At 64.9% G+C, this 111,113-nt stretch carries 111 protein-coding genes, 1 tRNA gene and 1 pseudogene (1 of these 113 running past the window's edge); 72 read left to right on the top strand and 41 right to left on the bottom strand.

The features are described 5' to 3' along the window. The 8 genes from BG023_RS10820 to BG023_RS10785 form a co-directional block, all read left to right on the top strand. Nucleotides 1–1,609 carry the 3' portion of an intermembrane phospholipid transport protein YdbH family protein gene (locus BG023_RS10820; RefSeq protein WP_190315759.1) on the top strand. The gene continues 1,586 nt to the left of window position 1, outside the view, so the window shows 1,609 of its 3,195 coding nt (coding positions 1,587–3,195); its start codon lies beyond the left edge, outside the window; its stop codon occupies nt 1,607–1,609. Continuing rightward, nucleotides 1,606–1,884, top strand: coding sequence for a YnbE family lipoprotein (locus tag BG023_RS15190; protein WP_335673835.1), 279 nt, complete (start codon nt 1,606–1,608; stop codon nt 1,882–1,884). Before BG023_RS10820 ends, BG023_RS15190 begins: the two co-directional genes overlap by 4 nt. Before the next feature lie 57 nt (nt 1,885–1,941). Continuing rightward, nucleotides 1,942–2,325, top strand: coding sequence for a YdbL family protein (locus BG023_RS10810; RefSeq protein ID WP_069310463.1), 384 nt, complete (start codon nt 1,942–1,944; stop codon nt 2,323–2,325). Between the two features lie 168 nt (nt 2,326–2,493). Next, entirely contained in the window at nt 2,494–2,820 is a 327-nt protein-coding gene (locus BG023_RS14565) for an AtpZ/AtpI family protein (RefSeq protein ID WP_083234658.1), read from the top strand. 78 nt (nt 2,821–2,898) lie between these two features. After that, nucleotides 2,899–3,657 carry a F0F1 ATP synthase subunit A gene (locus tag BG023_RS10800; RefSeq protein ID WP_069311269.1) on the top strand — a complete coding sequence of 253 codons (759 nt, stop codon included), beginning with the start codon at nt 2,899–2,901 and terminating at the stop codon, nt 3,655–3,657. 50 nt (nt 3,658–3,707) lie between these two features. Next, on the top strand, nt 3,708–3,935 hold the full coding sequence (locus BG023_RS10795; RefSeq protein ID WP_069310461.1) for a F0F1 ATP synthase subunit C: 228 nt from the start codon (nt 3,708–3,710) through the stop codon (nt 3,933–3,935). A gap of 79 nt (nt 3,936–4,014) precedes the next feature. Further along, nucleotides 4,015–4,509, top strand: a complete 495-nt coding sequence (locus tag BG023_RS10790) for a F0F1 ATP synthase subunit B family protein (protein ID WP_069310460.1) — start codon at nt 4,015–4,017, stop codon at nt 4,507–4,509. After that, entirely contained in the window at nt 4,502–5,041 is a 540-nt protein-coding gene (locus BG023_RS10785) for a F0F1 ATP synthase subunit B family protein (RefSeq protein WP_069310459.1), read from the top strand. The genes BG023_RS10790 and BG023_RS10785 overlap by 8 nt, the downstream gene beginning before the upstream one ends. 63 nt (nt 5,042–5,104) lie before the next feature. On the opposite strand, the gene BG023_RS10780 is transcribed toward BG023_RS10785, so the two are convergent. The 9 genes and pseudogenes from BG023_RS10780 to aroA all read right to left on the bottom strand — a co-directional run bounded on the left by BG023_RS10780 (nt 5,105) and on the right by aroA (nt 12,815). Beyond that, complete coding sequence (locus BG023_RS10780; protein ID WP_069310458.1) at nt 5,105–6,085, bottom strand: NADPH:quinone oxidoreductase family protein; 981 nt, start codon at nt 6,083–6,085, stop codon at nt 5,105–5,107. 4 nt (nt 6,086–6,089) lie between these two features. Continuing rightward, the gene (gene gloB / locus BG023_RS10775) at nt 6,090–6,845 is read right to left on the bottom strand and encodes a hydroxyacylglutathione hydrolase (protein ID WP_069310457.1); all 756 of its coding nucleotides are present in this window, start codon (nt 6,843–6,845) and stop codon (nt 6,090–6,092) included. Nucleotides 6,846–6,960: 115 nt separating this feature from the next. Continuing rightward, nucleotides 6,961–8,667, bottom strand: coding sequence for a 30S ribosomal protein S1 (rpsA, locus tag BG023_RS10770; protein ID WP_069310456.1), 1,707 nt, complete (start codon nt 8,665–8,667; stop codon nt 6,961–6,963). Nucleotides 8,668–8,892: 225 nt separating this feature from the next. After that, a complete protein-coding gene (locus BG023_RS15090; RefSeq protein WP_233993104.1) occupies nt 8,893–9,291 on the bottom strand; it encodes a GNAT family N-acetyltransferase in 399 nt (132 codons plus the stop codon). Nucleotides 9,292–9,381: 90 nt separating this feature from the next. Further along, nucleotides 9,382–9,993: pseudogene (gene cmk / locus BG023_RS15085) on the bottom strand ((d)CMP kinase); the annotation flags it as partial. Next, a complete protein-coding gene (locus tag BG023_RS10760) occupies nt 9,990–11,006 on the bottom strand; it encodes a proline iminopeptidase-family hydrolase (RefSeq protein ID WP_069310455.1) in 1,017 nt (338 codons plus the stop codon). The gene BG023_RS10760 and the pseudogene cmk, both read right to left, overlap by 4 nt. Further along, nucleotides 11,003–11,275, bottom strand: a complete 273-nt coding sequence (locus tag BG023_RS10755; RefSeq protein WP_069310454.1) for a CBU_0592 family membrane protein — start codon at nt 11,273–11,275, stop codon at nt 11,003–11,005. The genes BG023_RS10760 and BG023_RS10755 overlap by 4 nt, the downstream gene beginning before the upstream one ends. After that, nucleotides 11,272–11,499 carry a hypothetical protein gene (locus tag BG023_RS10750; protein ID WP_069310453.1) on the bottom strand — a complete coding sequence of 76 codons (228 nt, stop codon included), beginning with the start codon at nt 11,497–11,499 and terminating at the stop codon, nt 11,272–11,274. The genes BG023_RS10755 and BG023_RS10750 overlap by 4 nt, the downstream gene beginning before the upstream one ends. Continuing rightward, the gene (gene aroA / locus BG023_RS10745) at nt 11,496–12,815 is read right to left on the bottom strand and encodes a 3-phosphoshikimate 1-carboxyvinyltransferase (protein ID WP_069311268.1); all 1,320 of its coding nucleotides are present in this window, start codon (nt 12,813–12,815) and stop codon (nt 11,496–11,498) included. The genes BG023_RS10750 and aroA overlap by 4 nt, the downstream gene beginning before the upstream one ends. A 173-nt stretch (nt 12,816–12,988) precedes the next feature. Here aroA and BG023_RS10740 point away from each other — a divergent pair, with 173 nt between their 5' ends. From BG023_RS10740 to BG023_RS10670, 15 genes are all read left to right on the top strand, one after another. Continuing rightward, the gene (locus tag BG023_RS10740; protein ID WP_069311267.1) at nt 12,989–13,333 is read left to right on the top strand and encodes a TIGR02300 family protein; all 345 of its coding nucleotides are present in this window, start codon (nt 12,989–12,991) and stop codon (nt 13,331–13,333) included. An 89-nt stretch (nt 13,334–13,422) separates the two neighbouring features. Further along, a tRNA-Ala gene (locus BG023_RS10735) sits at nt 13,423–13,498 on the top strand. Between the two features lie 130 nt (nt 13,499–13,628). Further along, complete coding sequence (gene ffh / locus BG023_RS10730; protein ID WP_069310452.1) at nt 13,629–15,113, top strand: signal recognition particle protein; 1,485 nt, start codon at nt 13,629–13,631, stop codon at nt 15,111–15,113. 57 nt (nt 15,114–15,170) lie between these two features. Then, a complete protein-coding gene (gene rpsP / locus BG023_RS10725; protein WP_069310451.1) occupies nt 15,171–15,707 on the top strand; it encodes a 30S ribosomal protein S16 in 537 nt (178 codons plus the stop codon). 6 nt (nt 15,708–15,713) lie between these two features. Continuing rightward, nucleotides 15,714–16,214 (top strand): ribosome maturation factor RimM, encoded by a 501-nt coding sequence (gene rimM / locus BG023_RS10720; RefSeq protein WP_069310450.1) that lies wholly within the window; start codon nt 15,714–15,716, stop codon nt 16,212–16,214. Between the two features lie 154 nt (nt 16,215–16,368). Next, complete coding sequence (locus tag BG023_RS10715) at nt 16,369–17,184, top strand: TIGR04222 domain-containing membrane protein (RefSeq protein WP_069310449.1); 816 nt, start codon at nt 16,369–16,371, stop codon at nt 17,182–17,184. Nucleotides 17,185–17,206: 22 nt separating this feature from the next. Next, nucleotides 17,207–18,172, top strand: coding sequence for a carbon-nitrogen hydrolase family protein (locus BG023_RS10710; RefSeq protein WP_069310448.1), 966 nt, complete (start codon nt 17,207–17,209; stop codon nt 18,170–18,172). Then, nucleotides 18,165–18,494 (top strand): hypothetical protein, encoded by a 330-nt coding sequence (locus BG023_RS10705; RefSeq protein ID WP_069310447.1) that lies wholly within the window; start codon nt 18,165–18,167, stop codon nt 18,492–18,494. Before BG023_RS10710 ends, BG023_RS10705 begins: the two co-directional genes overlap by 8 nt. Further along, nucleotides 18,491–19,234, top strand: coding sequence for a tRNA (guanosine(37)-N1)-methyltransferase TrmD (gene trmD, locus BG023_RS10700; RefSeq protein ID WP_069310446.1), 744 nt, complete (start codon nt 18,491–18,493; stop codon nt 19,232–19,234). Before BG023_RS10705 ends, trmD begins: the two co-directional genes overlap by 4 nt. Beyond that, a complete protein-coding gene (gene rplS, locus BG023_RS10695) occupies nt 19,231–19,599 on the top strand; it encodes a 50S ribosomal protein L19 (RefSeq protein ID WP_069310445.1) in 369 nt (122 codons plus the stop codon). Before trmD ends, rplS begins: the two co-directional genes overlap by 4 nt. Nucleotides 19,600–19,742: 143 nt before the next feature. Then, entirely contained in the window at nt 19,743–22,028 is a 2,286-nt protein-coding gene (locus tag BG023_RS10690; protein ID WP_069310444.1) for a S9 family peptidase, read from the top strand. 79 nt (nt 22,029–22,107) lie between these two features. Further along, nucleotides 22,108–23,133, top strand: a complete 1,026-nt coding sequence (locus BG023_RS10685; RefSeq protein WP_069310443.1) for an aspartate-semialdehyde dehydrogenase — start codon at nt 22,108–22,110, stop codon at nt 23,131–23,133. Between the two features lie 39 nt (nt 23,134–23,172). Further along, a complete protein-coding gene (locus BG023_RS10680) occupies nt 23,173–23,763 on the top strand; it encodes a DUF2238 domain-containing protein (RefSeq protein WP_190315758.1) in 591 nt (196 codons plus the stop codon). Beyond that, nucleotides 23,760–24,332, top strand: coding sequence for a hypothetical protein (locus BG023_RS10675; protein WP_069310441.1), 573 nt, complete (start codon nt 23,760–23,762; stop codon nt 24,330–24,332). Before BG023_RS10680 ends, BG023_RS10675 begins: the two co-directional genes overlap by 4 nt. Nucleotides 24,333–24,342: 10 nt before the next feature. After that, complete coding sequence (locus tag BG023_RS10670) at nt 24,343–24,993, top strand: 2-hydroxychromene-2-carboxylate isomerase (RefSeq protein WP_069310440.1); 651 nt, start codon at nt 24,343–24,345, stop codon at nt 24,991–24,993. Between the two features lie 8 nt (nt 24,994–25,001). Here BG023_RS10670 and BG023_RS10665 read toward each other — a convergent pair whose 3' ends face one another. From BG023_RS10665 to BG023_RS10655, 3 genes are all read right to left on the bottom strand, one after another. Beyond that, on the bottom strand, nt 25,002–26,489 hold the full coding sequence (locus BG023_RS10665; RefSeq protein ID WP_069310439.1) for a DHA2 family efflux MFS transporter permease subunit: 1,488 nt from the start codon (nt 26,487–26,489) through the stop codon (nt 25,002–25,004). Nucleotides 26,490–26,607: 118 nt separating this feature from the next. Then, nucleotides 26,608–27,684: an HlyD family secretion protein gene (locus BG023_RS10660; protein WP_069310438.1), complete on the bottom strand. Its 1,077-nt coding sequence runs from the start codon at nt 27,682–27,684 to the stop codon at nt 26,608–26,610. Further along, nucleotides 27,677–28,120: a MarR family winged helix-turn-helix transcriptional regulator gene (locus BG023_RS10655; protein ID WP_069310437.1), complete on the bottom strand. Its 444-nt coding sequence runs from the start codon at nt 28,118–28,120 to the stop codon at nt 27,677–27,679. The genes BG023_RS10660 and BG023_RS10655 overlap by 8 nt, the downstream gene beginning before the upstream one ends. A gap of 78 nt (nt 28,121–28,198) precedes the next feature. Between BG023_RS10655 and BG023_RS10650 the strand changes: the two genes are divergently transcribed. From BG023_RS10650 to rimK, 5 genes are all read left to right on the top strand, one after another. Then, a complete protein-coding gene (locus tag BG023_RS10650) occupies nt 28,199–28,960 on the top strand; it encodes an alpha/beta fold hydrolase (RefSeq protein WP_069310436.1) in 762 nt (253 codons plus the stop codon). Nucleotides 28,961–29,026: 66 nt separating this feature from the next. After that, on the top strand, nt 29,027–30,910 hold the full coding sequence (locus BG023_RS10645; protein WP_233992988.1) for a M2 family metallopeptidase: 1,884 nt from the start codon (nt 29,027–29,029) through the stop codon (nt 30,908–30,910). Then, a complete protein-coding gene (locus BG023_RS10640; RefSeq protein ID WP_069310435.1) occupies nt 30,910–31,935 on the top strand; it encodes a YncE family protein in 1,026 nt (341 codons plus the stop codon). Before BG023_RS10645 ends, BG023_RS10640 begins: the two co-directional genes overlap by 1 nt. Then, on the top strand, nt 31,932–32,387 hold the full coding sequence (locus tag BG023_RS10635) for an ATP-dependent zinc protease family protein (protein ID WP_069310434.1): 456 nt from the start codon (nt 31,932–31,934) through the stop codon (nt 32,385–32,387). The genes BG023_RS10640 and BG023_RS10635 overlap by 4 nt, the downstream gene beginning before the upstream one ends. A gap of 24 nt (nt 32,388–32,411) precedes the next feature. Then, entirely contained in the window at nt 32,412–33,317 is a 906-nt protein-coding gene (gene rimK, locus BG023_RS10630) for a 30S ribosomal protein S6--L-glutamate ligase (RefSeq protein WP_069310433.1), read from the top strand. Nucleotides 33,318–33,423: 106 nt separating this feature from the next. Here the strand turns inward: rimK and BG023_RS10625 are convergent, their stop codons facing one another. The 5 genes from BG023_RS10625 to rpsF form a co-directional block, all read right to left on the bottom strand. Continuing rightward, on the bottom strand, nt 33,424–34,182 hold the full coding sequence (locus BG023_RS10625; protein ID WP_069310432.1) for an SDR family NAD(P)-dependent oxidoreductase: 759 nt from the start codon (nt 34,180–34,182) through the stop codon (nt 33,424–33,426). Then, nucleotides 34,179–35,615: an AMP nucleosidase gene (locus BG023_RS10620; RefSeq protein WP_069310431.1), complete on the bottom strand. Its 1,437-nt coding sequence runs from the start codon at nt 35,613–35,615 to the stop codon at nt 34,179–34,181. The genes BG023_RS10625 and BG023_RS10620 overlap by 4 nt, the downstream gene beginning before the upstream one ends. Before the next feature lie 136 nt (nt 35,616–35,751). Next, nucleotides 35,752–36,357 (bottom strand): 50S ribosomal protein L9, encoded by a 606-nt coding sequence (gene rplI, locus BG023_RS10615; RefSeq protein ID WP_069310430.1) that lies wholly within the window; start codon nt 36,355–36,357, stop codon nt 35,752–35,754. A 14-nt stretch (nt 36,358–36,371) separates the two neighbouring features. Then, nucleotides 36,372–36,596, bottom strand: a complete 225-nt coding sequence (gene rpsR / locus BG023_RS10610; protein WP_017665523.1) for a 30S ribosomal protein S18 — start codon at nt 36,594–36,596, stop codon at nt 36,372–36,374. Further along, nucleotides 36,596–36,961: a 30S ribosomal protein S6 gene (gene rpsF / locus BG023_RS10605; protein ID WP_069310429.1), complete on the bottom strand. Its 366-nt coding sequence runs from the start codon at nt 36,959–36,961 to the stop codon at nt 36,596–36,598. The genes rpsR and rpsF overlap by 1 nt, the downstream gene beginning before the upstream one ends. 209 nt (nt 36,962–37,170) lie before the next feature. On the opposite strand from rpsF, the gene BG023_RS10600 reads away from it, so the two are divergent. After that, entirely contained in the window at nt 37,171–38,118 is a 948-nt protein-coding gene (locus BG023_RS10600; RefSeq protein ID WP_069310428.1) for a DUF808 domain-containing protein, read from the top strand. A 10-nt stretch (nt 38,119–38,128) separates the two neighbouring features. Continuing rightward, nucleotides 38,129–38,785, top strand: a complete 657-nt coding sequence (locus tag BG023_RS10595) for a glutathione S-transferase family protein (RefSeq protein WP_069310427.1) — start codon at nt 38,129–38,131, stop codon at nt 38,783–38,785. Here BG023_RS10595 and BG023_RS10590 read toward each other — a convergent pair. Both BG023_RS10590 and BG023_RS10585 read right to left on the bottom strand, forming a co-directional pair. Continuing rightward, nucleotides 38,760–39,833: a hypothetical protein gene (locus BG023_RS10590; protein ID WP_069310426.1), complete on the bottom strand. Its 1,074-nt coding sequence runs from the start codon at nt 39,831–39,833 to the stop codon at nt 38,760–38,762. The genes BG023_RS10595 and BG023_RS10590 overlap by 26 nt on opposite strands. 4 nt (nt 39,834–39,837) lie before the next feature. Continuing rightward, entirely contained in the window at nt 39,838–40,884 is a 1,047-nt protein-coding gene (locus BG023_RS10585; protein ID WP_069310425.1) for a phosphotransferase family protein, read from the bottom strand. 223 nt (nt 40,885–41,107) lie between these two features. Here BG023_RS10585 and BG023_RS10580 point away from each other — a divergent pair, with 223 nt between their 5' ends. After that, nucleotides 41,108–42,304 (top strand): DUF418 domain-containing protein, encoded by a 1,197-nt coding sequence (locus BG023_RS10580; RefSeq protein ID WP_083234655.1) that lies wholly within the window; start codon nt 41,108–41,110, stop codon nt 42,302–42,304. On the opposite strand, the gene BG023_RS10575 is transcribed toward BG023_RS10580, so the two are convergent. Together BG023_RS10575 and BG023_RS10570 are read right to left on the bottom strand one after the other, a co-directional pair. Further along, complete coding sequence (locus BG023_RS10575; RefSeq protein ID WP_069310424.1) at nt 42,292–43,833, bottom strand: class I adenylate-forming enzyme family protein; 1,542 nt, start codon at nt 43,831–43,833, stop codon at nt 42,292–42,294. The two genes, BG023_RS10580 and BG023_RS10575, sit on opposite strands and share 13 nt — an antisense overlap. Before the next feature lie 52 nt (nt 43,834–43,885). Next, nucleotides 43,886–45,313: a glutamate ligase domain-containing protein gene (locus BG023_RS10570; RefSeq protein WP_069310423.1), complete on the bottom strand. Its 1,428-nt coding sequence runs from the start codon at nt 45,311–45,313 to the stop codon at nt 43,886–43,888. 56 nt (nt 45,314–45,369) lie between these two features. Between BG023_RS10570 and BG023_RS10565 the strand changes: the two genes are divergently transcribed. From BG023_RS10565 to BG023_RS10540, 6 genes are all read left to right on the top strand, one after another. Continuing rightward, on the top strand, nt 45,370–46,200 hold the full coding sequence (locus BG023_RS10565; RefSeq protein WP_069310422.1) for an LD-carboxypeptidase: 831 nt from the start codon (nt 45,370–45,372) through the stop codon (nt 46,198–46,200). Nucleotides 46,201–46,237: 37 nt separating this feature from the next. Further along, on the top strand, nt 46,238–47,176 hold the full coding sequence (gene fabD, locus BG023_RS10560) for an ACP S-malonyltransferase (protein WP_069311264.1): 939 nt from the start codon (nt 46,238–46,240) through the stop codon (nt 47,174–47,176). After that, nucleotides 47,176–47,940 carry a 3-oxoacyl-[acyl-carrier-protein] reductase gene (gene fabG, locus BG023_RS10555; protein WP_069310421.1) on the top strand — a complete coding sequence of 255 codons (765 nt, stop codon included), beginning with the start codon at nt 47,176–47,178 and terminating at the stop codon, nt 47,938–47,940. Before fabD ends, fabG begins: the two co-directional genes overlap by 1 nt. A gap of 163 nt (nt 47,941–48,103) precedes the next feature. Continuing rightward, nucleotides 48,104–49,231 carry a DNA polymerase III subunit beta gene (gene dnaN / locus BG023_RS10550; protein WP_069310420.1) on the top strand — a complete coding sequence of 376 codons (1,128 nt, stop codon included), beginning with the start codon at nt 48,104–48,106 and terminating at the stop codon, nt 49,229–49,231. A 43-nt stretch (nt 49,232–49,274) separates the two neighbouring features. Further along, the gene (locus BG023_RS10545; protein ID WP_190315757.1) at nt 49,275–49,973 is read left to right on the top strand and encodes a hypothetical protein; all 699 of its coding nucleotides are present in this window, start codon (nt 49,275–49,277) and stop codon (nt 49,971–49,973) included. A gap of 50 nt (nt 49,974–50,023) precedes the next feature. Beyond that, the gene (locus BG023_RS10540) at nt 50,024–51,109 is read left to right on the top strand and encodes a DUF2855 family protein (RefSeq protein WP_069310418.1); all 1,086 of its coding nucleotides are present in this window, start codon (nt 50,024–50,026) and stop codon (nt 51,107–51,109) included. A gap of 16 nt (nt 51,110–51,125) precedes the next feature. On the opposite strand, the gene BG023_RS10535 is transcribed toward BG023_RS10540, so the two are convergent. Further along, nucleotides 51,126–52,892, bottom strand: a complete 1,767-nt coding sequence (locus BG023_RS10535; protein WP_069310417.1) for an N-acyl-D-amino-acid deacylase family protein — start codon at nt 52,890–52,892, stop codon at nt 51,126–51,128. 111 nt (nt 52,893–53,003) lie between these two features. Here BG023_RS10535 and BG023_RS10530 point away from each other — a divergent pair, with 111 nt between their 5' ends. Continuing rightward, the gene (locus BG023_RS10530) at nt 53,004–53,966 is read left to right on the top strand and encodes a glycerophosphodiester phosphodiesterase family protein (RefSeq protein ID WP_190315756.1); all 963 of its coding nucleotides are present in this window, start codon (nt 53,004–53,006) and stop codon (nt 53,964–53,966) included. Here BG023_RS10530 and BG023_RS10525 read toward each other — a convergent pair. The 3 genes from BG023_RS10525 to BG023_RS10515 form a co-directional block, all read right to left on the bottom strand. Next, a complete protein-coding gene (locus tag BG023_RS10525; protein ID WP_069310415.1) occupies nt 53,944–54,531 on the bottom strand; it encodes an SMI1/KNR4 family protein in 588 nt (195 codons plus the stop codon). The two genes, BG023_RS10530 and BG023_RS10525, sit on opposite strands and share 23 nt — an antisense overlap. 11 nt (nt 54,532–54,542) lie before the next feature. Then, nucleotides 54,543–55,403, bottom strand: coding sequence for an alpha/beta fold hydrolase (locus tag BG023_RS10520; RefSeq protein ID WP_233992987.1), 861 nt, complete (start codon nt 55,401–55,403; stop codon nt 54,543–54,545). 132 nt (nt 55,404–55,535) lie between these two features. Continuing rightward, nucleotides 55,536–57,233, bottom strand: coding sequence for a PHA/PHB synthase family protein (locus tag BG023_RS10515; protein ID WP_069310414.1), 1,698 nt, complete (start codon nt 57,231–57,233; stop codon nt 55,536–55,538). 360 nt (nt 57,234–57,593) lie between these two features. Here BG023_RS10515 and BG023_RS10510 point away from each other — a divergent pair, with 360 nt between their 5' ends. The 3 genes from BG023_RS10510 to BG023_RS10500 all read left to right on the top strand — a co-directional run bounded on the left by BG023_RS10510 (nt 57,594) and on the right by BG023_RS10500 (nt 62,591). Continuing rightward, the gene (locus tag BG023_RS10510) at nt 57,594–59,723 is read left to right on the top strand and encodes a putative bifunctional diguanylate cyclase/phosphodiesterase (protein ID WP_233992986.1); all 2,130 of its coding nucleotides are present in this window, start codon (nt 57,594–57,596) and stop codon (nt 59,721–59,723) included. A gap of 64 nt (nt 59,724–59,787) precedes the next feature. Next, nucleotides 59,788–61,605, top strand: a complete 1,818-nt coding sequence (gene lepA, locus BG023_RS10505) for a translation elongation factor 4 (protein ID WP_069310412.1) — start codon at nt 59,788–59,790, stop codon at nt 61,603–61,605. A gap of 191 nt (nt 61,606–61,796) precedes the next feature. Beyond that, a complete protein-coding gene (locus BG023_RS10500) occupies nt 61,797–62,591 on the top strand; it encodes an outer membrane protein assembly factor BamD (protein WP_069310411.1) in 795 nt (264 codons plus the stop codon). A 9-nt stretch (nt 62,592–62,600) separates the two neighbouring features. On the opposite strand, the gene BG023_RS10495 is transcribed toward BG023_RS10500, so the two are convergent. Then, complete coding sequence (locus BG023_RS10495; RefSeq protein WP_069310410.1) at nt 62,601–64,571, bottom strand: TonB-dependent receptor plug domain-containing protein; 1,971 nt, start codon at nt 64,569–64,571, stop codon at nt 62,601–62,603. Nucleotides 64,572–64,620: 49 nt separating this feature from the next. Further along, nucleotides 64,621–64,974: a DUF3703 domain-containing protein gene (locus BG023_RS10490; RefSeq protein ID WP_069310409.1), complete on the bottom strand. Its 354-nt coding sequence runs from the start codon at nt 64,972–64,974 to the stop codon at nt 64,621–64,623. 68 nt (nt 64,975–65,042) lie between these two features. Between BG023_RS10490 and BG023_RS10485 the strand changes: the two genes are divergently transcribed. The 6 genes from BG023_RS10485 (at nt 65,043) to BG023_RS10460 (ending at nt 71,552) form a co-directional block, all read left to right on the top strand. Further along, nucleotides 65,043–65,435: a MerR family transcriptional regulator gene (locus tag BG023_RS10485; RefSeq protein ID WP_069310408.1), complete on the top strand. Its 393-nt coding sequence runs from the start codon at nt 65,043–65,045 to the stop codon at nt 65,433–65,435. 90 nt (nt 65,436–65,525) lie between these two features. Further along, a complete protein-coding gene (recN, locus tag BG023_RS10480) occupies nt 65,526–67,193 on the top strand; it encodes a DNA repair protein RecN (protein WP_069310407.1) in 1,668 nt (555 codons plus the stop codon). 20 nt (nt 67,194–67,213) lie between these two features. After that, nucleotides 67,214–68,143 carry an alpha/beta hydrolase gene (locus BG023_RS10475; RefSeq protein WP_190315755.1) on the top strand — a complete coding sequence of 310 codons (930 nt, stop codon included), beginning with the start codon at nt 67,214–67,216 and terminating at the stop codon, nt 68,141–68,143. Nucleotides 68,144–68,153: 10 nt separating this feature from the next. Further along, entirely contained in the window at nt 68,154–70,226 is a 2,073-nt protein-coding gene (ligA, locus tag BG023_RS10470; protein ID WP_069310405.1) for an NAD-dependent DNA ligase LigA, read from the top strand. 20 nt (nt 70,227–70,246) lie between these two features. Continuing rightward, nucleotides 70,247–71,059, top strand: a complete 813-nt coding sequence (locus tag BG023_RS10465) for a c-type cytochrome (protein ID WP_083234653.1) — start codon at nt 70,247–70,249, stop codon at nt 71,057–71,059. Beyond that, nucleotides 71,001–71,552 carry a CinA family protein gene (locus tag BG023_RS10460; RefSeq protein ID WP_069310403.1) on the top strand — a complete coding sequence of 184 codons (552 nt, stop codon included), beginning with the start codon at nt 71,001–71,003 and terminating at the stop codon, nt 71,550–71,552. Before BG023_RS10465 ends, BG023_RS10460 begins: the two co-directional genes overlap by 59 nt. Nucleotides 71,553–71,581: 29 nt before the next feature. On the opposite strand, the gene BG023_RS10455 is transcribed toward BG023_RS10460, so the two are convergent. The 5 genes from BG023_RS10455 to BG023_RS10435 form a co-directional block, all read right to left on the bottom strand. After that, nucleotides 71,582–72,418 (bottom strand): sterol desaturase family protein, encoded by an 837-nt coding sequence (locus BG023_RS10455; RefSeq protein WP_083234652.1) that lies wholly within the window; start codon nt 72,416–72,418, stop codon nt 71,582–71,584. A 108-nt stretch (nt 72,419–72,526) separates the two neighbouring features. Continuing rightward, nucleotides 72,527–73,618: a helix-turn-helix domain-containing protein gene (locus tag BG023_RS10450; protein ID WP_069310402.1), complete on the bottom strand. Its 1,092-nt coding sequence runs from the start codon at nt 73,616–73,618 to the stop codon at nt 72,527–72,529. Further along, nucleotides 73,588–74,508: a 50S ribosomal protein L11 methyltransferase gene (locus BG023_RS10445; protein WP_069310401.1), complete on the bottom strand. Its 921-nt coding sequence runs from the start codon at nt 74,506–74,508 to the stop codon at nt 73,588–73,590. The genes BG023_RS10450 and BG023_RS10445 overlap by 31 nt, the downstream gene beginning before the upstream one ends. Next, nucleotides 74,505–75,443, bottom strand: coding sequence for an MBL fold metallo-hydrolase (locus tag BG023_RS10440; RefSeq protein WP_190315754.1), 939 nt, complete (start codon nt 75,441–75,443; stop codon nt 74,505–74,507). The genes BG023_RS10445 and BG023_RS10440 overlap by 4 nt, the downstream gene beginning before the upstream one ends. Further along, nucleotides 75,421–76,146: an SDR family NAD(P)-dependent oxidoreductase gene (locus BG023_RS10435; RefSeq protein WP_069310399.1), complete on the bottom strand. Its 726-nt coding sequence runs from the start codon at nt 76,144–76,146 to the stop codon at nt 75,421–75,423. The genes BG023_RS10440 and BG023_RS10435 overlap by 23 nt, the downstream gene beginning before the upstream one ends. 109 nt (nt 76,147–76,255) lie before the next feature. On the opposite strand from BG023_RS10435, the gene sdhC reads away from it, so the two are divergent. The 8 genes from sdhC (at nt 76,256) to BG023_RS10395 (ending at nt 82,010) form a co-directional block, all read left to right on the top strand. After that, entirely contained in the window at nt 76,256–76,633 is a 378-nt protein-coding gene (sdhC, locus tag BG023_RS10430; RefSeq protein ID WP_069310398.1) for a succinate dehydrogenase, cytochrome b556 subunit, read from the top strand. 12 nt (nt 76,634–76,645) lie between these two features. Then, nucleotides 76,646–77,032, top strand: a complete 387-nt coding sequence (gene sdhD, locus BG023_RS10425; protein ID WP_069310397.1) for a succinate dehydrogenase, hydrophobic membrane anchor protein — start codon at nt 76,646–76,648, stop codon at nt 77,030–77,032. Nucleotides 77,033–77,094: 62 nt separating this feature from the next. Continuing rightward, the gene (sdhA, locus tag BG023_RS10420; protein ID WP_069311261.1) at nt 77,095–78,912 is read left to right on the top strand and encodes a succinate dehydrogenase flavoprotein subunit; all 1,818 of its coding nucleotides are present in this window, start codon (nt 77,095–77,097) and stop codon (nt 78,910–78,912) included. Between the two features lie 26 nt (nt 78,913–78,938). Then, the gene (locus BG023_RS10415) at nt 78,939–79,379 is read left to right on the top strand and encodes a hypothetical protein (RefSeq protein ID WP_150122858.1); all 441 of its coding nucleotides are present in this window, start codon (nt 78,939–78,941) and stop codon (nt 79,377–79,379) included. Between the two features lie 86 nt (nt 79,380–79,465). After that, the gene (locus BG023_RS10410) at nt 79,466–80,452 is read left to right on the top strand and encodes a C13 family peptidase (RefSeq protein WP_069310395.1); all 987 of its coding nucleotides are present in this window, start codon (nt 79,466–79,468) and stop codon (nt 80,450–80,452) included. Nucleotides 80,453–80,550: 98 nt separating this feature from the next. Further along, nucleotides 80,551–81,009 (top strand): PaaI family thioesterase, encoded by a 459-nt coding sequence (locus tag BG023_RS10405; protein WP_069311260.1) that lies wholly within the window; start codon nt 80,551–80,553, stop codon nt 81,007–81,009. Nucleotides 81,010–81,018: 9 nt separating this feature from the next. Then, nucleotides 81,019–81,621, top strand: coding sequence for a TetR/AcrR family transcriptional regulator (locus BG023_RS10400; protein WP_083234651.1), 603 nt, complete (start codon nt 81,019–81,021; stop codon nt 81,619–81,621). A 5-nt stretch (nt 81,622–81,626) separates the two neighbouring features. Then, nucleotides 81,627–82,010, top strand: coding sequence for a PaaI family thioesterase (locus tag BG023_RS10395; RefSeq protein WP_069310393.1), 384 nt, complete (start codon nt 81,627–81,629; stop codon nt 82,008–82,010). Between the two features lie 4 nt (nt 82,011–82,014). On the opposite strand, the gene BG023_RS10390 is transcribed toward BG023_RS10395, so the two are convergent. Beyond that, on the bottom strand, nt 82,015–83,622 hold the full coding sequence (locus tag BG023_RS10390) for an esterase-like activity of phytase family protein (RefSeq protein WP_069310392.1): 1,608 nt from the start codon (nt 83,620–83,622) through the stop codon (nt 82,015–82,017). Nucleotides 83,623–83,746: 124 nt separating this feature from the next. Here BG023_RS10390 and BG023_RS10385 point away from each other — a divergent pair, with 124 nt between their 5' ends. Then, a complete protein-coding gene (locus tag BG023_RS10385) occupies nt 83,747–84,136 on the top strand; it encodes a BlaI/MecI/CopY family transcriptional regulator (protein WP_069310391.1) in 390 nt (129 codons plus the stop codon). Beyond that, complete coding sequence (locus BG023_RS10380; RefSeq protein ID WP_069310390.1) at nt 84,133–85,905, top strand: M56 family metallopeptidase; 1,773 nt, start codon at nt 84,133–84,135, stop codon at nt 85,903–85,905. Before BG023_RS10385 ends, BG023_RS10380 begins: the two co-directional genes overlap by 4 nt. Nucleotides 85,906–85,937: 32 nt before the next feature. Here BG023_RS10380 and ypfJ read toward each other — a convergent pair whose 3' ends face one another. Continuing rightward, nucleotides 85,938–86,822: a KPN_02809 family neutral zinc metallopeptidase gene (ypfJ, locus tag BG023_RS10375; RefSeq protein ID WP_069310389.1), complete on the bottom strand. Its 885-nt coding sequence runs from the start codon at nt 86,820–86,822 to the stop codon at nt 85,938–85,940. A gap of 107 nt (nt 86,823–86,929) precedes the next feature. Here ypfJ and BG023_RS10370 point away from each other — a divergent pair, with 107 nt between their 5' ends. The 3 genes from BG023_RS10370 (at nt 86,930) to guaB (ending at nt 90,733) form a co-directional block, all read left to right on the top strand. After that, on the top strand, nt 86,930–87,682 hold the full coding sequence (locus tag BG023_RS10370; protein ID WP_069310388.1) for a 3-hydroxybutyrate dehydrogenase: 753 nt from the start codon (nt 86,930–86,932) through the stop codon (nt 87,680–87,682). Beyond that, the gene (locus BG023_RS10365) at nt 87,679–89,190 is read left to right on the top strand and encodes a M28 family metallopeptidase (RefSeq protein WP_069310387.1); all 1,512 of its coding nucleotides are present in this window, start codon (nt 87,679–87,681) and stop codon (nt 89,188–89,190) included. The genes BG023_RS10370 and BG023_RS10365 overlap by 4 nt, the downstream gene beginning before the upstream one ends. An 88-nt stretch (nt 89,191–89,278) precedes the next feature. Then, nucleotides 89,279–90,733 (top strand): IMP dehydrogenase, encoded by a 1,455-nt coding sequence (gene guaB / locus BG023_RS10360; protein ID WP_069310386.1) that lies wholly within the window; start codon nt 89,279–89,281, stop codon nt 90,731–90,733. Here guaB and BG023_RS10355 read toward each other — a convergent pair. After that, entirely contained in the window at nt 90,730–91,101 is a 372-nt protein-coding gene (locus BG023_RS10355) for a hypothetical protein (protein ID WP_150122857.1), read from the bottom strand. The two genes, guaB and BG023_RS10355, sit on opposite strands and share 4 nt — an antisense overlap. 99 nt (nt 91,102–91,200) lie before the next feature. Between BG023_RS10355 and BG023_RS10350 the strand changes: the two genes are divergently transcribed. Both BG023_RS10350 and BG023_RS10345 read left to right on the top strand, forming a co-directional pair. Beyond that, nucleotides 91,201–92,379 carry an RsmB/NOP family class I SAM-dependent RNA methyltransferase gene (locus BG023_RS10350; RefSeq protein WP_069310384.1) on the top strand — a complete coding sequence of 393 codons (1,179 nt, stop codon included), beginning with the start codon at nt 91,201–91,203 and terminating at the stop codon, nt 92,377–92,379. 62 nt (nt 92,380–92,441) lie between these two features. Then, nucleotides 92,442–92,939 carry a tetratricopeptide repeat protein gene (locus BG023_RS10345; RefSeq protein ID WP_190315753.1) on the top strand — a complete coding sequence of 166 codons (498 nt, stop codon included), beginning with the start codon at nt 92,442–92,444 and terminating at the stop codon, nt 92,937–92,939. A gap of 4 nt (nt 92,940–92,943) precedes the next feature. Here the strand turns inward: BG023_RS10345 and BG023_RS10340 are convergent, their stop codons facing one another. Together BG023_RS10340 and BG023_RS10335 are read right to left on the bottom strand one after the other, a co-directional pair. Continuing rightward, nucleotides 92,944–93,423, bottom strand: coding sequence for an RNA pyrophosphohydrolase (locus BG023_RS10340; RefSeq protein WP_069310382.1), 480 nt, complete (start codon nt 93,421–93,423; stop codon nt 92,944–92,946). After that, nucleotides 93,420–94,370 (bottom strand): alpha/beta hydrolase, encoded by a 951-nt coding sequence (locus BG023_RS10335; protein WP_069310381.1) that lies wholly within the window; start codon nt 94,368–94,370, stop codon nt 93,420–93,422. Before BG023_RS10335 ends, BG023_RS10340 begins: the two co-directional genes overlap by 4 nt. A 98-nt stretch (nt 94,371–94,468) precedes the next feature. On the opposite strand from BG023_RS10335, the gene BG023_RS10330 reads away from it, so the two are divergent. The 3 genes from BG023_RS10330 to BG023_RS10320 all read left to right on the top strand — a co-directional run bounded on the left by BG023_RS10330 (nt 94,469) and on the right by BG023_RS10320 (nt 98,240). Continuing rightward, nucleotides 94,469–95,449, top strand: coding sequence for a metal-dependent hydrolase (locus BG023_RS10330; RefSeq protein ID WP_069310380.1), 981 nt, complete (start codon nt 94,469–94,471; stop codon nt 95,447–95,449). 135 nt (nt 95,450–95,584) lie between these two features. Next, a complete protein-coding gene (locus BG023_RS10325; RefSeq protein WP_069310379.1) occupies nt 95,585–96,970 on the top strand; it encodes a cryptochrome/photolyase family protein in 1,386 nt (461 codons plus the stop codon). A gap of 67 nt (nt 96,971–97,037) precedes the next feature. Beyond that, complete coding sequence (locus BG023_RS10320) at nt 97,038–98,240, top strand: serine hydrolase domain-containing protein (protein ID WP_069310378.1); 1,203 nt, start codon at nt 97,038–97,040, stop codon at nt 98,238–98,240. A 19-nt stretch (nt 98,241–98,259) separates the two neighbouring features. On the opposite strand, the gene BG023_RS10315 is transcribed toward BG023_RS10320, so the two are convergent. The 3 genes from BG023_RS10315 to purF form a co-directional block, all read right to left on the bottom strand. Beyond that, on the bottom strand, nt 98,260–98,607 hold the full coding sequence (locus BG023_RS10315) for a PilZ domain-containing protein (RefSeq protein WP_069310377.1): 348 nt from the start codon (nt 98,605–98,607) through the stop codon (nt 98,260–98,262). A gap of 129 nt (nt 98,608–98,736) precedes the next feature. After that, nucleotides 98,737–99,453 (bottom strand): SDR family NAD(P)-dependent oxidoreductase, encoded by a 717-nt coding sequence (locus BG023_RS10310; protein WP_069310376.1) that lies wholly within the window; start codon nt 99,451–99,453, stop codon nt 98,737–98,739. A 6-nt stretch (nt 99,454–99,459) separates the two neighbouring features. Beyond that, complete coding sequence (purF, locus tag BG023_RS10305; protein WP_069310375.1) at nt 99,460–100,932, bottom strand: amidophosphoribosyltransferase; 1,473 nt, start codon at nt 100,930–100,932, stop codon at nt 99,460–99,462. A gap of 241 nt (nt 100,933–101,173) precedes the next feature. On the opposite strand from purF, the gene BG023_RS10300 reads away from it, so the two are divergent. From BG023_RS10300 to BG023_RS10270, 7 genes are all read left to right on the top strand, one after another. Next, nucleotides 101,174–102,412, top strand: coding sequence for a lipoprotein-releasing ABC transporter permease subunit (locus BG023_RS10300; protein ID WP_069310374.1), 1,239 nt, complete (start codon nt 101,174–101,176; stop codon nt 102,410–102,412). Continuing rightward, the gene (locus BG023_RS10295; RefSeq protein ID WP_069310373.1) at nt 102,405–103,109 is read left to right on the top strand and encodes an ABC transporter ATP-binding protein; all 705 of its coding nucleotides are present in this window, start codon (nt 102,405–102,407) and stop codon (nt 103,107–103,109) included. The genes BG023_RS10300 and BG023_RS10295 overlap by 8 nt, the downstream gene beginning before the upstream one ends. 13 nt (nt 103,110–103,122) lie before the next feature. After that, nucleotides 103,123–103,602 carry a glutathione peroxidase gene (locus tag BG023_RS10290; protein WP_069310372.1) on the top strand — a complete coding sequence of 160 codons (480 nt, stop codon included), beginning with the start codon at nt 103,123–103,125 and terminating at the stop codon, nt 103,600–103,602. Between the two features lie 74 nt (nt 103,603–103,676). After that, nucleotides 103,677–107,177 carry a DNA polymerase III subunit alpha gene (gene dnaE, locus BG023_RS10285; RefSeq protein ID WP_069310371.1) on the top strand — a complete coding sequence of 1,167 codons (3,501 nt, stop codon included), beginning with the start codon at nt 103,677–103,679 and terminating at the stop codon, nt 107,175–107,177. A gap of 141 nt (nt 107,178–107,318) precedes the next feature. Then, a complete protein-coding gene (locus BG023_RS10280) occupies nt 107,319–108,926 on the top strand; it encodes a long-chain fatty acid--CoA ligase (protein ID WP_069310370.1) in 1,608 nt (535 codons plus the stop codon). After that, the gene (locus BG023_RS10275; RefSeq protein WP_233992984.1) at nt 108,919–109,437 is read left to right on the top strand and encodes a GNAT family N-acetyltransferase; all 519 of its coding nucleotides are present in this window, start codon (nt 108,919–108,921) and stop codon (nt 109,435–109,437) included. Before BG023_RS10280 ends, BG023_RS10275 begins: the two co-directional genes overlap by 8 nt. Further along, nucleotides 109,434–109,871, top strand: a complete 438-nt coding sequence (locus BG023_RS10270) for a DUF1330 domain-containing protein (protein WP_069310368.1) — start codon at nt 109,434–109,436, stop codon at nt 109,869–109,871. Before BG023_RS10275 ends, BG023_RS10270 begins: the two co-directional genes overlap by 4 nt. Nucleotides 109,872–109,942: 71 nt before the next feature. Here BG023_RS10270 and BG023_RS10265 read toward each other — a convergent pair whose 3' ends face one another. Next, nucleotides 109,943–111,025 (bottom strand): PA0069 family radical SAM protein, encoded by a 1,083-nt coding sequence (locus BG023_RS10265; protein WP_069310367.1) that lies wholly within the window; start codon nt 111,023–111,025, stop codon nt 109,943–109,945. Nucleotides 111,026–111,113 lie beyond the last annotated feature (88 nt).

Genomic DNA, 111,113 nt, shown 5'->3' with positions numbered 1-111,113 from the left:
GGAATTGGGTGGGCTAGCGCTACGCCGTCAGAACATCACGCTGTGCCCCGAAGGCAATGGCGCAATGGTGCGATATCGCGATGGCCTGACGCTTGCCGCGCGTTCCGGAGCGCTGCGGCTTGTTGGCACGTTGGGCGAAAGTCCGGCGACGATTGCCGCCGATTCCCTGCGGCTGCGCTATCCCGCGCCTTTCGCCGTCGATGGTCTGACAGCGCGCATCGGTGCCGAGGGGAGCGAGGCACGCCTGTTTGCCGCCAGTCTCACCGGGAGTTTCCAGGACGGGCTCTCCGGTGCTTTTGAGGGAGGCACGGCGCAGTTGGACGCGGTTCCGCTGGTTCTTGGCGATATCGCCGGGCGCTGGAGCTTTGCCGAGGGTGCGCTGCAGATCGGCGAGACGGCTTTCGTGCTGAGCGATCGCCCGGCGGCGGGAGGTGCAGCGCGTTTCCGTCCGCTGGCAGCACGGGGGGCAAACCTCACTTTGGCCAACAATGCCATTACCGCCGATGCCATCTTGCGCCATCCAGGTTCCGGCCGAGCGGTTGCTGATGTTAGGATTCGTCACGATCTCGACGGCGCGGTCGGGCAAGCGCATTTTTCCGTTCCCGATCTCGCCTTCGATGAGCAATTGCAACCCGAAGACCTGTCCTATCTCGCCAAGGGCGTGATCGCCTTTGCCGATGGGGCGGTGACCGGATCGGGACAGATTGACTGGCGCGGCGATGCGGTGACGAGCAGCGGCAGATTCCGCTCCAATGGCCTCGATTTCGCTGCCGCCTTTGGTCCTGTGCGCGGACTGGCGGGCGAGGTTGTCTTCACCGACCTCCTGAACCTCACCACCGCGCCCGATCAGATCGTGCGTATCGCTGCGATCAACCCCGGCATCGAAGTGACCGACGGCACCGTTCGTTTCGAGGTCAGCGAGGGGAGGTTCCTCAGTCTTGAGGATGCGCGTTTCCCGTTCATGGGAGGAACGCTCGATATGCGTCCGCTGGTGATGGATTTCTCCCAGCCTGAAGAGCGCCACTACGTGTTCGAAATAACGGGTCTCGATGCTGCAACATTCGTCACACAGATGGAATTGACCAATCTCAGCGCCACCGGAGTGTTCGACGGCACGGTGCCGATCGTGTTCGACAAGGACGGCAATGGCCGGATCGAAGGCGGACTGCTGCTCAGCCGTGCGGGCGGCGGCAATGTCGCCTATATCGGCGAGCTGACCTACGAGGACCTCGGTACCATGGGCAATTATGCCTTCGAGGCGCTGCGTTCACTCGATTACCGGCAGATGAGCGTTGGCCTCAGCGGTGATCTGGCCGGAGAGATTATCACCAATTTCGATTTCGACGGCGTGCGGCAGGGCGCAGGCACTAGCCAGAACTTCGTCACCCGCCGCCTCGCCAAGTTGCCGATCCGGTTCAAGGTCAATGTGCGGTCGGAAAATTTCTACGAGTTGGCCACGATGGTTCGCTCGTTCTGGGATGCCGATTACCTCGGCAATCCGGTCGACAAAGGGCTGCTTAAGGCGGAAAATGGCCGGTTCGTGCCGGTGCGTCGCAATCCTCCCCCCGACCAATCCGTTCAACCTCCTGAAAGCGAAAGCCAGCCATGAAGCACCATGAATTGACCGCGCCAAGCGGCGCTGCCACACCGCCCGGCATAAACGGGGAAAGGGCAGCGGCAATGGGGCGGCACACCAAGGACTGGCGCCGGGCCATGATGGCAGGGGCGGTGATCCTTTCGGCAGGACTGGGCGGCTGCATCAATATTGCTGCCCCGGAAAAACCGATCGTGATCGAGCTCAACATCAACATCCGGCAGGAAGTGATTTACCGGCTCGCGGAAGACGCGGCCAACACGATTGACGAGAACGCGGATATTTTCTGACGGTCTACCGGCTCGCTACGTGAGGCCCGACCGATCCCGTTTCCCTGAGGAGGAATAATGATGCGCAGTTCAGCTTTTGCCGCGATCGCCGCACTGGCGGTGTTCGGTCTGGGTGCAGGAGCGGCCATGGCCCAGCGCGATCCCGCCTACGCCGCCGCGCGCGAGGCGGGAAAAGTGGGCGAACAGCCCGACGGCTATCTTGGTATCGTGGGCGGCTCTGACCCGGTGTTGCAGCGCTTGGTCGACGACATCAATATCAAGCGTCGTGCAGTCTATGCTGAAAAGGCCAAGGAAAACAACGCGACGCTTGAGGCTTACGCCCTGACCGCCGGATGCCAGGCAATCGCCCGCACGGTGCCCGGCGAAAAATATCGCGCGCCCGATGGCAGTTGGCAGACCCGAACCAGCGCGGCTCCGATCCGCGACGCGCGCTGTCCTTAATTGTCTTGCGTTGTGCTCAAAGCGAGGCGATCAGGCGGATCACTCTTCGCAGTTGCACAAACAAGCACCCCACGATGTTGACACCCATCTAGCCCCCTTCTATGGGGGCGGCGCCCTCGGCGGGCACCTCGACGCGCGTGTCCTGTCGTTCCTTGGAAGGAGCATGGCATGAGCGACGAGAAACCCGCCCGAGACTCCATACCTGAGGATGCGCGGATCGACGCGCTCGAACGACGGCTAAAAGCTGCGACCGAGCGGGAAGAACAGCGCAGCCGGCCAAAGGTGCACGGTGTCGATGCGAATTATCGCACTGGCAACCGGGTGCTGGCGGATCTCCTCGGAGGGATTCTCGGTGGTGCTGTTGTTGGTTGGGCGATTGATGCTCTTGCCGGCACCACGCCGTGGGGACTGTTGGTTGGCCTGTTCCTCGGGATCGGAGTCGCCTTCAGAAACGTTTTTCGTGCGGCGAACACACGCCCCGAGGACCTTGATTAGGTCCGCCATCGGGGCGCGTTTCTTATAGGTATCAGGGATCAAGCGATCGTGGCAGCCGAACAGGGCAAAGTCGATCCGATGCACCAGTTCACCATCGAGCCGATGTTCGGCTCGGCGAACTGGGAAGTGGCGGGTTACAACATCGCGTTCACCAACTCCGCGCTGTGGATGGCAATCACGGTTGTGGTACTGTGGGTGTTCGTCGCTGGCGGTATGAAGCGGGAGCTTGTCCCCGGTCGCTGGCAGATGGCGGTGGAAAGCTTCACCGGCTTCATCGACGACATGCTGGAAGCCAACGTCGGCAAGGCGGGGCGCAAGTATGTGCCTTACATCTTCAGCATCTTCATGTTCATTCTGTTCGCCAACTTGCTGGGCCTCATGCCCTTTGGTCTTGTCGGCGTTCATCCGTTCACCTTCACCAGCCACTTCACGGTCACCGGCGCATTGGCGATCCTGACCTTCTCGATCGTGCTGGCTGTCGGGTTCTGGAAGCACGGCCTCCATTTCTTCAGCCTGTTTGTGCCCCACGGCACGCCGCTGGTCATGATCCCGCTAATCTTCCTGATCGAGCTGGTGAGCTTCCTTGTCCGTCCCTTCAGCCTTGGTCTGCGACTGTTTGTTGCGATGATGGCCGGACACGTTCTGCTGGAAGTGCTGTCGAGCTTCGTGATCGGCGGCTGGAACGCCGGGGCACATTTTGGTCTGCTGGTCGGCATCCCGAGCTTCCTTCTGATGGTCGCCATTTGCGCGCTCGAAATTCTGGTGGCCGGTATTCAGGCCTACGTCTTTGCTCTCCTTGCGTCGCTGTACATCAACGATGCCGAGAACCTTCACTGAGTTTTTCAACTTTCCCTTTCAATTCTTTATTTCCCAAAGGAGTTTTAAAAATGGATCCTGAAGCAGCCAAGCTCGTCGGCGCAGGCCTCGCAGCGATCGGTGCCGGCATGGCGGCGATCGGCGTGGGTAACGTGTTCGGTTCGTTCCTCGAAAGCGCTCTGCGCAATCCGGGTGCTGCAGACGGCCAGCAGGGCCGTCTGTTCATCGGCTTCGCCGCAGCCGAACTTCTCGGCCTGCTGGCGTTCGTCGTCGCGATGATCCTGATCTTCGTCGCCTAACACCTGCTTCACCGGGGCCGCGGCAAGACCGTCCGGCCCCGGTGACCTCATCAATTCGTCATCGGCGGACCCAGCGCGCATGCCTCAGATAGCCCAGCTTGCCGAAACTTATTCCAGCCAGATCTTCTGGCTGCTGATCTTTTTCGGCATTACCTTCTTCGTTATCGGACGGGGTATGGTGCCCCAGGTGATGGGCACGGTCGCGTTACGTGACCAGCAGATCGCCGGTGATCTCGCTGCGGCTAAGGCCGCGCGCGATGCAGCCGATGCGCAGGAAGCAGCGTGGCGCAAGGCCGAGAACGACAACCGTTCGCAAGCCCAGGCAATCATTGCCAAGGCCAAGGCTAAGGCTGCTGACAAATCTGCCAAGACGCTCGCCAAGGCGCAGGACAAGCTTGATGCCAAGCTTGCTGCGGCCGAGGCTGACATTGCCGCTGCCCGCAGCAGCGCGATGACCGAAATCGAAAATGTCGCTGCCGATGCGACCCGCGACATCGTTGCCAAGCTGGCCGGGACCGCTGTTGATGCGGCCGCAGCGAGCAAGGCAGTGAAGGAGGCTCTTGCCCATGGCTGATACGCCCCAAGCCCACACCAGCGCCGAAGTAGGGGCCACGCACAGCGAGCCTGAGCTGCTCGGCCTCGTGCCGTTCCAGTGGGTCTCGCTCGCGATGGCGGTGCTTCTGTTGATCGCATTCGTTGGTGCCAAGGTTCACAAGACGATCGCTGCCGGGCTTGATGCACGGATCGCGGAGATCCGCCAGCAGCTGGAAGAGGCCAAGGCCCTGCGCGCCGAGGCCGAGGCCCTTCGCGACGAATATGCCGCCAAGATCGCCAGCGCCGAAGCCGATGCTGGCCGATTGATGGAAAGCGCCACCGAGGAAGCTGACGCTATTCTCGCCAAGGCTGAAGCCGACAGCGCAGAGATGGTAAAGCGCCGTCAGCGAATGGCGGAAGAGAAGATCGCTGCTGCTGAACGTGCGGCCATCGCCGACGTCAAGGCACGCGCTGTGACCGCCGCTGCCGTCGCGTCGCGTAAGTTGATTGCCGAGCGCCATGACCAGAAGGCCGACAAGACGCTCGCCGACGAGGTAATTGCCTCGCTCTAATCACTACATTTTTCCGGTTACGGAGAGGGGGGCGGTCCAACGAGGCCGCCCTTTTTTTGCGCGCTACGCGCCGGGTAGGAACACCACCTTACCCACGAGTTCTCGTTGGGCCATCGCCTCGAAACCCTCGCGCCATTGCGACAGGGGCAAGGTGCGGTCGATCGCGGGATTGATGCGCCCTGCTTCAGCCAGTTCCCTGGTCACGGCATTGATCGCCGTTCCGCGCTCGGGAAAGCGGCGGGCATATTCACCGGCGCGCAGGCCGATGATGCTGAAACCCTTGATCAGCGGTATGTTGGTGGAGACTTCGGCTATCCTGCCTGAGGTGAAGCCCACCACCGCCAGCTTGCCGCCAAAGGCGACGCAGCGGGTCGATTCGTCAAACACATCGCCGCCCACAGGATCGAATACGATATCGGCCAGATGGCCACCGGTCAGCTTCTCCACCGCCTCGCGGAAGCGACCTTCGGCGAGCAGCACCGCGTCAGGCTGGGCGAGGGTGGCGATCCGCTCGCGCTTGTCGGGGCTTCCGGTCGTGGCAATCACCTTGGCCCCCAGCGCCCGGGCTAGATCACAGGCGGCAAGACCCACGCCGCCGCTCGCGCCGTGCACCAGCACCCATTGGCCCGGTTTCAGATCGCCCAACTCGACAAGCCCGGTATAGGCCGTCAAATAGGCCGCGCCCATCGCGGCGGCGGCATTGAAATCCATGCCCTCCGGTACCGGCGAAAGCTTGTCCGCCGGCACGCAGACAAGTTCGGCAAAGGCACCGGTCTTGTTGCCGCCCATCACCCGGTCGCCGATCGCGAACCCGCTGGCTGGATCGGCGTCGAGCACTTCACCTGCGAACTCCAGACCGCTAGTGAAGGGCACCTGCGGTTTGAACTGGTATTCACCGCGGGTCATCAGCAGGTCGGGATAGTTGAGCGAAGCCGCCCGGACCTTGACCAGGACTTCGCCAGGCGCGCGGTTTGGAAGCGGCAGGTCGACCAGCGCCAAGCCAGACAAGTCTCCAGTCAGGCGTTCGACCCGAAGGGCCTGCATGATGCTAGAAATTGTCCTTGGCCGTCCGCAATGCCGCAAAGGTTTCGTGTGGAGCGGCACCGCCCCAACGCGCCATCATCGCCGGATCATCGGCGCGCAGGAAGGGGTTGGTGGCCAGCTCTCGCTCAAGCATGGTCGGCACGGTCCATTCGTCACGCGCGCGTTTGGCCCCGATTTCCTCGGCATAGGCCTTCAGCGCGGTATTGTCGGGGTCGGCATGGAGCGCAAAGCGTGCGTTCGATGCGGTGTATTCGTGCGCGCAATAGAGCAGGGTTTGGGCGGGCAGAGCCTTGATCCTGGAAAGACTTGACCAGAACTGCTTGGGTTCGCCTTCGAACATCCGCCCGCAGCCGAGCGCGAAGACGCTGTCGCCGACAAAGGCAATGCCTGATGCTGGCAGATGGAAGGCGATGTGCCCGTTGGTGTGGCCCGAGACATCGATCACTTGGGCCTGTGCATCGCCCAGCATAACCACGTCGCCGTGGCCGACGATGCGGTCGATCGGGAACTTGCCTTCAATCTCGGCCGGGCCAGTGATGGTGCAGCCGGTGGCGGCCTTGATCGCTTCGTTTCCGCCGGCGTGATCGGGGTGCCAATGCGTGTTCCAGATCTGGGTGATGCGCCAGCCCTTGAGCTCCGCCTGACGGAGGTACTCGGTGCCATCGGGGGTGTCGATCGCCGCAGTTTCGTGGCTGTCGGTGTCGTGGACGAGGTAGCCGTAGTTGTCGCTAAGGCAGGGGAATTGGTGAACGTGGATCATGCTGCGGACCTTACGCCGCTTGGCCCCAAAGGAAAAGGCCCGCCTGCGCGAAGCAAGCGGGCCTTTCATCTATTGAGCGGCGCTCACCCAAAGCGGCGAGCGCTATGCCAATTCCTTATTCGCTGCCCTTCTTGAGCGCGGCGCCAAGGATGTCGCCGAGCGAAGCGCCCGAGTCCGACGAACCGAACTGAGCGACAGCTTCCTTTTCTTCGGCGATCTGACGCGCCTTGATCGAGAAGTTGGGCTTCTTCGAACGGTCGAAGCCGATCACCATCGCGTCGACCTTGCTGCCGACCTGGAAGCGGTCGGGGCGCTGTTCGTCGCGGTCGCGTCCGAGGTCCGAACGCTTGATGAAGCCGGTCGCACCATCTTCGCCGACCTGAACTTCGAGGCCGCCGTCGCGCACTTCGAGCACGGTGACGGTGACGGTCTGGTTCTTGCGGAGGCTGGAGCCGCTCGAGGCCGCTTCAGCCGAAGGCGCGCCCTTTTCGAGCTGCTTCATGCCGAGGCTGATGCGCTCCTTGTCGACGTCGACGTCGAGCACGACGGCCTTGACCATCTCGCCCTTGCGGTGGAGTGCCAGCGCGTCTTCGCCCGAGATGCCCCAGGCGATGTCCGACATGTGCACCATGCCGTCGACGTCGCCATCGAGGCCGACGAACAGACCGAATTCGGTCGCGTTCTTGACTTCGCCTTCGACGACCGAGCCAACCGGGTGCTTCTCGGCGAACTCGTCCCACGGATTGCGCTGGGCCTGCTTGAGGCCGAGGCTGATGCGACGCTTGTCGCTGTCGACTTCGAGCACCAGGACTTCGACTTCCTGCGAGGTCGAGACGATCTTGCCCGGGTGGACGTTCTTCTTGGTCCAGCTCATTTCCGAAACGTGCACGAGGCCTTCGATGCCCGGTTCGAGCTCGACGAACGCGCCGTATTCGGTGATGTTGGTGACCTGACCCGACAGCTTGGCGCCGACCGGATACTTGGCGGCCACGCCATCCCACGGATCGCTTTCAAGCTGCTTCATGCCGAGGCTGATGCGCTGCGTATCGGCATTGATGCGCACGATCTGCACGGTCACGGTATCGCCGATGGCGATCACTTCGCTCGGGTGGTTGACGCGCTTGTAGCTCATGTCGGTGACGTGCAGCAGGCCGTCGATGCCGCCGAGGTCGACGAAGGCACCGTAATCGGTGATGTTCTTGACCACGCCATCGATGATCTGGCCTTCGACCAGATCGTTGATCAGTTCGCTGCGCTGTTCGGCGCGGGTTTCTTCGAGGACGGCACGACGCGACACGACGATGTTGCCGCGACGACGATCCATCTTGAGGATCTGGAAGGGCTGCGGCACGTCCATCAACGGGGTGACATCGCGCACCGGGCGGATATCGACTTGCGAGCCGGGGAGGAACGCCACGGCGCCATCGAGGTCGACGGTGAAGCCGCCCTTGACGCGGCCGAAGATGCGGCCTTCGACGCGCTTGCCTTCGCCGAATTCGCTTTCCAGCTTGTCCCACGCAGCTTCGCGGCGGGCGCGGTCACGCGACAGCATGGCTTCGCCGTCGGCGTTTTCGACGCGGTCAACGAAGACTTCGACTTCGCCGCCAACGGTCAGGCCGTGGTCGTCTTCGCCGCGCGAGAATTCCTTGAGGGAGATGCGGCCTTCGCTCTTGAGGCCGACGTCGATCACGGCATAGCCGTTTTCGATCGCGGTGACGGTGCCCTTGACGACGCGGCCTTCGAAGCCGTCTTCGCCGGCGCCGCCGAGCTGTTCATTGAGGAGCGCCTCGAAATCGGCGCGGGTGGGCATTTGCGTTGCCATAGTGGATCTAAGTCCTGTTTCGTTGTGCTACCGGCCACCGGTTTTTCCGGGGTCTTTCTCCGCTTCCCAGGCACCATTGCCGGGGCTGGCGGGGCAAGAGGCAGACTTCTCCGTGCAGCCCCATGCTGGCGCGAAGGTTCCTTCAACCGATAAAGATTTCGAGAACGGGCGGGCGCCTAGGTGAAAGCGCAGTCGAAAGCAAGGAAAATGGGGGCGGCTGCTGTCTTAGTTGCCCTTGTAGAGCATCGCGACGTCGCAGCGTTCGTAGCGGGCGCCGTAGTCGGCCATGATTCCGGCATCATGGACGAAGCCGAGCTTTTCGTAGAGGTGGATCGCGGCCGCGCACTTGTGGTTGGTGAGAAGATAGAGCCTGGTCGCGCCCAGCTCCTTTGCGCGCCTGATCACGGCCTCCAGCAGAAATTCGCCTGCCTTCATTCCGCGCGCATTCTCGCACACGCCCATCTTGGTCAGTTCGAACGCTCCCGGGCCAGTGCGCTGCAAGGCGCAGGTTCCCACGATCCCGAGGCCGGGAGCCTCGACGAACAGGATGTCGCCACCCGGCACAATGATCTTCTCGCGCGGGTTTTCGAGCACCTCGCGGTCGGTGGGTTCGAGCCGGAACATGGACTCGATCCACTCGGCATTGATGTCGTGAAAATGGCGGGCCAGCGTCTCGTCGAAGGGCCTGATCCGCAGGTCAGGTCGCTCGCCTCGCGCTGTCAGTACGGCTTCGATCGCGGCTTCGATTGCCTGCTCGCGGCCGAAGAACGTGGTGTCCAGAACAAGTGCGTCGGGTGCGGCCATTAATGGCGCATCGGCACGGTTGATGTCGCGCGCGTCACGGGCCGCAATGTCGCGTTCGATATCGACAAGGGCAACGTCGCTCCCGCGCGCTTGCATCTCGAGCCAGCGCCGGCGAGCGCGTTCGGCAACGCTGGCGGTGACGAACAGCTTCACCTGTGCATCGGGCGCAATGACCGTGCCGATATCACGCCCATCGAGCACCGCGCCACCCGGTTGCAGCGCGAAGGCGCGCTGGCGCTCATATAGGGCTTTTCGCACCCCAGGGTGGACCGATACGCGACTTGCGAAGCCCCCCATTTCTTCGGAGCGCAGAATCTCATCGTCGAGCAGCGCATCGGGAAAGGCGCAGGCGGCCAAGGCATCGTCGGCGTTGTCGGGATCGCCGCCGGATAGCTGTACCTGCCGTCCGACCGCGCGATAGAGCATCCCGGTATCCAAATGCGGCAGCCCGAAATGTGCGGCGAGCGCCTTGGCGATGGTGCCTTTGCCGCTCGCGGTGGGGCCATCGACCGCGATGATCATTCCGATGCCTCGCGCGCGTCGATTCGGGCCATCCAGTCGCGGTAGATCGCTTCGGCGACATCGGGACGTTCGCCGATAAAGGCATGGCTGCCCCCCGGCACCACGGCGAGTTCCGCACCGGGGGTGAGCGCGACGAAATCCTGCACTGTGTCGAGACGCGCCTCGTCATATTGACCCACCACGAACATCACGCGCTTGCCATCGATCCGTGAGAGCAAGTGGGTGGCATCGTAACTCGCCAGCGAGCCCGAGGCGCGGAATTCGGTCGGCCCCCACATGGCGTTGTAGACCTTGGCGTTGAAGCCCTTGCCGCCATATCGCGTACGGTAAGCGATGGCTGCGGGCGAGGGGGCGGGGCGGTCGGGGCGGCCGTTGTAGGCCGCATAGAAGGCAGCGGTGGCGGGTCCGCATATGGCGGCAGCGGGCGGCTTCGGACCCTCGCAGGCGCGGATCGCGGCCGCAACGTCGTCAGGCAGGTCGCGGATCAGAAGGTTGGTGCCGGTGATCCAGTGCGGTGTGGAAATGAAGGTGCCGCTGAGCACGGCGGAGGCCGTGTGTTCCGGATAGGCAGCGGCGTATTCGAGCGCGAGCGCCGAGCCCCAGCTATGGCCGATAACGTGCCAGCGTGCGATGCCGAGTTCCTTGCGGATCGCCTCGAGCTCGGCAACGAAGCGTTCTGGGCGCCAGTTTTTCGGGTCCTCGGGATGATCCGACATGCCGCTGTCGAGCTGGTCGTAGAGGATCACCGGACGCTGGTCGGCAAGGCTCAGAAGCCCGCCGAAACCCAGATGTGTTCCGCCTGGGCCGCCGTGAATGAAGATGACCGGGGTCGCCCCCTCTCCGATGGTCCCGTTGACTCGCACCCAAACCTTGCCGCCCTCGACCGCCACGCGGTGCTCCGACGTTGCGACTGACCAGTCGGCGGCGGGATCAGTGGGCAGGGCGGTGCTTTGGGCCTGAACGGCTAGCGGAAGAAAGGCGAGCGCGGCGGCTGCCAGTGATTTGACGATCATGCCTTGTCCTCTTCGACCATGGACCGGCTACGCCAGGCCCGCACCAGTCCGAAAATCGCAATCGACGCCCAGAAGCCTTCCAGCACGAGGCTCGCCCAGTTGGTGTGCACCATCAGCGACACCGTGAGCAAGGCGGCTCCCATGAGGTTGGTTCCGTGGAGGAGGAAGGGGTTGGTCGCCTTAGCCAGCGTCAGATAGGCGTAGGCGCCGATAATGCAGGCCGTGCCGAACAAACCGACGATGCTCGCCCAGTCGAACGGGGTGTTCATGGCTTGTCGTCCTCGTGATGGCGAGTCGCACGCGCCTTGCGACCTTCTGCCGGTGCCCAGTCCCATCGCAACCAGATCAAAAAGCCGAATACCGGCAGCAGCAGGCAGGCGAGCAGCAGCCGGTCGAAGGCGATCGGAACGCCCATCACAAGATGGCGATAGATAATGGTGGCAAGGACAGCGATCCCGATCCCGATGCTGTAGATCGCGACCCTGCCGCTCACCGCGCCGCCTCGTCGAGTAGTCCCATGAAGGTCGGGAAGCTGGTGTTGATCGGGCTGGTATCATCGACGCTCACGCCGTTGCGGCTGACGAGGCCCGCCACGGCCATGCTCATCGCTATGCGGTGATCGAGCCGGGTCGCGACGTTTGCGCCTTCAGGGGTTCCGGTAAGGGGATCGTCGCCGGTGCCGTGAATGGTGAGACCATCCTCATGTTCCTCGACCCGGGCGCCGGCCAGTTGGAGCGCAGCGGCCATCGTGGCGAGGCGATCGCTTTCCTTGACCCGCAGTTCCTCAAGACCGGTGGTGCGTGTCGTGCCGCTGGCGAGCGCGGCGGCGACAAACAGGACAGGGAATTCATCGATCATCGCGGGAGCTATGGCTGGGTCAACGTCGATGCCGGAGAGCTGGGCATGGCGGACCCGTAGATCGGCGACCGGTTCCCCGCCGACTTCGCGGGCATCCACTTCCTCGATGTCCGCGCCCATCTGGCGCAGCACCTGAAGCAGCCCCGCGCGGGTCGGATTGAGTCCGACATTGCGGATCGTGAGATCGCTGCCCGGAACAATCGATGCGGCCACCATGAAGAAGGCGGCCGAGGAGGGATCGCCCGGGACGACGACGTCCATAGGCCGCAATTCTGCCTCGCCGTGGATGCCGATAACGGCCTCGCCGTTCTCCGCGCCGACTTCCAACTTCACGCCGAAGCCGGTCAGCATCCGCTCGGTGTGGTCGCGGGTGGGGACGGGCTCGATCACACGGGTAATGCCGGGGGTGTTGAGGCCGGCGAGCAGCACTGCGCTCTTCACCTGTGCGCTCGCCACGGGCAGACGGTAGGTGATCGGCACGGCCGGAGAAGCACCGCGCAGCATGAGGGGCAGGGTTCCACCGGCGCTCGCCTCGAAGCTAGCGCCCATCAGCGACAGCGGATCGATCACGCGCTTCATCGGGCGGCCCGAAAGGCTTGCATCGCCGATAAATGTCGCGGTGATCGGATGGCTTGCCACCAACCCCATCAGCAAGCGGGTCGACGTGCCCGAGTTGCCCATGTCGAGCGCCTGACGCGGTTCAAGCAGGCTGCCAACGCCTACCCCGTCCACGGTCCAAGTGCCATCATCCCCGCGCGTGATCTGTGCCCCGAATGCGCGCATTGCTGCAGCGGTAGAGAGCACGTCCTCGCCTTCGAGCAGCCCGTGGATCGTGCTTCTGCCCACAGCCAGCCCGGCAAACATCAGCGAGCGGTGGCTGATCGACTTGTCGCCCGGGACATTGATCGCGCCCGTCAGCGGGCCTTGGTGAACAAAGGTGTGGCTGGTCATAAGGTCGCGGTCTTTGACAGCGCCCCGCGCTTCTGGCAAGGCGCGCCGCGCGAGCCGGGCCGGCCCCTTGATAAAGGGCTTGCCGGAACCCACTTTTCGATACAATCCACCCGCGATTTTGCAGCTGTTTGGCCCGCCCGCCTTTGAGGGCCGGCCTGATTTGAGGAATGACGATGGCGAAGCCTGAATGGGGTACCAAGCGTACCTGCCCCAAGTGCGGGGAACGATTCTACGATCTGGGCAAGGATGATCCGGTGAGCTGCATCGAGTGCGGCGAAACTTGGAATCCGGAGCCGGTGCTCAAGTCGAAGCAGCCGATCCCGTTCGAGGAAATCGAGAAGAAGCAGGATGCCGATGCTGACGCGGATCTCGGCGGCGATGACGATCTCGGCGATCTCGAGGACATCGAAGACATCGACGAAGATGGCGATTCGCCCGACAACGATGTCGATCTCGGCGGTGACGACGATCTCGGCGTCGATACCGGCGCTGGCAGCGACGACGAAGACGACAGCTGATTTTTTCGCTTGCAAGGGGAGAGCGGCCCTTATAATGGCCGCCTCCCGCGAACAGGGCACCACGTTCTGCTTCGCATGATGACTGGCTCGGGGCCTTAGCTCAGCTGGGAGAGCGCAACACTGGCAGTGTTGAGGTCAGCGGTTCGATCCCGCTAGGCTCCACCAGTCATTCTGATCAAAGTCGAAAGGCTCGTCCCGTAGGGGCACCTTCCGCAACGCTGGCCGACGAGGTTTCGTCCGCCGGCGTTTTTCGCATGATGCGCATCGCTCCGGCGTGCGCGAGGAGACGTTGGCGATGTTCGACACGCTGTCTGACCGGCTTGGCGGGGTCTTTGACCGGCTGAAGGGCCGCGGCGCCCTGCGCGAGCAGGACGTGCGTGATGCGATGCGCGAAGTTCGCATTGCTCTGCTCGAAGCCGATGTCGCGCTCCCCGTCGCGCGCCGCTTCATCGATGCGGTCACCGAAAAGGCAGTCGGGCAGGATGTGCTGCGCTCGGTCACGCCGGGCCAGCAGGTTATCAAGATCGTCCATGACGAGCTGGTCGAAACCCTTGGCGGCCACGAAACCGAAGGGCTGAACCTCGACGCGCGCCCGCCGGTCGTGATCATGATGGTCGGTCTGCAGGGCTCGGGTAAGACGACCACCACCGCCAAGCTCGCAAAGCTGATCCGCGAACGTCACGGCAAGAAGGCGCTGATGGCCTCGCTCGACGTCAACCGTCCGGCGGCGCAGGAGCAGCTGGCGGTGCTGGGCACCCAGGTCGATGCCGCCACCCTGCCGATCATCGCCGGCCAGCAGCCGGTTGATATCGCGCGCCGGGCGATGGAATCCGCGCGGCTCCAGAACTTCGACGTGCTGCTGCTCGACACTGCGGGCCGCCTCCATGTCGATGACGCGTTGATGGCCGAGATGAAAGCCATCGCCAGTGTGTCGGCCCCTAACGAAGTGCTGCTGGTGGTGGATTCGCTCACCGGTCAGGACGCGGTCAACGTTGCGCAGAGCTTTAGCGGAGAAGTGCCGCTGACCGGCGTGGTTCTCACCCGCATGGACGGTGACGCCCGCGGCGGTGCGGCGCTCTCGATGCGCGCGGTCACCGGCAAGCCGATCAAGTTCGCCGGGACGGGCGAAAAGCTCGACGCGCTTGAAGTGTTCCGGCCCGGTTCGGTTGCCGACCGCATCCTCGGCATGGGCGACGTCGTCAGCCTGGTCGAACGCGCTGCGGCGACGATCAAGGAAGAAGAGGCCGAAAAGCTCGCCCGCAATCTCGAGAAGGGCAAGTTCGACCTCGACGATCTCGCCATGCAGCTCAAGCAGATGCGCAACATGGGCGGGCTGGGGATGCTGGCAGGCATGATGCCGGGCATGAAAAAGGCCAAGGCCGCGATGGCCAATTCGGGCATGGACGACAAGGTTCTGCTCCACATGGAGGCGATCATCTCGTCGATGACCGCCAAGGAACGCGCCAATCCCGATCTGATGAACGCCAAGCGCAAGAAGCGCGTAGCGGCCGGCAGCGGGACCGATGTGCAGACGGTCAACAAGGTGCTCAAGATGCACCAGGAAATGGCCCGCGCGATGAAGCAGATCAAGAAGATGGGCGGACTCAAGGGCCTCGCTGCAATGTTCGGCGGCGGCATGGGTGGCGGTGGCCCGATGGGTGGCATGGGGGGCGGAATGCCCGGCCTGCCCGGTGGCGGCGCTGGTGGCCTTCCGGGGCTGGGCGGTCCTGGAGGCATGGGTGGCCTGCCCGGCCTCGGCGGCCCGCCGCGCAAGAAGTAGTTTCAGTTCAGGTATCTCGTTTCAATTCAGACAATTCCAATCGAAAGGTAACAAGTCATGTCGATTTCCATCCGGCTTTCGCGCGGCGGCGCCAAGAAGCGTCCGTACTACCGCATCGTCGTCGCCAACAGCCGCTCGCCCCGCGACGGCAAGTATCTCGAGCAGATCGGGACCTACAACCCGCTGCTCGCCAAGGATTCGGCCGAGCGCGTGAAGCTCAACGAAGATCGCGCCCGCTACTGGCTCGGTGTCGGTGCGCAGCCGACCGACCGCGTTGCCCGGTTCCTTGACGCCGCCGGCATCAAGGAGCGCGCGGCTCGCGTGAACCCCAAGAAGGGTGAGCCGGGCGAAAAGGCCAAGGAGCGCGCCGAAGAGCGTGCCGCCAAGATCGCTGAGGCTGAAGAGGCCGCGCGCGCTGCTGAGGAAGCAGCCAAGGCTGCTGCCGCGGCTCCGGCTGCCGAAGAAGCGCCGGCTGAAGAAGCGCCCGCCGCCGAAGAAGCTGCTGTCGAGGAAGCGCCCGCCGCTGAAGAGGCTGCCGCTGAGGAAGCTCCGGCTGCCGAAGAAGCTGCCGCCGAAGAACAGGCCGAAGGCTAAGTCTGAATGACCAAGCCCGTCACCCTAGCCGCCATTGCCGGCGCGCACGGGGTGGCGGGCGAGGTTCGCCTCAAGCTGTTCGGCGAGGGCGTAACGGCGCTTAAGCGCCACAAGAGTTTCAATGACGGTGCGCTGACACTCGTCAAGCTGCGCGAAGACGGCAAGGGTGGGGCGGTAGCCCGATTTGCCGAATGCGCCTCCCGCGCCGATGCCGAGCGGCTACGCGGCACCACGCTGACCGTCCCCCGCGATGCGCTTCCGCCGCTGGAAGAGGGCGAATTCTACCATACCGATCTGCTCGGCCTGCCGGTGGTGACCGATGCGGGCGAGACTGTCGGAACCGTTCTCTCCATCGAGAATTTCGGCGCGACCGACATCATCGAAATCACCCGCGAACCCGCGCCCGAGAAAGGGCCGAAGACCTTCATGGTGCCGATGATCCCCGCAGCGGTGCTGGAATGGAATGCCGAGCGGCTGGTCATCGCCGCTGCCTTTGCCCAAGACTGATCAGCGTTCACCCAAAGACGCGAATTGCGGCCTACGCCCTTTTGCGGGGGTTTGGTGTTAACCTTCCCGGTGGTATCCTCGGTCCACGCCGGGTCGCGCTGGCGCAGGGGTTGGCCATTGCTGCAATGGCCGCTCGTGCGGGAAGGATCGACCAATGCAGCTGTTCTCGTCCTGGACGGGCAGCGATTTTCTGCTGGTTTACATCGTGCTGCTGGGCACGAGCGGCCTGCTTGCATGGTGGATCCCGAACCATTTTCGCCCGCTTGGTCAGCGCGCCGAATCGTCTGATGCGGAAGATATCGCGATGCTGTCAGGTGGCGGGGCATTGCATAGTGATTCGCTTCTCGCCGATCTTATTGCCCGTGGCGGCATAGCCGAGGCCAGTGGGCGCACGCTGTGCGTCGTCGAACCCGGCCTGCCCACAAGTGCCGCCGGGCGTGCGCTGCTTGCTCTTCGCGTTCCCTTTACCCTTGGCGAGGCTGGCCGCGCCTTGCAGATCCACCAGAACCGCATTGCTGCGCGGTTGCGACGGGCTGGATTGTTACTCGGCCCGGAACAGCGCACGCGGCTTCGCTGGTTATCGGTTGCACCGCTGCTTGGCCTGCTCGTTGTCGGGTTCTACCGCCAGCGATCCGGCAGCATGCTGGGCGAGGCGACCGAAATGTTGGTGGGGCTGCTCATCGTGACGGCTGCGGTCGCATTGGCTCGGTTTGTGCGGTTCGATCCCCGGACCAAGGCCGGCATCCAGTTGCTGCGCGAGATGCAGGACCATTCCGCGCACCTGCGACAAGGTCCGACCCGTGCCGACGAGGCTGGTTTGGCGGTTGCGCTGTTCGGGACGCAGGTGCTCGCGAACACGCCGTGGGCAGCGCTCCACACGCTCCGCCGGGCACCGGGTGATGGCGGCATGGCCAGCACAAGCGATGGCGGAACCGATTGCAGTGGCGACGGCGGCGGTTGCGGGGACTGACCTGCGCGCGTAAGCGCACGTCATGACTACGCTTTCCGTTGCCGTCATCCAAGCCGCTCCGATCCCGCTCGATTTTCATGCCGGGATCGATAAGGCCGTGAAGCTCGCCCGCGCGGCGGTAAAGAGCGGCGCGAAGGTCGTGGCCTTCGGCGAAACCTTCCTTGGCGGCTATCCCCTGTGGCTCGACGAGGCACCCGGTGCAGCACTGTGGGATCATCCCGGCAGCAAGGCGCTGCACCGGATTATGCTCGAACAGGCGGTCGTGGCGAACGACGAGCGGCTGTTGCCCTTGCAGGAACTGGCCGATGAGAGCGGCGCGATTATCTCCGTCGGCGCGCATGAGCGGGTCCGGCGCAGCCTCGTCAACAACCAGCTCACCTTCCGCCCCGGCCTTCCGGTGCTCGATCACCGCAAGCTGGTCCCGACCCATGGCGAGCGCCTGATCTGGGCGCGCGGCGATGGTTCGACCTTGGGCGTGCATCAGGCCGAATGGGGCCGCCTCGGCACGCTGCTTTGCTGGGAGCATTGGATGCCGCTCGCCCGCGCCGCGATGCACAACCTCGGGGAGGACGTGCACGTCGCCGCTTGGCCGACAGTGCGCGAGAGCCACCAGATCGCCTCGCGACACTATGCGATGGAGGGCAGGTGCTTCGTGCTGGCGGCGGGACTTGTGCAGAGGAAGGACGATCTGCGGGACGGGGTCGAGCGCGTGGGCGGTGATGCTGCGGCGCGCGAACTGCTCGAGGCGATCCCCGGCGAGGTGCTCAACCGCTGCGGCTCCCTGATCGCCGCCCCCGACACCCGCCTGATCGCGCAGGCTGGGGAGGGGGAGGAGACGCTGTTCGCCGAGCTCGACCTTGCCGAAGTGGCCGAGGGGCTGGCGAACCTAGATACCGACGGGCACTATGCGCGGCCCGATGTGTTCGAGCTGACGGTTGATATGCGGGCGAAAGACGGGGTGAACTGGAGCGGACAAGCTGATGCATAATGCGCTCGACATCATGATCGCCTTCGCTCTTGCGACCATCGTTTCTCTGCTGGTCCGAAGCATGACAGCATCTCGCAAACTCCCCAAATGGTGGTGGGGCGTCGCCATTGTGCCGCTGCTGTCGCTCGGGATTGCCCTTTCTGTGACGCTGTTTCCGCGCCCCATCCCTGACGGTTGGCAGGAAGGCGATTTTGATACAGCTCGCGCCGATTTCGTGGCCTTGGTGTTCTTCGGGACACTTTTGCCGATTGCTTATCTGGCGGTTGCCGTGCCGGTCGCCTTTGTCGTCCGGCTCTGGAAACATCGTAGTCTCAAGTCATGACCTTCGCCGCCACAATCCTCACGCTCTATCCGGAGATGTTCCCCGGGCCGCTCGGCGTCTCGCTAGCAGGGCGCGCGCTCGCCGAGGGCAAGTGGGCCTGCGAGACGGTGCAGATCCGCGACTTCGCCGAGGATAAGCACCGCACGGTCGATGATACGCCCGCAGGCGGCGGGGCGGGGATGGTGCTGAAGTGCGATGTGCTGGCCCGCGCGCTCGACAGCGCTCCTGCGGCCGGACGCCCCATCCTCGCCATGACCCCGCGTGGGAAACCCATTACCCAACAGCGCATCCGCGAGATCGCCCAAGGTCCCGGTGTCATCATCCTGTGCGGCCGTTTCGAGGGTTTCGACGAGCGCCTGTTTGATGCCCGCCCCGAGATCGAGCAGGTCAGCCTCGCCGACATCGTTCTCTCCGGCGGCGAGATGGCGGCGCTCACCATCCTTGACGCTTGCATTCGGCTGCTTCCCGGCGTAATGGGCGCGCCTTCCAGCGGGACCGAGGAGTCGTACGAAAACGGCCTCCTTGAATATCCGCACTATACCCGACCTGTTGAATGGGAAGGGCGCACGATCCCCGAAGTGCTGCGATCGGGGGATCATGCGAAAATCGCTGCTTGGCGTAAGGCAAGGAGCGAGAATGATACTCGGTCACGCAGGCCGGACTTGTGGGAACGCTATAGTGGCGATCCGGTCCAACCTGCCTCTGGCGCGCGGCGCAAAACTAAGGAACCGGACCAGTGAACCTGATCCAGCAGATTGAAGCCGAAGAAATCGCCAAGTCCGGCAAGGACATCCCCGAATTCCGCGCTGGCGACACCGTCCGCGTCGGCGTGAAGGTGAAGGAAGGCAACCGCGAGCGTATCCAGGCCTATGAAGGCGTCGTGATCGCCCGCTCGAACCGCGGCATGGGTTCGAACTTCACCGTGCGCAAGATGAGCTTCGGCGAAGGCGTCGAGCGCGTCTTCCCGCTCTACTCGCCGATCGTCGAAAGCATCACCGTGGTCCGCCGCGGCGTGGTGCGTCGCGCCAAGCTCTATTACCTGCGCGGCCGCACCGGCAAGAGCGCGCGTATCGTCGAGCGCAAGGCCACCGCGCCCAAGGCGTAAGGCTTTCAAGCCAAAGAAACACGAAGGGCGGCTCCGATGGGGCCGCCCTTTTGCTTTGGGGCTCTTGCCATTCCCGCCGGTCATTGCGAGGAGCATCGGCGCGTTGTTCTTCCGGCGGCGCGCCATGACGAGGTGAGCTTTGAATGCGTTCGGTTCTTGCTGCGGTTGCCCTGAGTCTTACGACTTGTCTGACAACGCCGGTGCTGGCGGAGAGCGCCGCGATGCCTGAGACTGTCCCGACCCTCTCACTCGAACGCGTCTTCGCCTCGCCCGGGCTTGATGGTCCGGCGCCGCGTCAGGTGAAGCTTTCGCCCGATGGCCGCTATCTCACCCTGCTGCGCAACCGCGCCGAGGATCGCGACCGCTATGATCTGTGGGGCTACGACATCCAGACCCGTGAATGGCGGATGCTGGTGGATTCGGAGGCGCTCGGCAGCGGGCGCGAGCTGTCCGAAGACGAGAAGATGCAGCGCGAGCGAGCGCGCGTCGGCAGCCTCAAGGGTATCATCAGCTACCAGTGGGCGAGCGATGGGGCGGGGGTGCTGGTGCCGCTCGACGGCGATCTGTTCCTTGCCAAGCTGGACGGCACTGTCACCCGGTTGACTGATACCGAGGGGACAGAACTCAACCCCAAGCTTTCGAGCAAGGGCGGCTATGTCAGCTTCGTGCGTGACCGGCGGCTATGGGTCGGCCCGGTCGGCGGGGAGGCCGCCCCCGTCACTCCGTCGGAAGGCGAAACCATTCGCTGGGGCGAGGCCGAATTCGTCGCGCAGGAGGAAATGGCGCGGCTCCAAGGATATTGGTGGAGCCCGGATGATCGCCGCATTGTCGTGCAGCGTACCGATGAGGCCGCGGTCGGCATCGTTACCCGCGCTGCGATAGGGGCCAAGGGCACCAAGGTGTTCGATCAGCGCTATCCCGCAGCGGGAACGGATAATGCCGTTGTCGAACTCTTCGTGATGAACCCCGATGGTTCGGACAAGGTGAAGGTCGACCTCGGGCTTGACCTCGATATCTATGTCGCCCGCGTCGACTGGGCGCCTGATGGCAGCGCCATCTATGTCCAGCGGCAGGACCGCGCGCAGACGCGCATCGACGTGCTGAAGGTCGATCCGGCGACGGGTGCATCGCAGATCTGGTTCACCGAAAACGCGGCGCGGCCCGATTACTGGGTGAACCTGTCGGACAACTACCGCTTCCTCAAGGACGGCAGCCTGCTGTGGTGGTCGGAGCGGGACGGGTTCGGACACTTTTATCGGGGTTCGTTCGGCCCGCTGAAGACGCATGATGGCGAGACGCTGTTCAAGGGATGGCAGTGGCAACAGCTCACCCGCGGCACCTCGCCCGTGACCTCGCTCGTCGGCGTTGACGAGGCAGCCGGAACCTTCACCTATCAGGCGACCACCGACGTTCTCACCCAGCAGATCTACCGCGCCCGGCTGGACGGGACGGGGGAGCCCGAGCTGCTCACCGATCCCGCCTTCACCAACAGCGCCAGCATGGATGGGGCGGGGCGGCTGCTCTATGTCACCCGCTCCAACCCGAACCAGCCGCCGCAGTCCTATCTGGCGACGCCGGATGGCAGCCGCGTGGCATGGATCGAGGAGAACCGGATCGAGGGCGCGCATCCCTATGCGCCTTACCTTGCGGGGCACGTAACGCCCGAATTCGGCATCATTCCGGCCGAGGATGGCACGCCGCTCCACTGGATGATGCTCAAGCCCAAGATGGAAGCCGGCAAGCGTTACCCTGTTTTCTTCAGCCATTACGGCGGCCCGGGGCCGCAGATGGTGACCAAGGGCTGGGGCGGTGCGCTCGCGCAGGCGGTGGTCGACAAGGGCTATATCTACTTCGTGCTCGACAATCGCGGCTCGGCTAACCGGGGCGTGGACTTTGAACAGCCGCTTTACCGCGCGATGGGCGGGGCCGAGGTGCGCGACCAGAAGGCCGGGGCCGAATATCTGAAATCGCTGCCCTTCGTCGATCCGGCCAAGATCGCCATCTATGGCTGGTCTTATGGCGGCTACATGACCCTGAAGCAGCTCGAGGCCGATCCGGGCCTTTATGCAGCGGGCATCTCCGGCGCGCCGGTGACCCGCTGGGAGCTCTATGACACCCACTACACCGAACGCTACATGGGGAACCCCCGCGAAGTGCCCGAGGCTTACGAGAAGGCTAGCGCGATCCCCGATGCCACCAGAATCAGCGATCCCCTGCTGCTGATCCACGGAATGGCGGACGACAACGTGGTGTTCGAGAACTCCTCGGAGCTCATCAGCGTGCTCCAGGAAAACAACGTGCCGTTCGAGATGATGCTCTACCCTGGCTACACCCACCGCGTGTCGGGCGAGAAGATCGGGCCGCATGTGTGGAACAGCATCTTCCGCTTCCTCGAAGCGCACGGAGTGACCTCGCCCGCGGCGGAATAGGTCTGCACTGCGACGATTGCTGTTGCGCTTGGGCCAGCGCACGCTATCTCGCAGCTGCGAAATCACAGGAGAATGCCAAGTGGGTTACCGGGTGGCAGTGGTCGGCGCGACCGGCAATGTCGGGCGCGAAATGATGCAGGTTCTGGCCGAGCGCGAGTTCCCGTGCGACGAAGTCGCCGCGGTCGCCTCGCCGCGTTCGACCGGCACCGAAGTCGAGTTCGGTGACACCGGCAAGATGCTCAAGTGCAAGAACATCGAGCATTTCGACTTTGCCGGCTGGGATATTGCCCTGTTCGCCGCAGGCTCCGGCCCGGCCAAGGAATATGCCCCCAAGGCTGCTGCTGCGGGCTGCATCGTGATCGACAACTCGTCGCTCTACCGCATGGACCCCGACGTTCCGCTGATCGTGCCGGAGGTGAACCCCGACGCGATCGACGGGTATACGAAGCGCAACATCATCGCCAACCCCAACTGCTCGACCGCGCAGCTCGTGGTGGCATTGAAGCCGTTGCATGATGCCGCCACGATCAAGCGCGTGGTTGTCAGTACCTACCAGTCGACCTCCGGCGCGGGGAAGGCCGGGATGGACGAACTGTTCGCCCAGAGCCGCGCGATCTTTGTCGGCGATCCGGTCGAGCCGCAGAAGTTCACCAAGCAGATCGCCTTCAACGTGATCCCGCATATCGACGTCTTCCTTGACGATGGTTCGACCAAGGAAGAATGGAAGATGGTGGTCGAGACCAAGAAGATCCTCGATCCCAAGATCAAGCTGACCGCGACCTGCGTGCGCGTGCCGGTGTTCGTCGGCCACTCGGAAGCGGTGAACATCGAGTTCGAGAATGAACTGAGCGCCGAAGCCGCGATGGACATCCTGCGCGAAGCCCCCGGCGTGATGCTGATCGATAAGCGGGAAGACGGCGGCTACATCACTCCGATCGAATGCGTCGGCGATGCGGCGACCTTTGTCAGCCGCGTGCGCGAAGACCCGACCGTGGAGAATGGCCTCACCATGTGGGTCGTCTCGGACAACCTGCGCAAGGGCGCGGCCCTGAACGCGGTGCAGATCGCCGAACTGCTCGGCCGCCGGCATTTGAAGAAGGGCTGAAACGCACCAATGCCGCCGCTGGCGAAGGCGCAAGGCTGGATGCTGGCGGTGGTGGCATTTGGCATTCCGCTGAGTGCGTGGGGGGCGCTTTATCCGGGCAACACATGGCTTCAAGTGGGGCCGGTGGCGCTGCTGCTGCCGCTTGCATGGCCGGCCTTGCGCCGTACGCCGATCAGCAATCTGTCGGCGGCGTGCATGACCGCCTTTGTGCTGCTGCATCTGTTTGCTGCGCGCTGGTCTTACAGCTTTGTGCCCTATGAGGCATGGCTGCCGGCCGGAAACGGCGCGGCCCTCGGCTTCGAGCGCAACATGTTCGACCGGTTGGTGCACTTCCTGTTTGGCTGCCTCGCGATGCCGCCGATGGTCGAGTTGGGGGTGCGATACGCGAACCAGTCGGCGCGCATGGCGCTGGTAGTCGCGCTGATGTTCGTGCTGGCGGTCGGCGGACTCTACGAGATCTTCGAATGGTCGCTTACCCTCGCACTCGCTCCCGAGGATGCGGGGGCTTACAACGGCGAACAGGGTGATATGTTTGACGCACAGAAAGATATGGCGCTAGCCGGTCTGGGTGCATTGCTGGTGGCGCCGCTTGTGCGCGGGGCCGCCTGGTGGAAAGGGACGCAGACATGAAGAACGGGTGGCCTCTCCTCGCGCTGGCTGGCGCGCTTGTTCTGACTGGCTGCGATAGTGGCGGTGTGCCGAGCCCGGCGGAGCGGTTGCAGGGTGAAAGCGCGCAGGTGCGGCTGGCGGCCAACGCGGTTGAACTGCGGGGCGACGGGCTGGCTGCCGGGGCGGAGGCGTTCTTCTTTGCTGCCGGGCAGAAGGAAGTCGAGGCTGCTGTCACCAAGGCACTGGGCGCGGCCTTGCGTAGCGGCGAGAACCCCGAATGCGGCGCAGGGCCGATCACCTTCACCGATTTTCCCGGCGGACTGACCGCGCATTTCCAAGAAGGCCGCTTGGTCGGCTGGAACTGGCACCTCGCACAAGATGGCGACACGCCGCCGAGCGGGGTTGTCCAGCTGGCGGGCAAGGTTCAGGTCGGCACCGCGCGCGCCTTGGCTGAAAGCGCACCGGGCTTTTCACCGGTTGCGGACAGCACTCTGGGCGAGGAATTCGCGCTCGGCGACAAGATCGGTGGCTTTATCACTGCCGAGAAGGTCGAGATGCTCTATGCAGGGACCCAGTGCTTCTTCCGATAGGAACCCGGCGATGACCCTGACGGCCGATCTGTTCTTCAGCTTCCGCTCGCCCTATTCCTACCTCGCGGTCGGCCGCTACCGCGCGATGGCCGAGGAATATGACCTCAACATCGCCTTGCGCACCGTGCTGCCGATCGCGATCCGCGATCCGGGTATCCTGTTCACCGGCAATCCCAATGTCGGGCGCTACATTTTCATCGATGCGGCCCGCAGCGCGCAGATGCTCGGCATCCCCTATCGCTGGCCGCGTCCCGATCCGGTGGTGCAGAACCTTGCGACGCGCGAGATCGCTGCGGAACAGCCCTATATCCATCGTCTGTGCCGGTTGGGGCAGGCGGCCGAGCGGCACGGCAAGGGTCTGGCCTTCGCCGACGAAGTTGCGCGGGTAATCTGGTCGGGTGCGGTCGATAACTGGCACGAGGGCGATCACCTAGCCGGTGCAGCGCAGCGTGCGGGGCTCGATCTCGCCGCGCTCGATGCCGAGGCCGAGGCGGATGCAGCGGCGCTCGATGCAGAGATTGCGGCCAATCAGGCGGCGCTGGAGGCGGCGGGTCATTGGGGCGTGCCGACACTGGTGTTCGGTGGAGAGCCGTTCTTCGGGCAGGATCGCATCGCCATGGCGCAATGGCGCATGGAGCAGGCAGGCCTGACGCGGCGGTAGTTGCCGCGCTATTCCGACAGAGCCACCGGGCCTCCGGGCCTTGCGTTCTTGCGCATCAGGAACGCGAGCGGGGCGGCGGCCAGCGTGATCCACATCATCAGCCAGAAATCGTCGATATAGGCGATCATCGCCGCCTGCCGGTTCACTTCGGCATCGATCAGGCTGATCGCCGCATCGCCGACCGCCTGAAACCGGTCGATGGTCGAAAAATCGACCAGATTGCCGGTTGCTGCGGTGACATGGCCGCCCAGCTCCTGATGCGCGGTCTGGATATTGCGCGCGAGCAGTACGGTCATCCAGGCAATCCCGGTCGATGCGCCCAACGAGCGAAACAGGTTGAGCAGGCTCGATCCGTCGGTCCGCATCCGCGCGTCGAGCGTCGCAAAGGCGCTCACTTGCAAGGGGATGAAAACCAGTCCCATGCCAAGCCCCTGGAGCAGGCCGCTGGCGATAACATGGAACTCGTCCACCGCCAGCGACCAATGGGCCATCTGCCACAGCGAGAAGGCGCAAATCACGAACCCGCTCGCCACCACCAGGCGCGCATCAATCCCGCGCCGCATCATCAGACCGGAGACCTGCATCGAGATCAGAATGCCCACACCGCGCGGCATCAGCACGATCCCGGTGTCGATCACGCCATAGCCGAACAGATTCTGCAGCATCGGCGGCAGCAGCGCCATGACCGCGAACATCACGATCCCGATCACGATCATGAAGCCCAGCGCAAGCGTGAAGTTGCGGTCGGCGAAGAGCGCGCGCTCGAACAGAGGGGCGGGGGTGGTGGCGAAATGCACAGTGACCATCCATCCCGCCGACAAGGCGACAAGGAGGTAAATCCAGATCTCGCGCGAGGCCAGCCAGTCGACATGGCCGCCGCGGTCAAGCATCAGCTGGAAGGATGCAAGCGCCATGGCCAGCAGCACGAAGCCGGTAAGATCGAAGCGGCGCGGGCGCTGTGGGCGCTTGGGCAGGTAGGCGATGAGGATCGCCAGCGAGGCAAGGCCAACCGGCAGATTGACGAAGAACACCCAGCGCCAGTTCGCGGTTTCGGTCAACCAGCCGCCGAGAATGGGTCCGAGGATCGGGCCGATCATGATCCCCATGCCCCAGATTGCCATGATCTGCGGGTGGCGGCTCGGGCGGGTGGTATCGAGCATGAAGGACTGGGTGAGCGGCGCGATGAAGGCCCCCGCCACGCCCTGCAGCGCACGGAATATCACCATTTCCTCTAGGTTCTGCGCGATGCCGCACAGCATCGAGGAAAGGATGAACCCCGCGACCGATCCGATGAACAGCCGCCGCGCCCCGATCCGGTCGGCGAGCCACCCGGTGGTCGGCAGTGCCACCGCCGAGGCGATGATGTAGCTGGTCAGCACCCACGTGACGGTATCGACCGTCGCGCCGAGCGAGCTCTGCATATGCGGCAGCGCGACGTTGGCGATGGTGGTGTCGAGGATCTGGAGCAGCGATGCCGCCATCACTCCGATGATCATCAGCGGATAGTTGCGCGTGGTCAGTTCAGGCGCGTCCAGACCCCCGCTTGCCCCGGTTTGCGGGCCGCTTGGGGCGCCTTGGGCTGGGCTAGGGGTGGCCTCGACCCGGCCAGACACGTCAGTTTTGCCGCTTCTGGTCGGCTGTGAACACGGTAACTTCGCTCGAAAGTCCCGCAATCAACCGCCGTGGACTATCGCCGTCGATCGCGATCCGCACCGGCACCCGCTGCGTGACCTTGACCCAGTTGCCGGTCGCGTTCTGCGCCGGAAGCACCGAGAATTCCGCGCCTGTTCCCGCTCCTATCGAGGCGACATGCCCCTTGAGCACGAGGTCGGGATAGGCATCGAAGCGGATCTCGGCTCGCTGGCCCACCGCCATGTCATCGAGGTCGGTCTCCTTGAAATTGGCTTCGACATAGGCTGTGCCGTCGCGCACCAGTGTCAGGACCGGAAGATTTGGGACGACCTGCTGGCCGATCTGAAGGCGATCAGCCTGAGCGATGCGGCCGGCAACGGGCGCACGCACCTCGGTCCGGCGCAGGGCAAGTTCGGCATTGGCACGGCGCGCCTGGGCGGCAGCAACCTGCGGGTTGACCCCGGGAACGGCTGGGCCGCTCGCGAGCCGGGCACGCGCCTCACGCTGGCGATCTTGGGCCTGCCGCACCGCCTCTCGTGCCTGCACCACCGCCTGTTCGGCGGCCTCGTAATCGGCCTTGGTCGAAAAGCCTTTGTCGCGCAGCGCCTTGACCCGGTCGAAGCGCGACTGGGCAAAGGCGACATCAGCGCGGGCGGCTTCGATATCGGTGCCGGTCAGCTCGCTCGCGTTCGAGAGCGCGATGACATTGGCCTGAGCTCCGGCAATTGCGGCATTGGCGTCTGCGATCTGGAGGCGGAACGGCTCGGGATCGATCCGGAACAGTAAATCACCCGCCTTGACCTGCGACCCGTCGGCAACGAGCACTTCGACGATCGGGCCGCCCACTTCGGCGCTGACGGCGACCATATCCTGCTTGAGATAAGCATTGTCGGTCGAAACCTGCCCCTGCAGGCTCATCCAGTAGAGCGCCGCGCCTGCGATCAGTGCGAGCGGTACGACCAGCATCACGGCCCATCGGCCCCACGGCTTGCGCGCAGGCGATGCCGGGGAGGGCGCGACGCCCGTAGCGGCGGCGAGCGACGGATCTGCCTCAGCCATGGACAATCTCCAGCTGGCGTGCGGCAAGCAGATTGGTGTTGATCCGTTCGAGCAGGCTGGCGAAGACAGCGCGTTCCTCGCCGTCAAATCCGGCCAGCATATCTTCGAACAGGGTTTCGACGCTCGCACGCAAGCGCGTGACAATGCCGCGGCTCTTGTCGGTCAGATGGAGGATGCGGGCGCGGCGGTCGTTCGGATCGCTCTGGCGCTCGATCCAGCCGGCGTCTTCAAGCCGATCGACAATGCGGGTGAGGGTGATTGGTTCGATTTCCAACCGCTCGGCATAGAAGGCTTGGTTCTCATTTGGATTGCGCTCGAGCGAGAGTAACAGGCGCGCTTGCGGTCCGGTGAGCCCCAGTCCTCGCACGCGCTCGTCGAACAGGCGGCGAAGCTGACGCGAATTGTCGGCGAGTCGGTATCCGGTATCAATGATCATGTGCCTACATATAATAAGCACACTTATTATACTCAAGCTCTCTGGCCCGTCGTCGCAAAGCGGGCTAGCAATCCGGCCATGATGCTTTCGACCGAATACTTCGACAGCTTTGACGGCACCCGTCTGGCGTTTCACACCACTGGCACGGGCCGGGCGGTGATCCTGCTCCACGGCCTGTTTTCGTCGGCACAGATGAACTGGATCAAGTGGGGTCATGCGGCGCGCCTTGCAGAGACGGGTTTTCGCGCGGTGATGCTCGATTTCCGGGTGCATGGGGACAGCGCTGCACCGCAGACGGCGGAGGCTTACCCGCCGGGCGTGCTGGTGCGCGATGTCGCGGCGCTGATCGACCATCTGGGCTTGGGCGAGGAGGAATATGATCTCGCCGGGTTCTCGCTGGGTGCGCGCACCTCGGTGCATGGCTGTGCAAGCGGCGTGTTTGCGCCGCGCCGGCTCGTGCTGGCTGGCATGGGTGTGTCGGGCCTTGCCGATTGGAAGCGGCGTGCCGGGTTCTTCACACGTGTGATCGACGAGTTCGAGACCATTACCCGTGATGACCCGGCGTGGCTGTCGCGCCAGTTCCTGAAATCGCAGGGCGTTGATCGGGTCGCGGCGAGGCTGCTGCTCAATGCCTTCGAGGATCTCGATCTGGCGATGCTGGCCAATGTCACCATGCCGACGCTAGTGATCTGCGGTGACAAGGATCAGGACAATGGCTCGGCGCAGGATCTGGCTGCTCTGCTGCCTGATGCACGATATGAGGCGATCCCCGGCGGCCACCTCGACAGCGCCACCAAGCCCGAACTGGGCGAGGGAATCGTCAGCTTTCTCGCAGCTTGATTCCCGTTGCGGCGCAGTCCAAACGGGCGGGCATTGCTACCGTCCCGAATGACAGGATTTGCCATAATGACGCTTTCCGCATCCCTGCTGCGCCCGACTCTCATGGGCGCTGCCGCCGCGATTGCCATCGCTGTTGCTGCGCCGCTTGCCGCTCAGGATGCAGCCGCGCCTGCTGCGCCTGCGGCTGAACCGGCTGCACCGCAGTTCCCGCTGACGCCGCAGGGGGCGAAAGACTTCCTTGCTGCGGTTGAGGCGGATCTCGGCAGCTTCTCGGTGGAATACGCCCACATCTCGTGGATCAATGCGACGCACATCACCTACGATACCGATGCGATGGCAGCCAAGTATGGCGCTGATCTGACGGTCAAGCAGGTCGGCTACGCCAACGAGGCGGCCCGTTATGCCCGGGTGTCAGGTCTTGATCCGGAGACCGCACGCAAGCTTGATATGCTGCGTAACAGCATCGGAATGCCTGCGCCCGCCACGCCCGGCGCCGCCGAGGAAATGAACGATATCGCCACCCGGCTCGGCTCGGCCTACGGGCGCGGCAAGGGCACCTTGAACGGGCAACCGATCAATGGATCGGACATCGAAGCCGAGATGGGCAATCTCGAGCGCACGCCCGACGAACTGAAGGAGATGTGGGCGAGCTGGCACGACAACGTCGGCGGCCCGATGCGCGCCGATTACACCCGCATGACCGGCATCGCCAATCAGGGTGCCAAGGAGCTGGGCTTTGCCGATCTCGGCGCGATGTGGCGCTCGGGCTACGACATGAGTCCCGACCAGTTCGCCGCCGAGACCGAGCGCATGTGGCAGGAAGTGAAGCCGCTTTACATTGCGCTCCACACCTATGTGCGGCGCAAGCTCAACGAGAAGTATGGTGATGCGGTGCAGCCGCGCACCGGTCCGATCCGTGCCGATCTGCTCGGCAATATGTGGGCACAGGAATGGGGTAACATCTATCCGCTGGTGGCTCCTGCAGGTGCGGGTGATATCGGCTATGACCTGACCGACCTGATTGCCAAGAAGAACCTCAACGCCATCGGCATGACCAAGGTTGGCGAGCAGTTCTTTTCGTCGCTGGGATTCGCGCCGCTGCCGGCAACCTTCTGGGAACGCAGCCAGTTCACCAAGCCGGCTGACCGCGAAGTGGTGTGCCACGCTTCGGCCTGGAATATCGACAATGTCGATGATCTGCGCATCAAGATGTGCATCAAGCCGAACGCGGATGACTTTACCACCATCCACCACGAGCTCGGCCATAACTACTACCAGCGGGCCTATAACAAGCAGGACTTCCTGCACTTGAACGGTGCCAATGACGGCTTCCACGAAGCGATTGGCGATATGATCGCACTGTCGATCACGCCCGAATATCTCGTCCAGATCGACATGCTTGATCCCAAGGACGTTCCCAGCGCCGACAAGGATATCGGCCTGCTGCTGCGGCAGGCGATGGACAAGGTCGCGTTCCTGCCGTTCGGCCTGTTGCTTGACCGCTATCGCTGGGGTCTGTTCGATGGCTCGATCCCCGAGGCGCAAACCAACATCGGCTGGAACGATCTGCGCCGCGAGTATCAGGGGGTGGTCCCGCCGGTCGAACGCCCGGCTGACGGCTTCGATGCAGGGGCCAAGTATCATATCCCCGGCAACGTTTCCTACACCCGCTACTTCCTGGCGCGGCTGCTCCAGTTCCAGTTCTACAAGGCCGCTTGCGATACGGCAGGCTGGAAGGGTCCGCTTCACCGCTGCTCGTTCTACGGCAACAAGGATGTCGGTGCGAAACTGAACGCGATGCTGGAAATGGGCGCTTCCAAGCCCTGGCCCGATGCGCTCGAGGCTTTCACGGGCGAACGGCAGATGAGCGGCAAGGCGATGGCCGAGTATTTTGCTCCGCTCAAGAAGTGGCTCGACAAGCAGAACAAGGGCGAGAAGGCGGGCTGGTAATGCAGACCAGGGGGGTGATCGCGGCAGTGGCGGCGCTGGCACTGGTCGCCAGCGGGACGCCTGCGCTTGCAACGGAGACGGACAATGCGCCCGCTGCGCTGTTCGTTGCTGGCAAGCGGGGCAACACGCTGTCCAAAGTCGATCTGACGACTGGCGATGAAGTGCTGCGCGTGCCGAGCTGCGTCAACCCCCACGAACTGGCAACCTCGCCCGATGGCAAACACGTCGCGCTCGCCTGCTATGGCGGGACGAGCGTGGACATTTTTACGACTGACACGCTCACCAAAATTCGCAGCATTGAACTGGGCGAAAACGCCCGGCCGCATGGCATTGTGTGGCTGACTGCGATCGATCTCTATGTGACCGCCGAAGGGCGCCAGTCGATCTTCTGGGTGCGCGATCCGCTCAGGCTCTACCCGGAGACGATCAGGGAGGAGCTGTCGCTGCTGGAATTCAAGACCGGCAAGCGCGGCAGCCATATGCTGGTCGTCGCACCCGACACCAAGACTGCCTGGACGACCGACCTCGGCGACCGGACGGTGACCAAGATCGATCTTCTTGGCAGGTATGCGCCGGTGTCGGTCGCGGTCGGCGAAGAGCCCGAAGGCATTTCGCTGTCGCCCGACGGCACGACGCTTTGGGTTTCGGCGCGCGGGTCCAATCAGGCTTTCGCGCTCGATCCGATGACGCTGGAGGTGCGTCAGACCGTCGCCACAGGTCGCTTCCCCTTGCGGATTGCGGTGTGGCCGCAGGGTGATGTCGCCATCACTTCCGACCTTCAGGACGGCGCACTGAGTGTGATCGATACGCAGACTGCGAAGGTCATTCGCACGATTCCCGTCTCAAGCCCCGTCGAGGCTCAGGCGCGCTTTCAGGTCACGATCCTCTGGTCGAAGGACGGCAACCGCATCTATGTCGCCGAGACAGCCAGCGATACCGTCGCGGAAGTCGATTTCGCCAGCGGTGTGGTGCTGCGCCGGTTCAATGCGGGCGAGGGCGGGGACGGGATGGCGATCCTGCCTTGAGCACTGCGCGGCCCCTTGCGCTGATTGGCTGGCGCGAACGCGTGAGCCTGCCCGAATTGGGCCTCGCGCAGATTCCGGCCAAGATCGATACCGGCGCGCGCACATCCTCGCTCCATGCCGAGGTGCTCGACGAGTTTCGCCGCGAGGGCCAGCGGTACGTGCGGTTCGCTGTGAACTGGAGCGGGGATCAGCATGTCTGCGAGGCCGTGCACGTAGATATCCGCGGCGTCACCAGCTCGATGGGCGAGCGGCAGGAGCGGTTTGTCATCAAGACGCCACTCAATATCGGCAGATTCACGTTCAGGGTGGAGATCACGCTGGCGAATCGTTCCCAGATGCAATTTCCGATGCTGATCGGTCGCACCGCGCTCAGGCGCCGCTTCGTCGTTGATAGCGGTCATTCGTGGCTGCAATCGCCGGGAAATCCGGATATGGGGCGCAGCCGCCGGTAGGACACCGGCTTTGAAAGGTCGTTCATGAAAATCGCCATGCTGGCGCGCAACCCGGGTCTCTATTCGCACCGGCGGCTGAAAGAGGCTGCCGAGGCGCGGGGTCACACCCTCGATATCCTCAACACCCTGCGCTGCACCGTGCACATTGCCAGCCACCGCCCGCAGGTGTTCTACAACGGCGCGCCTGTTGCCGCCTATGATGCGGTGATCCCGCGTATCGGCGCCTCGATCACCAACTATGGCCTTGCGATCCTTAGGCAATTCGAGATGCGCGGTATCTGGTCGCTGAACGAGAGCGTGGCGATCGGTCGCAGCCGCGACAAGCTGCGGAGCTTGCAGATCCTCGCCAAGCACGGCCTCGGCTTGCCGCTCACCGCCTATGCCAATGATCCCAAGGCCGCCGAAGAGATTATCAAGGCGGTGAAGGGGCCCCCGGTGGTGATCAAGCTGATCGAGGGCACACAGGGCATCGGCGTGGTGCTGGCCGAGACGATGTCGAGCGCCAAATCGGTGATCGAGGCGTTCCGCGGGGCCAACGTCAACATCCTCGTGCAGGAGTTCATTAAGGAAGCGGGCGGCACCGATATCCGCGCGCTGGTGGTCGGTGGCAAGGTGGTAGCGGCGATGCAACGCACTGGCGCGCCTGATGAATTCCGCTCAAACCTCCATCGCGGCGGCAGTGCCAAGGTGATCAAGATTACCCCCGAAGAACGCTCCACCGCGGTGCGGGCGGCCAAGCGCATGGGGCTGAATGTGTGCGGCGTGGATATGTTGCGCAGCAATCACGGCCCTGTGATCATGGAGGTCAATTCCTCCCCCGGCCTCGAAGGGATCGAGAGCGCGACGGGCAAGGACATCGCCGGGCAAATCATCGACTTCATCGCGGCCAACGCCAAGAGCGCGACGACCAAGACCAAGGGCCGGGGCTAGTCGCCACTCGTGCCGCATGTTCCACGTGGAACATCCCCGCAAATCGGGCCTAACAGGGGTCTAAGGGGGGTCTAGAGGGGGTCTAGCAGGGGTCTGGGAACGTCGGTCAGGCGTTCCGCGCCATCAGCCCGCCATCGACCGGGATCGCGACCCCGGTGATGTAGCTTGCCGCGGGGAGCACCAGCGACAAGGTGATGTGCGCCACCTCCTCCGGCTCGCCGTAACGACGCAGGGCCGTGCGCCGCTTGGCGAAGATCACCTTGTGCTCCTCGGCCACGGCATCGGTCATCGCGGTGCGGATCGGCCCGGGACAGATGCAGTTCACAGTGATCCCCTCGGGCCCGAGATCGACTGCCAGCCCGCGGGTCAGCCCGATCACGCCGGTCTTGGCCGCGACATAGGGCGTATCGCCCGGGGTCGCGCCGAGCCCTTCCGTAGAGGCGATGTTGACGATCCGCGCCGCATCGCTCTGCCGCAGGAACGGCAAGGCGGCGCGCACCATGCGCTGATGCGCGGTCAGCATCACCGCAAGGGCGCGGTGCCACACGTCCTCATAGGCCGGATCATCGAGCGCACAGAAGCTCGAAACGCCGGCATTGTTCACCAGAATGTCGATCCGCCCGAAATCGGCGGCGATCTGCGCCACCGTGCGGGTGATCGCTTCCGCATCGGCAACGTCAAGCGCATAGGCCCGCGCGCCCGCTCCGCATTCGGCCGCGACGGCCTCGCAGGCCGCAAGATCAAGATCGATCACGGCCACATGCGCGCCCTCGGCCGCGAACAGCCGGGCCGTCGCACGGCCCATGCCGCTAGCCGCCCCGGTGACGATGGCGACCCGGCCCGCGATCGAGCGCGACAGGCTCACCGGAACGGCGGCTCGTTGAATGCGCGCAGCTTGCGGCTATGCAACCGGTCGCCCTCGTCGCGGAGCATCGCGCAGGCGACGATGCCCATCTGCAAGTGCGCCGCGATGGCTTCCTCGTAGAACTTGTTGGCCTGCCCCGGCAGCTTGATCTCGCCGTGGAGCGGCTTGTCGGAGACGCACAGCAGCGTGCCGTAGGGCACCCGGAAGCGGTAGCCCTGCGTGGCGATGGTCGCGCTTTCCATGTCGATCGCAATCGCGCGGCTTTGCGAGAAGCGCTTGGCCGAGGAGGAATAGCGCAGCTCCCAGTTGCGATCATCGGTGGTCACAACCGTGCCGGTGCGCATCCGCTGCTTGAGGTTCGCGCCCTGTACGCCCGCGACCTTTTCCGCCGCATAGGCCATCGCCTGCTGCACTTCGGCAATCGGCGGAATCGGCACTTCGGGCGGCAGCACCACGTCGAGCACGTGATCATCGCGCAGATAGGCGTGAGCCAGCACGAAGTCGCCGATCTTCTGGGTCGAACGCAGGCCGCCGCAGTGGCCGATCATCAGCCACGCGTGCGGACGCAACACCGCGAGGTGATCGCAGATCGTCTTGGCGTTGGATGGGCCGACGCCGATGTTGACGAGGGTGATCCCGCGCCCGTCCTCGCGGATCAGGTGGTAGGCGGGCATCTGGTGCTTGCGCCATGCGGTATCGTTGAGCTGGCTCTGCGCGTTGGTGGTCGCCGTGCGGATATCGAGCCCGGCCGCGCCGGTCAGTGCGACATAGCCGTCCTTCCCGATCTGGGTGGCACCCCAGTTCACGAATTCATCGACATAGCGGTGATAGTTGGTGAACAGGATGAAGTCCTGAAAGTCGCTGACTTCGCTGCCGGTGTAATGCTTGAGCCGCGCGAGCGAGTAGTCCGTACGCAGGCCATCGAACAGCGACAGCGGCATGTCCGCAAGCCCGTCGAACTCGATCCCGTCGGCCAGCTCGTCGCCGATCAATGCCAGATCGGTCGAGGGAAAATGCGTCGCGATGTCCTGCGGCGCAGTGCCGACCATTGCGGCGCCGGCCTCGCCATCAAGCACATAGGGGAAGGGGATTTCCTGGCGCGAACGCTCGACAGTGATGTCCACCTCGTATTCGGTTGCGATCAGCTGGAGCTGTTCGGTGAGGTACTTGGTGAACAGATCGGGCCGTGTGACCGTGGTCGAATAGGTGCCGGGCATCTCGAGCCGGCCAAAGGCGCGGCTGCGGTCGCGCGGAGCGCCAACGCCGGCATAGCGGATGGTGATCTGCGGATAGGCGTAGCTGCCGTCCTCGCGCCGGCTCTGCGGCGGTAGGGTGCCGTCGCGCCCGAAGGCGATGACGTCGTCGCGCAAGGTGCGAACGGCTGCGTCATAATGGTGCTGCAGCTGTTCGAGGATGCTCGGAATGTCGATCATGGCAGTTGTTCTGCTCCTTTGTTGTTATCGTTGTGTGTCAGCACTTTTGCGCGTGCGGACGCTGTTTACAAGAAGGGCGCGAAGATCATGGTGATCTTCGCGCCCTGATGTCTTGCGCCTGAAAGGGCCGGGAAGCTTACGCGTCCTCGCCGCCTTCGAGCAGTTCGGCGGGGATTTCACCCGGCTCGAGGCTGGTGTCGATGCGGGTCGCATCGGCCTGTTCCTCGATCGCGCGCTGTTCGTCTTCGAACATCGCCGCAAGCACGTCGACGCCTTCGCTCTGCAGCTTGGCTTCGTCGTCCGAACGGGCAACGTTGGCCTTCACGGTCACGCGCACTTCGGGGTGCAGGGCAACGGTCACGTCATGCATGCCGATGGTCTTGATCGGCGCGCCGAGGATGACCATGCGCTTGTCGACCGAGTGGCCCTGTTCGGCCAGACCGGCGACGATGTCACGCACGCTCACCGAACCATAGAGCTGGCCGGCGTTCGAGGCAGCGCGGATCAGCACCACTTCGGCACCGGCAACCTTCGCACCCTGTGCTTCAGCATCGGAACGACGTGCGGCATTTTCGGCCACCAGACGGTCGCGGTTGGCTTCGAAGACCTTCTTGTTGGCTTCGTTGGCGCGGAGAGCCTTCTTCTGCGGCAGCAGGAAGTTGCGCGCATAGCCGTCCTTCACGGTGACAACGTCACCGATCGAGCCGAGCTTTTCGATGCGCTCAAGGAGAATGATATCCATGTGTCCTTCTCCTCTTACTTCACGATGAAGGGCAGCAGACCGATCTGGCGCGCGCGCTTGATCGCCTGGGCCAGTTCACGCTGCTTCTTCGCCGAAACGGCGGTGATGCGCGAAGGCACGATCTTGCCACGCTCGGACATGAAGCCCTGCAGCAGGCGCACGTCCTTGTAATCGATCTTCGGGGCGTCCTTGGCCGCGAACGGGCAGGACTTGCGGCGGCGGAAAAACGGGCGGGCCATCAGTCGCGCTCCTCACGGGTTTCGCGACGCTTACGTTCGCGTTCGTTCTTGCGCATCATCACCGACGGGCCTTCCTCGTGCTCTTCCACGCGGATGGTCATGTAGCGAATGACGTCTTCGTTGATACGGGTCTGACGCTCGAGCTCGGCAACAACCGAGCCGGGGGCATCGATGTTGAGCAGCACGAAGTGCGCCTTGCGGTTACGCTCGATCTTGTAGGCGAGCGACTTGAGGCCCCAGGTTTCGGTCTTGGTGACCTTGCCGTTGCCGGCCTCGACGATTTCGGTAGCTTGCGCTGCCAGCGCGTCAACCTGAGCCTGGCTCAGATCCTGACGCGCAAGAAAGACGTGCTCGTAGAGCGCCATCCTGCGTCCTTTCACTTCCCTGCCGATCGCTGGCTGATCCGCACCGGTTGTGCGGGGCCCCTCCGGCTTTCTTCGATACATCGCCGGGCGGTTCCCATGCGAAGCGCGGCCCCTTACAGCTTTGGCGATGAATTGCAAGTCTTGTCGGCAGGGAACCGGACGGGCAGGCGAGGGGTTTGGGTTGAACGATTCGCAACAGGGGTTTCGCCGTGCCTTCAGGACTTGTCGCGCTGCTTGATGACATTTCGGTAATTGCCAAGGCGGCTTCGGCCTCGGTCGACGATGTGGCGGTCGCCGCAGGGCGTGCGGGAACCAAGACCGCGGGCGTGGTCATCGACGATGCGGCCGTGACGCCGAGCTATGTCACCGGCCTTTCCCCGGCGCGCGAATTGCCGATCATCTGGAAGATCACCAAGGGCAGCCTCAAGAACAAGCTCATCTTCCTGCTCCCGGCAGCGCTTTTGCTGTCCGAATTCCTGCCGGCGGCGATTGTCTGGTTGCTGCTGCTCGGGGGCTCCTTCCTTGCCTACGAGGGCGCCGAGAAGGTGATGGAGAAGCTGGGCGCGGCCAAGCATGGCGCGACGCTTGAAGACGAAATCACCGATCCGGTCGCTTTCGAGAACGAGCGGGTGGGCGGGGCGATCCGTACCGATTTCATCCTCTCGGCGGAGATCATGGCGATCGCGCTGGCCGAGGTCGCCGACGAAAGCCTGGTCATGCGCGGCGCGGTGCTGGCGCTGGTCGCTGTTGCCGTGACCGTTGCGGTCTATGGCGCTGTGGGCCTGATCGTGAAGCTCGACGATATCGGCCTCCACCTGACCGAGAAAGCAAGCAAGGGCGCGCAGGCCTTCGGGCGTTTCCTGCTGCGCTTCGTGCCCAAGCTGCTGACCACGCTCTCGATTGTTGGCACCGTGGCGATGCTTTGGGTCGGCGGGCACATCATCGTCGACAGCCTGCACAAGCTCGGATGGGACGGACTCTATGGGCCGATCCATGCCGCCGAGCATGTGGTGCACGAGATGGCGGGTTCGGCCGGCGGCGTGCTGGGCTGGCTGACGGCGACCGCGCTTTCGGCGGTGGTCGGCCTGATTCTCGGCAGCATCATCGCTTTCGTCCTGCACAAAGTGCTGGGTGTGGGCGCGGGCGAGGGGCACTAAGCCCCAGCCCATGACTGTTCCTGTCCTTTACACCTGCGCGCGTTCGCGCGGGCTTCGCGCAACCTGGGCCGCCGAGGAAGCGGGGGTCGATATCGACCTCAGAATCTTGCCGTTCCCGCCGCGCTACCTAGCGCCCGAGTATATGGCAGTGAACCCGCTCGGCACGGTGCCGATGCTGGTTGATGGCGATACAAAGATGACCGAGAGCTGCGCCATCGCGCATTATCTCGCGACCCGCGGCGGCTACACGCCTCTCGCCATCGCGCCGGGGGAGCGCGATTACGGCGAATACCTCGATTACACCTACCACGCCGATGCGACGATCACCTTCCCGCAGACGGTCTACATGCGCTTCTGCCTGTTCGAGAAGGACAAGGGACTGCAAGAGGCGGGCTACGCCTATGCCAAGTGGTTCCACAAGCGGCTGATCAAGGTCGAGGAGCGCCTTCAAGGCCGCGAATTCCTCTGCGCCGACCGCTTCACGGTCGCCGACATTTGCGTCGGCTATGCGCTGATCTTGGCGGAGAGCGTGGGATTGGACGAGGGCGTGCCCGAAAGCCTCAAGGAATATCGCGCCCGTCTGACTGCGCGCCCCGCCTATATCCGCGCGCTTGAACGCGAAGAAGCTGGCCGGAAGGCGCTCAGTCCCGTCCAGCCAGCCCCTTGAGCCCGAGCGGCGCATAGTCGCCGATCACCAGCTGCTCGAACACCCCGAGCCCCACCTCGCCATCCGGCCCCGTCACGCGGGCAAGCATTTGCACGTGGAGATTGTCAGGCCGCGCCGGATCAATGCCGGCCAGATCGATATCCTCGCGCTCGACCTCCAGCGCGCCATGGTCGAGACCATGCCCCCACTTGGGCGAGGTGTAGCCGAGCCCGCGCATCTGGAAGCGGCTGACAGGCTCGATCCGGAACGTCTCCGCACCGATGGCAAGCTCGCTTGCGGCAGGCCAGCGCGTACCGTCTTCCAGGCGGGTCGTCATGCGGGGTTCATGGTGTTCGGTAAAACCATCAGCCCCGGCACCATCAGGAGCGATCACGGCGCGGGTGTTCCATGCCGTGCCGTCAGCGTGGGCGTTGAGGTGGAAGAACAGGCTGCGTCGCGGCATGTTGATCGGGGTCCACTGCCAGAAGAACTGCGGCACCGCGCGTCCGGCGAATTGCGGATCAGCCGCACCGATCGGGCGCACGCCCCAGCTGCGGTCGCGCGTACCCACGCTGCCCGCCGCCAGCGTCTCGCGCACCCCGTCGACCGCGATCCAGCCCTGATAATGGCCGTTCTGGGTGAGGCGTGTGTAATCCATCACCGTGCGCGGGCCGATGCGCCATGTGAAGCGCGGCTCATTGATCGGAAAGGCGCGGCCCGTGAAGGTGATGTCGGCGGCGATCCCTTCGCCATCGACGATCACACGGAGCGACTGGAGCGGCTCCACCACTTCGATGCGGATCGGCCCGCAGGAGATATCCATCCGCTCCATTCCGAGCCTTCGGCTGGCATGGAGGCAATGCTGCACCCCGTCCCTGACGATGCAGAAATGCGCGTCCGCGACATCGAGATGCGGGTAGACGCCGAAAGCGGCGGCGAAGAACCCGCTCCCGTCGGGCGCATAACCATTGAAGAAATAGCGGTCATAGAAATTGCGATCCGTGCCGGAAAAAGCGACCGGATCGGGCGTTTGGTGGATCGGGTAATCGTCCCCCCGGCTCAAAGCCATCGGCCTATCCTTTCTTGAGGAGATCGAGACTGGCGTGCTGGTGGCACAGCGCGCAGGCACCGCGCGCCATCGACAGGAAGTTGGCATCGCCGCGAGGGGTCTGCACCACGAAGGCGCTGCTGAACACCGCCGTTGATACGCCGTGGAGTGCGCCCACCACATAGTCGCGCCAGATTGCATCGAGGGTAAGCGGCACGCCGCGCGCGGTCATCTCGGCGCAGTAGAGTTCCAGCAGCTCGCGTTCATGCGCGCGTCGCAGCGCATCGCCGATGCCGCAGCCGAGGAAATAGCCGATGTCTGTAAGGCCGTTGCCGATGGTGAGCGTCTGCCAATCGAGCACTGCCACCGGCTCCGCGCCGCCCTTGATATCGAACAGCACATTGTCGAGCCGGAAATCGCCGTGGACGAGGCTGGTTTTCTCATGTGTGCGATCCGTGACGGCGGTGTATTCAGCCAGCGCTTCGCACAGCGCCATGAATTCGGGTTCAAGCGCGTCGCAATATCTTTCGCGGAAAACCGCCTGCGCGCGGGGGTAAAGCGCCTTCACCTGCGCGGCGGCGGCCGGATCCGGCTGTAACCAGTCGAGATCGAGGATCGCCGGGTTATTCCAGCTTGGTGCGTGGAGCGCCGCGGCTTGCCGCACCACTTCCCGGGCATCGTCGATAGTGCAGCCAGCCAGCTGGTTGCCGCCGCGCGCGGGGCCGAGGTCCTCGAACAACAGCACGAAGCTTGTGCCGTCCTCGGCCATTTGGGCGGCGAGGGTGCGGGGTGTCCGGATCGGCAATTGCGGAGCAAGGTCGCGGTAGAAGCGCACCTCTTTGGCATAGAGGCCGAGCATCGCGGCAGTCGCCCTGCTGGTGGGATCGGCCGCCGCAAACTTGCCCGCCAGTGTGACGCCCTGTTCGTCCGCGAAATCGAGCGTGAAGCGCACAGAATCGCCGACCTGGCCGGTGCCGATCGGCTCCCAGCGCCAGCGATCAGGAACACGGCCGAGCACCGCGTTCCACCAATCATCGGTGATGTCATCCGGATGCGCCGGAAATGCGCTCATCCCACTCTCCCGATGCGACGATAGGGCAGGGCTGGTGCGCGGCGCAAGGCCTCACGCCGCCTGATCGGGCGTGACCGGTCTACCAGCGGGCGCTGGAACGCGAAGAGACGGGGCGCAAGGCGATCGAGACCAAGAAGGGATAGCGGCGGGCGGCGCACCGATTTGGGATTGCGCGGGCAAGCTGTTACACCCTGTGCGGGCAGACCGCCCGGGGGGATCGACAATGGTGGCGGCGACGCAAGGCAGGGATCGCATCGACACGCTCGATGCCCTCCGGGGGCTCGCCCTGTTCGGCATTCTGATGGCCAATATTCTCTACTGGTCGGGCTGGTCGTTTATGCCGGCCGCGCAGCAGCAAGCCCTTGCCGGGGTGGACGGGGTGGTCTGGCAATACCGGTTCAATCACCTGCTGATCGACGGGAAGTTCTACACCATCTTCTCGTTGCTGTTCGGCGCGGGGTTTGCGCTCCAGATCGGGCGGTTGCAGGCGCGCGGAGCCGACGGGATGCGGATCTATCGCCGCCGCGTGTTGGTGCTTTTGGGCATCGGATTGACCCATTCGCTGCTGATCTGGGACGGCGATATCCTGACGCTCTATGCCTTGCTCGGCATGCTCTTGCCGCTGTTCTACGGGTGGAGCGAGCGCCGCTTGCTGATCGCCGCGGGGCTGTTGATCTTCGTGGTGCCGATCATCGGCGTCTGGCTGTTCCACGCGCTGGGCTTTGCGCCCCACCGCTATCTCTACGGCATTGCCGATGCGATTGTGCGGGGCATGGGCATCGATCCCGCGACCGACAAGGTGCTGGAATGGTTCCAGCGCGACGACTTTCGCGGCTGGGCGGCCTGGCAGGGCACGGGATGGATCTATGCCTGGGCGCTGAAGCTCGAGACCTGGCGCATCCCCAAGGTACTGGGGATCATGATGATCGGGCTGGTGGTCGGGCGCAGGTTGGTGACGGGCACTCTACTGGAAAACCGCGCGCTCTTGCAGCGCGTACTGGCGGGCGGGCTGGTGGTCGGCGTGCCGGGCAGCCTTGCCTATGCGCTGATCGGGCATAGCGGGCAGGACAGCCTGCCCTCGCTGATCGGCACGGTGCCGCTGGCGCTGGCCTATGCCGCCGGATTTGCTCTGGCATGGCCGCAGGCGAAAGGTGTGCTGCGCCACCTTGCGCCGGTGGGGCGCATGGCGCTGACCAATTATCTCACCCATTCGCTGATCGGTCTGGTGTTCTTCTATGGCATCGGGTTTGGCCTTGCTGGCCGGTTTACGCCGCTCCAGTTCTACGCCATCGCCGTGATGATCTTCGCAGCCCAGATGGTGTTCTCCCGCTGGTGGCTGGATCGCCACGAACAGGGCCCGATGGAGGCTTTGTGGCGACGGGCGACCTATGCCGGACTGGCGAAGCCTCAGGCCGCCTGATCGGGCGTGACCGGCCTTGCCGAGAGTTCCCTCCGCAGGAGCTTGCCGATCGGATCGCGTGGGAGTTGGTCGACGAACTCGATATAGCGCGGGCGCTTGTAGCCTGCGATCTGGCCCTTGAAGCGCGCGGTGATTTCCTCGCGGGTGAGGCTCATGCCGGGCTTGAGCACCACGAAGGCTTTCACCGCCTCGCCCCACTGCTTGTCGGGCACGCCGCAGCAGCCTGCGTCCGCCACTTCGGGCATGGCGGCGAAGACCGCGTCGACTTCCGCCGGATAGACGTTTTCACCGCCGGTCTTGATCAACTCCTTGGCGCGGCCGAGCAAGTAGCCGCGCCCGCGTTCGTCCATCGTGCCCAAATCGCCGGTGCGCAGCCAGCCGTGGCCGAGCGCGGCCTCGCTTGCTTCCGCATTGCGCCAGTAGCCGAGCATCACCGAAGGGCCACGCAGGCACAGCTCGCCTTCCTCGCCGGGGGGCAGGTGGTTGCCCTCGGGATCGAGCACCGTCATGGTCACATGGGGGAGCGTCCAGCCGATCGAGCGCGGGGCTTCGAGCATGTCGGCATAGTCCATGAAGGTCGCAAAACCGCAGATCTCGGTCTGGCCGTAGCCGCCGACAACGCGCGCATCCCATTCCTTCTCGATGAATTCGTACATCTGCGGACGGCCCATCCCTGCGCCGCCGGTGTAATTGGTGAGCGGCATCACGCCGTTGCGGATCGGGTTCATTGCCTGCCACGGGAACGAGATGGTCGGGAAGGCGCTGGTGGTGGTGCAGCCTTCGCAGTGCAGCAGATCGAGGATCGCGGCGTTATCGTCGTCGCGGCCGGCGAACACGCTGGTGCCTCCGCAAGCGAGCATGGCGGCGACCTGCTGCATCCCCACGACATGGAACAGCGGGTTGACCGAGAGCAGCACCTCGTCGTGGCGGAACCCGCGGTGCTGGGCAAAACCGAGCGCGCTGGCCGCGACCGCGCTTCCGGCCTGCAGGCAGCCCTTGGGCCGTCCGGTCGTGCCGCTGGTGTACATCATGTAGACGGGGCGATCAGGGGCAAGGTCGAGGCCGAGGTCGTAGACGTGGCTCACCGGGCCGTGGGTAGCCGTTGCTGCGCATTCGAAGGCGCCATCGTGGGCGTGACCTTCATCCACCGTGATCACTTCGCCGGCCTCGGCCTCGGCGATGAGGTGGGCAAAGCGCGGGTTGACGAAGGTCATCGCAACCTCGGCGTTGCCGATGATCCACGCGAGCTCAGCCGGGGCAAGCCGCCAGTTGAGCAACACCGCAATCGCCCCGATCCGTGCCGAAGCCAGCAGTGTGGTAACGAACGGCGCGCCGTCGGTCAGCAGCAGCGCGATCCGGTCACCCGGCGCAATCCCGCGCGCCAGCATCCAGCGCGCCAGATTGGTCACCCTTGCATCAAGCTCGGCCCAGGTCAGGCGCTGGGCGCCATCGACCGTGGCAAGGCGGTGGGCGTAGCGTGCGGCGCAATTCGCCAGCAGCGTATCGAGCGAGAAATCGCGGGGGTGCATGGCGCAGAGGCTAGCCGCACGTCGCCCCTTCATCCATCAGCGATTTTGTGGGTCAGCCAAGCCGCTTGAGGATCGCGCGCGCAAAGTCAGTCAGCGTATCGTCACGCGCACCCATCACCACGATCCGGTCACCCGGGCGGGCCAGACCGGTGATGCGCTCCCCGCAATCCTCACGCGCGGCGATGTATTCGGCGTTGCCACCCTCGGCGGCGATCAGATCGACAATCCGCTCGCTGCCTTCGCTGCGGTCGACGGTGCCGCCGAAATAGACCGGATCGCACATAATCGTTAGATCGTCCGGCCCCAGTTCGCGGGCAAAGGTTTGCGCCAGCTCGTGGCCCATCTGCCGCAGCGGGCCATAGCCGTGGGGCTGGAAGAACGCGATCACGCGCCCCGGTGTGGCTTTGAGCGTCCGCAGGGTCGCGGCGCATTTCTCCGGATTGTGGCCAAAGTCGTCAATCACGGTGATGCCTTGCGGGCTCGTGCCGATCACATCGAACCGCCGCGCCAGACCGGCAAAACTGGCCAGCGCCCGCACAGCATCGCCGACCGCGATCCCGGCAGCGCTCGCCGCAGCGATGGCGGCCAGCGCGTTCGAGAGGTTGTGCCTCCCCGGCATCGGCAGATCGAGCGCGAAGGTCTCACCATTGCGCTTGTCGATCACCACGGCGCTGCTGCCCAGCGCGAGCAGTTCCAGCGAGGCCGGATCGATCGTCAGATCGGCATCGGCGCTGTCGAGCCCGAAAGTCACCACCTTGCTGGCGCGCGATACCAGCAGCCGCGCTTCGGCGCTGTCGCAATTGACCACTGCCGTGCCCGAGGCTGCCAGATAGTCACCGAACAGCACCCGCAGCTCCTCGAGGCTCTTGTGGTCGAGGCTGACATTGAGCAGCACGCCGATGGTCGGGCGATAGAGCGCAATCGAACCATCGCTCTCGTCGGCTTCGCTGACGAACAGGCCGGGCTGGCCGACGCGCCCGCTGGCGAAAGGATTGTCCGGCCCGATGAAGTTCTTCATCACCGCGCCGTTCATCACCGTCGGGTCGCGCCCCGCTTCGTGCAGGATCCATGCGATCATGCCGGTCACGGTCGATTTGCCGGAAGTCCCCGCGACGGCGACCGACGTGGCTGCATCATTGAACAGGGTCGAGAGCAATTCCGCACGGCTCAACCGCTGGCATCCGAGTTCGCGGGCGCGGGCCACTTCGGGCACGCTGTCCTCGATTGCGGCCGAGGCCACCAGCACCTGATCGCTCGACGTGATCCCGCTGCCGTCCTGCGGGAACAGCGCAAAGCCGTTGGCGGCGAGCCAGGCGAATTTCTCGGGTGTGCGGCCCGCATCATTGCTGCGATCCGAACCGGCGACTGCCAGGCCAAAGCCATGCGTGATCTGCGCGAGCGGCAGCATCCCTGATCCGCCAATGCCGCAAAAGAAAAGCGGGCGCCCCGAAAGCGTCCCGGCTGTGGTCCCGTTATCCATAGGCGGCGTGGTTATGGACTTGCGCCACCCCTGACAAGCGCCATAGGCTGCGCGCCATGACGAATATCGCCATCTGTGCACCGGCCACGCCGATCACCCGCGAGCAGGCGGCTGCGCTCGAGGAACTGGTCGCGGCCGAGTACCCGGCGCACCGTGTGACGTTCCACGAACAGTGCTTCGAACGGTCAGGCCATTTCGCGGGCGATGACCTGCGGCGGCTGACGGCCTTGCTCGAATGCTCCAATGATCCGGCGTTCGATGTCGTCTGGTTCGCCAAGGGCGGGTACGGCTCCAACCGCATCGCCGAGGCGGCCGTCGCGCAGATGAACCGCGCCGCGCGGGCCAAGACCTATGTCGGCTTTTCCGATGCCGGCTATCTGCTGGGGGCGCTGTATCGCGCAGGCATCGGGCAGAGCGTTCACGGCTCGATGCCGGTCAGTGCGCGTTCGGAAGGCGGCCGCGAGGCGATCCGGCGGGTGCTGAACTGGCTTTCGGGCGACACCAGCGGGGTCGAGCCGAGCGTCGACGGCACCACCCCGGCGGCGGCCTTCAACCTCATCACGCTGGCGATGATGTCAGGCACGCCGATGATGCCCGATCTGACTGGCCATGTGCTGATGGTCGAGGAAGTGGCCGAACATTTGTATTCGGTCGACCGGCTGTTCTTCCACCTTGCCGCGACGCTTCCGCGGCTTGCGGGCCTGCGGCTCGGCGCGATCACGGATGTGCCGGAAAACTACGTCGAATTCGGCCAGAGCGAGGAAGAAATCGCGCAGTTCTGGTGTGCGCGTGCAGGCATCCCCTACCTTGGCCGCGCGCTGATCGGGCACAATTCTGCCAACAGGGTTGTGCCCTTCGGCCTTGCCAGTCCGCCCGCGCAGACGTAACGGCGCGCGCCAAAATCACGGCATAACGGGGTCTATGATGCGCGCATTCATTTTTCCGGGGCAGGGTAGCCAGAAGGTCGGCATGGGCAGCGAACTTGCCGAAGCAAGCGTGGCAGCGCGCGAAGTGTTCGGCGAGGTTGACGAGGCGCTCAAGCAGAAGCTTTCGGCGCTGATGCGCGACGGGCCGGACGACCAACTGACCCTGACCGAAAATGCCCAACCGGCGATCATGGCCAACGCCATCGCCACGCTGCGGGTGCTGGAGCAGGATTTCGGCGTGAAGCTCGCCGAAAAGGGTGGCTGCGTTGCCGGCCACTCGCTCGGTGAATATGCGGCGCTGTGTGCAGTCGGGGCCTTCGGGCTGGCCGATACGGCGCGGCTGCTCAAGCTGCGCGGGCAGGCGATGCAGGCGGCGGTGCCGCTGGGCGAGGGCACGATGGCGGTGCTCCTCGGTGCCGACATCGATCAGGCCAAGGCGCTCGCCGAAGCCGCCGCGCAAGGACAAGTGTGCGAAGTCGCCAATGACAATGATCCCTCGCAGGTCGTGATCTCGGGCCATACCGCCGCGATCGAGCGCGCTGTCGGGCTGGTGAAGGACTTCGGGATCAAGCGCGGCATGATCCTCAACGTTTCGGCGCCGTTCCATTCCTCGCTGATGGCACCTGCCGCCGCGCGGATGGCCGAGGCGCTGGGCGAAACCCCGCCTGCCGCTTTCACTCTGCCGATCTACGCCAATGTCACCGCCGCGCGGGTCGATGATCCGGAAGAAGAGCGCGCCCTGCTGGTCGAACAGGTCACGGGCCGCGTGCGCTGGCGCGAAAGCGTGCTTGCCATGCGCGCCGATGGGGTCGAAAGCTTCGTCGAGCTGGGCGGCAAGGTGCTCGGCCCGATGGTCGGACGGATCGACAAGGACGCACAGGTCGCCAGTCTGGTGACAATGGCCGACCTCGAAGCCTTCGCGAAGGAGATCGCATGATGTTTTCATTGAAGGGCATGAATGCGCTGGTCACCGGCGCAAGCGGCGGGATCGGATCGGCGATCGCCCACGCGCTTGCATCGCAAGGCGCGCGTCTGGCGCTGTCGGGTTCGAACGCGGCCAAGCTGCGGGCCTTCCGCGACGAGCTCAACGAAGCCTATCCTCACCACGATCATGATGGCCATGTCGAAATCACCTGTGATCTGGGCAACCAGACCCAGGTCGAGGAGCTGATCCCGGCGATGATCGACACGCTCGGCACGATGGACATCCTCGTCAACAACGCCGGCATCACGCGCGATAATCTGGGCATGCGGATGAAGGACGATGAGTGGGATCAGGTGATCCGCATCAACCTTGAAGCCAGCTTCCGCCTGATGCGCGCGGCCGCCAAGCCGATGATGAAGGCGCGCTTCGGGCGGATCATCAACATCACCAGCGTGGTGGGCGCGACCGGCAATCCCGGGCAGATGAACTACTGCGCCGCCAAGGCGGGCCTTACCGGCATGACCAAGGCCTTCGCGCAGGAAGTCGCCAGTCGCGGCATCACCGCCAACTGCGTCGCCCCCGGCTTCATCCGCACCGCCATGACGGCCGCGCTCGATGAGAAGCAGCAGGCCGCGATCAACGGGCGGATTCCGATGGGCCGCATGGGCGAGGGCGCGGAAATCGGCGCTGCGGTGGCCTTCCTCGCCAGCCGCGAGGCGGCCTATGTCACGGGTGAAACCCTGCACGTGAACGGCGGGATGGCGATGCTGGGGTGATTGGGACGGGCCAGTTTGGCCCTTATCCCCAGCCGAGTCGCCCCTCGCAACAACGTCAACTTGCCCGTATCGTCGCCTGCGCTAAGGTTTTGCGATAGATTCCGGCGCTTGGAGGCGATTCCTCTCCCTTCACCGCCAACCACAGGAACGATAGGCGAAAGCGATGAAGGCCACGATCGAACGCGCGACGCTGCTGCGCTGCCTCTCCCACGTGCAATCGGTGGTGGAGCGGCGCAACACCATTCCGATCCTGTCTAACGTGTTGATCGATGCCAGCGATGGCGGAAACGTCCGGGTGATGGCGACCGACCTCGATCTCCAGGTGGTCGAGACGATGTCGGCTTCCTCGGTCGATCAGCCGGGCGCGATCACGGTTTCGGCGCACCTGCTGTTCGATATCGCGCGCAAGCTGCCGGAAGGCAGCCAGGTGAGCCTGACCACCAATGACAACCGTCTGGAGGTCAAGGCGGGCCGCTCGAACTTCAAGCTCCCGACCTTGCCGCGCGACGATTTCCCGGTGATCGTCGAAGGCGATCTGCCGACCAGCTTTGAACTGCCCGCCCGCCTGCTGGCCGAGCTGATCGACCGCACCCGGTTCGCGATCTCGACCGAGGAAACCCGGTACTATCTGAACGGCATCTTCCTGCACGTGACCGACGAGGACGAGCCGCTGCTCAAGGCTGCGGCGACCGACGGCCACCGCCTTGCGCGTTTCACCATCGCGCGCCCGGAAGGCGCTGCCGGGATGCCCGATGTGATCGTGCCGAGGAAGGCTGTGGGCGAGCTGCGCAAGCTGCTCGAAGAGGCGCTCGACGGCAACGTCCTGATCGACCTCTCGGCCAGCAAGATCCGCTTCACGCTCGGCGGCGAGGGCGGCATGGTGCTGACCAGCAAGCTGATCGATGGCACCTTCCCCGATTACAGCCGCGTCATTCCGACCGCGAATGACAAGCTGCTGAAGGTCGATCCCAAGCTGTTCCATTCGGGCGTGGACCGCGTGGCGACTATCGCCACCGAGAAGACCCGCGCGGTCAAGATCGGGCTCGACAATGACCGTGTGACGCTCTCGGTGACCTCGCCGGACAACGGCACCGCAGTCGAGGAACTGGCAGCCGATTACCGCGCGGAGAGCATGGAGATCGGCTTCAACGCCAATTACCTCAAGGACATCCTCGGCCAGATCGATGCCGACACGGTCGAACTGCACCTCGCCGATGCCGGCGCACCGACGCTGATCCGCGAGAACGAAAAGAGCCGCGCGCTTTACGTGCTGATGCCGATGCGGGTGTGATCTGGCACCAGCCGGACGAGAGGACGAAAGGATGAAGCCGAGTTTGTTCCGTTTCATCTTGGCTGCGATGTGTCTGGCACTCGCGCCGCACGCGTGGGCAGGACAGAAAGCCGAGAAGATCGCGGTAACGCCAGATGGCGAGCGTGCACTGGTCATCATCAAGGCCAAAGAGCTTGAGCCGCCGCTCAACATGGCGAGCGGCTTTCACCTGACTTTCGCGCCGTATGACGCGCAGCAAGAGGCGATTGGTGGCAGCATTCTCGGTGGTGGGTTCACGCTGCTGGCCAAGCCCAAGCTGTTCTATGACGGCTATCTGGTCGCTGACGTTCCTCCGGGAACTTACGCCTTCCAGCAGTTCACGCGGCAGGATCGCTGGGCGCTGTGCTACAACAATAATAGCCGCGTCTTCACCATCAAGGCCGGCGAAGCGCTATATCTGGGGGAGTTTGACAGTCGCGGGAGCCTCATGGACCTCGAAAACGAAGTGACCAAATCGTTGCGCTTTACATCTGTAGGCGGATCGCTGGTGCATTTCTTTGACGTTGCAGCGCCGCGCATCAAGCCAGTTGGCGAGGGTGAGATTGCAAAGGTTCAGTCGTTTGTGACCAGCCGCATGCCGCGAACCACGTCTATCGTTCAATCGGCGGTCTTCAGCGAAGGCCGCTTCGGCACCGGCAAAGACCTGTTCGGCACCAATCGTGTCTGCGGCGGCTATTACAAGGGTTCAGCCAAGCCGAAATGATCGGGCACGGACTGCCAAGCTCGGCACCAAATCAAGGAGGCGAGAGCCCGATGACCAGCACCCAAGTCCACGTCCGCAAGGACGCATTGAGCGATGCCGCGCTTGTCGAACTGCCGCTGGCCCCGCTGGCTGAAGGCGCGGTGCGGCTTGCCATCGAGAGCTTTTCGGTCACCGCCAACAACGTCACCTATGCGGTGGTGGGCGACGGGTTCAGATACTGGGACTTCTTCCCGGCGCCCGAGGGCCTCGGCATCGTGCCGATGTGGGGACATGCGCGGGTGATCGAGAGCAACCATCCCGATATCGCGGTCGGCGAGCGGGTCTATGGCTACCTGCCGATGGCGAGCCATCTCGATGTGCGGCCGGGCAAGGTATCCGCGAGCAATTTCTCGGACATGACCGATTACCGCCAGCCGATGAGCCCGGTCTACAACAGCTACAACCGTCTCGCCGCCGACCCCGAGCATGACCCCGCGCGCGAGGCCGAGCGGATGATTTACGGGCCGCTGTTCAAAACCGGCTTCATGATCGATTACTTCATGCGTTCGGAAAACTGGTTTGGGGCGGGGCAAGTGCTGCTGACCAGCGCTTCGTCAAAGACCGCGATGGGGCTGGCGAGTGTGGCCAGGCAGAATTCGCCGAAGATCAGGCGGATCGGGCTGACCTCGCGCGGCAATGTCGCCTTTGTCGAAAGCACCGGGCTGTACGATCAGGTCGTGGCCTATGATGATCTCGCCGACCTGCCGGTGGTTGATACTGTGTCGGTCGATTTTGCGGGCAATCCCGCGCTGCTGGCCGCGATCCATGGCCATTTCACGGATGCGCTCAAATACTCGTGCCTGGTGGGAGCAACCCACATCGAGGAGCGCGGTGCGGGTTTCGGACAGTCGGGTGGCCTTCCCGGTCCCAAGCCTGAACTGTTCTTCGCGCCGCACCACTTCGTCAGCTTTTTCAAGCAGCATGGGGCGGTCGAAGGCGGCAAGATGGTCGCCGCGACGTGGCATGGCTTCCTTGGCGCCGTCGAAGGCACGATCGACATCGTCAGGCTCAAGGGCCTGGAAGCCGCGCGCTCCACGTTCGTCACCATGATCGGCGGGACCGTGGATCCGGCCAAGGGGATCGTGATCGAGCCATGAGCCGGACGGCGGCGGGTTACTCCGCCGCCTCGGCCAGTTCCACGCGCTGCGGCCCGCGGATCAGGCCGCCGGGCGTTTCGCCCGTCCACTGCCCGTCGCGGAAAGTCACGACGCCGCTCTTGATGGTCGCAACATAGCCTTCCGCCTTCTGCAGCAGCCGCTTGCCGCCCGCAGGCAGATCGAAAGCGAGCCACGGCTTGCCGAGCTTGAGGCGCTCCAGATCGATCACATTGATATCGGCTAGGTAGCCGGGCGCAATCACCCCGCGATCTTCGAGGCCATAGAGCACCGCCGTATCGCGGCATTGGCGCTTGATCGCCTGCTCCAGCGTGATCGTCGCCCCGCGCTTGCGGTTCTTCACCCAGTGTTCGAGCATGAAGGTGGGCGAGGCCGCATCGCAGATCGTCCCGCAATGCGCGCCGCCGTCGGACAGCGAATTGACCGTGTCACCGGCGTGCTGGAGCGGATGGAGGAAATCGAGATTGCCGTCGGCGTAGTTGAGGATCGGCAGGTAGATGAACCCTTGGCCCTCATCGCGGCAGAGCAGGTCATAGGCATATTCCTGCGGCGCCACCCCGGCGGCCAATGCACGGGCATTGATGCTGGCTTCCGGACCGGGCTCATAATCGAAATCGGGGTCCATTTCGTATTGCAGCGTCCAGCCCATGCTGATCGCCATCACCACGCCGCCGATGTCCTTGGGAGCATCCGTGTAATCATTGGGTTCGGCCAGCATCTGCGCCTTGAAGGCGGGATCGAGGAGCTTGGCTTTCTGCTCCTCCCACGGCAGGTCGGCGATCGCCATCCAGCTGGGGCGGAAGCGGAAGGGGTGGACGGTGCCTTGCCACGCCATCACGATCCCGTTGCCGCGCAGCGCGATCTGGGCGACGATGTTCGCACCATTATCGTTCTCGGCGCGCATGGCTGCGATCTGTTCGTCCAAGGTCATTTCCTTGGCGATCGATTGCAGGGCCGCGAAGGTGACGGGGATTCTGGCTTCGCGGCTGAGCTGACCCATCCAGCCGAATTCATTCCATTCGCGCTTGAGGTCGCTCGCGATCTCGAACACCGCGTGCCCACCTGCTGCCTGCGCGCGGCCCATGGCCTTGCCGATTGCGATGAGTTCCTCGGGCGTCGCCGTGGTGCCGGGGACAAGTTCCCCATCGACCGACTTGTGGAGCACGGTGCGCGAGGTCGAAAAGCCCAGCGCGCCCGCCCGGACGCCCTCTTCGACAATCGCGCTCATCGCCGCGATATCCTCAGGCGTGGGAACTGCACCCGGCTGTTCGCGATCGCCCAAAACATATGCACGCACAGCGCCGTGGGGCACATGGGTGCCGATATCGACCGTGCGCGGGAGTTTCTCGAGCGCGTCGAGATATTCGGGGAAGGTTTCCCAGTCCCAGGTGATCCCTTCGGCGAGCGCGGTGCCGGGGATGTCCTCGACCCCCTCCATCAGGCTGATCAGCCATTCGTGGCGATCGGGGCGGGCGGGGGCAAAGCCGACCCCGCAATTGCCCATCACCACGGTGGTGACCCCGTGCCAGCTTGATGGCGCCATTTCCTGATCCCACGTCGCCTGCCCGTCGTAATGCGTGTGAATGTCGACAAAGCCGGGCGCGACGATCTTGCCGCTCGCATCGATCTCCTTGTCGGCGCTTCCGCTGATCTGGCCGACTGCGGCAATCAGGCCATCGCTGACCGCCACATCGCCGGTGAAGGCCGGAGCCCCGGTGCCATCCACAATCGTGCCGCCCCGGATGATCAGGTCATATTGCGCCATTCTGTCTCTCCCTTATGGGGACGATGATGTCGCAAAGCGCGCAGACCCACAAGGGGGCTGGCGCGGGTCGATCTGACACTGTGACGAGCAAGGAATGATGGAATGGGCCAAATGCGCTTTCTCCGGGCCGGTGTGCTGGGACTTGCCGGATGGGCTGCGCTCGCGGCGCCGCTTGACGCGCAGGAACGGCGGCAGGAGCAGGGCGCGTGGGCGCTGGTTCCCGAGACCGATTTGTCAGCCATGCTCGATTGCTTTGAGGCCAAGGGCCAGACGCTGATCTCCGCCCATCGCGGCGGACCGGGGCCGGGCCTGCCGGAAAATGCCATTCCGACGATGGAAGCGCTGCTCGCGGCGCAACCGGCGATCATGGAAGTGGATGTCGGGCAGACCACGGACGGCGTGCTGTTCCTGCTCCACGACGACCGGCTTGAACGCACGACGACCGGTGTGGGCGAGGCTGCCGCAATGGAATGGGCGAGCCTCCGCACTCTCAAGCTCAAGGACAATTGGGGCTGGGTCACACCCTATGCGATCCCGAAGCTGAGCGAGGTGCTGGCCTGGGCCAAGGGGCGCACCGTGCTCCAGATCGATTTCAAGCGCTCGGCCAAGGTTGATGACGTGGTCGCCGCAATCCGTGGGGCAGGTATGGCGAACAGCGTGATCCTGATCGCCTATTCGGTCGAGCAAGCCGCCAATCTCCACCGCGCCGCGCCCGAAATGCTGATCTCGGTCTCGGTCGATGCGCCGGAGGATGTCGCCGCACTCAAGGCAGCGAATATCCCCGAGGATCGCATGGTGGCTTTCACCGGGACCCGCCTGCCGCGCCCCGAACTTTACCGCGAGCTTGATCGCCAGAACATCGAGGTGATCTTCGGCACACTCGGCCGCCCGCCGCGCTCGATCGACGCGGTGATCGACCGGCTCGGCATGGATGAGCGCTACGCCGATCTCGGCAAGGAAGGCGTCGACATCCTCGCCACCGACCGCCCGCGCGAAGCGGCAGCCGCTCTCGCTGAGGCTGGGCGCCTGCCGACTGCGGGGCAATGCGGAGTTAGCCGGACCGGCGCCCCATAAGCCCCAGCAGCCGCTCTACGAGGCTCCGGCTAGGGGCGGGCGAACCGTGCGGGCTGAGCGCCGCGAGGAATTGCGTGAACGTCAGGCCAAGTCGTTCCATTCCGTCTTCGGGAGGAAAGCCGTTGTCGTCCTCGCAGGGTAGCATTTCGTGATCGAACAAGACCACCTCGCCGCCTGGCACTGACAGATCGAGCGCGAACTGATCGCCATCCCAGTTGCCGCCGAATACAATCCAGTGCGGCGGCACGTTGGCCGGGTCGCGGCCTGTCTCTTCCAGCCATTGGCCCAGGGTCATGGCCCTGTAGTTGCGGATGGAGGTTTCGTTCCAGTCCGGTTCCAGCAAAGTGACGCAGTAGAACTGATCGATCGCGTAACCGTCCCTTGTCACCAACGACGGCTGTTCACTTGCCGTGGGCGAGGTGAAGCCCCCGTTGCGGAGATTCAGAAACGCTATGTAATCCTGAGGCAGGCTGACACCCGCTTGCTGGGCCAGTTCTGCAAGGGCGACCGCATCAAACGCGATCTGGTCGCCCAGCAGGTAATCGGCAACAGCTTCGGGTGTCATGACTGGTCGTTTCAGGCAGCCGAGCGGCGCGCTTCCTTGTCCGTTTCCGGCGCATCAAGGAATTCGCGGATCGCCGCCACGCTTTCGTCGGCATGAGTGAGCAGGAACAGGTGTCCGCCGCCCGCGAAGGTCATCAGGCGCGAATTGGGGATCATCGCCTTCAGGATCCGGCCGTTGATGACAGGGACGATCTGGTCGTCCTCGCCCATCATGATCAGGGTTTCCTTGGTCATGAAGGGCAGGGCGGGCAGGCTGGTCCAGCCGAGCATGCACATCAGCTGGTACATGTAGCCGCGCGGGGAGGGCGGCTTGAGCCGGCCGATATGGCTGTCCTTCTGGTGCTGCGCCCCGTCCTTGTCGACGCCGCCGTAAAGCGTGGCGAAGTGTTCGTTCATGAACTCGGGATCGATGTAGCGGCGCGGATCGGCCATCTTGGTGAAGGCGGCCGGGTTGCCGGGCACCATCACCATCCCCGGCGTAGTCGCGATCAGTGTGAGACGCCGGGTCAGGCCGGGATGCTGCAACGCGAAGTGCTGCGCCATCGCGCCGCCCCACGAAACGCCCATCACATCGACCTGGTCGATCCCGTATTTCGCGAGCAACTGGGACGCGGTCCAGCTCATGGTGAAGGGGTTGTAGGGCACCAGCGGATCAGGCGATTCGCCCGTGCCCGGCATGTCGAACATGATGAAGCCGCGTTCGGGCAAAGCCGCTGCGAGCGGGGCCACGGCCTCGATATTGGCGCCTATGCCATTGAAGAACAGGATCGGCAGATGTTCGGAGGGCTGGTCGAGCCGCCAGGCAGCAGTCCGTAGCGTCCGGCCGCCCACTTGCTCCATCGAGACGACAGCGTCGTCCATGGGATTGGTCACGTATTCACGTCCTTTCTCGCGCCCCGGCAAAGGGGCGGGTTGGGCGCGCACACCGATCCCATAGCGCGCGCGCCCACAAGCTTTGCGCAACGTTTCCGCCGCATCCGGCGGTCATTGCGCTGCACTGCAATATCAGACTTCTTCGACGACGTAGAGTCCCGGTGCCTTTTCCATCGGCGGAAAGGCATCGTTGCCCACGGCTGCGGGAGCGGTCTTCTTCTTGCCCGAACGCTTCTGCACCCACTCCATCCACAGCGGCCACCAGCTGCCTTTGACCTCTTCGGTGCCTTGCAGCCATTCGTCCGCGGTCTCGGGCAGCTTGCCCTTCTTGGCCTGGACGAAATACTTCGCCTTGGGGTTGCCCGGCGGGTTGAGGATCGCCTGCATGTGGCCGCTCTGCGAGAGGACGTAGGTCACATCCTTCGAACCGAACAGCTGGGTCGAACGATAGGTCGCCTTCCACGGGGTAATGTGATCGGTCACCCCGCCGAGGATGAACAGGTCAGCGGTCACCTTGCTCAGATCGACCTTGTGGCCCGCCATCTCGACTTCGCCCTTCTTGGTGAAGGCGAGCGTTTCGAACAGCGTCAGGAAATCGCCCATCAGGCTCGATGACAGGTTGGTCGCATCCGCGTTCCAGAACAGCACATCGAACGCCGGCGGATCCTGCCCGAGCAGGTAGTTGTTGATGACGTAGTTCCAGATCAGGTCGTTGGGGCGCAGCCAGGCGAAGCCGCGCGCGAGGTCGTCGGCCTTGATGATCCCCGCCTTCATCGCGCGCTGGCGGGCAAGCTGCATGCCATTTTCGCTGACCAGCGATCCGGCTTCGATGTCGGTCGGCTTGGGGTGAAGCACGCAGACCATCAGCGTCAGCGTGCCAAGGATCGGATTGCCCGTGGCGGCGAGCTTGGACGCGAGCACCGATGCGGTCTGCCCGCCCGAGCACCCGGCCGAGACATTGACCTTCTTCGATCCGGTGATGTCGGAGACCACCTCGAGCGCCTTTTCACACGCTGCAATATAATCGGCCATGCCCCAGCGCCCCTGTTCCTTCGTCGGATTGCGCCACGAGATGACGAAGGTCTGGATGCCGTTGTCGACCTGCCACTTGATCACCGACTTATCGGGCGACAAATCGTTGATGTACATCTTGTTGATCTGCGGCGGGATGGTCAGCTGCGGGATCTCATAGACCTCGTCGGTCGTCGGCGCGTATTGCAGCAGCTCCATGATCTCGTCTCGGTAGACGACGTTGCCCTTTGAGGTCGCGATGTTCTCGCCGATCTTGAACGGGCGCTTGTCGACCTGGCTGACCATGCCCTTGTTGTGGACGAGGTCGTTATAGGCGTTCTGGAGCCCCTTGATGAGGCTGAGGCCGCCCGAATTGATCACCTGCTTCTGCGCGGTCGGATTGCCGACGAGGGTGTTGGTGGGGGCAAGGCCATCGAGGATGATGTTGGCGATAAAGTTGGCGCGGTTGCGCTCCAGCTCGTCGAGCTCAAGCTCTTCCAGCCAGTTCTTCATCCCCTTCTGCACGGCGAGATAATATTGCGCGCCGGCGCGGAAGAACGGGTTGTACTGCCACGCCGGATCCATGAACCGCTTGTCCTTGGGATCGGGGGCGAGATCGCTTTTGCCGGTCAGGATCTTGACCATGTCCTGCGCCATCGCGGTCGAGTGGCGCACAAACCGCGAAGGATCAGACGCAGTTTCGCGCAGCAGCAGCGCCACCGCACTGACGAAATCCTCGCGCGCCACCCCGATCAGCGGTCCGAGTGCATTGGTAGACTGAGCTGCTTCGTTTTCGAGCTTCACTTCGCTGCGTGCCATTGGATCCCCTTTGTTCGGTGCGCCCCTTGTGGCCCTGTATCCGGGCCTTGTGCTGCACCTGCGTTGCCAGAATGCAGCGTGGCATCGAAACTTGCAAGCGTGGGCGGACCGCCTTTGCGCTCTGCCGACCTTGTGCGGCGATCGGCCAAAACGAGAAATGCTGCCACAGGCGGATCCCGATCAAACCGCTGCTGCCTTGCATTTTAAGGTCATCGGTTAGGATAAAAATAACCATCGCACTTTACCTCTGCGCCATGAAGGCGTGAGAGCGAAGCCTATCGCGGCGCCTTGAGCTTGGAGGTTCTGAACGAGATGTCCCTGATGGGTCTCTTGTCATCGCGCGGTGGTGTTGCATCCCGCATGCTACGCTCCTCACCCGCCTCGGCACTGTCCGATGGCGAGCGGCTCGCTATGCTCGATGAACTTGAGCAGTCGGGCCTCGGGTGGTTCTGGGCGAGCGATGCGACCGGTCATCTCACCTATCTCTCCGGCGCGATTGCCTCGCGGCTCGACATTCCACTCGCCGATCTTCTGGGGCAGCCGCTGACGCGGATCTTCTCGGGTGCCAATCGCGAAGGGCGCGGCAAATCGCTATCGCTCATGCTGGCCGCGCACAAACCGTTCTCGGGGCTGGCAGTGCGGGCCGCACGCCGTCCGGATGGTGTGGTGCTGCGCCTTGCGGGGCAGCCGCTCTTTATGCCGGACGGGCGATTTGTCGGCTTTCGAGGCACCGGTTCCGACATCACCGATGAGTATCACCGTGAAGAGGAAACCGAGCGCCTCGCGCGCTTTGATTCGCTCACCGGGCTCAGCAACCGGCACCGGATGGCCGCGCAGATCGATGCGACACTGACCGCCTTCCAGGCCGCGCGCCGCAACTGCGCGGTGATGATGATCGACCTCGATCGCTTCAAGCATGTGAATGACACGCTGGGCCATGCCGCCGGCGACGAACTGCTGAAGCAGGTTTCCGGGCGGCTAGTGCGCGCCATCGACCGTGAGTGCGAGATCGGCCGGCTCGGCGGTGACGAATTCCAGGTGATGATTCCCGACGTGGACGACCGCGGCGTTCTGGCCGAACTGGCGATGAAGATCATTGCCATGCTGCGCCAACCCTACAGCCTTGCCGACGGGCGCTGCGTCATCGGTGCCTCGGTCGGTATTGCGATTGCGCCGCACGATGGTGTGACCCGCGACGAGATCGTGCGCTCAGCCGACCTTGCGCTCTATGCCTCGAAGAATGGCGGGCGCGGGCAGTATCGCTTCTTCTCCGGCGAACTCGAAAACGAGACGATTTTCCGGCGCCGTCTGGAACAGGATCTCGGCACGGCGCTGCGCGAGGAACAGCTGTTTCTGCGCTTTGAACCGATCGTCGATGCAGCCACGCAGGCGGTGCGCGCGCTGGAAGCCCATGTGTGCTGGAAGCATGCCGAACGCGGCGTCATCGACGAAGAAGAATTCGCGCAGATCGTCGAAGGCTCTGCCCTGACCGGCGACGTTGGCAAATGGGCGATTTTCGAGGCATGCCGCCGCGCAGCCGAATGGCCGGACAGCGTCAGGGTTGCGGTCAACGTGCCGGTTCCGCTGTTCCTTGCAGACAACTTCATCGAACTGGTCACCGAAGCGGTGGATGCCGCCGGCATTGCGCCGGCACGCCTTGAACTCGAGATTAGTGAAGCCGTGTTTTTCGGAGAGGCGAGTGTTGTTGACCGCACATTGGCCTCACTCTTCAAGCAGGGCGTGCGGCTGACGCTGGACGAGTTTGGCAGCGGTTACTCCTCGCTCGCCTACCTTCGCCGCGCGCCGTTTGATTCGATCAAGATCGATCAGAAGCTGGTCGCCGAAGCCGAACGCCACGATAGCCGCGAAATGGGTCTGGTGCGCGCCATCGTGGCACTTGCCGGCGCGATGCAGATGGACACGATCGCCAACGGGATCGAAAGCGCGCCTCTCTTGGTCGCCCTGACGGATGCAGGGGTTCGCTTCCTCGAAGGTCCGATCTTCAGCGAACCCGTCGATCGCGATACCGTTGAAGAAGAGATGGCCGGTGGAAGCTGGCGGATCGAACCGGGCGCCGAACGTACTCGTCGCGCGCGGCGCCGGACGGTGTTCCGCAAGATCCAGGTGATCCATGACGACTATGCCTATGAGGTCACCCTGCGGAACCTGTCCAAGACCGGTGCGCTGATCCAGGGGCTGGCCGATGTGCCCAAGGGCACGCAGTTCGTGGTCGACCTCGGCGGCGGACAGCTTGCGGTAGCGACCGTTATCCGCTCGAACGGCGATGTGCAGGGGCTCGAGTTCGAGCAATCGCTGATCGAAGACGGGGCAGGGGGGCTTTGCACCCGCAACCGCGTCTCGCCCTATGCGCTCGCAGCCGCAGGCGCACCGCTGGCGGCACTGGCACCGGGCAAATTCCTCGGTCTCGATCAGGGGGCTGCCATTCCCAAGTTCGGTTACGCGATGCCTGCGCGCAGCGAGGTGGGGTAAGGCCGGGGGCTGTTGCGTTTTTGGCGCATGACAATACCGAGTCTCCCCGCTAATCGGCGAGGTGATGACCGACCTCTCTCATATCCGCAATTTCTCCATCATTGCCCATATCGACCATGGCAAATCGACGCTTGCCGACCGGCTGATCCAGTTCACCGGCGGGCTCTCCGATCGTGAGATGTCCGAGCAAGTCCTTGATAACATGGATATCGAGAAGGAGCGCGGCATCACCATCAAGGCGCAGACCGTGCGCCTCACATACCCAGCGAAGAACGGCGAGACCTATCAGCTCAACCTGATGGACACCCCCGGCCACGTCGACTTCGCCTATGAAGTCTCCCGCAGCCTCGCCGCGTGCGAGGGCGCGTTGCTGGTGGTGGACGCCGCGCAAGGGGTCGAAGCCCAGACCCTCGCCAACGTCTACCAGTCGATCGAGCATGATCACGAGATCGTCCCCGTCATCAACAAGATCGACCTCCCCGCCGCCGAACCGGAAAAGGTCAAGGCCGAGATCGAGGAGATCATCGGGCTCGACGCGTCGCAGGCCGTTCTCACCAGCGCCAAGTCCGGCATCGGGATCGAGGACGTGCTCGAAGCCGTCGTCGCCCGCATCCCGCCGCCCAAGGGCACCACCGAAGCGCCGCTCAAGGCCAGCCTCGTCGATAGCTGGTACGATCCCTACCTCGGCGTCGTCATCCTCGTGCGCGTGATCGACGGGAAGCTCACCAAGGGCCTCAATATCCGCTTCATGCAGGGTGGCACCCAGCACCTTGTCGACCGCGTCGGCTGCTTCACCCCCAAGCGCACCGATCTGACCGAGCTCGGCCCGGGCGAGATCGGCTTCATCACCGCGCAGATCAAGGAAGTCGAACAGGCCCGTGTCGGTGACACCATCACCACGGTGAAGGGCGGGGCGAGCGAGGCGCTGCCGGGCTACAAGGAAGTCCAGCCGGTGGTGTTCTGCGGCCTCTTCCCGGTGGACGCGGCCGACTTCGAAAAGCTGCGCGAAAGCATCGCCAAGCTGCGCCTCAACGATGCGTCCTTCTCCTACGAGATGGAAAGCTCGGCGGCGCTGGGCTTCGGCTTCCGCTGCGGGTTCCTCGGCCTCTTGCATCTGGAGATCATCCAGGAACGCCTGAGCCGCGAATACGACCTCGATCTCATCACCACGGCGCCTTCCGTGGTCTATCGCATCCACCTCGGCCATTCCAAGACCGAGGATGCCAAGGTGATCGACATCCACAACCCCGCCGATTGGCCCGATGTGAACCGCATCGAGATGATCGAGGAGCCGTGGATCAAGGCGGTGATCTACACGCCTGACGAATACCTCGGCTCGATCCTCAAGCTGTGTCAGGATCGCCGCGGCATCCAGACCGAGCTGACCTACGTGGGCGGCCGCGCGCAGGTGACCTATGAACTGCCGCTCAACGAAGTGGTGTTCGATTTCTACGACCGGCTGAAGTCGATCAGCCGCGGCTATGCCAGCTTCGATTACGAGCAGATCGGCAACCGCGAGGGTGATCTCGTGAAGATGAACATCCTCGTCAACAACGAGCCGGTCGACGCGCTATCGCTGATCGTCCACCGCGCCAACGCCGAAGAGCGCGGCCGCGGGATGTGCGAGCGCCTGAAAGACCTGATCCCGCGCCACCTGTTCAAGATCCCGATCCAGGCCGCGATCGGCGGCAAGGTGATCGCCCGCGAGACCATCGCCGCCCTGCGCAAGGACGTGACCGCCAAATGCTATGGCGGCGACATCACGCGCAAGAAGAAGCTGCTGGAGAAGCAGAAGAAGGGGAAGGCGCGGATGCGGGAGTATGGGAATGTGAGCATTCCGCAGGAAGCGTTTATTGCGGCCTTGAGGATGGGGGAAGAATAAGGCCCCGCGCCTAGCGCAGACGTTTGCACAGCAAACTGCAAGCTAGAAGCGAGAGGCCGCATTCCGGCCGGCTGGTGGCCATAGGCCAGTCGACCTGCCGGAATGCCGCCTCTGATGCCCAGGCTATTGCTTGGGCATAGGGCCTCACCCTTCACTTGGCGTTCAGCGCAGGGGTGGTTATAGAGCCGCGCATGCAATCCAAGCTCTCCCCTCGCATCCTCGGCACGGCGCTGGCCGCGACGATCCTGACCACGCTCGGCGGCTGTGCCGGCAGCTCGGAAGGGAAGGACGTCGCTTACGTCGCGCGCGATGTCGAATCGCTCTACACCGAGGCGCAGCGGCGGCTTGATCGGGGCAACACCTTGCAGGCCGCAGCCCTGTTCGACGAGGTGGAGCGCCAGCACCCCTATTCGCCCTGGGCGCGCCGTGCGCAGCTGATGAGCGCCTTCAGCTATTACATCGCGCGCGATTACAACAAGGCGATCCAGAACGCGCAGCGGTTCCTGTCGATCCACCCGGGCAACAAGGATGCGCCTTACGCCTACTATCTGATCGCGCTCAGCTATTACGAGCAGATCAGCGACGTGAACCGCGACCAGAAGATCACCGAGCAGGCGCAGACCGCGCTACGCGAGGTCAACCGCCGCTTCCCGCAGACCGAATACGCCGCCGACGCGCGCCTCAAGCTTGATCTTGTGGCCGATCACCTTGCGGGCAAGGAGATGGAGATCGGCCGCCACTATCAGCGCATGGGCCTGTGGCTCGCCGCCGATATGCGCTTCCGCAATGTGGTGGAGAAGTTCCAGACCACCAGCCACACGGCCGAGGCGCTCTACCGCCTGACCGAAAGCAGCCTCGCGCTGGGCGTGCCGCAGGAAGCGGTCAAGTATGCCGCGGTGCTGGGCGCGAACTACCCCGGCTCCGAGTGGTACGAGAAGGCGTTCAAGCTGGTGAGCAAGAACGCCGAGGGCGTGACCGCCTCGTAAGCCGCGCGTCTATTCCTCGCCGAATTTGAACCGCACCCCGGCATTGACGGTGAAGCCTTCGAGCGGCGCCCAGGCATCGGTCGTCCAGCGTCCGCTCGGCGCGCGTTGGGGCAGCAGCAGCGGATCATAGCGCGACTGCCGCACGTCGAGCAGGTTCTCGGCATTGGCGAAAAGGCTGAACCGCCCGAGCACGATCTCCCCCAGCATCCCAAAGTTCAGATAGGGCCGCGATCGCGTGCGGAACGGGTTCTCGTCGAGCAACTGGCGGCCGGTGTAATAGGCTTCGATCCCGATTCTGCCTTTGCCGTGCTGCTCCCACATGCCCACCAGGCCTGCCGAATGACGAGGCGTTAGCGGCACTTGCCGCTGGCCCGGTGTAGCAGGATCGGGCTCGGCGGAATCGATGAACACATAGCTGCCCGTCACAGTGAAACCGTTGCGGCGGTAGCGCAGCAGCATCTCCGAACCGCGCAGCCGTGCGGTGCCAGCAACATTCACCAACTGCACGCGGTCGGGGGCGACCGGATCGATCCGTGTGGCGTTGTCGATATCCGCTCCGAACAGCGTCAGGTTCGCTTCCCACGGCCCCTTGGCATAGCCGACATCAAGGGACGCGGTGCTGGCGGTCTCGGCCCTGATCGAGCCGAGGGGGGCAAGCCGTGACAGACCCGCCGCATCGATCTCGTCGACAAACGGGGTCGGCGCAAAATAGCCCCGCGCGACCGAACCGCGGATGGTCCAACGACCCGGTTGCCACAGTGCCGATACGCGCGGGCTTGCCTGCGTGCCGAAGCGATCGTGAAAATCGACCCGCGCACTGGCTGCAAGGGTAAGGTCGGACAAGACCCGCTGCTCGACCTGCACGAACAGCCCCGGCACATCATAGGTGTAATCGAAGGCAGGAAAGGTGCGCGATCGCAGCCCGTCGGATTGGAACGCCGCGCCCATCACCCACCCGGTCGCGCCGCTCTGCTTTGAAAGCGTTGCTTCGGCAAACAGGCTGGCGTGGCGATCATCCTCGATCACCGGGCCGAAGCGGTGACGATGATCCTGCCACATCGCGGATGCCCTCAGGCCCATCGTCATGGTGTCGCCAACTGGCCGCGAGGCAACCAGTCCGGCATCGAAGCGATCGGTGTCCTGCGCCTCCGAAAACGGGGTGCCGTCAGGCACGGTGCGGCCTGCCTGCGTGCCGCCGCTGCGCCGCTCGCTCATCGCGCCAAGCGTCAGATAGAGCGATGCCCCGTCATCGCCTGTCCACTGAAAGCGCGGGCGCGCGGTCACACGCTCGAACGCGGCCATATCCAGCCACCCATCGCCGTCGAGGTCCTGTCCGCTCTGGCGATGAGCCCCGGCAGTCAATGACAGTCCGGCACGGCTGCTGACCGGTCCGGCGAGATAGGCGGTCAGATCCTGCCCGTTGCGGCTGGTCGCGTTGGCGAGAATATCGGCTTCAAACGCCGCACCGGGGCGCTTGGAAACAAGGTTGATCACCCCACCAAGCGCCGACCCGCCATAAAGCGCCGAAACCGAGCCCTTGATCACTTCGACCTGCGCCAGATCGGTCGGCGGTACCTGAAGCAGGCCCAACCCGCTTGCCTGTCCGCCGTAAAGCGGAAGATTGTCGGCGAGCAATTGGGTGTAGCGTCCTTCGAGCCCCTGGATGCGAACATTGGCCGCACCCAGGGCGGGCGCTGTGACCTGCACCCTGATGCCGCCGATTTCGTTCACCAGCATGGCGATGTTGCCGGGACGCATCAGGGCCTTTTCCTCGATTTCCTCGCCCGCGATGACCTCGACCCGTAGCGGTTCATCCTGCAGGCGGCGGCCAAGCCGGGTTCCCTGCACGATGATGACGTCTTCCTCTTCCTCCTCCTCTGCCTCCTTCGGCGCGGGCGCATTCTGGCCCAAGGCGGGCTGCGGCACGGCGAGGGTCGCGATCGCGCCAAGCAACAGGGAAGTGAGGGGTCTTGGCTTCACGTCAGATCTTTCCGGTTGCTCTTATGAGCGCAGCGTCGGGCAACATTCGTCATTCGTCACCGCGCGTCAGGATCACCGCGAGGTCGGGCGGAATATCCATTGGGGCAAAGGCGTTCACGATGCTGCGGCCGGTGTTGCCGAATGGCAGGCGGCCGGTGAGATTGCCCAGCGGCGCAAGGACGAGCCGCAAAATCTGTCCCGCCGCTTCGCGCCAATCGCGCTGTGCCACGGCAAATGCGAGCATCTTTCCATGCGACACGATATGGGGAACCAGCCACGCCTGGGCGAGGATGTGCGCGCGCTCAAGGTGGTTCCACGCAGATGGGATATCGCCTGCTTGCAGCGCCTCGGCATGCAAACGGTATTCCTGGGCCAGCGCCGCCGAAATGATCTCTCGTCCCACGTCATGTCCCTTGCCATCCAGCGATTCCCCGCGGCATATGCACCCTGTAGTAACTACAAGGTCAAGTGATGCGGATCGGCGAACTGGCACGGGCCACCGGCACCAAGGCGGAAACAATCCGCTATTATGAACGGGAGGGCATTCTACCCTTCGCGGATCGCACGGATGGCAATTACCGCGATTATGCACCCGCGCATCTTGCCACGCTTACATTCATCCGCCGTGCGCGTGCGCTGGGCTTCAGCATGATGCAAGTGCGCCAGTTGCTTTCGTTGTCCGACCGTGCCGACAAGCCTTGCGAGGAAGTCGACCAGATGGTGCAGGATCAGCTGGATGAGGTAAACCGGAAGATCGCCGACCTTACCGCGCTGCGCGAGGAACTGGGCCAGATGCTCACCGACTGCAAGGGGGAGAGGATCGGCGAGTGCCGTGTGGTGGAAAGCCTTGGCGGACGGCGATAGGCGCTGTTTGGCGACAATCTGCGAGTTTGGGGATTTGCCAACGACCCCACGTGACGCGCTGGCGGCTGTGCGCTATCTGTTCCGCCATCCATGCTCACGCGCCTGTCCATCCGCAACATCGTCCTTATCGAAGCGCTCGATCTCGAATTCGCGCGCGGGCTGGGCGTGCTGACGGGGGAGACGGGGGCGGGCAAGTCGATCCTGCTCGATGCGCTGGGCCTGATCCTGGGTGACCGGGCGGAGACGGGGCTGGTGCGCGCGGGCGAAGACAAGGCGAGTGTTACCGCCAGCTTCGAATTCGCCGTGCTTCCCGCTGGCATCGCCGCTGCGCTCGACGAGGCGGAGATCGCGATCGAACCGGGCGAACCGCTGATGATCCGCCGCCAGATCAAAGCCGATGGCGGCTCCAAGGCCTTCATCAACGATCAGCCCGCCAGCGTCGCCCTGCTGCGCGAACTGGCGCCCGCGCTGGTCGAACTCCACGGCCAGCATGATGACCGGGGTCTGGTGAACCCGCGCGGGCACCGGGCGCTGCTCGATCGCTATGCCGGAACCGATGTCGCGGGGCTGGAGCGTGCCTATGCCGATTGGGCGCGGGCCGAAGCGCAGCTGGCCGAAGCGCGCGGTGCGGTGGAACAGGCCAAGGCCGATCAGGACCTGCTGATCGCCTATCTCGCGGAACTGGCAGCGCTTGAACCCGTCGCCGGTGAGGAAGCCCGCCTTGCCGGTGCGCGCGCCGATATGCAGAAGGGCGAGAAGCTCTCGGGCGATCTCGAGGATCTGCGCCACCTGTGGGAAGGCTCGGACTCGCCGCTCGCCGCGCTGCGTGTGGCCGCCCGCCGGCTTGACCGGATTGGCGACCAGCACCCGCTGCTGACCGAGGCGCTCGCCGCGCTAGATCGGGCGGTGATCGAAGCGAGCGAGGCCGAGGACAAGCTGCGGCTCGCGGCCGAGGCGCTGGTGCATGATCCGATGGAGCTGGAGCGCGCCGAGACCCGCCTGTTCGAACTGCGCGCCGCGGCTCGCAAGCATCGCTGCGAGGTTGATGACCTGCCTGAACTGATGCGTACGATGCGCGCACGGCTGGATGCGATCGAAGGCGGGGAGGCGCAATTAGATGCGCTGGAGGCTGCCGCCAAGGAAGCGCGCGCTGTCTATGTCACCGCCGCCGAAGCCGCGCACGCCGCGCGGGTGGCAGGCGCGGGCAGGCTTGATGCTGCGGTCGCGGCAGAGCTTGCGCCGCTCAAGCTCGATGCCGCGAAGTTCCGCACGCAGGTGACCAAACTGCCCGAGGACCGCTGGGGCGCGGGCGGCATGGACGCGGCCGAGTTCCTGATCTCGACCAACCCCGGCGCGGACTTTGCGCCCTTGAACAAGATCGCGTCCGGCGGCGAACTGTCGCGCTTCATCCTCGCGCTGAAGGTCGCGCTGGCGGAGAAGGGCGGGGCGGCGACGATCATCTTCGACGAGATCGACCGCGGGGTCGGCGGCGCGGTGGCGAGCGCCATCGGCGAGCGGCTGGCGCGGTTGGCAGCGCAGGAAGGACAATTGCTGGCGGTTACGCACAGCCCGCAGGTCGCTGCACGCGGGGGCCAGCATTACCTCATCGCCAAGGCTTCGAGCGGCACGGTGACCAAGACCAGCGTGGTGCTGCTCGATCCCGCCGCACGGCAGGAAGAGATCGCCCGGATGCTGTCCGGCGCGGAGGTGACGCCCGAGGCGCGCGCGCAGGCCGACCGGCTGCTGGAGGGGGTGTGATGGAATTCAAGGGGACTGGCATGACGACACGGAACACGATCAGCGCACTCGCGCTTGCTGCAACGCTGGCGGCCTGCGCGCCTGCCACGCCTCTGGCCGAGGCACCGCCCGCGCCGGACGTCCGCTTCGCTGTCACCGATACCGCCGATTACAACCCGCGTTCGGTCAATGCCGTGCCGTCCGATCCGCCGACGCTGAAGGTCGCCTATGGCTCCGCGTCCGATCGCCAATATGGCGAGCTGCGGATGCCGCAGGGCAAGGGACCGTTCCCGGTCGCGGTCATCGTGCATGGCGGCTGCTGGGCGGGGATGGGCGGCACCAGCAATGTTGCCGCGCTCGCCAGCTTCCTTGCGCGCAATGGCGTTGCGGTGTGGACGCCGAGCTACCGCGAGCTGGGCTCTGACGGCGGCTGGCCCAACACCTTCGCCGATTGGGCGCAGGGCTTCGGCTACGTGAAGACGCTGGCGCAGGATTACCCGCTCGATCTCAAGCGCATCACCGTGATGGGCCATTCCGCCGGGGTGACGCCCGCGATGTGGCTCGGCACCGGGAACAAGGGCGATGCCGTGGTGAAGGGCGAGCTGCCCGCCGTTCAGGCCGCCGTTGCGCTTGACGGGCCGCTGTCGCTTGGCGGCTTTGTCGACGCGGATGCGATGATCTGCGGCAAGCCGGTGATCGCCCCGCTGATGGGCGGCACCCCTGACGAAGTGCCTGCGCGCTTCGCGATGCTCGATCCGCTGGTCAACAAGCCGCTGATCAAGCGCCTGCTGGTGATCGACGGCGCGTTGCCCGATCCCGATCCGGTGGTGCTCGATGGCCTGCGCGCGCAAGGCATCGCGGTCGAGGTGATCCGCGTCGATCAGGAAGAGCACTTCAACTTGCTGGTGCCCGGCACGGCGGATTTTGCCCTGATTGGCCCCGCGTTGCTCAAGATTGCCGGCGGACGCTGAGCGGACAGGCATGAGCGTCGAAGGCCTGAGCGAGGCGGATGCCGCCAACGAGCTTATGCGGCTCGCCCGCGCCATCGCGCGGCATGACCGGCTCTATCACGCCGAGGATTCGCCGGAGATTTCCGACGCCGAATATGACGCGCTGGTGCGTCGCAATGTCGAGCTTGAGGCCGCCTTCCCGCACCTGATCCGCGAGGACAGCCCATCGCGCAAGGTCGGCCACGCGATTGCCGCCTCGCCGCTGGGTAAGGTCGCGCACGAGGTTCGGATGATGAGCCTCGACAATGCCTTCTCTCCAGAGGAGGTCGCAGAGTGGCTGGCGCGGATGCGGCGGTTCCTCAACCTGCCCGACGGCGAGCCGCTGGCGCTCACCGCCGAAGACAAGATCGACGGCCTGTCCTGCTCGCTCCGCTATGAAAACGGCAAGCTGGTGCGCGCCGCCACCCGGGGCGACGGGCAGGTCGGCGAGGATGTGACGGCGAATGTCGCGCACATCCCCGATATCCCGCAAACCCTGCCCGCAGGCGTGCCCGAAGTGTTCGAGGTGCGCGGCGAGGTCTATATGGAAAAACAGTCCTTTACCGCGCTCAATGCTGCGCAACATGAAGCGGGCGGAAAGCTATTTGCCAACCCGCGCAATGCGGCGGCAGGGAGCCTGCGCCAGAAGGATGCGAGCGTCACCGCCAAGCGTCCCTTGCGCTTCTGGGCGCATGGTTGGGGCGCGGCATCTGCGGTGCCCGGCGCTACCCAGAGCGAGGTGGTCGCCACCCTGCGCGCATGGGGCTTTCCGGTCTCGCCGCTGTTCACCCGCATCATCGGCGGCGCAGCGGAACTGGTCGCGCATTTTGACGCCATCGGCAAAGCGCGGCCCGGCCTCGCCTATGATATCGACGGCGTGGTCTACAAACTTGACCGGCTCGATTGGCAGGAGCGCCTCGGCTTTGTCGCCAAGGCCCCGCGCTGGGCGCTGGCGCACAAGTTCCCGGCCGAACGCGCCGAAACCATCGTCGAGGCGATCGACATTCAGGTCGGGCGCACGGGCAAGCTGACGCCCGTGGGCCGTCTTGCGCCGGTGTTGGTCGGCGGGGTGACAGTGACCAACGTAACGCTCCACAATCGCGACGAGATCGCGCGGCTCGCCTTGCGTGTCGGCGACCGCGTGGTGATCCAGCGTGCGGGCGATGTGATCCCGCAGGTGGTCGAAAACCTTACGCCCGAGGAACCGCGCGCGGCCTTCGCCTTTCCCGATCACTGTCCCGAATGCGGCAGCGAGGCGGTGGCCGAAGAAGGCGAGGTCGATGTCCGCTGCACCGGCGGGCTGATCTGCCCCGCACAACGCACTCAGCGCCTCGAGCATTTCGTCAGCCGCAAGGCGCTCGATATCGAGGGGCTGGGCGAGAAGACCATCGCGCAGTTCTTTGCGCTGGGCTGGCTCGAAAGCCCGGCGGATATCTACCGCCTGCGCCAGCGCCGCAGCGATATTCTGGCGCTGGAAGGCTGGCAGGAAAAGTCGGTCGACAATCTGCTTGCCGCGATCGAGGCCAAGCGCGAACCCGATGCCGCGCGGCTGCTGTTCGCGCTCGGCATCCGCCATGTCGGCGAGGTGACGGCGCGCGATCTGATGAAGCATCTGCACGAACTGCCCGCACTGCGTGCACTGGCAGAACGTGCCCATGCGGGCGATGCTGAAGCGGCGAGCGAAATTACCGCGATCGACGGCATCGGGCCTTCGGTGGTCGAGGCGCTGGGTGATTTCTTTCACGAGCCGCACAATGTCGCCGTGTGGGAAGACATCCTCTCGCAGGTTACCCCGCCGCGCTACGAAGTCGAAACCATCGCCAGCCGGGTGGCGGGCAAGATCGTGGTGTTCACCGGCAAGCTCGAAACCATGAGCCGCGACGAGGCCAAGGCGCAGGCCGAACGCCTGGGCGCGAAGGCTGCGGGTTCGGTATCCGCCAAGACCGATCTGCTCGTCGCTGGCCCCGGCGCAGGGTCGAAGCTCAAGAAGGCTGCCGAACTCGGCATCGAGGTGGTAGACGAGGCGGGTTGGGCGGCCATCGTCGCCGAGGCGCTCGGGGGCTAGGGGCAAACGGGGGGTGAGACATGCGCGCAATAGCATTGCTGCTGGGACTGGGCCTCGCGGGATGTTCGGCCCAGGCTGATCCGCCGCCGCCCGTGCCCGAGGCGACGCGTTTTGCGTTCGTCTCCGACGATCCGGTCAAGCAAGGCGAGCGGATCGCCAAGGTGCTCGGCTGCACCGGCTGCCACGGGGCGGACCTCGCCGGCAAGGACTGGAGCGACGAGCTGGGCACGCTCTGGACGGCCAATCTCACCCGAAGCGCAGCACGCCACAGCGATGCGGAACTGGCCGCGATGATCCAGACCGGTCAACGGGCCGACCGGTCATTGATCGGCATGCCCTCGCACCTGTTCACCAAGCTCGCCGATGAGGACCTCGCAGCCGTAATTGCCTATATCCGCAGCAGGCCGCTGAACGGAGAAGAGCATCCGTCCCCATCCTTCACCGCCGAATATGAGAAATATCGCGCGCAGGGAAAGCTCCCGACCTCGGTCGAGGACGTGGCTAGACATGGCGAGGAAATGCCGCCTGATCTGGGCCGCGAGCATGAACTCGGGCGGTACATCGTGCGTGCGACCTGCGCCGAATGCCACGGGCTGCAATTGCGCGGTGCGGCGAGCGAACTTCCCGGCGACAAGGGCCGTCCGGACTTGCGGATGGTCGGTTCCTATGACCCAGCCGACTTCGTCACGCTGATGCGGACGGGCAAGGCGGCGGGGAACCGCGAGATCGGCCTGATGAGCGAGGTTGCGCGCGGGCGCTTTGCCAACCTCACTGATGCGGAGGTCGAGGCGGTGCGCGGCTATCTGGCGGAGCTTGCCAAGTGTGATCCTTGAAGAACTCCATCCCCAGGCGCTGCGCATAGCCGCCTTGCTGCGTGCGCGCGGCGAAAAGGTCGCGGTGGCTGACGGGGCCACCGGCGGCCTGATCGCAGCCACGCTGCTGACTGTGCCGGGGGCGCTCGATTTCTTCGTGGGCGGCGGGGTTGTCTATTCCTTCCGCGCGCGCGATGTACTGTTTGCGCTCCCGCGCGATGCCTACAAGGGCATGCGCGGGGCATCCGAAGAATACGCGCTGCTGCAAGCCCGCGCGATCCGCGACAATTTCGGTGCGGAGTGGGGGCTGGCGGAGAGCGGGTCGGTGGGTGGCTCCAGTCACCCCAGCGGCGCGCCGGCGGGGCGGAGTGTCGCCGCGCTGGCGGGGCCGTCGGGCGAGCACACCCGCCTTCTCGAGACCGCCAGCGATGACCGCATCGCCAACATGGCCGCCTTCACCCGCAATGCGCTGGCGCTGCTGGAGGCGACCCTGGCCATCCCGGCGGAGCGATGACGGAGACGACCCGCGTATTCGGCTAAGCCTTATTCGGCAGGCTCGGCGAGGGGCTGAGGGTCGCGCACCCGGTTCGTCACCGCCCGGAAGGCTTCGCGATAGCGCGGGTGCTCGGTGCCCATCCAGCGGTCCCACCAGGTGAAATAGAACCCGAAGTTGTGGCCCGACGAATGGTGCAGGTCGTGGTGCGTGGTGGTTGCGATCCAGTCGGTCCACGGATTGTCCACCCAACCCGCCGGGAACAGCTCGCTGCCCGCATGCGCCATCACGTTGCGGATCATCTGGTGCCAGATGAAGAACAGAATCGCATAGCCCGCGTAGGCGATGCCCAGCTGGCTGGTGATGAACAGGAACACCGGCACAAAGGCGACTTCGATCACCGCCTCGGTCATGGTGAAGCTGTAGGCGGTCCACGGCGTCGGTGTGCGTGATTTGTGGTGGTGGAGGTGCGTGGCGCGGAACAGGCGCTTGTGATGCATCGCGCGGTGCGCCCAATAGAACCATGCATCATGCGCGAGCACGATCAGCACAAATTGCCACATGATCGTCCACAGGCTCGCCTGCTGGACCTTCATCAGGATCACCCCGGTCTCGCGCCCAACGAGGATGGCGAGTGTCACGAAGGCATAGACCACCACGGTGCGCATCGAGGACAGGAGTTCGCGCGTGTAATCGGCGCGGGTCGCACGCCGGCCCAGCTGGATTTTCCGTGCCTCGGCAAAACCGCGGAAGACCAGCAGCAAGGCCGTCAGCACGCCCGCCGCGATCAGGTAGCGGCTGAGATCGAAATAGATCCCGAACATGAAATGGTCCGCCACGCGGCCGATGGCGTAGTCGAGCGTGGACTGATCGGCGGGAGTCATCATGTGCAAAAAAGCCTTTGTCAGCGATGGCTTATCACATGGCAGCGATGTTCGGCAAAGGCTCGTCGCTTACGGAAAAAGCCGAAGGATTCCGAAAACGAGTGCGCTTTTTCAGTTCTGACCGATCATCGCGCGGCGGTAATCGGTCGGGGTCTGCCCGGTCTCGGCCCGGAAGGCGCGGTTGAACGGGGGCAGCGAATTGTAGCCGAGATCCATCGCAATGGTGAGGACCGGCAGATCGACCTTGTCGCGGTCGGCCAGCAGCGCCTTGGCCTCGGCGATGCGGTAGCGGTTGAGGTAGGCGGAGAAATTGCGGTGCCCCATCCGCCGGTTGATCAGCGCGCGCAGGCGGTGTTCGGGTGTGCCGAGCCGGTCGGCGAGCCCGGCGATGGTGAGGCCAGGGGCGCGGTAGATGCCCGCGTTCATGGCTGCCTCAAGCTTGTCCTTGAGCACGATCTCGCTGGGGGACAGGTCGTCGGCTTCGGAAGTGCCCAATTCGGATTGGCTGTCGGCCTCGGCGGGGGAGGGTTCGGCCCTTACCAGCAACTCGGGCTCGGTGCGTAGCAGCGCCTTGCCCGCGAAGAGCGTCAGCGCGAGGATCAGCAGCGCATTGATGAACTGCGCGCGCGGATCGTGGTTGCCGCTTCCGCGTCCGGTAACCAGCTCGAAGGCAAGAATGCCGCCAGCCTGTGCCGCCACCAACAGCGGAAACCACAGCCGGAGGGAGCGACGCTGCTCGACAAGGTCGTCGGCTCGCCCGGCGATGGCAATGCGGAACAGATCCGCGACCAGCACCAGCCCGGACAGGTGGATGATGTAGAAGGTGACATTCGTGTGCGGCGCGATGAAGAAGCCTGCAAACCACGATCCGCCGAGCACCGCAACGGCACCCCAGCTCGCCATGCGCGGAGGCTCGCGTTCGAAGACGCGCAGCGCGAAAAGCCATGTGAAAAACGGCGTGAAGATCGACGCCAGTTCGGTCCAGGGCCTTGCCGGAGCGCCATAGACGATCAACGACGAGGAATTGAGAAGATAGCCGGTCGAGCCGATCAACAAGCCCGCCAGCGGCAGCTTGAGCCCGCGCCGCACATCGCCGGTTAGCAGCAGCACGAGCAGCAGAAGGCTCGCCCCGCAGGCGACCAGCCGGACAACGACGTCGATCTGTGTCAGCATCAGCGCCTTGCGCGCCTGCGCCGCAGCCACAGGATCGCCCAGTCGCCGCGCTGGAGCCTTGCGGCCATGCGGAAACCGGCGAGGGTCATGGCGCGCTTCACCGCCGCTTCCTGATCGCCCGCGAGCAATCCGGCGAGCAGCAGGCTGCCGCCGGGCGATACGGCGCGCGCGAAATCGGGGGCGAGTTCGGTCAGCGGGCCTGCAAGGATGTTGGCGATGAGGAGGTCATAGGGGCCGCGCACTGTGATCAGCGGATCGTCCATCCCGTCGGCCACCACCATCACCGCCTCGCCCGCGCGCGGGCCCATCGGGACGTTGTTAAGCGCCGCGTTCTCCTCGACCACCGGCACGCAGACCGGATCGATATCGGTGAGCGTGCACAGCGCGCGCGGCCATAGGGCCAGCGCAGCGAAGCCGAGCAGCCCGGTGCCCGTGCCGATATCGGCGACATTGCGCGCGATCACACCGCTTGCCTTCATGTGGCCCAGCATTTCGAGGCACCCCGCGGTGGTCTTGTGCTGGCCGGTGCCGAAGGCCTGACTGGCGGGAATGATGAAATCGATCGCTTGGCTGTCCGCTGGGTAATCGGGGGTATGGACATGGAACCGCCCGGCGCGGATCGGGGCGACATTGTGCTGGCTCAGCGTCACCCAGTCTTCGGGCGGGAGTTCTTCGATGGTGATCTTGGGCGCCCCACCTTCTGAAACGCCTTCGAACAGGCCGGCGAGCGCGGCTTTCTCGGCCTTGCCCGGCTTTCGCGGATACCAGCCTTCGAGCACCCAATCGTCGGGCTTGTCCTCGGCGACCTCGCGGCCCGCGATGACGAGTTCATAGTCCCAGTCGTCGATCAGATCATGCGCCAACAGCGCCGCCTGCACGATGGGCTTGGGCGCGTGGAGCGACAGTTTCCACGTGGTCATTGGGTGCCACGTTCCTTCGACAGCCGCATGCCGAGCGCCTGTTGCTGCGCGCTCGCATATCCGGCGCAGGCGAAGTCCGGTAGCCCATCCTGCTTTCGTCTTGCGAGCGCGGACAGAGTCACCTTGAGCTTGCCGCCCGAAGGATGCGGGGTGGCGAGGATATCGCAGGGCGCCTCGGCGATATCCTTCAAGGAGCCGACGAATGCGTCGAGGTATTCGCGGTGGTCGCTGAAGCGATAATCATCGCGGCTGACGGCAGAGAGGCTGTCGGCATAGACGACCGTGAGGCAATCCTCGCCTTCGCAGGCCCGCCACGTCCAGCTCATCGCGCCCGGTGTGTGGCCCGGGGTCGGGATGGGCGAAATGCCGAAATAGTCGAGCTTGTAGGGCGCATCGCCCCAATCATAGGGCAGGCCTTCGGCGATCTTGGCCATCGGCTCGTGCAGCCCGAACTGCGGATCATCGGGGTGGGCCTTGCCGGTGATCATGGTGTCGACCGCGATCGCCGAGGAGATGAACACCGCGCCCGTTGCCTGCTGGATCTTGGCCATGCCGCCGACATGATCGAAATGCTCGTGACTGCCGAGCAGCAGCTTGATGTCCTTCGGGTCAAAGCCGAGCTTGCGGATATTGGCGAGAACGACCTCCGCGCCCTTCTCGGTGCCGGAATCGATCAGCGCGTGGCCGTCATCGCTGGTGATCAGGATTGCGGAAATGCCGCAGGTGCCGACGTACCAGGTGTTGCCATGGATCTTGAACGGCGGGCCTGGCTTGTCCCAATCGTCCCAGTCCTCGCAGGCCTGCGCCCAGGGGTGGACCGGCCCCGGCACCGCGTCGGAGGTGATCGCGGTGACCGGATCCTGCGGTGCGGCGCCGAGCAGGGGGAGGGCGAGTGCCAGTGCGCTGAAGGCCTTACCGAACAAAACTCGCTCCATTGGCATCGATCACCGCTCCCGTCATGCTGGCTGGCGCATCGAGCGCGCAGAAGGTGATGATGGCAGCGATTTCGTCGGGAGTCGCCACCCGGCCGAGCGGAATATCGGCCAGCAGCCCCGGCCCGCCGCGACTGGCGAGGTAGTCGCCCGCCATGCTGGTATCGGTGAAACCCGGGGTGACGGCAAAGCTCAGGATGCCGTCCTTGGCATAGGCGCGGGCGATGGTCTTGTGCATCCCCACCATTCCGCTCTTGGCGGCGGCGTAGTGCCAGTGCGCTGGGCTGTCCCCGCGATAGGCGGCGCGGCTCGCCACGTGCACCAGCCGCCCCGCAAAGCCGCGTGCCTGCCAGTGCAGCACCGCAAGGCGCGAAAGCTGGGCGGCCGAGGTGAGATTGACCCGCAACGTATCCTCCCACGCATCGAGCCATTCGATGTCCGAGCGGTCGAGCCGGTTCGCCTCGAACCGCCCGGCGTTGTTGACCACCACGTCGATCTCGCCGCCCGCAAGGTCGAGTGCCTGCTCCCACAGGCTCTGCACGCTGGTCGGATCGCCGAAATCGGCGGCGATGATCGGCGGCGCTCCGGCGGCAGGGGCCTGCGGGCGTGACGCGTGGCCGATGACCTTTGCCCCGCGCGCGGCGAGTGCTTCGAGGGCTGCCCTGCCAATTCCGCGGCTTGATCCGGTTACAAGAATGTGTCCCATGCAATCGCCTATCCAAAACTTTGCAAGCTGTGTCCACCGCTCGCCGCTTGCCTCGTGCGACAGCCGCGCTAAGTGAGGGCGCACAAAACAGGGACCAGACGGGATCACCATGAACCAAAGACCGCTTTCTCCCCATCTCCAGATCTGGCGCTGGGGGCCGCATATGCTCGTTTCGATCCTCCACCGCGCCACCGGCGACGGCATGGCACTGGTCGGCCTTGCTGTGCTGGTATGGTGGCTGGGCGCGCTGGCCAGCGGGCCGGAAGCCTATGGCACGTTCCAGTCGGTGATGGGCTCGCCGCTGGGCATGGTGGTGCTGGTCGGGCTTTCGTGGGCGTTCTTCACCCACCTGATGAGCGGGCTTCGCCACTTCGTGCTGGATATCGGCGCGGGCTATGAGCTCAACACCAACCGCATGTGGTCGATCGCCGCGCCGGTGATCGCGATTGTGCTGACCGCGGCCTTCTGGGCCGTGCTGCTGCGCTGAGGGGCAAAGACAATGGGTAACGGAACCTCGATCGGCCGCGTGCGCGGCCTTGGCGCGGCTCACCATGGGGCGCATCACTGGCTGGTGCAGCGCTTCACCGCGATCGGCAATCTGGTGCTGATGAGCTGGCTGCTCGTCAGCCTCGTCACGCTCGGCGACTTCGGCCATGCCAGCGTCACCAAGTGGCTCTCGCAGCCGATTTCGGCGACGGCGATGATCCTGCTGGTGTTCAGCCTGTTCTGGCACGCCCGGCTCGGGCTTCAGGTGCTGATCGAGGACTATGTCCACGAAGCCGGCACCAAGTTCGCTGCGCTCGCAGCGCTCAATCTTGCAACCATCGGCGGCGGCGCTTTCGGGATTTTCAGCGTTGCCGCGCTCGCATTCGGAGGACAGGCCTGATGGCTACGTCAGCACAAGCCAATGGTTTGGGGGGCACCGCTAACGGTGTCGGCGGCGCGCACCTGACCGGCGCTTACACGATCGTCGATCATACCTATGACGTGGTGGTGGTGGGCGCGGGCGGATCGGGCCTGCGCGCCACGATGGGCGCGGCCGAAGCGGGCCTGCGCACCGCAAACATCTCGAAGGTCTTCCCGACGCGTTCGCACACTGTCGCCGCGCAGGGCGGGATAGCCGCATCGCTCGGCAACAACTCGCCTGACCACTGGACCTGGCACATGTACGATACCGTCAAGGGATCGGACTGGTTGGGCGATCAGGACGCGATCGAATATCTCGCACGCGAGGCTCCGGCAGCCGTTTACGAACTCGAGCACGCGGGCGTGCCCTTCAGCCGCAACGCCGATGGCACGATCTACCAGCGCCCCTTCGGCGGCCACATGCAAAACATGGGCGCTGGCCCGCCGGTGCAACGCACCTGCGCCGCGGCCGACCGTACGGGGCACGCGATGCTCCACGCGCTGTATCAGCAGAGCCTGAAGTACGACGCGGACTTCTTCATCGAATACTTCGCGCTCGACCTCATCATGGTCGAGCGTGACGGGGTGAAGCAGTGCGTCGGCGTGATGGCGATGTGCCTTGATGACGGCAAGATCCACCGCTTCCGCGCGCAGTCGGTCGTTCTGGCGACCGGCGGCTATGGCCGCTGCTACTACACCGCGACTTCGGCCCACACCTGCACCGGCGACGGTGGCGGGATGGTGCTGCGCGCCGGCCTGCCTTTGCAGGACATGGAGTTCGTCCAGTTCCACCCGACCGGCATCTACGGCGCGGGCGTGCTGATCACCGAAGGCGCGCGCGGCGAGGGCGGCTACCTCACCAACTCGGAAGGCGAGCGCTTCATGGAGCGCTATGCCCCCTCGGCCAAGGACCTCGCTTCGCGCGACGTCGTGTCGCGTTCGATGGCGCTCGAAATGCGCGAAGGGCGCGGCGTGGGGCCGGATGGCGACCACATCTACCTGCACCTCGATCACATCGATCCCAAGGTGCTGGCCGAACGCCTGCCGGGCATTACCGAGAGCGGCAAGATCTTCGCAGGTGTCGATCTCACCCGCCAGCCGCTCCCCGTCACCCCGACGGTGCATTACAACATGGGCGGCATCCCCTGTAACTACCACGGGCAGGTCGTCACCCTCGGGCCGGACGGCAATCCGGACACCGTCATCCCCGGCCTTTATGCCGTGGGCGAGGCGGCCTGCGTGTCGGTGCACGGGGCCAACCGCCTCGGCTCGAACTCGCTGATCGACCTCGTGGTGTTCGGCCGTGCGACCGGGCATCACCTGCGCGACAATCTGAAGCCCAACGCCAAGCAGGCCGAACTGCCCGCCGACAGCGCCGATTTCGCGCTGACCCGTCTGGATCACTTCCGCTACGCCAGCGGCGGCTCGCCGACCGCGCAGATCCGTGCGGAAATGCAGAAGGCGATGCAGAAGCACTGCGCCGTGTTCCGCGACCAGAAGCTGATGGACGAAGGCGTGGCCAAGCTCGCCGAGCAGAACAAGCGGATGGAGGACATCCACGTCACCGACAAGTCGCTGATCTGGAACTCGGACCTCATCGAGACGCTCGAGCTCGACAACCTCATGGCGCAGGCCAATGTGACCATGGCGAGCGCGGCCAACCGCAAGGAAAGCCGCGGCGCCCACGCGCACGAGGACTTCCCCGAGCGTAACGACAAGGAATGGATGAAGCACACCATCGCCTGGTTCGACGGCTGGGGCGGTCGCGGCAGCAACATCCGCCTCGATTACCGTCCGGTCCACGAATACACGCTGACCGACGATATCAAGTACATCGAGCCCAAGGCGCGGGTATACTGATGATGCTCTGTCGGCGGGCAGGCTTGGTGATCGCACCGCTCCTGCTCGCCGCCGCAGCCTGTTCGCCGCAGGGCGAAGAGGCGACGGCAGAGGCCGAAGGGGGCGCAAGCCCGACTGCCGAAGAGGCCGCTATCCCGGCCGCAGCCGACCCGCCGTCCGATCCTCTGCCTGCCAAACTGCTCGGGCTGTGGGTCTATTCGCACGAGGAATGCGAACCCGGTTCCGAATTCAGCCCGAACAAAGCCCGGATCGATGCGGAAATCAGCTTCGAGCCTGACGGCACCTACTACATGGGGGTTGAAGGCTTCCCGTTCACCGGCACCTACCGCTACGAAGGCGGCCAGTCCCCTCGTATTCAGCTCGATGGCAACTTGCTGAACTTCGCCGTCGAAGGCGACACCCTGCAAAACTGGAGCGAGGGTGACGCTGTCTACCAGTGCGGTCGGGTGTTCGTGCGCAAGCAATAGGCCGCAACCGCGCGCGCCGGTCTTGGTCATTTTGCCAATGCCGCCCCGCTTGACGACCCGCCGCCGCGCAGGCAGCTTCCTTGCCGATGAACAGGGGCAGGATCATCATCGGCGGGTTCGCGGCACTGCTTGCGGCACTGGTTGTGCCGCTGTCCCAAGCGCCCGCCAGTCCCAACCAGCCGCCGCCGCATACCGCGCCCTGGCCTGATCTGGGCAGCGGGCAATCACCCGGCGAGCGGCGCTCCAGTTTCGACCTCAGCCCCGAATTGCAGCGCGGAGTTTCCGCCGCGCAGATCCGCGAGCAGCAACGCCGGTTGGATGCTGCGCTCGCCGCACTCGCTCCCCAGCGGCGCGGGACGGCGGATGCCTATGTCCTGACCATCGCGCTCGACAGCGATCCGGTTTTTGCCCGCGAGGCGCGCGAGGCTGCGCGGGTGCTGTCTGCCCGCTACGGCGCACAGGGGCGCACGCTGACGCTCGCCGGGCCGGACGGCACACGCGACGATGCGCCCCACGGATCGATCTCGGCGCTGCTGATGACGCTCCACCACCTCGGCACGGTGATGGACGGCAAGGAGGATGTGCTGGTGCTCTACACCACCAGCCACGGCAGCGACATTGGTCTTGCCTATCACTACGGCGACAGCGGCTACGGCATCCTTGCGCCCGCCAAGCTCAAGGCGGCGCTGGAGGAGGCGGGGATCCGGCGGAGGGTGCTGATCCTTTCGGCGTGCTTCTCGGGTGTCTTTGTTCCGGCGCTGGCAAGCCCCGACACCGCCATCCTCACCGCCGCCGCGAGCACGCGTAGCTCATTCGGTTGTGTCGCCGAAAACGACTGGACCTATTATGGCGACGCGCTGATCAATCGCGCCTTGCGCCAGCCGGTCTCACTCGACGAGGCGGCGCGCATGGCGGGCCGCTCGGTTGCCGAATGGGAAGCCAAGGCGCGCTTCCTCGCCTCGTTGCCGCAGGTGAGCATCGGGCCGGAGGTCGGCACCTGGCTCCCCGCGCTCGAAGCCGGCAAGCCGCGCATCGCGAGCGCCCCGGTGGGCCGCCCGGCCTTCGCCGAATAGAGCGTTTATCGTCATAATCCGGGACTCGCCCGAGGGCCTTGATCCGCATCGAGCTATAATGTATCCATTGGATACATAGCCAAATGCAGGACTTTCCCATGACCCCTTTTGATGCTCTCAGAGCCCAGCTTTCCGCCGCTGTCCCCTTTGCCAGCCATGTCGGTGTGGAATTGCGCGAGATCACGGAAGGCGCTGCGACTGCTGCACTCGACCAGTCGCACAGCACCAGCAATCACATCGCCACCATGCACGCCGGTGCGCTGTTCACGCTTGCGGAAGCCGCCTCGGGCGCGGCAATGGCGGGTATGTTTCTCGAACGGCTTGCGGCGCTCCGCCCCGTTGCCGCGAGCGCCACGATCGACTTCGTAAAGCCCGCCAAAGGCACGATCACCGCCCGCGCTGCGGTGGAGGGCGCCAAGTCGATGCTGTTTGGCACGCTCGATAGCGAGGGGAAGGTGCGCTTTCCCGTCAAGATCACCATCACCGACGCCGAAGACCGCGAGGTCGCGCGCATGACGGTTGATTGGCACCTCTCCGCATTGGCGCGGGTAGCCTGATCCTGTCGCATGTCCGCTCGGCAAGCCTACCACCACGGAGACTTGGCCGCCGCTGCGGTCGATGCTGCAATGCGCTTGATCGAGGATGATGCCTCGGCCGGTTTCTCATTGCGGGCGCTGGCGGATCGGCTCGGGGTTGCGCACCGGGCGCTCTATAACCACTTTGCCGACCGTGATGCGCTGCTGGCTTCGGTCGCGGCGCGCGGGTTCCACCGGCTTTCGGATAGCCTCATTGATGCGCCCGATGCGGCCAGCTTTCTTGCGGCCTATGTCCGCTTTGCGCTCGATCAGCCCGGGCTCTACGCTGTGATGATGGCGCGCAGCTACGACCAGTTCAACGCGGCGCCGTTGCTGCGCGCTGCCGCCGACCGAATGATTGCCATTGCACTGCGTGTGCTGGCGGTGGACGGCACCGACGATGACACGCGTCGGCGCGCGGTCATGCGGGTCTGGATGCTGGCACACGGCGGCATCGGCCTTCACAGATCGGGCGTGCTGCGGATGCGGAGCGATGAGGAACTTGTCACCGAGATCCTGCGTATTGCTGGTCTGGCCGAAGATGAACCCCAACCGCACCAGCCACTGTGGAGTGGCACTAGTGAAAAGGAATAGCACTCATGAATCCCGCTGATTCCATGCCGTTTTCGAAACTGATGGGCGTTCAGGTCACCGCCGCCTCCGCCGATGCTGTCGAGGGCGAGATCACGGTGCGCGACGATCTGTGCACTGCGGGCGGGATCATGCACGGCGGGGCGATCATGGCCTTTGCCGATGCGCTGGGCGCGGTGGGCGCGGTGGCGTGCCTTCCGCAAGGCGCGGGCGGCACAACTACAATTGAGAGCAAGACCAACTTCCTCGGCGCTGCGCCGGTCGGCAGCGTGGTCAAAGGCGTGTCAAAGCCGATCAAGACCGGCAGGCGGATGTCGGTGTGGCAAACCGCCATCAATACCGCAGAGGGCAAGCCCGTGGCGGTAGTGATCCAGACGCAGCTGGTGCTCTAGTGCGTCAGGGTGCGACCCGCCGCGCCGAAATGATCCTGATCGGCTGGGCGATCATCTCGCCCCTCATCACCGCTTCGCCGGCATCGGGATCACGCTCGGCCGCGTGGATGGCGGCGACCACGTCCATGCCGCTGGTGACATAGCCGAACACCGGGAATCCGGCCTGCCATGAAGGATTGCTCGCGGTCGGCTCGGCATCGAACCCGGTCTGGTTCTCGATCACGATGAAGAAATCGCCGTCGGCGGTTCCGGGCCCGTTCATCGCCATCGATACCGCACCGTGGGTGTGGGTGAGACCGGTCTGGCTGGTTGGCTCGTGCGTGATGGGCGGGCGGTTCCGCTTGGGATCGCCGCGGGTGCCGGCTTGTACCAAGCCGTTGGGTTGGGGATCGTAAGGGAGATGCACCGAGCGGTAGAACGTCGTCCCGTCAAAGCGCTTTTCATCGACATAGCGCAGGAAATTGCCTGCCGTGATCGGCGCGCGTTCGGTTTCGAGCGCGATGGTGATGGGGCCGAGGCTGGTGGTGATCACCACGCTGACGCTGGCCGCTTCGGGATGCGGGCGGGTGGCGGGCCGCGTGGTGGCAGTCGCGGCGAAGTCCTGCGGGGTCACCGGAGCGGCTTCGGGCGGGCGCTTAATCTCGAACTTCATCACCAGCGTGCGCTGGCAGCCCGCGCCGGGGCGGGTCTCGCAATTGCGGAAATTGTCGTCCGAGGCGAGGTAGAGGAGCGTCTTGCCGGGCACCTCGCGCACGGCCAGCCCTTCGAAATTGTCGAGCATCATCGGCGGCGCCAGCACAGCGAGGGTGGTGACGGCTCCGTCGGGCACGATGGCGACCACGGCGGCGCGGTTGCCCTCGCCGGGCGTATAGCTACGGAACAGGACGTAGCAGGTGCCATCACTCTTGCAGGCGGCATCGGTCGGCACGCCGCCGACCTCGGCAATGCCTTCGGGGGCGGGGAGGTGGAATGCTTGCGCGCCTGCGCCGGTGATCCGCAGGCAATTGGGATGCGCCGGATCGGCCCATTCGCCGCACGCGACGAGACCGCCGGGATATGCGGAGAGGGTCTCGATCCCGTCATTGGGCGCGGCGCCCGCCACCAGCGCGGCGGCGCGATCCTCGCTGCCCACCGCCGCTTCGCCGAGTGCGGCGTAACGCCAGATGCGATGGTCCTGCTCGAAGGCGACCAGCCATTCGCCGGAGGCTAGACGGGTGATTGCCTCGGCATCGCCGCGCTCCTTGGAGCCGAGCTTGCCGCCCCTGGCATCGCGCAACTCGCCGATGGTCACTTCCGAGATATCGACGAGACGCGGCCCGACATCTTCGGGGGTGAGCGTCATCCAGCGCCCGTCATCGGCAATCGCGATCAACTGTCCGTCGTGCCACTCAAGGCTCGAAATGCCGCCGATCCCGGCCTTGTCGGGCGCGATCTCCACGCCGCCGCGAAAGATCAGCTCGCCGACTTCCGCGTCGGGCTGGCCGGGCAGCAGCTCGACCGGGCTGGTCTGCGGTAGAAAGGCATCTTGCGCTGCGGCAGGAGTCGCGAGGGGCAGGGCGGTGCCCAGCGAAACAAGCAGCGCAGCGGCGGCGGCGAGGCGGCGATATGTCATTCGTCCGGATGTATCGCCCGTTTGCCGATGTGCAAGCGGTTCGCCGTGCCGTTCATCGAGCGGCAATGTTTACAGCCGTAGTCGATATGACTACAGGTGTAATCAACCGAGAGGGAGGATCTGCGTGACAACCCCTGATGAACCGATTGGCGAACGCATCACCGATGCCGAACACGCGGTGATGGAAGCGCTGTGGGATCGTCCGCGCCAGACTGCCGCCGATGTGTGTGACACGGTCTGCGCCGAACGTGGATGGAGCCTTGCCACAGTCAAGACGCTGCTGTCGCGGCTGGTGCAGAAGGGCGCGCTCGCGGCTGAACCCGACGGGCGCCGCTTCCTCTATACCCCCATCATCGCCCGCGAGGATTACATCGGCGGGGAATCGCGCCGGCTGGTCGATCGCCTGTTCGGCGGTCGCGCCGCCTCGCTGGTGGCGCACCTTGCCGAGAGCGAGGCGCTGAGCGAGGCCGATCTCGACGAGATCGAGGCGCTGCTCAAGGAGCTCCGGCCATGAGCGCGGTGCTGCTGGAAACGCTGGCATGGACCGGCGTGCTGATCGCTGCTGTGCTGCTGGTGCGCCGCCCCGTGTCGCGCTGGTTCGGGCCGCAGATGGCCTATGCCTTGTGGTTGATCCCGGCCGCGCGTCTGGTGTTGCCGCCGGTCACGCTGCCCGCATGGATGGCGCCCGCCGAGGCCGTGCCCGCCACGCCCCCCGCCGAGCTGCTCGCCGACGCGCCCCCGCCGGGCGATCCGGCAGTCTGGCAGGCCGCGATAGAGGCCCCCGCCGGTGCCGTGCCCGCTCCGCTGACCACCCCTGCCGAGGCCGCGCCGCAACCGGGCTTCGATCTGATCGCCATGATGGCCGAGTGGCCGTGGCTCGATGCGCTGCTGCTGGCGTGGGTCGTCGGGGCCGGGGTGTTCCTGTGCCGCCGCTTTGCCGCCTATTTCGAATTGCGCGATGCCTTGCTGGCCGAAGCGCGCGAAGTGGGATCGACCCGTGGTCTGATGGCCCGGGTGCGCCTTGTCGAAACGCCGGCGACCTCAGCGCCGCTCGCGTTCGGCGTGCTCGATCCGGTGATCGCGCTGCCGCCCGGCTTCATGGCGCTGCATGACCGGCAGGCCCGCGATTTCGCTTTGGCGCACGAGCTGGCGCACCATCGGGGCGGGGATCTGCTAGTCAATGTGCTCGTCCAGCCGCTGTTCGCGCTGCACTGGTTCAATCCGCTTGGCCGCTATGGCTGGCTGGCGCTGCGCCGCGATCAGGAGGCGGCCTGCGATGCCCGCGTTATGGCCCGCCGCTCCGCCGCCGAGCGCGCCGCCTATGCGACCTTGATTGCCCGCTTTGCCGCCAATCCCGGTGCCGCGAGCCATGCCGCGCTGAGCGCGCCGATGGCCTGTCCGGTGCTGGGCGAGAAATCCATCATTCACCGTTTAAGGAGCCTGTCGATGTCCCATATTTCCCTGCGCCGCCGCCTTGCCGGTAGCGCCCTGCTTGGCGCCGGCCTGCTGGCCCTGCCGCTGACCGCCTCGATCAGCTATGCCGCGTCCGACGCGACGCTGGAAGCGCCGGAGCCGCCGGCTCCCCCCGCGCCGCCTTCGGCCCCTGATGCGCCGTTGCCGCCGGAAGCCCCCGAGGCGCCCGAACCCCCCGAAGCGCCCGAACCGCCCGAAGGCGATGTCGAAGTGATGGTCTTCACCACCGGCGACGGCGCTGCCGAAGCGGGCGAGAAGGGCGAACGCATGCACAAGGTGATCATCCGTGAACGCGCCGGGATGCGGGCCGAGGCCGCGGCCGAAGCCGCCACCGAGGCCGGAACCAAGGCCCGCCATATCCGCGTCGTCCGCAAGTTCGATCGCGACGGCAAGCCGATGGCGCTCGACATCCCCCGGCCCGAGGGCATGAGCAAGGAAGAGCACGAAATGATGCTCGCCGATCTGCGCGCGGGCCTTGCCGAGGTGGACAAGGTCCACGCCGAGATCCCGCGCATGGTTGCCGAAGCCATGGCCGAAGCCGAGGCTGCGGGCGCTGCCGGTCAGCAGCGGGTGATCGTCAAGCAGAAGTGCCGTCCCGGCAGCGATGAAGTGAGCGAGACCACCACGGCCAAGGATGGCACCCAGGTCGTCACCATTTGCCAGTCGCGGATCTTCGCTTCGGCCCGCAAGGGGCTGGAGGAAGCTCGCGCCGAGATCGCCCGCGACAAGGATATCCCCGAGGATACCCGCAAGCAGGTGCTCAAGCAGCTCGATCAGCAGATCAGCCGCTTCCGCGATTCCGAAGGCTAAGTGGTCGGGCTCCTGGCGCGCCGGGGGGCGGGTCAGGAGCCGTTGAAAAACACATCGCAAGCCGCATCGTCGCGGCTTTCAAGGCCCAGCCGCAGCGCAGCCATGCGTTGGCGGCTGGAGCCGTGAGTGAAGCTCTCCGGCGAAACCTGCTGTCCGGCATTGCGCTGGAGCGTATCATCGCCGATCGCGCTGGCAGCCTTCAGCCCTTCCTCCAGATCGCCCGGCTCCACGAGGTTGCGGTTGCGGCCCGCCCACATCCCGGCATAGCAATCGGCCTGCAATTCCATCGCCACCTGCAACTGGTTGGCTGCACCCGGATTGCGCTGTTGGGCAGAACGCACCTGATCGGAAAGCCCGGTGATGTTCTGGATGTGGTGGCCATATTCATGCGCGATCACATAGAGGCGCGCGAAATCCCCGCCGGTACCCGCCATCTGCGCGAGCTGATCGTAGAAGCTGGTGTCGATGTAGATGCCCTTGTCCGCCGGGCAGTAGAACGGCCCGACCGCCGATGTCGCTCCGCCGCAGCCGCCGGTGTTCACCCGCCCGTCGCGGTAGAGATCGAGCACCGGCTGTTCGAACGGAATGCCGGCGCGCGCAAAGGCGGCTTCCCACGTCGTGTTGAGGCTGGTGAGCGCATTGCACGCCTCGGTCGCATATTCGCTGCTGGCGCAGACTTCGGCCTCGGACATTTCGCTCTGGCCGCCGCTGTTGTCGTCCGCCGGGGCTGACTGCTGCTGCACCGATTGCACCATGCCGATGGTCTGCATCGGATCGATCCCGAAGACGACCGCGCCGATCAGCGCGATCACCAGCGTGCCGCAGCCGATGCCGCCAGCGCGCCCCACGCCGCCACCGCCGCCGTCGCTGCTCGACCGGACATTCATCCGCGAGGTGTCGAACGGGCCGAGACGCATACGAAATTCTCCCACGATCAGGGCTGCTTGAGCAATTTGCTGGACAGCCGCTTTCCGCACGGCAAAAGCACGAAGCAGACAGTCCGAACGTGCAGGAGTTGCGACGAATGCTCAAGCAAAAGCGTGCCCTCGTCACCGGCTCGACATCGGGCATCGGACTGGCGATTGCGCGCGCACTGGCGGCCGAAGGGGCCGAGGTGGTGCTCAACGGACTGGGTGATCCCGATGCGATCGCCGCGCTGTGCGATGAACTGGGCGCGACCTATCACGGCGCCAATCTGATGCGGCCTGACGAGATTGCGGCGATGATGGCCGCGATCGGCCCGGTCGATATCCTCGTCAACAATGCGGGGATGCAGCACGTTGCCCCGGTCGAGGATTTTCCGCCTGAAAAGTGGGATGCGATTATCGCGCTCAACCTTTCGGCCGCGTTCCATACGACTAGGGCAGCGGTGCCTGGGATGAAGGCCAGGGGCTGGGGGCGGATCATCGCCACGGCCAGCGCGCACTCGCTCACCGCATCGCCGTTCAAGAGCGCCTATGTCGCGGCCAAGCACGCGATGGCGGGCTTCACCAAGACCATCGCGCTGGAGCTGGCGACCCACGGCATCACCGCCAACTGCATCTCGCCGGGCTATGTCTGGACCCCGCTGGTGGAAAACCAGATCCCCGACACGATGGCCGCGCGCGGAATGACGCGCGAGCAGGTAATGAACGACGTTCTGCTCGCCAAGCAGCCGACCAAGCAATTCGTGCAGCCCGAAGATGTCGCCGCATTGGCGGTGTTCCTGTGCGGCGATGCGGCGCGGAACATCACTGGCGCGAATTACAGCATTGATGGAGGCTGGACCGCCGAATGACGCAGCTGGGGGCACGCACGCTGATCGCTCTGCTGGCGAGCCTGCTGCTTGCCGCCTGCGTACGCGCGCCGGTCGAAAGCGTCCCGCGCGGCAATGACCGCAGCCAGATCGCCGCCCGCCTCCAGGCCGATATCGCCGTGCTCGCAAGTGACGAGTTCGCCGGACGCAAGGCGGGTACGGCGGGCGAAGAGAAAACGCTCGCCTATCTCGAAAAGCGCATGGGCGAAGTCGGGCTGGTGTCAGGCACCAATGATCCGGGCAGCTATTGGAGGATGCCGGTCGAGCTGCTCGCCACCCATCCGGTCTCGGGTACGCTCACTCTGGAGCAGGGACGCCGCACGGTGATCGTACCGCAGAGCGATGCCGCCGTCTTTACCCCGCGCCGCCGCGCGCTGGCCACCAGCGGGCCGGGTACCGGGGTGCCGGTGGTGTTTGTCGGTTACGGGGATGGCTCGGTGCTCGGCGATGCGCTGGCCGGCGCGGTGGCGGTGATGCTGGCCGAACCGGGGCGCGATCCGGCGCGGCGCGAGGCGCTGTTCCGCCAGCGGGCGACCGCCGTGGTGACCGTGGTGCCCGATCCGCAGACGCTGGCGCTGATCCGAGCGCGCGAAGGGCGCGAACGGCTTCAGCTGGCAAGCGAGGAGCAGGACACGCTGGCCGCCTACGTCACCGATGCCGCGCTGGCCGACATGATCGGTGCGCGCCGCTGGCAGACGCTCAAGGCGGAAGCGCAGGCGCCCGATTTCGCACCGCTCGAACTCAATCTGGCGGTGTCGATCGAAGCGGCCGCTGAACGGCGCAGCTTTACCTCGGCAAATCTGCTTGGACGGATCCCCGGGAGCAAGCCGGGGGCGGGGGCGATCCTGCTGCTGGCGCATTGGGATCACCTCGGGGAATGCGGCCTTCCTGACGCTGCCGACCGGATCTGCAACGGCGCGGCCGACAATGCGAGCGGGCTTGCCGCCATGCTTGAACTGGCGCGGCGTCTGAAAGCCGGCAAGCCGCTGGCGCGCGATATCTACGTGCTTGCGACCAGCGCCGAGGAAGATGGGCTGCTCGGTGCGCGCGCTTTCGTCAACGCAACGCCGCTGCCGCTCACCAGCATCGTTGCCGCGTTCAACTTCGACATGGTCGCGCTCGCGCCGCAGGGCAGCCCGCTCGGCTTTATCGGGCGCGGGCAGAACCCGGCGCTCGATGCGGCAATCCTCGATGCGGTGGCGCGCAGTGGCCGCACCATCGGTGACCAGACGCTGGCCGACAGCTTTGTGCCGCGTCAGGATGGCTGGGCGCTGGTGCAGCAGGGTGTCCCTGCGGTGCTGCTTTCAAGTACCTATGGCAGCCGTGAAATCCTGCGTCCGTTTCTCGAGACGCGCTATCACCGCCCGTCCGATGATGTCGCCTCGGTCGAGCTTGGCGGGGCTATCGATGATTTGCTGCTGCATGAGCGTTTGATCCGGCAATTGGCCGATCCGGAACGCTATCAGCCGGCCCTCGCCGCGCAGCCCTAGCGCAATCGGCAAACCGCGGTTACATGGGCCGCCACGATTCTCCCGCAAACGGGGGAACCCTCTCGCGAATGCACAGAAAGTGGCGCACATGGATATCCCGCTCGGTCTGACCTTTGACGATGTGCTGCTCCGCCCGGCGGAAAGCAGTGTCCTGCCCAGCATGGCGGACACATCGACCAGCCTGACGCGCGACATCCGGCTCAACATTCCCGTTCTCTCTTCGGCGATGGACACGGTGACCGAAGCTGACATGGCGATTGCCATGGCGCAGCTCGGCGGGATCGGCGTGCTGCACCGCAACCTCGATATTGACGCGCAATGCGCCGCAGTGCGCGCTGTGAAGCGCTACGAAAGCGGCATGGTGGTCAACCCCATCACCATCCACCCCGATGCAACCCTCGGCGAGGCGCAGGCACTGATGCAGGCCAACCGCATCAGCGGCATCCCCGTGGTCGATACGGCGGGGCGCCTGGTCGGCATCCTCACCAACCGCGATGTCCGCTTTGCCGAAAACCCACTCCAGCCGGTGCGCGAGCTGATGACGACCGAAAACCTCGCCACCGTGCCGCTCGGCACCGGGCAGGAAGAGGCGCGCCGCCTGCTCCACGCTCGCCGTATCGAGAAGCTGCTGGTGGTTGACGATGCCTTCCGCTGCATCGGTCTGATCACGGTCAAGGATATCGAAAAGGCGGTCAATTACCCCAACGCCACCAAGGATGCCGCTGGCCGCCTGCGCGTCGCTGCGGCGACCACCGTGGGTGAGGCGGGCTTTGCGCGCACCGAGGCGCTGGTCGATGCCGAGGTTGACGTGATCGTGATCGACACCGCGCACGGCCACAACGTCGAAGTCGCCCGCGCGGTTGAACGCGCCAAGAAGCTGTCCAATTCGGTTCAGGTTATCGCCGGCAACGTCGCCACTGCCGAAGCGACCCGCGCGCTGGTCGATGCAGGGGCAGACGCCGTGAAGGTCGGGATCGGGCCGGGTTCGATCTGCACCACCCGCGTCGTCGCAGGCGTCGGCGTGCCGCAGCTCACCGCGATCATGGAAAGCGCTGCCGAAGCCGCCAGGTCGGGCGTGCCGGTGATCGCCGATGGCGGCCTGCGCACCTCGGGCGATGCCGCCAAGGCGCTGGCCGCTGGCGCTTCGAGCGTCATGATTGGCTCGATGCTCGCGGGCACCACCGAAAGCCCGGGCGAGGTGTTCCTCTATCAGGGCCGCAGCTATAAGGCCTATCGCGGCATGGGCTCGGTCGGCGCGATGGCGCGCGGCTCGGCTGACCGCTATTTCCAGCAGGATGTCAGCGCGATGAAGCTGGTTCCCGAGGGGATCGAAGGCCAGGTGCCGTTCAAGGGCCCGGCTGCCGATGTCGTCCACCAGCTGGTCGGCGGGATCAAGGCGGCGATGGGCTACACCGGCTCGGCCACCATCACCGACCTTCAGAAGCGCGCGCAGTTCGTGCGGATCACCAATGCGGGTCTTTCGGAAAGCCACGTCCACGATGTCGCGATCACCCGCGAGGCTCCCAATTACCCGACGCGCTAAAGGTCGGTCCGTCGCTCCGCATCCGGCAGATTGTCGGACTTACGTTGCTTTGCACGCTCTGCACGGCGCACCTTCTCCCGCGCGCGGACCTGATCCCAATATGCCTTGTGGCGCTGGGCCCACCGCCAGTTCATCACCATGAACGGCACCGGCAGCCAAAGGACTATGAACTTGAGGAACTGGGAGTGTGATCCGGTGAGGAGATACGGGCTGCACGGCAGCACAAGTGCCATGCGGATGGCAGCGGCGCCCCGACCTCTGCCGTGCCCTTCGATCGGATCGCCCACGCACCGGACAAACAGATCGGTATCCATTGCGACGATCAGAATGGTGATAACCAGCGTGGGGAAGGCCCAGAAACGCTTCAAACCGATCCCGCGGCTTTCGCGGATCTCTCGTTCCTCAGGGGTTAATCTGCGTCGCATCGTCGTCGTTATGACATTGCCGACCGTGATTGTGCAGCCCCGATGACTCCCGCCGCGCGTGTACAGGCAGCAATCGAGCTGCTCGATACCATTATCGCTTCTGCGAGGGGCAAGGGTGCCCCCGCTGACCGGATCATCGCCGATTACTTCCGTGCGCGCCGCTATGCCGGTTCGAAGGACCGCCGCGCAGTGCGCGATCTGGTCTATCAGGCAATCCGCCTGTGCGGGCCGGTCCCCGCGAGCGGCCGTGCGGCCATGCTGGCAGTGACGACGCAGGATCCGGGCCTTGCCGCGCTGTTCGATGGATCGCCCCACGGCCCCGCAGCGCGCGCCGAGGGCGAAGAGGCAGCCAAGACCGGCCTTGCGCCCAAGTGGCTCGCCGCCGCCTTGCGTGCCTCGGGTCTCGGCGGGCCGGAGATCGCCGCGCTGATCGGGCGCGCGCCGCTTGATATCCGGGTCAATGCTCTGAAAGCCGACCGCGCGGGTCTGGCGCTTCCCGAAGCGGGCGAACCCTTGGTGACGGCGCAGGGGTTGCGCTTTCCTTCCGGCACGCTGGTCGAACAGTGGGATGCTTATGCGCAGGGACTGATCGAGGTTCAGGACCTCGGCAGCCAGCTGATCGTCGAGGCGCTGCCGATCGGGCAAGGCGAAACCATTATCGATCTGTGCGCGGGCGGAGGCGGCAAGACGCTGGCACTCGCCGCACGGCTCGGCAATGCGGCCAGCATTGTTGCCGCCGATACCGACAAGCGCCGCCTCGGCAACCTTGCTCCGCGCGCAGCCCGTGCGGGCGCGGCGGTCGATCACACCGTGCTGCTCGATCCGGGCCGCGAGATGGCCGCGCTCGCGCCCTTTGCGGGGAAGGCCGATCACGTGCTGGTCGATGCGCCCTGTTCGGGCAGCGGGACATGGCGGCGCAGCCCGGAGGGGCGCTGGCGGCTCGATCCGGCGGAGCTGGTGCGCCTTAACCAATTGCAGGACCATGTACTCGATGTGGGCGCGCAGCTGGTGCGTTCGGGCGGGACGATGGCTTTCGTCACCTGCTCGGTGCTCGATGCCGAGGGAGCAGACCGTATTGCCGCCTTCCTCGCGCGCCATCCCGGCTGGCGGGCCGAACCGCTGGCGATGCCGCTGGGCCGCCCGCGCGGGGGTGGCTGGCGCCTCGATCCGCTCCATGACGGTACGGATGGATTTTTCTTCGCCAGCTTGCGTTCACCATGATAGCCTACCATGGTATGCAGACCTCTTCCGGTTCCCGGACTCAAGCACTGAAGGAGCTTCTGATGCGTTTTGCGCCTGCCGCCGCCGCTCTCTCGCTGTGTCTCGCCATGTCGGCAAGCGTGCTGAGCGCAGGGGCAGGGCAGGCGCCCGATCCGCGCGCAGCGCTGCTGATCGCGCAGGGCCGCGCCGCGCTGCAAGCCGGCGAAACGCAGGCCGCAACCGACGCGTTCGAGGCCGCGCTGACGGTTGATCCGGGTTACACGCCGATCTTCATCGATCTCGCCGAAGCCGCGCGCCAGCAGGGCCTGCAGGGCAAGGCGATCCGCTACTACCGCGAGGCTCTGGCGCGTGAACCGGGCAACTTCGCCGCGATTTCCGGCGAAGGCGCGGCGCTGGTGGAAAAGGGCGCGGTCGAAAAGGCCAAGCGCAACCTCGCCAAGCTGCAATCGCTGTGCGGCGATGCCTGCCCCGAAACCGTGGCGCTGCAATCGAGCATCGCGCGCGGCGTTCCGGCACGGCTGGCGGTCGAGGGCAAGGGCGACGGCGCGGCGTCGAACTGACGCGTCAGATCAGCGGCGCGAATTCCGCCACTAGTTCTTCGTAAACCGCCCGCTTGAAGGGCACGATCAGCTCCGGCAGCAGCGCGGGCTCGATCCAGCGCCATTCGTTGAACTCGGGCGGATCGTGGGCCTCAAGGTCGATATCCGCATCCTCGCCCAAGAAGCGGCCGAGGAACCAGTGCTGTTCCTGCCCGCGATACTTGCCCTTCCACACCTTGCCGAGCAGCTCGGGCGGCAGGTCGTAGAGGAACGGGCGTGATCCTTGCGCGATCACCTCGACAAGGTGAGCGGCGACGCCGATTTCCTCCTGCAATTCGCGCAAGGCGGCATCGCGCACGTCCTCGCCCTTGTCGATCCCGCCCTGAGGCATCTGCCAGAAGCCGTGCGCGCTCGGGTCAATCCGCTGGCCAACAAAGACGAGGCCTTCGCGGTTCACCAGCATGAAGCCCGCGCAGGGGCGATAGGGCAGGCCTTCAGGGCTCATGCCGGGTTCTCCAGCATGAAGCGCATCGCGGCGATAATGCGTTCGAGATCCTTCTGCGTGCTGGGGACCATCTGGCGCAGGTTGGTGAAGGAATGCGTCACCCCGCGCATTTCGAGGAACACGCAGTCGCGTCCGGCATCGACCAGCGCCTTTGCATAGGCGCGGCCCGAATCGCGGATCGGATCGAGGCTGGCGGTGACGACGATGGTGGGCGGGGCGGCGGAGTGATCGCCAAGGATCGGGAACCCGCGCGGGTCGCTGCGGTCGGCACCATAGGAGGCATCGAAAAAGCCCATGGTGTCGGCGGTGAGCAGGAAGCCCTCGCTAAACGCCGCCATGCTGGCCGAGCCGTTGGCATCCTCGACCAGCGGGAAGACCGGCACTTGCAGCACCACCGGCACGGCGGCGGGGTTCGCGCCGAGCAACTGCCCGACCACAACCGTCGCATTGCCGCCCGCGCTGTCACCGATGGTGATGATTCCGGAGGCGGTGCGGCCGAGTTCGGCGGGCGAGGAAGCCACCCAGCGCGTCGCCGCCTCGCAATCGAGGATCGCGGCGGGGAAGGGCGCTTCGGGCGCGCGGGCATAGTGGACCGCGACCAGCGGCAGATCGATCAGCGCCGCGATTTCGGTGCACAGCGCGTGGTGGGTGTCGAGATCGCCGATCACAAAGCCGCCGCCGTGGTAGAACACCACCACCGGCGAGGCCTCGTCGCGGGTCTCGCGCGCGTCATAGAGGCGCAGCGGAATCTCGCCCGCCGGGCCGGGGCAGGCCAGATCGCGGATCACCGGCAGGGCGCGCGCGGGGCGGTCGGCGATGCCATGCATCTTGATGTAAGAGAGGCGCGCCTCTTCCAGCGTCATGTCGACCATCTTCGGCCCCTTCACCTGCGCCATCATGTCGAGGAAGGCCTTCATGTCGGGGCGGATGTAGGGCGCGTCGGTCATTGCGTGGTTCTCTCCGGTGGTCTTTGCGCGAGCGATAGGCGAGGGATGGGCGGATTTCCACTCGCTTGAACGCGAACGGCGCGCTAGCCTGCAAAGCGATGGACAATCTGACACATAGCCTTGTCGGCGCGGTGCTGGGGCAGGCGGGGCTGAAGCGCACCACGGGCCTTGCCATGCCCGCACTGATCATCGGCGCGAACCTGCCCGATGTGGACGCGGCGTGCTTTTTCTGGCTGGAGGGCACCGAGCATCTCGCCTTCCGGCGCGGCATCACCCACGGCCCGCCAGCGCTGGTGCTGCTTCCCTTGATCTTGGCAGGGCTGCTGTGGGGCTGGGACCGCTGGCAGACGAAGCGCGGCACCAGGCCCGAGGGGCGGTTGCCGGTGCGGTTTGGCTGGCTCTACGCGATGGCTTTCATCGGGTGTCTGAGCCATCCGTTCTTCGACTGGCTCAACGTCTACGGTATCCGCCTGCTGGAGCCCTTCTCCTCGCAATGGTTCTACGGCGACACGCTGTTCATAATCGACGTGTGGCTGTGGGCGCTGTTGATGGCGTGCATCTGGTGGTCGCGGCGGCAGGAGAAGGCGGGGGGCGAGTGGATGCGGCCTGCGCGGGTGGGGATTGCGGTTGGGTTGGCGTATGTTGGGTTGAATTGGGGGATTTCGCAGGTTGAGCGCGAAAGGGTGGCCGAAACGCTCCCTCATCTCGAATGCTCGGATACGGCAGTGTCATGCGACTGGACGGTGATTGCCTCGCCGGTTCCGCTGGTCCCTTGGCAGCGTGAGATGATCATGACTTTTGGCGATGGCCAGTGGTCGATCGGCTCGGACTCGGTCGGAACCTGCAATGTCTGGAGAGCGATGGAAAGCGCACGCGGTAACCCGCAAGCCGACGCATTCCTGTTCTGGTCGCGCGCACCTTTTGCGACCCGCGCCGCCGACGGCTCGGTGATCCTGCGCGATGCCCGCTTCACCGACCCGCGCGTGGGGGACCGGTTTTCGGTTCCATCGCCGGGCGTGGAGTGCATTCCGCTCCACCAACTTCCAGATATCGATTTACCGGAACCTGCCGCGCCCTAATTCGTCATTGCGAGTAGCCGAAGGCGAAAGCGTAGCTGGGCAAAGCCACCAAGCAATCCATGGTCCGCGTCGTTCGGTCCTGGATTGCCGCAGCGACTGCGGCGCCTCGCAATGATGAATGATCTGAGGAATTGAATGACCCAAATCGTATGGCTCCGCCGCGATCTGCGCCTGGCCGACAACCCCGCGCTCTACCACGCCGCCAAGGCGGGGCCGGTGGTGGCGGTCTATATCCTCGATGACGAGAGCCCGAAGCACCACGCCTATGGCGGAGCCTCGCGCTGGTGGCTGCATCATTCGCTGGCGAGCCTTGCGGAATCCTTCGAAGCACGGGGAAGCAAGCTGATCCTGCGGCGCGGCGAGGCGGTGGCGGAGCTGACCAAACTGGCGCATGAGACCGGTGCGACCACGATCCACGCCAATTGCCACTACGAACCCTGGTGGCTCAATGCCGAGCGCAAGCTGGGCAAATCGCTCGCCCTCAAGCTCCACCACGGCAATTACCTGATGCCGCCGGGCAGCATCACCACCGGCACCGGCGGGCAGTACAAGATCTACACGCCGTTCAGCCGCGCCGTGCGGGCCGAATTCCCGCCACGCGCCGAACTCCCCGCGCCCGAGCGGTTGGATGCGCCCGCAAGCTGGCCGGCCTCGGACGATCTTGCATCATGGAACCTTCTGCCGACCAAGCCCGACTGGGCGGGCGGGATGCGCGAGTTCTGGCAGGTCGGCGAAGAGGCCGCCCACGCCCGCCTCGCCGCATGGGAAGCGGACGTCGATGCCTATGACGACAAGCGCAACCTGCCGAGCGTGGACAAGGTCTCGCGCCTCTCGCCGCATCTGCATTTCGGTGAAATCTCCCCGATCCAGATCTGGCATCGCTTCAAGGATCGTCAGTCCGAAGGTTGGCGCACCTATGAAGGCGAGCTCATCTGGCGCGACTATTCGGCCAACGCGATCCTGCAATTCCCCGCTTACGCCACGCAGAACTACCGCGAGGATTTCGACCGCTTTCCCTGGCGCGATCCCGCTACGGACGAGGCCGCTGCGCGCGATCTCAAGGCATGGCAGCAGGGCCGGACCGGCTACCCGATCGTCGATGCCGGGATGCGCCAGCTGTGGCAGACCGGGTGGATGCACAACCGTGTGCGGATGATCACCGCGAGCTTCCTCATCAAGCACCTGCTGATCGACTGGCGCGAGGGCGAGAAGTGGTTCTGGGATACGCTGTGCGATGCCGACTACGCCTCCAACGCCACCAACTGGCAGTGGACCGCGGGGACGGGGGTGGACAGCAACATGTTCAGCCGGATCATGGCGCCGCTCTCGCAGTCGGAGAAGTTCGACGCAGCGCGCTATATCCGCACCTATGTGCCCGAACTCAAAGGGTTGGAGGAGCCATACGTCCACGATCCCGAGGAGTTCGGGCGAAGGCCCGCGGGCTATCCGCGCAAGATCGTGCCCCACAAGGCCGCGCGTGAACGGGCACTGGCGGCGCTCAAGACTCTGAAGGCGGGGTAAGCAAGGGTTGCCCGCCGCCCCCGCTCCCGCCTATGTCTGGCTCATTGAGGGATCGCAGGAGAGGGACATGAGAGGCAAGCGCGCGATTTCGGGGCTGATACTGGCGGCCATGCTTGCGGCAGGCAGCAGCCCGGCGGCCGCGCAGGAGCCGCACCGTGTCACCATCGCCTGGCCTGATCCTGTGGTGGTGACCCAGCCTCCGCCGCGCGATCCGGCAGACTTGCAAGTGCTGTTCTGGACCGACGAGCAGCGCAGCCAGCGCTTCCGCGAAATGGAGAAGTGGTTCGCCGGGCACGAAGTCCCCGCGCCGAAGTCCACGCGCCCGCTGCCCAGGGGCAAGCAGCTGAGCAAGGCGCTGCGGGCCGAAATCAAGGCGCTGATGGCAGAAACCAATACCGCGGGGGTGATGGTGGTGATCGATGGGAAGGTGGCCTTCGAACATTACGGCCTTGGCATGGGACCGAAGGATCGCTGGACCAGCTTCTCGGTTGCGAAGAGCTTCACCTCCACCTTGCTGGGCGCGGCGGTGAAAGATGGCAAGATTGCCAGCCTCAATGATCCGGTGACCAAGTATATTCCGAGGCTGGCAGGGTCAGCCTACGAAGGCGTCACCGTGCGCCAGCTCGCCACGATGACCAGCGGGGTCAAGTGGAATGAGGATTACACCGATCCCAAGTCCGACGTTGCCCAGATGAACCGCTTTGTGGCCGATTATGGCGCGGATGCGATCGTTGCGCAGATGAAGCAGCTCCCGCGCGAGGCGGAGCCGGGCAGCAAGTGGGTTTACAAGACGGGCGAGACCAATCTTATCGGGCTCCTGGTCGAGAACGCGGTCGGCAAGCCGCTCGCCGAATATGCACAGCTCAAGATCGCGGCGGCGACCGGGTTCGAAGGCGGGATGTTCTGGATGGTCGATCCGCGCGGCGGCAATATCGGCGGGTGCTGTCTGTCCCTGCGGCTGTCGGACTATGCGCGGATGGGTATCTTCGCGCTTGAAGGCGGCGGGGCGCAGGTGCCGGTCGACTGGTTCGCCGAGGCGACCGACAGCGCGGTCGATTTCGGGGACAGCGGCTTCGGCTACGGTTACCAGTGGTGGACCTACCCGCAGGGCACCTATGGCGCGCAGGGCATCTTCGGGCAGGGCATCACCCTGTTTCCCGACAAGCGCATGGTTGTCGCCTATATCGGCAACTGGGCGCAGGCGAGCGGCGGTGCAGAGCGGGGACAGTTCCTCGATCTGAGCCGGAAGATCGCCGCCGAGGTGCGCTGAGCGCGCCCCGGCGCGGGGCTCAGATCACGTTGCGGTAAACGCCGACGTTGCTGTAGCGCTGCAGGATGTTGTCGTGCACGATCGGGCTCAAAAGCTCGGTGAAGGCACAACCGACAATGCAGTTGTCCCACCACACCACTTCGGCCTGCAGCGATTCGAGCCCGGGCAGCGTCAGCCAGCACAGCTGACCTTCGTGCATCCGGTTGATCGAAGCGGCCGAAAAGCCCGAGATCGACAGATCATGGACCACGCTTTGAAAGGCGCGGCCGCCCGAGGCGCGCAAAGTCGCCGGGATAGTGAGACGGGTGCGCGGCGCGCAGCGATCTTCCTGCGCGGCCAGGCGATAGGCATCTGAATTGAGCGCCATTGGTGTCAACCTTGTAAACTTTGCCTTTGGTCTCACGGGTTTCTTTTGGTCCGGGAGGACCTTGCCCATGAAACGCCTAACAAGGCATGTCACAAAGAGGTTAACAGCCGCATAAGCACGCGGGGAAAATCAGCCGATGCGTTCGCGGTGCAATCCGTCGAAGCCTTCGGTGAGCAGCGCGACGAGCCGATCAGCCACCACTTCGGGCGCTTTCACGCTCTGCGGGTCTTCCCCGGGATAGGCGCGGGCGCGCATTTCGGTGCGGGTTGCGCCCGGATCGATGATCGCCACCCGCAGCGGGCTGAGGCGTTCGACTTCGGCGGCATAGGTTTCCAGCAGGTTCTCGAACGCGGCCTTGGTTGCACTATAAGCGCCCCAATAGGGCCGCGGCGCGTTGGCGACGCTGCTGGTGAGACCGATGATCCGGCCCGCCTCGGCGCGGCGCAGCAGCGGGTCGAACCCGGCGATCAGCGCCTGGGTGGAAACAACATTGGTGAGCAGCGCCTGATTGAACTGCTTGGGCTCCATCTGCGAGGCCGGGGTCAGTTCGGGCAGGTAGGCTGCGGCCAGCACCATGATGTCGAGCGTCTGCCAGCGTCCAGCGATGGCATTGGCGAGCCGGGTGACAGCATCGGGTTCGGTCAGATCGAGCGGGGCGATGGTCGAGGTGCCGCCGAGGCCGTGGATTTCATCCTCGACCGCTTCGAGCGCCTTGACCTTGCGGGCCACCAGAATGACGTGCGCGCCCGCAGCGGCGAGCGCCTTGGCGGTCGCAGCGCCGATGCCGCGGCTTGCGCCGGTGACAAGCGCAGTGCGCCCGGAAAGCGGTTTGGTTGTATCGGTCATGGTGTCTCAGGCAGCCTTGGGGTCGGCGAAGGGGAGCTCGGCGGCGTTCTGCTCGGCGAGTGCGAGATCGGTGAGGCTGGTCGGATACTCGCCGGTGAAGCAGGCGTCACAGAATTGCGGGCACCCGGCATCGCGCCCTTGCTTGCCGACCGCGCGGTAAAGCCCGTCAATCGAGATGAAGGCCAGACTGTCTGCCTTGATGAACTCGCGCATCGGATCGAGCGCCATGCGCGCTGCCAGCAGCTTGGAGCGTTCGGGCGTGTCGACGCCGTAGAAGCAGGAATGCGCGGTCGGCGGGCTGGCGACGCGGAAGTGGACTTCCGCCGCGCCCGCTTCGCGCATCATCTCGACGATCTTGAGCGAGGTGGTGCCGCGCACGATCGAATCGTCGATCAGCACGATGCGCTTGCCTTCGACGAGCGCGCGGTTGGCGTTGTGCTTGCGCTTGACGCTGGAATGGCGCGCGCCGTCGCCGGGCTGGATGAAGGTGCGCCCGACATAGTGCGAACGGATGATGCCGAGTTCGAAGGGGATGCCCGATTGCTGGGCAAAGCCGATTGCGGCCGGCACGCCGCTGTCCGGAACCGGCACCACCAGATCGGCCTCGCAAGGGGCTTCGATCGCCAGTTCCATGCCGATGGCCTTGCGCGCTTCGTAGACCGAGCGGCCCGCAAAGACGCTATCGGGGCGACTGAAATAGACGTGTTCGAAGATGCACGGGCGCGCCGGCGGACTGCCGAAGGGGCGCACCGAGCGGATCTCGCCCGAGAAATCGACCATCACCAGCTCGCCCGGCTCGACTTCGCGGATCACTTCGGCGCCGACCACGTCGAAGGCGACGGTTTCCGAGGCGAACAGGATCGCTTCACCCATGCGGCCCATCACCAGCGGACGGATGCCGAGCGGATCGCGGCAGCCGATCATGCCTTCGGGGGTCATCACGATCAGCGCATAGGCGCCTTCGACGAGCCGCAGGGCATCGACCAGCCGGTCTGCAATCGTCGGATAGCGGCTGGTGGCTACGAGGTGGATGATCACCTCGGTATCGGACGTCGACTGGAAGATCGAACCCTTGTTCACCAGATCGGTGCGCAGGCTCATCGCGTTCGAGATATTGCCGTTATGCGCCACGGCAAAACCGCCGCTGGCAAGATCGGCATAGAGCGGCTGGACGTTCCGGAGGCCCGAACCACCGGTGGTCGAATAGCGCACGTGCCCGGCGGCCATGTGGCCCGGCAGACCGGCGATGGCATCGGACGAGGAGAAATTCTCGGCGACATGGCCAAGCCCGCGGCGGGCGTAGAATTCCTTGCCGTCGAAGCTGACGATTCCCGCCGCTTCCTGCCCGCGATGCTGGAGCGCGTGGAGGCCGAGCGCAGTCGCCGCGGCGGCATCGGAGTGGTTGATCACACCGAAAATACCGCATTCCTCGCGCAGCTTGTCGCCATCCGCGTCGAGGAAGGGATGAGTCACATTCATGGGTGTCATCGGCATCACCAGACCTGTCCGTGTCGATTGCCGCCGGAGCGCACCGCCCCAATGGCGATGTGACGGATCAATTACAAGGGAAAGCGTGGGGGCGATGCCCGCCTTTTTGCTGATCGTGAACCAATGCGGATCGGGGCAGGGGACGGGGGACACAGGCAGCGACAGGATTGCGGCGTTTGCGCCCGCACTCTACAGGCAGCATTCAGCAGACAACGGGCAGCCTTCACCTCTCATGCTCTCACCGTTCGAATGGATGATCGCCAAACGCTACCTCTGGCCCGGCAAGGGGGAGGCGTTCATCGCGCTTGTCGCGGGCATTTCGGTCGGCGTTGTGGCGCTTTCGGTCGCGTTGCTGGTCGTGGTGATGAGCGTGATGAACGGTTTTCGCGCCGAGCTGCTCGACAAGATCGTCGGATTGAACGGGCATGCGATCGTGCAGGCCTATGGCGGCCGGCTGGATAATTGGGAAAGCGTGCTCGCCAATCTCAAGCGCACGCCCGAGGTGCGCGATGCCTCGCCGCTGATCGAACAGCCCTTGCTCACCAGCTATGGCGGCCGGGTCGAGGCGATCTTCCTGCGCGGTCAGGTCGACAAGGATATCGCCGCGCTCGGCGACAAGGTGGTGCTGGGCGACATCAACACCCTGCGCGACGGATCGGGCCGGGTGGCAATCGGGATGCGGCTGGCGGAGAATCTCGGCATCCGCGTCGGCGACACCATCACCATCATCAATCCCCAGGGGCGCGCCACGCCGTTCGGCACATCGATCCGGCAGGTCGGTTATGAAGTCGGCGCGATCTTCGAGGTGGGCATCTACGACTATGACCAGAAGTTCGTGGTGCTGCCGATCAAGGACGCGCAGACGCTGCTGTTGATGGGCGATTCGATCGGGATGATCGAAGTCACTGTCGATGATCCCGACCGCGTTGCCGAAATCCTCAAGCCCGTGTCCGACCGGCTGGTGGGCCGTGCGGTGATTTCTGACTGGAAGACGATCAACTCCGCCCTGTTCGAAGCCTTGCAGGTCGAGCGCGTGGCGATGTTCTTCGCGCTGTCCTTCATGGTGCTGGTGGCCGCGTTCAACATCCTTTCGAGCCTCGTGATGCTGGTGCGCGCCAAGACGCGGGACATCGCGATCATGCGGACGATGGGCGCGACCCGGCGGTCCTTGCTCAAGATTTTCGTCACGACGGGCAGTACGGTGGGTGCCATCGGCACCGCCATCGGGCTGGTGCTGGGCTCGATCATCCTGTTCTTCCGCGAACAGATTGTCTCCTTCATCGCCTTTACCACCGGGCAGGAAATCTGGGATCCGGAGGTGCGCTTCCTCTCGACGCTGCCTTCGCGGACAGATCCGTGGGAAGTGGTCGGGATTGTCGCGCTCGCGCTGGGGCTGAGCTTCCTTGCGACGCTCTACCCCGCACTCAAGGCGGCCAATACCGATCCGGTGCAGGTGCTACGTTATGAATAGCGGCGCGCCAATTGTTTCGCTCAAGGGGCTCAAGCGCGCCTTTGAACAGGGCGGAGAGCGCATCGAGGTGCTGCGCGGGGTCGATCTCGACATCATGCCGGGCGAGATTGTCGCGCTGCTGGGGCCATCGGGCTCGGGCAAATCGACCATGCTTCAGGCGATCGGCCTGCTCGAAGGCGGGTTCGAAGGTTCGATCAGCCTTGCGGGCGAACAGGCCGAGGCGCTGGCGGGGGACGAGCGCACCCGGCTGCGGCGCGATCACCTGGGCTTCGTCTACCAGTTCCACCACCTGCTGCCCGATTTCAACGCGCGCGAAAACGTGGTGATGCCGCAGATGATCCGCGGGGTTGATCGCGAGGCGGCCGAGGCGCGCGCCGACAGCCTGCTCACCAGCCTCGGTCTCGGCGAGCGGTTGACCCACCGCCCGAGCCAGCTTTCGGGCGGCGAGCAGCAGCGCGTGGCCGTTGCCCGCGCGCTTGCCAACCGGCCGACGCTGGTGCTGGCGGACGAGCCGACCGGCAATCTCGACGAGCACACCTCCGACACTGTGCTCGGCCAGTTCCTCGCGCTGGTGCGGGGCGAGGGCAGCGCGGCGCTGGTCGCCACACACAACGAACGGCTCGCCGCCCGGATGGACCGCGTGGTGCGGCTGCACGATGGCGTGCTGAGCGAAGGACTTGGACGCAGAGCTTTTTGAGGGGATCACCGACATGACGACGATTGCCGATTTCACCGTCACCACCAACCGCGGGCAGGCGCTCGACCTCAAGGACAAGCTCGGCACGGTGCTGCTGGTGGTCAACACCGCCAGCAAGTGCGGCTTCACTCCGCAGTATGACGGACTTGAGAAGCTCTATCAGGATTACAAGGACAAGGGCTTTGAAGTGCTGGGTTTTCCCTGCAACCAGTTCGGCGCGCAGGAACCCGGCAATGCCGACGAGATCGAGCAGTTCTGCAAGATCAACTTTGGCGTCACCTTCCCGCTGATGGCCAAGATCGACGTCAACGGCGCCAATGCCTCGCCGCTCTATGACTGGATGAAAAAGGAAGCCAAGGGCCTGATGGGCTCGACCTCGATCAAGTGGAACTTCACCAAGTTCCTGATCGACCGGCAGGGCAATGTCGTGAAGCGCTACGGCCCGACCGACAAGCCCGAGGCGATCGCCAAGGACATCGAAGCGCTGCTCTGATTTATCCCCGCCCTGTGGAGAATTAGACGGGGCGAGCGCTTCCGGAATCGGCGCAAATTCCTACACTATGCGCCATGCCGTTCGCCCCGTTCGTCCCTCTGCGCGTGCTGTCGTCCTATTCGATGCTCGAAGGGGCGATCGATCCGAAGGATATTGCCAAGCTCGCCAAGGAACGCGGCTTTCCCGCGATCGCCATCTGCGACCGCAACGGGCTTTACGGGATCATGGCCTTTGCCGCTGCGTGCAAGAGCGAGGGCGTGCAGCCCATCATCGGCGCCTTGCTGGGGGTCGCACGGGGTGACGAGGCGCGGACGGTCGATTACCTGCCGCTCTTCGCGCAGGACGATACGGGCTATAACAACCTGTGCCATCTGGTCTCCTCGGCGCACCTTGATCGCCCGCTGGAGCTTGATCCGCACGTCACGCTGGGCGCGCTTGAAGGCCGCACCGATGGGCTGATTGCGCTGACCGGTGCGGGCGAGGGCGGGCTGACCCGCCTGCTGGCGGAAGGCCAGCACGATGCCGCGGCGCGGCTGGCTGACCGGCTGGAGATGCTGTTCCCTGGGCGGCTTTACGTCGAACTCGCCCGCCACGGCGATCCGGTCTGCGCGCGTGCGGACGAGGCGTTGGTCGATCTCGCCTATGCCCGCGATCTCCCGCTGGTGGCGACCAACCCTGCCAACTTCGCCGAACCGCATATGCACAAGGCGCATGACGCCATGCTGTGCATCGCCCATTCGACCCAGATCGAGGCCGATGATCGCCCGCGCTCGAACCCGCAGGCCTTCGTCAAATCGGCGAGCATGATGGACGAGGCCTTCGCCGATCTGCCCGAAGCGACCGCCAATACCCTCGTCATCGCTCAGCGCTGCGCCTTTGCGCCGCCCTATCGCAAGCCGATCCTGCCGAGCCTTGCAGGTGACCTGGCGGGCGAAGCGCGGATGCTGGCGGAGGATTCGCGCAAAGGTCTGGAAGAACGCCTCGCCGCCTATCCCGATCTCACCGAGGAAGAGCGCAAGGTCTACTTTGACCGCCTCGAATTCGAGATCGACGTGATCGTGAAGATGGGCTTCCCCGGCTACTTCCTGATCGTGGCCGACTTCATCAAGTGGGCCAAGGATCAGGGTATTCCGGTGGGGCCGGGGCGTGGTTCGGGTGCGGGCTCCGCGGTGGCCTGGGCGCTCACCATCACCGATCTCGATCCGATCCGGCTTGGGCTGCTGTTCGAACGCTTCCTCAACCCCGAACGCGTGTCGATGCCCGACTTCGATATCGACTTCTGCGAAACGCGGCGCGGCGAGGTGATCCGCTACGTGCAGCGCAAATACGGCAGCGATCACGTCGCGCAGATCATCACCTTCGGCAAGCTCAAGGCGCGTGCGGTGCTGCGCGATTGCGGACGCATTTTGCAGATGAGCTACGGGCAGGTGGATCGCCTGTGCAAGATGGTGCCCAACCACCCGACCGACCCGTGGCCGCTGCCCCGCGCGCTCAACGGGGCGGCGGATTTCCGGCGTGAATACGACAATGATGGCGAGGTGAAGCGCCTCGTCGACCTGGCGATGCAGCTCGAAGGCCTGCCGCGCAATTCCTCCACCCACGCGGCGGGTGTGGTGATCGGCGATCGCCCGCTGGCGCAGCTTGTGCCGCTCTACCGCGATCCGCGCTCGGACATGCCGGTGACGCAGTTCGACATGAAGTATGTCGAAAGCTCGGGTCTGGTGAAGTTCGACTTCCTCGGCCTCAAGACCCTCTCGGTGCTGCGCAAGGCGGTCGATCTGCTCGAACAGCGCGGCATCACGATCGATCTGGGCGCGCTGGCGCTCGATGATCCGGCGGTCTACAGCCTGATGCAGGCGGGTAACACCGTGGGCGTGTTCCAGCTGGAATCGGAAGGGATGCGGCGCACGCTGAAGGCGGTGAAGCCGACCAATTTCGGCGACATCATCGCGCTCGTCTCGCTCTACCGCCCCGGCCCGATGGACAACATCCCGCTGTTCGGCCAGCGCAAGGCGGGCGTGGTGCCGATCGAATACCCGCACGAAAAGCTCGAAGGCATCCTGTCGGAAACCTACGGCATCTTCGTCTATCAGGAACAGGTGATGCAGGCCGCGCAGGTGCTTGCCGGGTATTCGCTCGGCGATGCAGACCTCTTGCGCCGCGCGATGGGCAAGAAGGTGCAGGCCGAGATGGACGCCCAGCGCGGCCGCTTCGTCGAAGGCTGCAAGGCGGTCTCGGACATCGATGCCAAGCGCGCGAACGAGCTGTTCGACTTGATCGACAAGTTCGCCGGCTATGGCTTCAACAAATCGCACGCTGCCGCCTACGCGCTGCTCGCTTACCAGACCGCGTGGCTCAAGGCGCATTATCCGGAAGAATTCTACGCCGCTTCAATGTGCTTCGACATGCACCAGTCGGAAAAGCTCAGCGTCTTCGTCGATGATGCGCGGCGTTATCCGAACGGCAACGGGGGCGTCGAGGTGCTGGCGCCCGATATCAACGCCAGCCACGCCGAGTTCACTGTCGAGCAGACCGACACGGGCTATGCGGTGCGCTATGCGCTGGCAGGCATCCGCAATGTCGGCGAGAAGGCGATGGACGCGATCGTCGCAGAGCGGGCGGCGGGCGGGCCCTTCGCCAGCCTTAAGGATCTGTTCGAGCGGCTGCCGCAGGGCACGATGAACCGCCGCCAGCTGGAAGGACTGATCTGTGCGGGCGCGCTTGATGCGCTCGAGCCGGACCGCGGCCTGCTTTACGCCAATGCCGATATGCTGATGGCGGTGGCGGATGCGGCGATGCGCGAAAGATCGAGCGGGCAGGCGGGCCTGTTCGGCGGCGACGATGCGGCGGTCGACGATCTGCGTCTGCAACCGGCCGAGCCGTGGAGCCGCACCGAGCGTATGGCGAAGGAGCGCGAGAACTTCGGCTTCTACTTCTCCGCCCACCCGGTGCAGCAATATCGCGATGTCGCCTCGGCCAATGGCGCGCGCACCTATCAGAGCCTGATGGAAGCTGGCGCGCCTCCCGGCGGGCGCGGATCGGCACAGATGGCGGCGCTGGTCGAAGGCATCACCAAGGCGCGCACCCGCAAGGGCGGCACCTTCGTACGGGCGGACTTCTCCGATTCCTCGGGCCAGTTCTCGGCTGCTTGCTTCGAGGAAGCGCTGGTGCCGCAGTTCGAGCGCTGGGCGCAGGACGGCGAATGCCTGCTGCTGACAGTCGAGCTCGACGCGCCCAACCCCGACGAGCCGCCTCGCCTCACCGTGCGCGGCGCGCGTCCGCTGGCAGCGGTGAGCGGCGCGACCGCAATGCAACTCAGCGCCGATATCACTTCGGTCGAGGCCTTGCGCGAACTCCAGATCGAGCTTGGGACGGCTCGGGGCGATCGTCCGACCGGCACTGGCGAGGTGATCGTCCGACTTGCGCTGGCTGACGGTGGGCAGGCACGGATGCGCCTTGGCAGCAGCTTCGTGCTCAATGGCGAACTGGCCGAGCGGCTGGCGGCGGTCGAGGGGATCGCCAATGTTTCGCTGGTGCCGCTCAAGAAGCGCGCCAACCTGCGTCTCGTCGCCTGACAAGGCACCGCTGCGACCGCATCCGAAACCTGCTCGCGGGCGATTGCCAAGCGGCAAGGGCGAAGGCATGAAGTGCGCTTGATACATCATCACGCGCGCGGGCGGGGACCTGCGCGCGACAATTGCAGGAGAGAGACAGCAATGGCCGGAAACAGGCTCGGGGCAATGCAGGACTGGACGATGCGAGTGACCGCCGTGATCGATCACGCCGCGCGCGAAGCGCCGGAGCGCGAGATCGTCAGCCGCTGGGCCGATGGCAGCGAGACCCGCACCAACTGGGCCGGGATCCGCCGCGATGCCCTCAAGATGGCGCAAGCACTGAAGGCGCTCGGTCTCAAGCCGGGTGACAAGGTCGCGAGCCTGGCGATGAACCACTCCCGTCACCTCGTCAGCTGGTATGGCGTCGCAGGGATGGGCGGGGTGCTGCACACCGTGAACCCGCGCCTGTTCGACGACCAGCTCGAGTATATCGTCAACCACGCCGAAGACCGGGTGCTGTGCTACGATGCGGCCTTCCAGCCGATCGTTGACCGGATGCGCGATCGCTGGCCGACGGTCGAGCATTACATCTGCTACGACAGCGGCGCGCATTCGCCCGCGTTCGAGGACTGGATCGGCGCGCAGGACGGCGATTTCGAGTGGGTAATGGGGCCGGAAACCGACCCTTGCATGATCTGCTACACCTCCGGCACCACCGGCAATCCCAAGGGCGTGCAATACGAACACCGCTCGACCGTGCTCCACGCGCTCGCGGGGCTGCAACCGGCGGCGTTCAATTTCTCGAGCTCCTCGGTCATGCTCCCGGTTGTGCCGATGTTCCACGCGGCGAGCTGGGGCTTGCCCTATGCGGGCGCGATGGCGGGGATCAAGTTCGTGTTCTCGGCGGTCAATGATCCGGCCGTGCTGCACGATCTGATGCTGCGCGAGGGTGTGACCGATTCAGCCGGCGTGCCGACCGTGTGGCTCGCCCACTTCCAGTATTGCGATGCGAACGGGCTCGATCTCCCTCCGCTGAAGGCCGCGACCATCGGCGGTTCGGCCTGCCCGCGCTTCATGATCGAGCGGCTGCTCAGGAACGGCACCCGCGTCCAGCACGCCTGGGGCATGACCGAAACTTCACCGATCGGCACCGTCGGCGGGCCGACCTGGGATTGGGACCAGCTCACCCTCGAGGAAAAGGTCGAGAAGACCGCGATGCAGGGCCGCCCGATTTTCGGTGTGCAGCTGCGCACCGTTGATCTCGACGACATGACCACCGAACTGCCGCGCGACGGGAAGACTTCGGGCGCGCTCCAGATTCGCGGGCCGTGGGTGATCCGCCGCTACTTCAAGGCGGAGAAGGACGCGACCAACAATGATGGCTGGTTCGACACCGGTGACGTCGGCATCCTCCACCCGGATGGCACGTTGCAGCTGACCGACCGCACCAAGGACGTGATCAAGTCGGGCGGCGAGTGGATCAGCTCGGTCGAACTCGAAAACGCCGCCTGCGGGCATCCGGCGGTGGCCGAAGCCGCCTGCATCGGCATCTACCACCCCAAGTGGGACGAACGCCCTGTTTTGTTCGTCGTGAAGAAGGCAGGCGCCGAGGTGAGCGGCGAGGACATCATCGAGCACCTGAAACCGCTGATCGCCAAGTGGTGGCTGCCCGATGCGGTCGAGTTCGTCGATGACATCCCGCACACTGCGACGGGCAAGATCAGCAAGAAGGACCTGCGCGACCGGTTTGCGGACTACAAGCTTGGCTGATTGCGTCATCCGGCCTGCGGCTGTCTCGGACGCGCAGGCCGTTTGCGATATCTATGCCTGGCACGTTGCCAACGGCACGGCGACCTTCGACATGGAAGCTCCCGGCGCGTCGGCTTGGGAAGCCAAGATCACCGACTTCGCCGCGCGCGGGCACCCCTTTCTGGTCGCCGAGCGTAACGGCGGGGTGGTTGCCTATGCCTACGCCGCCCGCTTCCGCGACCGCGCCGCCTATGCCCATACCTGCGAGGACAGCATCTATGTGTCGCACGCGGCTCGCGGTGGCGGGATCGGGACGGCGTTGCTGAGCGCGCTGATCGAGGCCGCGCGCGCGAGCGGATTTGAACAGATGATCGCGGTGGTGGGCGGGGGCGAGCCCGCCTCGGTCGCGCTCCATGCCAAGTGCGGCTTTGTCCATGCCGGGCGGATGCGCAATGTCGGGCGCAAATTCGGGCGCTTGCTCGATACCGTGTATATGCAACGCGACCTCAGGGAGGAGGAACCCCAGCAATGACCTGCGAGACCTATATCGATCCCTCGCCCGCGAACTTCCAGGCCTTCAAGGACCTGCCGCGTGATAGGCCGATCAACATGCTCAACCTGCTGCTCTACCGCGACGTGGCGGAGTATCCCGAAGGCCACGAACACGCGGGCAAGGGCTGGAGCGGGCGGCGGGCCTATGAGGAATATGGTGCAACCAGCGGCCCAATCTTCCGGCGGCTCGGCGGCCAGATCATCTGGCGCGGGCAGTTTGAAACCGTGGTCACCGGCCCCGAGGGTGAGCGCTGGCACGATGCTTTCATCGCGCAATATCCCAACGCGGGCGCCTTCTTTGCGATGATCAAGGACCCGGATTACCAACTCGCCGTGGTCAACCGCACCGCCGCGCTGGTCGATAGCCGCCTGGTGCGCTTCGCTCCGGGTGAAGCGGGGGAGGGGTTCGGGTAAGAGGCCACCTTTCGTCGCCCCGGACTTGATCCGGGGTCCCGGCTCGGGGGCCGGGATGACGGTGTGAGTTCTCAGAGCAACCGCAACTGCCCGCCCACCTCGGGCGCCCGGAAGCGCGAGCAATCCAGTTCGAAGCGCGCTTTCCCGATCCCCGCCTTCCTGCACGCCACCCGGAAGCGCGCGCGGATCAGGTCGGCCCATACGCCTTGCGGGTTGAAGCGGCTGTGGAAGTTGGGGTCGTTGTCGCGGCCCCCTCGCATCTCCCGCACGATCCCCATCACCTTGCTGGCGCGCTCGGGGTAGTGAACGCCAAGCCATTCGCGGAACAGCGGCGCGACTTCGTGGGGCAAGCGCAATGGGATCCAGTTGGCGCTCTGCACGCCCAGCGCGCCGATGCGGGCGATGGTGGCTTCTATGAATTCATCTGTGATTGCCGGGATGATCGGCGAAAGCGAGCAATGCACCGGCACGCCCAGTTCGACCAGTTCTCCCAGTGCTACCAGCCGTTTGGCAGGGGCAGCGCAGCGCGGCTCCAACTTGGCGGAGAGCACCGGATCGAGCGTGGTGACCGAGATCGAGACCGCCACCAGCTTCTCGCGCGCCAGTTCCGTCAGCAGATCGGCATCCATCAGCACGCGATCGGACTTGGTGGTGATGGTGACGGGGTGGCGCGTTTCGAGGCAGACTTCGAGGATCTGGCGGGTGATCCGGTAGTTGCGCTCGATCGGCTGATAGGGGTCGGTATTGGTGCCCATTGCGATCGGCTTTGGCGAATAACCCTTTTTCGCCAGTGTCTTGCGGAGGAGCATTGCCGCATCTGGCTTGGCGAACAGCTTTGTCTCGAAATCCAGTCCCGGCGAAAGATCGTGATAGGCGTGGGTAGGGCGCGCGAAGCAGTAGACGCAGCCGTGCTCGCACCCGCGATAGGCGTTGATCGAGCGGTCGAAGGGGACATCGGGGGACTGGTTGAAGGTGAGGATCGATTTGGGGAGTTCCTCGGTCACGGTGGTGCGCAGTTTGACCGGCGGGCCATCCAGCATCTGCACGTAATCACGCCAGTCGCCGTCGACCTCGCGGGTGGCGAGGCCGAAGCGGGTGGGGACAGCCCCCGATTGCGCGCCGCGTCCTTTGACAAAATGTTCCACGTGGAACATTTACGGAACAAACGCCCTTTTGCCAAGCTCTGCACAGAGGCAAGGAGGGGTCTAGAGTGGGTCTAAGGGGGGTCTAGAGGGGGTCTGG

Origin of the sequence: Porphyrobacter sp. LM 6 (genome assembly GCF_001720465.1) — a bacterium.
Taxonomy (GTDB): domain Bacteria; phylum Pseudomonadota; class Alphaproteobacteria; order Sphingomonadales; family Sphingomonadaceae; genus Erythrobacter.
Note: the sequence above shows the minus strand (reverse complement) of the source record. Positions and strands in the feature narration are given on the sequence as shown.

Excerpts from the sequence above, each read along its gene's own strand:
- BG023_RS10800 (WP_069311269.1), top strand. The coding sequence starts at position 2,899 with ATGCACCAGTTCACCATCGAGCCGATGTTCGGCTCGGCGAACTGGGAA.
- guaB (WP_069310386.1), top strand. The coding sequence starts at position 89,279 with ATGGATATCCCGCTCGGTCTGACCTTTGACGATGTGCTGCTCCGCCCG.
- BG023_RS10370 (WP_069310388.1), top strand. The coding sequence starts at position 86,930 with ATGCTCAAGCAAAAGCGTGCCCTCGTCACCGGCTCGACATCGGGCATC.
- BG023_RS10265 (WP_069310367.1), bottom strand. The coding sequence starts at position 111,025 with ATGTTCCACGTGGAACATTTTGTCAAAGGACGCGGCGCGCAATCGGGG.
- BG023_RS10795 (WP_069310461.1), top strand. The coding sequence starts at position 3,708 with ATGGATCCTGAAGCAGCCAAGCTCGTCGGCGCAGGCCTCGCAGCGATC.
- BG023_RS10710 (WP_069310448.1), top strand. The coding sequence starts at position 17,207 with ATGACTACGCTTTCCGTTGCCGTCATCCAAGCCGCTCCGATCCCGCTC.
- gloB (WP_069310457.1), bottom strand. The coding sequence starts at position 6,845 with ATGATCCACGTTCACCAATTCCCCTGCCTTAGCGACAACTACGGCTAC.
- ypfJ (WP_069310389.1), bottom strand. The coding sequence starts at position 86,822 with ATGCGTCTCGGCCCGTTCGACACCTCGCGGATGAATGTCCGGTCGAGC.
- BG023_RS10500 (WP_069310411.1), top strand. The coding sequence starts at position 61,797 with ATGCAATCCAAGCTCTCCCCTCGCATCCTCGGCACGGCGCTGGCCGCG.
- BG023_RS10665 (WP_069310439.1), bottom strand. The coding sequence starts at position 26,489 with ATGATCATCGGAGTGATGGCGGCATCGCTGCTCCAGATCCTCGACACC.
- BG023_RS10475 (WP_190315755.1), top strand. The coding sequence starts at position 67,214 with ATGACGACACGGAACACGATCAGCGCACTCGCGCTTGCTGCAACGCTG.
- BG023_RS10660 (WP_069310438.1), bottom strand. The coding sequence starts at position 27,684 with ATGGCTGAGGCAGATCCGTCGCTCGCCGCCGCTACGGGCGTCGCGCCC.
- BG023_RS10810 (WP_069310463.1), top strand. The coding sequence starts at position 1,942 with ATGATGCGCAGTTCAGCTTTTGCCGCGATCGCCGCACTGGCGGTGTTC.
- lepA (WP_069310412.1), top strand. The coding sequence starts at position 59,788 with ATGACCGACCTCTCTCATATCCGCAATTTCTCCATCATTGCCCATATC.
- BG023_RS10640 (WP_069310435.1), top strand. The coding sequence starts at position 30,910 with ATGCAGACCAGGGGGGTGATCGCGGCAGTGGCGGCGCTGGCACTGGTC.
- BG023_RS10270 (WP_069310368.1), top strand. The coding sequence starts at position 109,434 with ATGACCTGCGAGACCTATATCGATCCCTCGCCCGCGAACTTCCAGGCC.
- BG023_RS10310 (WP_069310376.1), bottom strand. The coding sequence starts at position 99,453 with ATGACCGATACAACCAAACCGCTTTCCGGGCGCACTGCGCTTGTCACC.
- BG023_RS10535 (WP_069310417.1), bottom strand. The coding sequence starts at position 52,892 with ATGGCGCAATATGACCTGATCATCCGGGGCGGCACGATTGTGGATGGC.
- BG023_RS10515 (WP_069310414.1), bottom strand. The coding sequence starts at position 57,233 with ATGGCACGCAGCGAAGTGAAGCTCGAAAACGAAGCAGCTCAGTCTACC.
- BG023_RS10530 (WP_190315756.1), top strand. The coding sequence starts at position 53,004 with ATGCGCTTTCTCCGGGCCGGTGTGCTGGGACTTGCCGGATGGGCTGCG.
- BG023_RS10740 (WP_069311267.1), top strand. The coding sequence starts at position 12,989 with ATGGCGAAGCCTGAATGGGGTACCAAGCGTACCTGCCCCAAGTGCGGG.
- BG023_RS10400 (WP_083234651.1), top strand. The coding sequence starts at position 81,019 with ATGTCCGCTCGGCAAGCCTACCACCACGGAGACTTGGCCGCCGCTGCG.
- fabG (WP_069310421.1), top strand. The coding sequence starts at position 47,176 with ATGTTTTCATTGAAGGGCATGAATGCGCTGGTCACCGGCGCAAGCGGC.
- BG023_RS10320 (WP_069310378.1), top strand. The coding sequence starts at position 97,038 with ATGAGAGGCAAGCGCGCGATTTCGGGGCTGATACTGGCGGCCATGCTT.
- BG023_RS10785 (WP_069310459.1), top strand. The coding sequence starts at position 4,502 with ATGGCTGATACGCCCCAAGCCCACACCAGCGCCGAAGTAGGGGCCACG.
- BG023_RS10325 (WP_069310379.1), top strand. The coding sequence starts at position 95,585 with ATGACCCAAATCGTATGGCTCCGCCGCGATCTGCGCCTGGCCGACAAC.
- ligA (WP_069310405.1), top strand. The coding sequence starts at position 68,154 with ATGAGCGTCGAAGGCCTGAGCGAGGCGGATGCCGCCAACGAGCTTATG.
- BG023_RS10510 (WP_233992986.1), top strand. The coding sequence starts at position 57,594 with ATGCTACGCTCCTCACCCGCCTCGGCACTGTCCGATGGCGAGCGGCTC.
- BG023_RS10410 (WP_069310395.1), top strand. The coding sequence starts at position 79,466 with ATGAACAGGGGCAGGATCATCATCGGCGGGTTCGCGGCACTGCTTGCG.
- BG023_RS10590 (WP_069310426.1), bottom strand. The coding sequence starts at position 39,833 with ATGGCTTTGAGCCGGGGGGACGATTACCCGATCCACCAAACGCCCGAT.
- BG023_RS10645 (WP_233992988.1), top strand. The coding sequence starts at position 29,027 with ATGACGCTTTCCGCATCCCTGCTGCGCCCGACTCTCATGGGCGCTGCC.
- BG023_RS10705 (WP_069310447.1), top strand. The coding sequence starts at position 18,165 with ATGCATAATGCGCTCGACATCATGATCGCCTTCGCTCTTGCGACCATC.
- BG023_RS10405 (WP_069311260.1), top strand. The coding sequence starts at position 80,551 with ATGACCCCTTTTGATGCTCTCAGAGCCCAGCTTTCCGCCGCTGTCCCC.
- BG023_RS10570 (WP_069310423.1), bottom strand. The coding sequence starts at position 45,313 with ATGGATAACGGGACCACAGCCGGGACGCTTTCGGGGCGCCCGCTTTTC.
- BG023_RS10455 (WP_083234652.1), bottom strand. The coding sequence starts at position 72,418 with ATGATGACTCCCGCCGATCAGTCCACGCTCGACTACGCCATCGGCCGC.
- BG023_RS10295 (WP_069310373.1), top strand. The coding sequence starts at position 102,405 with ATGAATAGCGGCGCGCCAATTGTTTCGCTCAAGGGGCTCAAGCGCGCC.
- sdhC (WP_069310398.1), top strand. The coding sequence starts at position 76,256 with ATGAACCAAAGACCGCTTTCTCCCCATCTCCAGATCTGGCGCTGGGGG.
- BG023_RS10300 (WP_069310374.1), top strand. The coding sequence starts at position 101,174 with ATGCTCTCACCGTTCGAATGGATGATCGCCAAACGCTACCTCTGGCCC.
- BG023_RS14565 (WP_083234658.1), top strand. The coding sequence starts at position 2,494 with ATGAGCGACGAGAAACCCGCCCGAGACTCCATACCTGAGGATGCGCGG.
- BG023_RS10280 (WP_069310370.1), top strand. The coding sequence starts at position 107,319 with ATGGCCGGAAACAGGCTCGGGGCAATGCAGGACTGGACGATGCGAGTG.
- recN (WP_069310407.1), top strand. The coding sequence starts at position 65,526 with ATGCTCACGCGCCTGTCCATCCGCAACATCGTCCTTATCGAAGCGCTC.
- rpsA (WP_069310456.1), bottom strand. The coding sequence starts at position 8,667 with ATGGCAACGCAAATGCCCACCCGCGCCGATTTCGAGGCGCTCCTCAAT.
- BG023_RS10525 (WP_069310415.1), bottom strand. The coding sequence starts at position 54,531 with ATGACACCCGAAGCTGTTGCCGATTACCTGCTGGGCGACCAGATCGCG.
- BG023_RS10315 (WP_069310377.1), bottom strand. The coding sequence starts at position 98,607 with ATGGCGCTCAATTCAGATGCCTATCGCCTGGCCGCGCAGGAAGATCGC.
- aroA (WP_069311268.1), bottom strand. The coding sequence starts at position 12,815 with ATGACCAGCCACACCTTTGTTCACCAAGGCCCGCTGACGGGCGCGATC.
- BG023_RS10790 (WP_069310460.1), top strand. The coding sequence starts at position 4,015 with ATGCCTCAGATAGCCCAGCTTGCCGAAACTTATTCCAGCCAGATCTTC.
- BG023_RS10485 (WP_069310408.1), top strand. The coding sequence starts at position 65,043 with ATGCGGATCGGCGAACTGGCACGGGCCACCGGCACCAAGGCGGAAACA.
- dnaN (WP_069310420.1), top strand. The coding sequence starts at position 48,104 with ATGAAGGCCACGATCGAACGCGCGACGCTGCTGCGCTGCCTCTCCCAC.
- rimM (WP_069310450.1), top strand. The coding sequence starts at position 15,714 with ATGACCAAGCCCGTCACCCTAGCCGCCATTGCCGGCGCGCACGGGGTG.
- BG023_RS10780 (WP_069310458.1), bottom strand. The coding sequence starts at position 6,085 with ATGCAGGCCCTTCGGGTCGAACGCCTGACTGGAGACTTGTCTGGCTTG.
- BG023_RS10650 (WP_069310436.1), top strand. The coding sequence starts at position 28,199 with ATGATGCTTTCGACCGAATACTTCGACAGCTTTGACGGCACCCGTCTG.
- trmD (WP_069310446.1), top strand. The coding sequence starts at position 18,491 with ATGACCTTCGCCGCCACAATCCTCACGCTCTATCCGGAGATGTTCCCC.
- dnaE (WP_069310371.1), top strand. The coding sequence starts at position 103,677 with ATGCCGTTCGCCCCGTTCGTCCCTCTGCGCGTGCTGTCGTCCTATTCG.
- BG023_RS10335 (WP_069310381.1), bottom strand. The coding sequence starts at position 94,370 with ATGACCGACGCGCCCTACATCCGCCCCGACATGAAGGCCTTCCTCGAC.
- BG023_RS10435 (WP_069310399.1), bottom strand. The coding sequence starts at position 76,146 with ATGGGACACATTCTTGTAACCGGATCAAGCCGCGGAATTGGCAGGGCA.
- rimK (WP_069310433.1), top strand. The coding sequence starts at position 32,412 with ATGAAAATCGCCATGCTGGCGCGCAACCCGGGTCTCTATTCGCACCGG.
- BG023_RS10575 (WP_069310424.1), bottom strand. The coding sequence starts at position 43,833 with ATGCACCCCCGCGATTTCTCGCTCGATACGCTGCTGGCGAATTGCGCC.
- BG023_RS15090 (WP_233993104.1), bottom strand. The coding sequence starts at position 9,291 with ATGTTCCGGCTCGAACCCACCGACCGCGAGGTGCTCGAAAACCCGCGC.
- purF (WP_069310375.1), bottom strand. The coding sequence starts at position 100,932 with ATGAATGTGACTCATCCCTTCCTCGACGCGGATGGCGACAAGCTGCGC.
- BG023_RS10395 (WP_069310393.1), top strand. The coding sequence starts at position 81,627 with ATGAATCCCGCTGATTCCATGCCGTTTTCGAAACTGATGGGCGTTCAG.
- BG023_RS10365 (WP_069310387.1), top strand. The coding sequence starts at position 87,679 with ATGACGCAGCTGGGGGCACGCACGCTGATCGCTCTGCTGGCGAGCCTG.
- BG023_RS15190 (WP_335673835.1), top strand. The coding sequence starts at position 1,606 with ATGAAGCACCATGAATTGACCGCGCCAAGCGGCGCTGCCACACCGCCC.
- BG023_RS10680 (WP_190315758.1), top strand. The coding sequence starts at position 23,173 with ATGCTGGCGGTGGTGGCATTTGGCATTCCGCTGAGTGCGTGGGGGGCG.
- BG023_RS10460 (WP_069310403.1), top strand. The coding sequence starts at position 71,001 with ATGCGGAGGTCGAGGCGGTGCGCGGCTATCTGGCGGAGCTTGCCAAGT.
- BG023_RS10675 (WP_069310441.1), top strand. The coding sequence starts at position 23,760 with ATGAAGAACGGGTGGCCTCTCCTCGCGCTGGCTGGCGCGCTTGTTCTG.
- BG023_RS10340 (WP_069310382.1), bottom strand. The coding sequence starts at position 93,423 with ATGAGCCCTGAAGGCCTGCCCTATCGCCCCTGCGCGGGCTTCATGCTG.
- BG023_RS10445 (WP_069310401.1), bottom strand. The coding sequence starts at position 74,508 with ATGACCACGTGGAAACTGTCGCTCCACGCGCCCAAGCCCATCGTGCAG.
- BG023_RS10585 (WP_069310425.1), bottom strand. The coding sequence starts at position 40,884 with ATGAGCGCATTTCCGGCGCATCCGGATGACATCACCGATGATTGGTGG.
- rpsP (WP_069310451.1), top strand. The coding sequence starts at position 15,171 with ATGTCGATTTCCATCCGGCTTTCGCGCGGCGGCGCCAAGAAGCGTCCG.
- BG023_RS10655 (WP_069310437.1), bottom strand. The coding sequence starts at position 28,120 with ATGATCATTGATACCGGATACCGACTCGCCGACAATTCGCGTCAGCTT.
- fabD (WP_069311264.1), top strand. The coding sequence starts at position 46,238 with ATGCGCGCATTCATTTTTCCGGGGCAGGGTAGCCAGAAGGTCGGCATG.
- BG023_RS10715 (WP_069310449.1), top strand. The coding sequence starts at position 16,369 with ATGCAGCTGTTCTCGTCCTGGACGGGCAGCGATTTTCTGCTGGTTTAC.
- rplI (WP_069310430.1), bottom strand. The coding sequence starts at position 36,357 with ATGGATATCATTCTCCTTGAGCGCATCGAAAAGCTCGGCTCGATCGGT.
- BG023_RS10620 (WP_069310431.1), bottom strand. The coding sequence starts at position 35,615 with ATGATCGACATTCCGAGCATCCTCGAACAGCTGCAGCACCATTATGAC.
- rpsF (WP_069310429.1), bottom strand. The coding sequence starts at position 36,961 with ATGGCGCTCTACGAGCACGTCTTTCTTGCGCGTCAGGATCTGAGCCAG.
- BG023_RS10540 (WP_069310418.1), top strand. The coding sequence starts at position 50,024 with ATGACCAGCACCCAAGTCCACGTCCGCAAGGACGCATTGAGCGATGCC.
- rpsR (WP_017665523.1), bottom strand. The coding sequence starts at position 36,596 with ATGGCCCGCCCGTTTTTCCGCCGCCGCAAGTCCTGCCCGTTCGCGGCC.
- BG023_RS10595 (WP_069310427.1), top strand. The coding sequence starts at position 38,129 with ATGACTGTTCCTGTCCTTTACACCTGCGCGCGTTCGCGCGGGCTTCGC.
- BG023_RS10565 (WP_069310422.1), top strand. The coding sequence starts at position 45,370 with ATGACGAATATCGCCATCTGTGCACCGGCCACGCCGATCACCCGCGAG.
- sdhD (WP_069310397.1), top strand. The coding sequence starts at position 76,646 with ATGGGTAACGGAACCTCGATCGGCCGCGTGCGCGGCCTTGGCGCGGCT.
- BG023_RS10380 (WP_069310390.1), top strand. The coding sequence starts at position 84,133 with ATGAGCGCGGTGCTGCTGGAAACGCTGGCATGGACCGGCGTGCTGATC.
- BG023_RS10760 (WP_069310455.1), bottom strand. The coding sequence starts at position 11,006 with ATGATCGTCAAATCACTGGCAGCCGCCGCGCTCGCCTTTCTTCCGCTA.
- BG023_RS10440 (WP_190315754.1), bottom strand. The coding sequence starts at position 75,443 with ATGGAGCGAGTTTTGTTCGGTAAGGCCTTCAGCGCACTGGCACTCGCC.
- BG023_RS10465 (WP_083234653.1), top strand. The coding sequence starts at position 70,247 with ATGCGCGCAATAGCATTGCTGCTGGGACTGGGCCTCGCGGGATGTTCG.
- BG023_RS10755 (WP_069310454.1), bottom strand. The coding sequence starts at position 11,275 with ATGAACACCCCGTTCGACTGGGCGAGCATCGTCGGTTTGTTCGGCACG.
- BG023_RS10390 (WP_069310392.1), bottom strand. The coding sequence starts at position 83,622 with ATGACATATCGCCGCCTCGCCGCCGCCGCTGCGCTGCTTGTTTCGCTG.
- BG023_RS10330 (WP_069310380.1), top strand. The coding sequence starts at position 94,469 with ATGGACAATCTGACACATAGCCTTGTCGGCGCGGTGCTGGGGCAGGCG.
- BG023_RS10290 (WP_069310372.1), top strand. The coding sequence starts at position 103,123 with ATGACGACGATTGCCGATTTCACCGTCACCACCAACCGCGGGCAGGCG.
- ffh (WP_069310452.1), top strand. The coding sequence starts at position 13,629 with ATGTTCGACACGCTGTCTGACCGGCTTGGCGGGGTCTTTGACCGGCTG.
- BG023_RS10690 (WP_069310444.1), top strand. The coding sequence starts at position 19,743 with ATGCGTTCGGTTCTTGCTGCGGTTGCCCTGAGTCTTACGACTTGTCTG.
- BG023_RS10670 (WP_069310440.1), top strand. The coding sequence starts at position 24,343 with ATGACCCTGACGGCCGATCTGTTCTTCAGCTTCCGCTCGCCCTATTCC.
- BG023_RS10580 (WP_083234655.1), top strand. The coding sequence starts at position 41,108 with ATGGTGGCGGCGACGCAAGGCAGGGATCGCATCGACACGCTCGATGCC.
- BG023_RS10350 (WP_069310384.1), top strand. The coding sequence starts at position 91,201 with ATGACTCCCGCCGCGCGTGTACAGGCAGCAATCGAGCTGCTCGATACC.
- BG023_RS10345 (WP_190315753.1), top strand. The coding sequence starts at position 92,442 with ATGCGTTTTGCGCCTGCCGCCGCCGCTCTCTCGCTGTGTCTCGCCATG.